This window comes from Pseudomonas sp. MWU12-2029, assembly GCF_023242425.1.
GTDB lineage: Bacteria > Pseudomonadota > Gammaproteobacteria > Pseudomonadales > Pseudomonadaceae > Aquipseudomonas > Aquipseudomonas kribbensis.
The window spans coordinates 56,878-172,220 of sequence record NZ_JALJDY010000007.1 but is presented as its reverse complement, the minus strand read 5'-3'; the positions used below and the strand labels follow the sequence as shown (position 1 = coordinate 172,220).

Below are 115,343 nucleotides of genomic sequence, written 5' to 3'. Positions count from 1 at the left end.
CTGTCGGCATACAGGTTGAGGTAATAGATCGCGTCTTTCTGGCCCTTGGACCAGAGGCTCTCGCCCGCCACATACCCGCGAACGGCCGACAGGACGTAAAGACTCACGCCCCCCAGCAAGGCCTGAAACAACACGACGGCAATGAATGGCCAGACGATGCCCAGCAACCGAGGCGTTCCGAGAGTCCGCTTTTGCTTCATGGAGTTCCTTGCGTGGTCACTGCCTGATTGTCCGTCTCTATCAGACCAACCTCCAAAGACTAGGAGGCGTTCGGGGTTCCGGCAAGCGACGGATCAGCCCTGATTCAGTACAAACTCAGGGTTATACATAAGTAACGCCATACAAGTTGCTGATGGCGTTTTATTGGCACTCCAGTTCCCCCCTCTCAGGGCAGGACATCGTTCTCGCGGAGTGCAGCATGACATCGACCTCTCTCGCTACAACCGACACACCGGATACCCAGGAGTTTCGTGCCAGGCAGGCATTGGGACTTGATCAGGGCCCCGACATCGAAGACCTGGTTCCCACGCCCGACACACGGGAAAAGAAAAGCTACAAGGTACTTGAACGCGCATCGCCTCAGCTTGCGCTGTCCATGCCCCTGCAAATGTACATGGCAAAAATCACCGATAACCGTATCGTCGACACCGTAACGAGCTTTATGAGCGGCCAGTCCACGTTGATTAAGCATCTGGGCGCAGACGTCCTTTCGAGCGCGTCCGTCGAGCAACTGCGTGCGACACCTTCGATATGGCTGCAGAAAATACTCGACTCGACTCAAGCAACGGCACTGACCGGGCAGCTGTTGAAACAACTCAAGTGGTACGGTGCAAACCCCGGCGAACAGACTCCCGCGTCCATCCGCTACCAACTCTTGTGTAAAGCCATCCGTCTCTATGTGCAGACGCCTTCGGTCGATCACCCGGATGCGCTCGAAGGCTTCAGTTGGCAAGACCCGGCACACTGGGGCGAAAGCTATCAGACCTTGCGCAGTGCTTTCGAACAGCACCTGCTGAAAGCCCGGCGCGCTGCCGATAGCAAGGAAGCAATCGTGTTGGCCCAGGTGCTGTACACCCGCGAGGCAAAGGATTTCACCGTGGGCGACATCCCGTCCGATCTTCGCTACAAGAGCTCGGTGGTGTGGGTCAATTTCATGCATGGCGTGTTACTGGCTGACGAACTTGGCCTTGATCGATTGCAGCCACTTTCCTTTCAACAACTCGTCAATCTGCCTCTGAAGCGCAGCACGAACGCTTCAACCGAGGAACTTGAAAAAATTACGCGACTGAGACTGAGCCCGGCACTCGAGTGGGCAGTCTGCATGGGCATCGTTCAGCCGCGAGTGGCATCCGACTACACCGAGGAGGAAATCGAACGAGCTATCGCGGCGCTGGAACGCCAGAGCGAAAGCCTGAACAAGGCCGTGCAATCCCTGGAGCTGCGCCCGCCGGACAGATTGCAGATGGCCAAGCGAATGAAAGATGTCGCCCTGGGTAGCCATGTTCTGGAGGCGGACGGACGCAAACTTCTGCGGGACGATCCGCCGGCTGCTCTGGGTTTCAGAGACATGCCGTCACTGAAACTGGAAGGGTACGGGTTTCTGGATCTCTATGCCGATGGACAGTTCGATGATGGCAAACGATGGTTTTTCACCGAGGCAGATGGAAAAACGCGAACCCTCGAAACCTTTCGAATGGACAAAGATCGGTACTTTTACTCGGAACGCAAAGTACACGGCATCTATCGGCCGATGTTTACCGGGGGGATCGTTCACAACCTTTCCGGCAAACCGCTGCCGGATGTCAATGCGGAGTTTGCATCGGCGTTCGACAAGTACCTGACCACCATCAGGTCCGCGTACAAGACCTTGATTCTCAGTCTGCTGGCATCCCTGCCGCTGGCTGACCGGCGGACACTGGAACAAGGTGATGTAGAGGTGCTGGGCCTGCGCGCGCAAACAAGGCCGGGCATTCATACAGAACCTCTGGCGAGGAAAGGCTTCGTACTGAAGGTGCTACTGGAAGGCAAGTTCAGCTATTACGAGGTCATCCCGAGCGCCGGTTTCATCCGTCAGAGAACCGGACTGAGATTTTCGACCATAAATGGAGTGTTCACCGAGTTTCCGCTGCATGCGGTCATCCCCGGACAAACCTTTTCAAGCAAGGACAGCACGTCGCTACTGCTCGACTGGGATGCTCATGCCAGTGGCTCCACCCCTGCCGCTCGGCAGTACTACATAGGATTCCTCGATGTCGTGGCCCGTTTATCTCGGGACTCGGCCGCTAAAGACGCGGCGGGAACAGGCCTGGAATCCTCCCGACTGGTTGCACTGGCAGACCACGTCGCCACCCGTTTTCTTTATGTCGATGAAAAGCATCTGCGCATTCAGGCCCGCGGCATGACGACCTTCGATATCACCCGGGCAAAAATCGAGAAACGGCTTGCAGTGCTCGAGACGATCGTGAAGAGTTTTGTACCGTTCTGGGGCAGCATTGATGATCTCTCGTCGGAGGGAACCGGGAGCAAAGTCATGGGTGGTCTGGGATTACTCCTCGATCTGGCGTCTTTCCTCTTCCCTGTAGGCAAGTTCATCTCGGGCTCGGTGCGACTGGCCCGGGCCGGCGCCAGCGTCACAGGCATGGTAGTCAAAGCCAGCCTGCCATCTTTCTCGACCCTGTCGCACAAGTTGATAACTTCCTCACTGAAAAACCTTAACCCGTTGGATGGCATCCCGACACTGGCGAAGTCACTTGCCCTCGGCAGCGGCAAAGGGGTGCTTGCTGCAGGCCGGCTGGGTCTCGGAGGGATCCGCCGACTGACCGGGCAAGTCGACAACTACCGTCTGATTCACAACCTGCCACAGGCCATGGACCCCGGAAGCTGGAAACCACTGACCCACGGTGATCAAATGGCAAGCATCAACGGCGTAGACGACATCCTGATACGCAACACCAGTCCGACAGACCTGAACCGATTCCACCTTGTCGATCCTGCCACGTCTCTGCCCTATGGCCCGCGTCTGAGCAACAACCCTGGAAACCTGATCCACGGCCAATCCACCTTCAAGACCTTGCCGCCCTCTGAATCCCATGTGCTCGCCGAGATCCCGGAAAATGCCCACATTCGTGAAGTGCTGGAGGTCGATGGTCGAACCACGCTGTTGATTGATGACATCCCTTATCGACTGAATGGCGATCAATTGCGCCGCGCCGACCTGATCGATGATCAGTCGCTGCTGAAAGCCCTGCCGTGCAGGATGCGGCGCATGCCGGGGTCGGAGGCATGCAAAACACGCTATGTCATCCGCGATCCAGCACCCACGCCGACCAACGGGACTTACGATACAGAGAAAGGCTGGGCACCCTGGTTCGGGGACAGCATTTACACCCCCGCCGCACCTGGCCGAGCGATACTGCTCAAAACCCTGAAAAAGAAAAGCAGACACCAGGCGACGATAGCCTTTCAAAAAGGGATTTACGGGCGAATCAAAGTAGATATCCCCTTCGGCACCCGGAATCAGTTCGATACGTTCGAGGCCGGCGCCACCATCGTCCCCGCCATGGACGGCTCAAAGCACTATGTGTTGACTCGGCTGGACGCCGGAGCCTTCTATGTAGCAGAACTGCCCAAAGGTCAGAGCCTCGCCACGCCGTTGACGCTGCGCAAGGCCAATACCCTGCCTGCCGATCTGAAGGGTGAACTGATGACGGTCTACACCGGATCGCTCAATGCCAACAACATGGCGAGAATCTACGGCATTCCAACCGTAGAACGTGCCCTCGAAACCATGGAGAAAATTGCCATTCGAATTGGTGGCCATGCGAGCCCGCCCGACACGCTCAAACTGCTTAAAGTCGATACCAACCCCGGTGAAGCGGTGTTGTTCGATCATTCCACACGCATGATCGTCAGCCGGCTGCCGGACGGTGCTGCATCCTGGTCACGCAGTCGGGACGCATCGCAGACCTTTCGTCAACGAACCGCCGACATCTTCGATACGCTGTTTGTCGAGAAAACAATCAATATCCAACAGAGCGCCGACCTGAAAATCAATCGGACAATGGACAAGTTGCAGGCTCTGCTCCCGTCTCATTTCCAGGGACAGAATCCGCGAAACATCGCCTACGCCGACATCGTGACGTCGACCGGCAAGCGCGAGGTGTATGTCAGCGTTTCCGGTGCGCAAGGACTGACTGGAGAACTGCCGCTGTTCAAGCCTCCATTCACACCGGATAAAGTGATTGTCGGTGACACCACCTACTTCAACATCGACTTTGGCAAGACATTCAGCAAAACCTCACTGGAGGTCTCGAACGAAGGGCAATTGGTGGCGATTCCCCATACGATAAAGGACATCGACACCTACACGCCCGCACTGACCCGCCGGCCTACCTCTCTGGACAGCGAGGCAAAACTGATCAGCGTGCTCCGCAAGAAATATCCCGAAAACCACATGATCGCTTCGGTCGATGTGGCCACGACCATGCCCCCCTGCACCAGTTGCTCGGTGATCGTTAAGGAGTTTGGTTACGACGGCACAGCCAACGCGCTGGAGGTGCTGTGGAACTGAACTACATCCGCTGCAAATGCCCATACAGCTTGGCATACAACCCGCCATCGGCAATCAGTTGCTGATGGTCGCCATCCTCGGCAACCTGCCCGCCGTCGAACACCAGCACCCGGTCCGCCTGCTTCACCGCTGACAGACGGTGGGCAATGATCAGCGTGGTGCGGCCATGGAGGAACCGCGCCATGGCCTGGTGCAGGTTGTATTCGGTGGCGGCGTCGAGGGCCGAGGTGGCTTCGTCGAGAATCACCACTTTTGGCTCGGCGAGGATCATCCGCGCGATAGCCAACCGCTGCCGCTGGCCACCGGACAGGCGCACGCCGGAGCGGCCGACGATGCTGTCCAGGCCGTCCGGCAAGGCGCGGATGGCGGGTTCGAGCTGGGCGATTTCCAGCGCCTGCCAGCAGGCTTCGTCACTGCGGGTACGGCCCATGGTCAGGTTGGCCCGCACGGTGTCGTTGAACAGCGCCGGATGCTGCAGCACCACCGCGACGTTTTCCCGAACCGTTTCCAGACCGATTTCCTGCTGGGTCGAGCCGCCGAAACGGATGGTCCCGGCCAGCGGTGTGTACAGGCCCAGCAGCAATTGCACGAGGGTACTTTTGCCGCCGCCGCTGGCGCCGACAATCGCCACTTTCTCGCCCGGTGCGATGGACAGGTTCATCTGATCCAGCACCAGTTCATCGCCATAACCGAAGCTCAGGCCTTGCACCTCGATCCCGACGGTATCGCGGCCCTTGAACGGATCGACGCCGCCGGGGTATTGCGGCTCGTCGGCGCGGGCCAGCAGTTCGTTGATCCGCGACAGCGCACCGCCCGCCGCGTAATAGGCGTATTGCAGGTTCAGCAGTTGCTCGACCGGGCCGATCATGAACCACAGATAGCTGAACACCGCGAGCATCTGGCCGATGGACAGGTCGGAGAACAGCACCGTGAGCATTGCCGCTGCGCGGAAGATGTCGATGCCGAACTGGAACAGCAGACCACTGGCGCGGTTCGAGGCGTCGGTCTTCCACTGCGAGTTGACCGCGTAGTTGCGAACTTCCTGGGCCCGCAGGCCGAGACGTCCGAGGAAGAAGCCCTGACGGTTGCCGGCGCGCACTTCCTGAATCGCATCGAGGGTTTCGCTCAGCGCCTGGGTGAAGCGCGAGGTGCTGTCGTTTTCCAGTTTCTTCAGGTGCTTGACCCGTTTGCCCAGTTGCACCGTGGCGTAGATCACCAGCGGGTTGAACAACAGGATCAGCAGCGCCAGTTTCCAGTGCATCCACATCAGGATGCTGGCGGTGCCGACCAGGGTCAGCATCGCCACCAGGAAACGGCTGAGGGTTTCGCCGACAAACTTGTCGAGGGTGTCGAGGTCGGTGACCAGATGCGTGGTGACAGTGCCGCTGCCCAGGCTTTCGTATTCGCCCAGGGAGATCCGTTTCAGGCGCTCGATCAGGCGCACGCGAATGCGATAGACGATGTCCTTGGCCAGCCGCGCAAACAGACGGGCCTGCAACACGCCAAAACACAGGGCGCTGCAACGCAGGGTCAGGGTCACCACCAGCATCAGGCCGATATAGCCCGCCGCTTGCTGCCACATGCCCGGCAGCACATGGTTCATGACTTTCAGCGCGGCATCGCCGTGGCCGAGCAGGACTTCGTCCACCAGCAACGGCAGCAGCAACGGAATCGGCACGCTGCACAACGTCGCCAGTACGGCGACGCCGTTGGCGATCCACAGGGATTTTTTGTGATGAAGTGCCAGTCGCCGGACTTCAGCCCAGCTCAGCCGGTCGACACGCTTGACGGCTGGCGTGTCATCGGCCGGGTCAGACACAGGCCGCGCGCTCCAGCCATCGACCGAGCAACGGCGACAGTTCACTGAGCGGCTGGTAGCCGTTGGTCAGCAACGCCAGTTGGCCATTGCGTTCGGCGAGCAGGGTCGGGAATCCGGCGATGCCGAGATCCTGAACCCAGTTGAAATCGGCCAGTGTGGCTTCGTGCTGGTCAGCACGATCAAACAGGGCAGCAAATTCGATGCGGGGGACGCCGGCCTTCTCCGCCAGCTCCACCAGAACGCTGGCCTGAGTGACATCGCGACCTTCAGCGTAAAACGCGTGCTGGATCAATCCGACCAGTTTCCAAGCGCAATCCGGCGCCAGGCTGCGCGCCGTGACGATGGCCCGGCAGGCAGGCTCGGTGTCGTAGACAAAACCGTCCGGCAACGCACCTTCAAACTTGAACGGCTGGCCGGTGGCCTCGGTGACCGCCTGCCAGTGTTCGAGAATGTAGCGCCGGGTGGTCGGTTCCAGCGCCGCGCCACTGCCGGTGCGCAATCCGCCGACCACCAGGTGCAGTTCCACCCCGGCAGCCTGCGCCTGCTCCACCAATGCCTTGGCCACCGGGGCAAATCCCCAGCACCACGAACACATCGGATCCATCACATAGAGCAGGCGTGCAGACATGATTAAGCCTCGGAGGATGCTTGCTTATAGTTGTAGCCGATCGGGTGCGGCATGTTGCGCGCTTTTGCCAGTTCGATCTGTTTCTGGCGGTCGATGGCGCTGCGGCGGGTCTTCTCGCTCAGGGTGTCCCAGCAGTGCGGGCAGCTGATACCGGCCACGTAATGCTCGGAAGCACGATCCTCGACGCTGACCGGTGTACGGCAGGCGTGACACTGATCGTAGTCGCCTTCGCTCAGGTCATGGCGCACGGTCACGCGGTTGTCGAACACGAAGCAGTCGCCCTGCCATTTGGTTTCTTCCTGCGGCACCTCTTCGAGGTACTTCAGGATGCCGCCCTTGAGGTGGTAAACCTCTTCGAAGCCTTCGCCCAGCATGTAGCTCGACGCTTTCTCGCAGCGGATGCCACCGGTGCAGAACATCGCGACCTTCTTGTGCACGGCCGGGTCGAAGTGTTCTTTGATGTAGTCGGGGAATTCGCGAAAACTGGTGGTTTTCGGATCGATGGCGCCTTCAAAGGTGCCGATCGAGACTTCGTAATCGTTGCGGGTGTCGATCAGCAGCACTTCCGGGTCGCTGATCAGCGCGTTCCAGTCCTGCGGCTCGACGTAGGTGCCGACCTTCTTGTTCGGGTCGACGCCTTCGACGCCCAGGGTCACGATCTCTTTCTTGAGCTTGACCTTGGTGCGGTAGAACGGCTGCTCGTCGCAGTACGATTCCTTGTGGTCGATATCGACCATGCGCGGGTCGTTGCGCAGCCAGGCCAGCAGGCCGTCGATGCCTTCACGGCTGCCGGAAACCGTGCCGTTGATGCCTTCTTCGGCGATCAACAGGGTGCCTTTGATGCCGTTGTCGACCATCGCTTGCAGCAGGGGCTCGCGCAGGTTGACGTAATCTTCGAGGGTGACGAACTTGTACAGTGCCGCCACGACAATCGGTTGTGTCATGGGTATTTCTCCAGGTGGCTACCCTCGTAAAGGGTGAACCGGATGCGAAAAAAAACGCGCCGGGTGAGCGGCGCGTTGCGGATTCTAGCAAAAAACCTCAGTTCATTGCTGCAAGGCTCAATGCTTGCTGCCGCCGGCACAGGTGGGCGACGCCGGAGCGGCGCCCACTTCTGCCCATTCCTGCGGGGTGTAGGTGTGCAGCGCCAACGCATGGAACTCGCCCATCAGCTCGCCGAGCGTGCCGTAGACTTTCTGGTGGCGCTTGACCCGGTTCAGGCCTTCGAACTGCGCACTGACCACCACTGCCTTGAAGTGGGTCTGCAACCCGCGACTGTGCATGTGGCTTTCGTCCAGCACCTGCAGATGCTCAGGCTGAAGCAGCGCCAGCGTCGATTCGATGCGTTGTTGCATGGTCATCACGAACTCCGCTTACTTCTTCTTGGCCGGAGCCGCGCCTTTCGGTGCCAACTCGTTGGTCATGTCGTCCAGCAGCTTGTTGACCACAGGAACGGCAGGTTCCAGTTTGGCCTGGGTCATCTGGGCCGATTGCTGAGTCAGCTGCGGCATTTTTTCCAGGACTTTCTTGCCCAGTGGCGACTGGTAGAACGCGACCAGGTCTTTGAGCTCCTGTTCGCTGAAGTTGCTGGTGTAGAGCTTGACCATGTCCGGCTTCAGCTTGTTCCAGCCGATGGCCTGGTCCAGGGCGGCGTTGGCCTTGGCCTGGTAGGTATCCAGTACAGCTTTCTTGGATTCCGGAGCCTTGGTCTGTTCAAAACGCTGGGCGAACATCTGCTGCACTTGCATGTACACCGGAGTGCCCAGCTTGTCAGCGTGCGCCAGGGTCAGGAAAGCTTCGGCACTGGCGTTGTGGCTGGCGGTATCGGCAAGCACCTGGCCGCTGGCGCAAACCAGGGCAACCGCGGTGCAGATGGCACGAAGACGAGTCATCGAGTTTCCTTTTCAGCTAGGCGAGGTAAAACCCCAAGGGCGACCATTCTGCGCCTGAATAACGCTGCGGCTCAACCCCCGGGCCTTGCCGCGCTTGATTGGCGGGGATTTGCCGGTCAACAATCGACTGGAGGGAACCACCCGGGCCGACACCGGCCTAAACTGCGCAAACAGACCAACAGGAGTGTGCACGATGAGCCGTATCGAAACCGACAGCCTGGGCCAGATCGAAGTCCCGGACGACGCTTACTGGGGCGCTCAGACGCAACGCTCGCTGATCAACTTCGCCATCGGTCAGGAACGCATGCCCTTGCCGGTCCTGCACGCCTTGGCCCTGATCAAGAAAGCCGCGGCCCGGGTCAACGACCGCAACGGCGACCTGCCTGCCGACATCGCCCGCCTGATCGAACAGGCCGCCGACGAAGTGCTCGACGGCCAGCATGACGACCAGTTCCCGCTGGTGGTCTGGCAGACCGGCAGCGGCACCCAGAGCAACATGAACGCCAACGAAGTGATTGCCGGTCGCGCCAACGAACTGGCCGGCAACCCGCGCGGCGGCAAGACGCCTGTACACCCGAACGATCACGTCAACCGCTCGCAGAGTTCCAACGACTGCTTCCCCACCGCCATGAGCATCGCCACTGCGCAGGCTGTACAAACCCAACTGCTGCCGGCCATTGCCGAGCTGTCGGGTGGTCTGGCCGAGCTGTCGGCGCGGCACATGAAGCTGGTGAAGACCGGTCGCACCCACATGATGGATGCCACGCCGATCACCTTCGGCCAGGAACTCTCCGGTTTCATCGCGCAGCTGGATTACGCCGAACGGGCGATTCGCGCCGCATTGCCGGCGGTGTGCGAACTGGCCCAGGGCGGCACCGCCGTCGGCACCGGGCTCAACTCGCCCCACGGTTTCGGCGAAGCGATTGCCGCCGAGCTGGCTGCGCTTTCGGGTCTGCCGTTCGTCACCGCCCCGAACAAGTTCGCCGCCCTCGCCGGCCATGAGCCACTGACCACGCTGTCCGGTGCCCTGAAAACCCTCGCCGTGGCGCTGATGAAAATCGCCAACGACCTGCGCCTGCTGGGCTCCGGCCCTCGTGCAGGTTTTGCCGAAGTGCGGCTGCCGGCCAACGAGCCGGGCAGTTCGATCATGCCCGGCAAGGTCAACCCGACCCAGTGCGAAGCGCTGTCGATGCTGGCCTGCCAGGTGCTGGGCAACGACGTGGCGATCGGTTTCGCCGCCAGCCAGGGTCACCTGCAGTTGAACGTGTTCAAACCGGTGATCATCCACAACCTGCTGCAATCGATCCGCCTGCTGGCCGATGGCTGCAGCAACTTCCAGCAACACTGCATCGCCGGGCTTGAGCCGGATGCCGAAGTCATGGCGAAACATCTGGAGCGCGGTCTGATGCTGGTGACGGCGCTGAACCCGCACATCGGCTACGACAAATCGGCGGAAATCGCCAAGAAGGCCTACAGCGAAGGCAAGACCCTGCGCGAGGCGGCGCTGGAGCTGGGCTATCTGACCGATGAAGAGTTCGATGCCTGGGTACGACCGGAAAACATGATCGAGGCCGGTGCCAAGGGCTGAGTCATCCCGATCATTCCCGTGCGCGGCGCGGGAAGGATCATCCGACCAACAGTTTCGCCCGCCGGGCCTTGAGCCCGGCAATCAACGAAGGCCCCAGTGCCACCAGCGCCGAACCCAGCACCACCAGCACCGCCCCGCCATAACCCAGACCGTTGATCTGCTCGGCGTGCACGTATTCCGGCCAGGTCCATGCGGCAATCGCCACGGCACCGAAGGTCACCAGCGGCGTAATCGCCAACGTCGCACTGACCCGCGAGGCCTCCCAATGCGCCAGCGCCTCGGCAAACGCGCCATAGGCGATCAGGGTATTCATGCAGCACGCCAGCAGCAGCCAGCCCTGCAACGGGCTCAACTCCAGCGCTTCGAGCGGATGAACCCAAGGTGTCAGCAGCAAGGCGCAGAACAGGTAGATCACCATCATCACCTGCAGCGAATTCCACACCGTCAGCAATTGCTTCTGGCCCAGCGCATAAAAGGTCCAGACCGTCGAAGCCAGCATTACCAGCAACACGCCCGCGGTGTAGTCGGACAACGACGTGAGCAACTCCGCCAGACGCTGATTGAAGAACAACGCGAAGCCAATCAGCAGCACCGCCAGCCCCATGCCCTGGCCAATACTGAAACGCTCCTTGAACACGAACAGACTGGCGATCAACAACATGATCGGCCCCATCTGCACCACCAGTTGCGCAGTGCCGGGGCTGAGCAGGCTGAGGCCCATCAGGTACAGCACGTAGTTGCCCACCAGCCCGAGCACCGCCATCAGCACCAGCCAGCCGCCCTTCGGCCCGAGTACCTTGCGACTCGGCAACCGTTTGGTCGCCGCCAGATAAATGAACAGACAGCCACCGGACACTGTCAGGCGAAACCACGTCACCGTGATCGGGTCCATCACCTGCAGCACCTGCTTGAGCTTGATCGGCAGGATTCCCCACAGAAACGCGGTCAACAAGGCCAGGAACATGCCGTACACCCAACGACCCGATGAAACGTGCATGAGAACCCCGAAAGCCAATGACAGGAGCGCTCATTCTAGGCGCAGAGCCACGGCCGACACAGGGACAGTTGCGCTCAGGCCGCTAATGAAACTGTGCAGGTCGCAGCATTAAATTGACGCGTTGCCGTTGATCGGCTGGCGAAGCGCTGCAAGTGGTTCAGGCATAAGCTCTTTGGATCCCATCCAGCGCAGCGCTCAAGGAGATCGATCATGTTCGGAATGCGCGCCCAGGACACAGCCCCCGCCACGCACTTTCGCAGCGACCGGGTGTGCCGGGTCAACGGCGAACTGTTTTTCAGCACCCGGGAGAATACCCTCGAAGGGCCGTTCGACAGCCCCGAGAAAGCCGAGCAGGAAATCCGCGCGTACATCGCGCGGATGCAATTGCTGGATTCCGGCAGCCGGACTTAGCGCACCGCTTCAAACAACCCGGTCGCGCCCATCCCGCCGCCCACGCACATGGTGACGATGCCGTAGCGCAGATTGCGTCGCTGCAACTCGCGCACCAGATGCCCGACCTGCCGCGAGCCGGTCATGCCGAACGGGTGACCGATAGAAATCGAGCCGCCGTTGACGTTGTATTTTTCGTTGTCGATTTCAAGCCGGTCACGGGCGTACAGGCACTGTGAGGCGAACGCTTCGTTCAATTCCCACAGATCGATGTCCGCGACCTGCAAACCTTTGGCCTTGAGCAGCTTCGGCACCGAGAACACCGGGCCGATGCCCATTTCGTCCGGCTCGCATCCGGCCACGGTAAACCCACGGAAAAACGCCTTTGGCTTGAGCCCCAGTTGCAGGGCTTTTTCCAGGCTCATCACCAGCGTCATCGAGGCGCCGTCGGACAGCTGCGACGAGTTGCCTGCGGTCACCGAACCATCTTCGGCGAACACCGGTTTCAATCCGGCAAGGCTTTCATAGGAGGTGTCCGGGCGGTTGCAGTCGTCGCGATCGACGATGCCGTCGAGGATCTGCACCTCACCACTGTTCTTGTCTTCAACCCGGTATTTCACCGACATCGGTACGATTTCATCGTTGAACAGGCCAGCTGCCTGCGCCTGAGCGGTGCGGATCTGACTTTGCAGCGAGTAGCGATCCTGCGCCTCACGGCTGACGCCATAACGGCGCGCCACCACTTCGGCGGTCTGGCCCATGGTGTAGTAGATGCCCGGGGTCTGCTGCTTGAGCAACGGGTTGATCAGGTGATCGGTGTTGACGCTTTTCAGAGTCAGGCTGATCGACTCCACACCACCGGCGACGATGATGTCGCTGCAACCCGAAGCGATCTGATTGGCGGCAATCGCAATCGCCTGCAAGCCCGAAGAGCAGAAACGGTTGAGGGTCATGCCCGCCGTGCCGGTGCCCAGTTGCGAGAGCACCGCCACGTTACGGCCGATGTTGTAGCCCTGGGCACCTTCATTGGAGCCGGCACCGACGATGCAGTCCTCGACGCTGGCCGGGTCGACGTCGTTGCGCGAGAGCAACGCGTTCACGCAATGGGCCGCCATGTCATCGGGGCGGGTCTGGTTGAACTTGCCGCGAAAGGACTTGGCCAGACCGGTCCGCACGCTGTCGACGATCACCACTTCACGCATGGCATACCTCATTGTTGTAGTCGGTTGAGAGTGGACCGAGCATAAGTCCACCCCATTGCCGACCGCGACAATCATTCACCTCGCGTATGCGCGCCCATCGGTCAGTCCTTGTGCTTCTTTTCCTTCTTGTCGGATTTCTCGAAGGCTTCTTCCAGCGCTCGATTGATCGTGCGCAGCACCTTGACCCGGGCCCAGCGCTTGTCATTGGCTTCAACCAGTGTCCACGGCGAGATTTCGGTGCTGGTGCGATCGACCATGTCCCCCACCGCCGCACGGTAGGCGTCCCACTTGTCACGGTTGCGCCAGTCGTCCTCGGTGATCTTGAAGCGCTTGAACGGGATTTCTTCACGGGCCTGGAAACGCTCCATTTGTGTGTCCTTGTCGATGGCCAGCCAGAACTTGACCACGATCACCCCGGCGTCGGCGAGTTGCTCTTCGAAGTCGTTGATTTCACCGTAGGCACGCATCCAGTCGGCCGTGCTGCAAAAGCCTTCGATCCGCTCTACCAGCACCCGGCCGTACCACGAGCGGTCGAACACGGTGAACTTGCCCCGGGCCGGAATGTGCCGCCAGAAACGCCACAGATACGGCTGCGCCCGTTCCTCTTCGGTCGGCGCGGCAATCGGCACGATGTTGTACTGACGCGGATCGAGCGCCGCCGCAACCCGCCGGATCGCCCCGCCCTTGCCCGCCGCATCGTTGCCTTCAAACACCGCCACCAGCGCATGACGGCGCATGCGCTTGTCACGCATCAGCCCGGACAAACGCGCCTGCTCGGTGATCAGTTGCTCTTCGTAATCCTTCTTGTCCAGGTTCTGGTTCAGGTTGAGGCTGTCGAGCAGGTTCAACTGATCCACCGATGTGCCCAGCGGCTGGGCACTGACAGCGTTCGAATGCACGTCCGGACGTTTCAGCGCATTTTGCAGGCCTTCAAGCAGGATCTTGCCGACCGTCAGGCTGCGGTAATGCGCGTCCACCCCTTCGATGACATGCCAGGGTGCGTAGTCGCGGCTGGTGCGACGCAACACGCGCTCGCCATATTTGACGAACTTGTCGTAGGTCTCCGATTGCTGCCAGTCCAGCGGACTGATCCGCCAGCTGTGCAGCGGGTCGTCGGCGAGGGCCTTGAGCCGCGCCTTCATCTGTTTCTTGGACAGGTGGAACCAGAACTTGAAGATCAGCGCGCCTTCATCGCACAGCATTTTTTCCAGCCGTTCGGCACCGGCGATGGCCTGGTCCAGTCGCGGGTCCTTGAACAAACCGTGCACCCGGCCCTGCAGCATCTGGCTGTACCAGTTGCCGAAGAAAATCCCCATCCGCCCCTTGGCCGGCAGCATCCGCCAGTAACGCCAGGCCGGTGGTCGCGCCAGTTCTTCGTCGGTCTGCTGGTCGAAGGTACGCACTTCGATCAGGCGCGGGTCCATCCATTCGTTGAGCAGTTTCACCGTCTCGCCCTTGCCGGCGCCCTCGATGCCGTTGATCAAAATGATCACCGGAAAACGCTTTTGCTGCTGCAACTCGAACTGGACTTCCAGCAGTGCTTCACGCAGCGCGGGGACGGCGGCGTCGTAGGTTTCTTTGTCGATGGCGTGACCGATTTCAGCGGATTCGAACATAGGGACGGCTCCTTCCAGGATTCAGCAAGACTAGCGGATTGGGCACAGACACGGCACAGAAATTCCCGCCGGCGGCGGATTGTCCTCGAGTCATCTTCGGCAAGGCTTGCCATGGATCAAGCGCCGCCCGCGTGATCGGCTAGAATGGCCGCCTTGCCGTTGCCGAGCCTGCCATGAAACCTGTAATGCCCCACGCCCAACTCGACTGGGATGACCAGGGACGCCCGCGTTCGCGAGTGTTCGACGATGTGTATTTTTCCGACCAGTCGGGGCTGGATGAAACCCGCTACGTGTTCCTTGAACAGAACCGCCTGGCCGAGCGCTTTGCCGCGCTGCCGGCGGGTGAGCGACTGGTGATCGGGGAAACCGGCTTCGGTACCGGGCTGAATTTTCTCTGCACCTGGCAGTTGTTCGAACAGCATGCGGTGGCCGGTGCGCGGCTGCATTTTGTCAGCGTGGAAAAGTACCCGCTGAGCCCTGCCGACCTGCAACGGGCGTTGGCGTTGTGGCCGGATCTCAAGCCGCTGTCCGATCAACTGCTCAAGCATTACGTGGCAATCCATCAAGGCTTCCAGCGCATTGTTCTGGATAACGGTCGTGTGACCCTGACGCTGTTGATCGGTGATGCGCTGGAGCAGTTGCCGCAACTGGACGGCCAGATCGACGCGTGGTTTCTCGACGGTTTCGCCCCGGCGAAAAACCCGGAGATGTGGACTGCCGAACTGTTCGCCGAACTGGCGCGACTGGCGGCGCCGGGCTCGACCATCAGCACGTTCACCAGCACTGGTTGGGTGCGACGCCTGCTCAACGCCGCCGGTTTCAAAATGAAGCGCACGCCGGGCATCGGCCACAAATGGGAAATCCTGCGTGGCGAGTTTCTCGGCTGGCCGGATGATGTGCCGTTACCCGCTGCGGACAAACCGTGGTTCGCCCGTCCGGCACCTGTCACGGGAGAGCGTCGTGCTCTGGTGATCGGCGCCGGCCTGGCCGGTTGCGCCACGGCCGCCAGCCTCGCGGCGCGGGGTTGGCAGGTCAATCTGCTGGAGCGTCATGCAGCGGTGGCGCAGGAAGCCTCGGGCAATCCCCAGGGCGTGCTGTATCTGAAACTGTCTGCCCACGGCACGGCACTGTCGCAGTTGATCGTCAGCGGTTTCGGCTACACCCGGCGCCTGCTGGAAACCCTGCAGCGCGGCACCGACTGGGATGACTGCGGCGTGCTGCAACTGGCGTTCAATGAAAAGGAACGGGAGCGTCAGACGCAGCTGGCGGCAGCGTTTCCCGAAGATCTTCTGCAGTGGCTCGATCAACCCGAGGCGCAGGCCCGTGCCGGGATCGGTCTGGCCCACGGCGGTTTGTATTATCCCGAAGGTGGCTGGGTGCATCCGCCTGCGTTGTGTCAGGCGCAGTCTGCACAGCCGGGCATCACGTTGCTGACTCACCAGGACGCTGTCGAGCTGCGCAAGGTCGACGGCCAGTGGCAAGCTTTCGACGGTGACCGAATGATCGCAACAGCGCCCGTCGTGGTGCTGGCCGGCGCCGCCGAGATCAAACGGTTTGCGCAGAGCGCCGAACTGCCGCTCAAACGCATTCGCGGACAGATCACCCGTCTGGCGCAGACCGAAGGCAGTCAGGCACTGGCAACGGTGGTCTGCGCCGAAGGCTATGTCGCTCCGGCACGGCTGGGTGAACACACCCTGGGTGCCAGCTTCGACTTCAACAACGACGACCTGACCCCGACCACCGCCGAGCACCTGGGCAATCTGGCGATGCTCGAAGAAATCTCCGACGACCTGGTCTTGCGCCTGCACATCAAGGATCAAGATCCCGAACGCCTTGAAGGACGCGCTGCCTTCCGCTGCACCAGTCCCGACTACCTGCCGATCGTCGGCCCGCTCGCCGACCGCGAAGCCTTCGATCAAACCTATGCAGTCCTGGGCAAGGATGCCCGGCAAGTGCCGGACATCGCCTGCCCGTGGCTTGACGGGCTGTACGTCAACAGCGGCCACGGTTCACGCGGGTTGATCACCGCGCCATTGTCGGGCGAGTTGCTGGCTGCGTGGCTGGACAACGAACCGCTGCCCCTGCCCCGCAGCGTGGCCGAAGCATGCCATCCCAACCGGTTTGCCCTGCGTCGGCTGATTCGGGGTAAATGACCTGCGAGCACCGATCAGGATCCCCCCTCGGGCAACAGGCAGGTATTGCCCTCAACCAGCTTCATCACTTGCTCGGTCAATCGCTCGAGCAAGGCACCTTCGGTTTGCTCCAGCCGGGTTGCACACTGGTTCATTTCGCTCAGGTAGTCGGCAGAGCCGAGCTCTTCAGCCTTCTCGAATAACGCCATGGCCTCCTCGTGGTGAGGGGCACGGGCATCGTCGAACTGCTGTGCGAAGCTTTTTTTAACGTACTCGCTCCAGAACGGCTGACGAACCAGAAACTTCAACCAGTCCGCAGACAGCTCTGCGGTCTGGATTCTATCGATGGCCTCTACCAGATCCGCCCCTGTCACCTCTGCAATTGACGCGTAGCGCATGTGCGAGGGTTGCCCCGGCAGTTCGAGAGCCTCCGCCAGCCCGGAGCGATAGGCCAGAGCCACCTCCAGGGGATCCGGTGACGCGTGCGCCTGCGCATGCTCCGTTGCAATCCCGTCCAGTTGGTCGAGACGAAACAGCCCTCTTGCAAGTTTGATCAGCGATATCGCCGAAGGTTGTCGGCCCGCAGAAACGCGGGTCACACGATGAACCTGCACGGCGACTTCCAGATGACTGAAGTTCAGCGCCGCATTGTCCGTGCAGTTGATCGGGTTGGCCGCCAGATCGAAAATCTGTCGCCGCAGTTCGGCATCGGCCTGCGTTGCCTCCAGAACCGTCCAGACCCGACGCGTCATGTCTTCACGCACGTGTACGGACTCGGCAGAATTGCCCAGCTCAGCCAATAGCTGAAACAGGCCTTCGGCCATGGGATCATCCTTGATTGCGGTCCACGTCTGCAGGCGCCGTGAACCCACGCTTCCTCCTGTTTCAGTCAACCAGATCGAACGCGCCAGGTTCTCGTCGAGTCGAGCAATATCGTTTTCCAGATAACCCATGCCGATACCCACGGTCTTGCGGTAGGAATCAAGATGGACTTTGCTGATGTCGGAAATCGGGTTGTTACGCAGATTGATCGTTTCACTGAAATACCTGGATGTTCCAAAGAGCCAGTCAGGCAGATCGCGAATATCGTTGTCGCGCAGATCCACCCGCTTCAGATTGGGCAGATACTGCAATCCCTTCGGCAGCTCGGTGGCACGGGTGTTTCGCAGGTAAAGGTGATTCAGGTCGAACAGACCACCGACATCCACTGTCGCTCCCAGGCGGTTCCCGCTCAGGTCCAGACTTTGCAGCGTACGTAATCGGGACAACTTCACCAGCGAATGCTCCGTCAACTGGATCCGGTTGTTTCCCAGGCTCAAGTGTTTGAGGTTCGGCATATGCGAAATGATTTCAGGCAACAAGGTCAGCTGATTGCTGTCCAGTGCGAGCGTCTCGATCTGCTTGAAGGCTTTCAGAAAGTAGGCCACATCGTTGTCCAGCTGCATGTTTTGCAGAGACAGATACCTGACATGATCGAAGGTCAGTCCGACCGGCAGGGTCGGCAGCTTGCCGAATCGCATGCCGTCAAGGTTCAAACCGTATACCCGGTGCCCGAACTCATCGCTCTGGAAAACCCGCCGCCTGAAGCAGTCCTCGATCTCGTCGGCCACGATTTGCCGGCAATCATGAACGTCATACAGCAAGCCCCCCAAGGCACTCATGGCCACTTCGTCCTCGCTCCAGGTGTCCAGCACATCCCGGAGCCGGCCCAGATCTTCTTGCAGCTGTCGGACCCGTATCGCTCTGCTCAGATGGTCACCGCCCAACTGATCAAGAAACTCTTTGGCCTGCGCGTCCGAAAAAGAGGGGTAGATCCATTTGACTTTGCGCAGCAATCGGCGCGAGTGCGTGACTGACTCGATGGGAGAATCGGCAAGCGTACACACAGGCTCGGGGATGGCCGGTTGCAGCGGCTCACCTGCAAGGATCCGGGCGCAGTCTTCGCGCTCATCCAGCGCACAGTCCAGGAGTTTGAGTCGCAGACGCCAACCATCGTCCGCCTTCGGCTCCGCAAACCCGATGACCTTGCGCTGGCGCAACGAAAGACCTTTAAGGATCGCGTGGTAGAGACTTTCCGGACCGGACGCCACATGTCCGAGGGATTTCCTGTCACTACCGAACACTTCGTAACCGTTGTCGAGCCTGACCAGCGTGCATGAACTCGACGTCACAAGCGGTTTCTCGCCCAGTGTTTCCAGCAACTCACCGTTGAGCTTTTTCGCCCGTACTTGCAGATGGAACTCGGGATCCCATCCGCTGAGCCGGGGTAGCAACCGGATCGCCAGTTTCGTGGTATCGGCACTGGCGATGTCAGCCAGGTAAAACCCGGTCAACGCCCGATCCACACGCACATCACTCACGGCCGCGCGTACACGCTCTGCCAGCCCCATGGGTACCCGCCCGGTACTGCGCAGGTGCATCCGTTCAACACTTGGCGTTCGCTTGAGCAACTCACGCGCATACCGCCCCGGCAGAGCGGGATAGGCGTTGCGAATCTTGAGCAACTCGCCGGCGACAGCTCGATCGTATTGCCGGTAGAGGTGATCGAAGGTTGACCTGCGATCAGCCCTGACCGCGGCCCCGATCACTTTGGCCAACTGTGCGCCAGCATCGGCCGGGGCAACATTCGCGCCGACCAGCGTCTCCACTTCCTGGGGGTACAAACCCTTGATGACCGTCTGTAACAGCTCGCCCTTCTCCAGTTGTGCGTGGGTCACAATGACGCTCACCGTGTCATCGTCAATTACATCGGGAGGAAAGGTCGCGGTGATACGGCCATGCACATCAACGACCTTGATGTAGCGATCAGTGGGCCAGTTTGCGAGGCGAGGCAACGCATGCATCTGCTCCTCGGTGTAACGGGCATCGAACGCTTCGCCCGCCTCCATTGCGGCAATGAAATTACGCAATTGGCGCTCAAGCCTTAATTGCTCGAGCCCGTCGCGTAAACGGACGGGCAGTGGCAAGTTGTTCTCGAACAGACGCTGCAACTCGCCGGAATGGGTGTCCGTCAGCTGTCGAATCATCTCTAGATGACTGTCGTCGAAAGCTGTCAGACCTGGATCGATGCGTTTTAGCAGGTAGCCAGAGCTCCAGTTTTCGGCGTGTTCGAAAGCATGACGCCAGCCTCCATGGTTGCTGTGTTCAAGTACAGGCGCGTAGGCACCAGGACGAGCAGGATGCTGGATACGCAAGGTATTGCTGGCCGCCTCCAGTGCCACTTCGTAGAAATGTTGGTCGAGACGGACGAAAACCTTGCCGTCGACCCGGTAAAATCCCTGCGCATCAGGCGCCGCCGTGGTGGTCAATGGTTGTGCATATCCGCGCAGGTCCGGTTTCCATAACCGGGCCTGGCCCTGACGATCGAGTATCGTGGTGAAGGGCTGAAAAAAATCCGGGTGTTGGCGTACCGTCTTGATCACCAGGGATTTCACCCCCTTGATCCCGGCCCCCACTGCAGCCATCAGCACAATGTTCTCGGCAACGCTGAGCAGGTGCGAAAACGCTTCCTGACGGTCGCCACGACTCCAGTCCTCAATCCCTTCGTACACCTCGGCGAGCATTTGTCCGATAGCGACGCCCATCATCAATTGCCCCAATACCGGAACGACGAACCCCGCCACGTTGGCGATCGTCAAGCCGATTTCCAGGTATTGAATCAATCGCTTCTTGCGCTCTTCCTCGTCGACATCGGCAGTCGGTACGGCGAGCGCACGGGCATCGAGTTGCAGCTTGCCGACATGGCTCTTGAGCATGAAGTCGAACAGCGGATCGGTCATCTCCAGCTGTTTGACCTGCCCCAGACTGCCGGTATCGGCGAATGTCTTGAAGAAATCGACCTTGTCGACTTCGCCGATGCAGTGGGTGAAGTAACTCTTGTAACTGCCCACCCCCAGTTTGAATTCCAGAAAAGCAATGAAGGCCGTGAAGCTGGCGTACTCGGACAGTGGCTGATCGGGTTCTCCAGGCATGTACACCAGACACCACTGATCCGGATCCAGCTCCACCGAGCGTTCGGAGAACACCACGACGCCCCAGATGCAGCTGTCGAGCAATTCAATCCCCTGCATGATCAGCGGCCTGCCCTGGTACTGCAGAGCAGGGGCACTGGCGACGCCTGCGGCATCAATCAAACGTTGAACTGTCTGGAAACCTTCCGGGGAAACGTGCTCCTTGAGCAACGCCATGCGCAGGTCCAGTTGCAGCATGTGCTTTTTCATCACCGCGATATTGCGGACCATCGGCCCGGTGGCGACCCGACTGCCATTGACCTCCCTGACACCAAACACCTGCTGGAAATGCTCCTGATAGAGCCGGCCCAGATCCAGTTCCCGACAAAGTGCGGCGAATGCCGTCGGTGTCAGACCGGGAACGCCATCAGGCTGGCTGGCAATGCGCACTGCGGTGCCTGCGGGAAAATAATCGGCTTGCGCCTCGTCTTCCGTGAAATTCTGCATCGCGGCTTCCAGCAGCGTCGGCGTAGCGGGCGGAATGACCTTCTCTCCACCTCCGGGCGGCGTCACTGCCTCGCAACCGCAATAGCTTCCCGGCAACTCCAGATGGTCTTTCTCGACATCGAATACAGCCGACCAACGCGCAGTCAGAGCGCAGTTCAACTGTTCGATGCAAAAGTGCTTGAGCGATTGCAGCCGGCTCAGGTCTGTTTCGACTCGCGCCTGGGTCACGTGCAAGTCACGCGCGGTCTTGTCCAGTGCCGCCAACGTGTCGGCGCTGGCTCTGAGCAGTACGGGGGGCAAGGTTTTCTGCAAGGTCTGGGCGGTGTCCAGATCGCCTGTGGCCTCCAGCAGAAAGCTCAGTTTCTGTTTATCCGTGAGGGTGATCGATGTGGACGACTCCGGTGTCGTGGGCATGGGCAATATTCCTTTATTGCTGTTGAGTCCCTTCACCTTATCGATCCCGACGATGAATGAAAAACACGGAAAACTGCCCGTTAAAGCCGGCAAACCAGCAGCAATCCGTATGTTTTGAATACTTATCTACTACCTCTGATTTCCCGCAGGATGCTAATTGCCCACCGGTCCGACTGATGCGCTTATAACCGATCGTTCTAAAACTCCCACATCCGCACCGGGTCAGTTTCTGGGTACCGGCCATTTCGGCGCGGTTCAGCAACACCCTCCCCAACGGAAAAACCGGTAAGGACTTTATGTGCGGATTAGCTGGCGAGTTACGTTTTGATCAACAACCTGCAGACCTTGCAGCCATCGAGCGAATCACCCATCACCTGGCGCCTCGCGGCCCCGACGCGTGGGGTTTCCATGCCCAGGGGCCGATTGCCCTGGGCCATCGACGCCTGAAAATCATGGACCTGTCGGACGGCTCGGCGCAGCCGATGATCGACAGTCAACTGGGCCTGTCCCTGGCCTTCAATGGCGCGATCTACAACTTCCCGGAACTGCGCGCCGAACTCGAAGCGCTCGGATATGCGTTCTACTCCGGCGGTGACACCGAAGTGCTGCTCAAGGGCTATCACGCCTGGGGCGAAGCACTGTTGCCGAAACTCAACGGCATGTTCGCCTTCGCCATCTGGGAGCGCGATGCCCAGCGCCTGTTCATCGCCCGCGACCGTCTCGGTGTGAAGCCGCTGTATTTGTCGCGTACCAGCCAACGCCTGCGTTTTGCCTCGGCCCTGCCGGCGTTGCTCAAGGGTGGTGACATCAATCCGATTCTCGATCCGGTGGCGCTCAACCATTACCTGAATTTCCACGCCGTGGTGCCGGCGCCGCGCACCTTGTTGGCTGGCATCGAAAAGCTGCCGCCAGCGAGCTGGATGCTTATTGAAGCGGACGGCACCACCGAGCAGAAAACCTGGTGGACCCTGCCCTACGGCCCACACGACGATGAAAAAAACCTGACTCTCGAAGACTGGCGCGACCGCGTGCTCGACAGCACCCGCGAAGCCGTGGCGATTCGCCAACGGGCGGCAGTGGATGTCGGCGTGCTGCTTTCCGGTGGTGTCGACTCGAGCATGCTCGTCGGTCTGCTGCGCGAAGTCGGCGTGGAAAACCTATCGACCTTTTCCATCGGTTTCCAGGATGCCGGCGGCGAACGCGGTGACGAGTTCCAGTATTCCGATCTGATCGCCAAACATTACGGCACCCAGCACCATCAACTACGCATCGACGAAAAAGAGATCATCGAGCAACTGCCCGCCGCATTCCGCGCCATGAGCGAGCCGATGGTCAGTCACGACTGCATCGCCTTCTATCTGCTATCCCGCGAAGTGGCCAAGCACTGCAAGGTGGTGCAAAGCGGCCAAGGCGCCGACGAGTTGTTCGCCGGTTATCACTGGTATCCGCAGGTAGATGGCGCGGCCGATCCCTACACGGCCTATCGCGAAGCGTTTTTCGACCGCAGCTACGACGATTACGCCGCCACGGTGCAGCCGAAATGGCTGACGGCCAATGACGCTGCCGGCGACTTCGTGAAGGAACATTTCGCACAGCCCGGCGCCGATGCGGCGGTCGACAAGGCCCTGCGTCTGGACAGCACGGTGATGCTGGTGGACGACCCGGTCAAACGCGTCGACAACATGACCATGGCCTGGGGCCTGGAGGCGCGCACGCCGTTTCTCGACTATCGACTGGTGGAGTTGTCGGCCCGTGTGCCCGGCAAATTCAAACTGCCTGACGGCGGCAAACAGGTCTTGAAGGAAGCCGCGCGTCTGGTCATCCCGAGCGAAGTGATCGATCGCAAGAAGGGTTACTTCCCGGTGCCCGGCCTCAAGCATCTGCAAGGCGACACCCTGAACTGGGTGCGCGAACTGCTGCTGGATCCGAGCCAGGATCGCGGCCTGTTCAACCCCGCCATGCTCGACAAATTGCTGACCGATCCACAAGGCCAGTTGACCCCGCTGCGCGGCTCCAAGCTGTGGCAACTGGCGGCTCTGAACCTGTGGCTCAGCGAACAAGGAATCTGATCGATGAAACCTCACGCCACGGCTTACAGCCAACGGCTGCTGCGCGGTCAGACACCGTCCTACGAACGTTTGCAGGCGCGTCTGGCCGAGGATGGTAACCAACCGAGTGCCGAGCCGATTGCCGTGCATTGCGGCTGGGGTCGGTTGCTGATCGGCCACACATTCCCCGACCCGGCGAGCCTTGCCCAGGAGTTGCTCAACGAACAGCCGGGTGAGCGCGATATCGCGTTGTACGTGGCAGCGCCACAGCAGGTTCTCGGCCTGGAACCGACTCAACTGTTTCTCGATCCGTCCGACACCTTGCGCCTGTGGTTCAGCGATTACCGTCAGGCGACCCGGGTGTTTCGCGGCTTCCGCATCCGCCGCGCACAAAGCGAAGAGGACTGGCAGTCGATCAATCAGCTGTATCAGGCGCGCGGCATGTTGCCGATCGATGCCACGCTGCTCACCCCGCATCATCAGGGCGGGCCGGTGTACTGGCTGGCCGAGGACGAGGACAGCGGCGCGGTGATCGGCAGCGTCATGGGCCTCAACCATCAGAAGGCCTACAACGATCCGGAGAATGGCAGCAGCCTGTGGTGCCTGGCGGTCGATCCGCAGTGTTCGCGTCCCGGGGTCGGTGAAGTGCTGGTGCGGCATCTGATCGAACATTTCATGAGTCGCGGTTTGAGCTACCTGGATCTGTCGGTGTTGCACGATAACCGTCAGGCGAAGAACCTCTACGCCAAACTCGGCTTTCGCAATCTCTCGACCTTCGCCATCAAGCGCAAGAACGGCATCAATCAGCCGCTGTTTCTCGGGCCCGGGCCAGAGGCCGATTTCAATCCCTACGCGCGGATCATCGTCGAGGAAGCCCATCGACGGGGAATCGACGTTCAGGTGGATGACGCCGATGCCGGGCTGTTCACCCTCAGCCATGGCGGTCGCCGGGTGCGTTGTCGCGAGTCACTGAGCGACCTCACCAGCGCCATCAGCATGAATCTGTGCCAGGACAAAAGCCTGACCCACAAGGTGCTGAAAAACGCCGGGTTGAATGTGCCGTCACAGCAGCTGGCGGCGAACGCGGACGACAATCTGGCGTTTCTCGACGAGCACCAGCGGGTGGTGGTCAAACCGCTCGACGGTGAACAAGGTCAGGGTGTGGCCGTGGATCTGCAAAGCATCGAAGAGGTGCAGCAGGCAATCGATTCGGCGAAGCAGTTTGACAGCCGCGTGCTGCTCGAAAGCTTCCATGAAGGTCTCGACCTGCGGATTCTGGTGATCGGTTTCGACGTGGTTGCCGCGGCGATCCGGCGTCCGGCAGAGGTGGTCGGCGACGGCCATCATTCCATCGGCGCGCTGATCGAAGCCCAGAGCCGACGTCGGCAAGCGTCCACCGGCGGCGAAAGCAAAATCCCGCTGGACCACGAAACCCAGCGCACCCTGCACACGGCGGGTTACGACTACAGCAGCATCCTGCCGGCCGGCGAGCATCTGTTCGTACGGCGTACCGCGAACCTGCACACCGGCGGTACCCTTGAGGACGTCACGGCGATTCTGCATCCGACCCTGATCGATGCCGCCGTGCGCGCGGCGCGAGCGCTGGACATTCCGATGGTCGGGCTCGACCTGATGGTGCCCGCCGCCGATCAGCCGGAGTACGTGTTCATCGAAGCCAATGAACGCGCCGGTCTGGCCAACCATGAGCCGCAGCCGACGGCCGAGCGGTTTGTGGATCTGTTGTTTCCACACAGTCAGCCGGCCGTTTGATCTCTCTTCTGCGTCATTCCCGCACCCAACGCGGGGATGGCGCTCCGCAACAGGAGTTTCCATGACCACCCAAATTCCCGAACCGGATCTGAGCTACCTGCAAAAAGTCCTGCTGGAAATGCTCGCCATTCCCAGCCCCACCGGCTTCACCGACACCATCGTGCGTTACGTTGCCGAGCGTCTGGAAGAACTCGGCATTCCCTTCGAAATGACCCGACGCGGCACGATCCGCGCCACCCTCAAGGGCAAGAAAAACAGCCCCGACCGCGCCGTATCGGCGCACCTGGACACCATCGGTGCCGCCGTGCGCGCGGTGAAGGACAACGGCCGTCTGACCCTGGCGCCGGTCGGTTGCTGGTCGAGCCGTTTTGCCGAGGGCAGCCGCGTGAGTTTATTTACCGACAACGGCGTGATCCGTGGCAGCGTGTTGCCGCTGATGGCGTCCGGGCACGCCTTCAACACCGCCGTGGACGAGATGCCGATCAGCTGGGACCACGTCGAATTGCGTCTGGATGCCTACTGCGCGACCCGCGCCGATTGCGACTCGCTGGGTATCAGCGTGGGGGATGTGGTGGCGTTCGATCCGCTGCCGGAGTTCACCGAAAGCGGCCATATCAGCGCCCGTCATCTGGACGACAAGGCCGGGGTCGCGGCGCTGCTCGCAGCGTTGAAAGCTATCGTCGACAGCGGTCAGGAGTTGATGATCGATTGTCACCCGCTGTTCACCATCACCGAGGAAACCGGCAGCGGCGCGGCGGCGGCCCTGCCCTGGGATGTCAGCGAGTTTGTCGGGATCGACATCGCGCCGGTTGCGCCCGGCCAGCATTCCAGCGAGCACGCGGTGAGCGTGGCGATGCAGGATTCCGGCGGACCCTATGACTATCACCTGTCGCGACATCTGCTGCGTCTGGCCGGTGAGCATGAGTTGCCGGTGCGCCGCGACCTGTTCCGCTATTACTTCAGCGACGCCCATTCGGCCGTCACCGCCGGCCACGACATTCGCACCGCCCTGCTCGCCTTCGGCTGCGATGCGACCCACGGCTATGAACGCACGCACATCGACAGCCTGGCTGCGCTCAGTCGTCTGCTGGGGGCGTACATCCTGAGTCCGCCGGTGTTCGCCAGCGATGCGCAACCGGCCAACGCATCACTGGATCGCTTCAGTCACCAGATCGAGCACGAGACGCAAATGGAAAGCGACACCCGGGTGCCGTCGGTGGACAGCCTGGTGGGGCAACGCTCGGACAGTTGAGTCTGGCCCTCGGCGATCATTCGCCGTAGCATCCCGACATTGATTTAGCCGAGGTGCCCATGCTGATTCCCTACGACGCGCTCGAAGTCGACACCCTGACCCGCCTGATCGAGGATTTCGTCACCCGCGACGGCACCGACAACGGTGACGACACCCCGCTGGAAACCCGCTTGTTGCGGGTTCGTCAGGCCCTGACCAAAGGCCAGGCGCTGATCGTCTTCGATCCGGACAGCGAGCAATGCCAGTTGATGCTCAAGCACGACGTGCCCAAGCACCTGTTCGACTGAAACGGTCAGCGGCCCTTGCCGCTGGCCTGCTTCTGCTGGATCCGCTCGTAGACTTCGGCACGGTGCACGTTGACCTGCTTTGGCGCCTCGACGCCGAATCGCACGCTGGAGCCATTGACCGCCAGAACGCGCAAAGTGATGTTGTCGCCGATGGAAATCAGTTCACCGACAACACGGCTGAGTACAAGCATGAGGGTTGTCCTTCAAGGTTTTCGAGCCTTGAAGATGCGCGGCTTTCGAGCGCCCTACAATGCGCTGCGGGCAAATCAGTCAAACCCTACACGCCCAGGCGCTTTAGCCTTCAGACGCTTCCTTCAACTCTGTGTTTCAGGTCGCCGAAAACCGTGGCCCGAACAGAATCACGCTGGCACCGATCACGCACAAGGCGACACCGATCCAGTCCGACCCCAGCGGGCGGATGCGCTCGACCACGGCCAGCCAGCCAATCGAGGCAATGATGTAGATGCCACCGTAAGCGGCGTAGGCGCGACCGGCGTAGGTCGCTTCAACACGCGTCAACAGCAGCGCAAACAGGGTCAGGCTGAGCAGCGCCGGGATCACCCACAAGGCACTTTTGCCCTGGCGCAACCACATCCAGAAAGCGAAACAACCGGCGATTTCGAACAGCGCGGCGAGGAAAAACCACAAGTAGTTGAGCATGCAGATGACTCGTCAGGGTGACTGTGGCGGTCACCCTAACGACGGGGCTCTGGCGGTGCAAGTTCAGCCGTTGTTCTGTCTGGCCTTGGCGCGCATCTTTTCGGCCATCGCGGTCATTTCGTTGTATAGCAACTGCGGATTCTTCTGCTTGATCGCCCAGGCCATGCGTCCCTGTTCGTGAGGCAGGATCATGAACTCGCCGGCGGCGACCTGCTTGTAGATGTAGTCGGCGATATCGGCGGCGGTAATCGGCGAACTTTCCAGCAACTTGCCGACCTGCGCTTTCATGGCCGGCGTCGGGCCACGGAACGAGTCCAGCAGATTGGTCTGGAAGAACGACGGGCAAACCACATGGACACCGACTTCCTGCTGGGCCAGTTCGATCAGCAGGCTCTCGGACAACGCCACCACACCGGCCTTGGCCACGTTGTAGTTGCTCATCGCCGGGCCTTGCATCAGTGCCGCCATCGAGGCGATGTTGATGATCTTGCCCTTGCTCTGTTCCAGCAGCGGCAGGAACGCCTTGCAGCCCTTGACCACGCCCATCAGGTTGATCGCGATCTGCCAGTCCCAGTCTTCCAGCGACAGCTCGCTGAAGAATCCGCCCGAGGCCACACCGGCGTTGTTGACGATGATGTCGATACCACCGAGCTTCACTTCGCAGGCCTGGGCGAACGCGGTGAGCTGGCTGTAATCGCGTACGTCGCAACGCTGGATGAAGCCGTCGCCGCCGGACTCGCGAACCAGTTTGAGAGTTTCCTGCAGGCCCGGCTCACTGACATCCGACAAGGCCAGTTGCCAGCCTTCACGCGCCCAGCGCAGCGCGATTTCGCGACCCAGGCCGGAGCCCGCGCCAGTGATCATCATGCGATTTTGCATAACAGACAGCCTTGTTGTTCCGGGGAAGATGCGCGGAGTGTAGCGAAGGATCCGGAGCGACCCACGCTCCATCAGATTGCTGAATGGCAAGAGCAAACCGTGGCATCGAACGAAATAAGACTGTGAACCAAATACGTTAAAAAAACATTGAATTTTCTTTCATGCGCGCCAGTCGGAATTTGTAAGCCGTCTGGATTTAGTTCAACTTCCAGCCGCCCTTGAACAACGAGACTCCTCAGACACTATCAACAAGGAAATCGACATGGGCACAATTCTTATCATTATCCTGATCCTGTTGCTGATCGGTGGTCTGCCGGTCTTCCCGCACTCCAGAAGTTGGGGTTACGGTCCTTCGGGCATTATCGGCGTAGTGCTGGTTGTACTGTTGGTGCTGCTGTTGCTCGGCCGCATATGACCTTTTGACCGACAAAAAAAGAGGCCCTGAAAAGGGCCTCTTTTTTATTGCGCGGAATGATCAGTCCGGCTTGCCGTTAATCACACCGGCGGTGTTGTCGAGCAGGCTCTTGGTAGCCGTCTGCAGGAACGCTTCGAGCTTGAGTTTCAACTCGGCGGTGCGTGGTGCGTCCGGAATGATTTCAGCCGAAGGATTCGCGCCCAGTTGGTACTGATAGATCTTCGGCGCCATTTCCTTCTCTTTCGGCAGTACCAGAATCTGGTCAGCAGTCACGATGGCAGTGGTCTGCTCGCTGCCCGACGGCTTGATCACACCGAAACCGGTGTCGCCTGCCGGCAGGTTGAGCAGGTCACGTCCCCAGCACTGATGACGCACTTCGCCACCCAGACGACCCATGATGGTCGGCACGATGTCGATCTGCGTGCCCACGGTGTGGTCACGTGTACCGAATTTTTCCTGGATGCCTGGTGCGATCATCAGCATCGGCACGTTGAAGCGGCCCAGGTCCATTTCGGTGATCTGACGCTCGTTGCCGAAGCCGTGGTCGCCGACGATGACAAACAGGGTTTCCTTGAAGTAAGGCTCCTTGCGGGCCTTCTCGAAGAACTGGCCCAGTGCCCAGTCTGCGTAACGCATGGCGGTCAGGTGCTCGTTGAGCGTGCCACGGTCGGTCACGCGTTCGACCGGCAATGGCGTCGGCAAGGCGTACGGCGTGTGGTTGGACAGGGTTTGCAGCAGCGCGTAGAACGGCTTGCCGTTTTCCCGTGCCTTCAGTTCCACCAGACCGCGGTCGAACATGTCCTGGTCGGACACGCCCCAGGTCGGATCGGAGAACACCGGGTTGACGAAGTCATTGCGGCCAACGAAGTTGGTCATGCCCTGGTTGCTGAAGAAACCGGACTGGTTGTCCCAGGCGAAGTCACCGTTGTAGACGTAGACGTCGTCATACTTGCGCGCGCTGAGCAACTGCGGCAGGCCGGACAGTTTGTGGCTGCCTTCCGGGGTCTGCATCAGGTATTCGAAACCCGGCAGGTTCGGGAAGCACGCCATGGTGGCGAACATGCCCTGGTGGGTGTGGGTACCGTTGGAGAAGAAGCGGTCGAACAGCAGGCCTTCCTTCGACAGTTTGTCGAGGTACGGCGTGATGTTGCCCGGCGCGCCCAGGGCGCCCACCGAGTGACCGGCCATGCTTTCCATGAGGATCACGACGACGTTCTTGATCGGCAGGGTCTTGTCGGCTGGCGGCGTGTAGTCACGACGCACGGCGGCGATGTCGGCATCCACCAGTTTGTCGTCCGGCATCACCAGCATGTCGCGCACGACCTTCTGCGCCTGATCCTGCGGCAGCGTGGCCTTCCAGATGTTGTTGCGGTCTTCGCCCATGCGGTCCTTGGCTGCCGCGATCAGCGACAGGGTGCCATTGAGGCCGAGCTGGTTGGCGAAGTTCGATTCGGTGGTGTAAACGTCACCCCAGCGCAGTGGCGGGCCTTGACGCAGGGTGCCACGCACGGCGACCACACAGATCAGCAGGCACACCACGAACACCGCCAGACGCGCATACCATGGCGCCACCTGACGGGTGCCGACGTTGCCGCCGCTGAACGGGCCACGCGGACGGGTCAGGCGGTCGGCGCCCTTGAACGCCAGCGTCAGGATCACCGTGCCCACGGCCCAGGCCAGCAGGTAGCGCACCACCGGGAAACCGTACCAGAGCATGCTCATCACGGTTTTCGGGTCTTCCTTCACGTACTGGAACACCAGGCCGTTGAGGCGCTGGTGGAACTCGCGGTAGAAGTCCATCTCCATCAGGCCGAGGAACAGCGCGATGCTGGAGGTCACGGTCAGCCACAGGCGGAAGAACCCGCGCGCGGCCATGGCCCGGGCACTGAACAGCGCCAGGACCATCGGAACGCAGAGGTAGACCACCAGGCGCAAGTCGAAGCGCAGGCCGTTGGCGAAGGCTTCGAGGAACGTCGAGGCCGGGGTGTCGAGGATCATCTCGCGGTTGTAGACCAGCAGCGCGAGGCGCAGCACGGAAAACATCACCATCATGACCAGCGCGCACAAGAGCGTGTAGGCCAGATGCGATTTGACGGTCGGTTGCAGCAGGCGACTGGAAGATCGCTGCTGATTCAGGGCGTCCGGGTTTGCCATGTCGTTTTAGGACCCATTGGAAGTTGAAGTTGCAAAAATACAGCTGCGCCCTGCCCTCTGTTGGCCATTCCAGGCCCCGGGGCTTGCGCGGTGCGCAAATGTTGCACGATCACCGGCGGCATTGCCATTGATTACTGCCCCGCAGCCGGACTCTTTCATTAAAGGCACGGCATACCCGGACAGATTCAAATTGCGCGGGCGAATTGTCTTGAAGCGTTTGTGAAAATTTCGTGCAACGCATATCTGGAAACACAATATCGCTACAAAACAAAACGCCCCGAGTTCTTCGGGGCGTTTGCAGAGCACGCGATACTTACTTCTCGGCGCGTTCTTTCAGGGCTTTCAAGGTATTGAACGGTGCGTCGACCACGAACTTGTTGGCAATCATCGACGGCACGCTGCCACCCGGCTCGGTGTGGACCTGATAGGTCACTTCAACCTGGTCGCCCTTCGGCACGAATTTCCAGAAGCCTTTGACTTGAGCGACACGGACAAAGCCTTTTTCTTCCGGCAGGTACTTCGGCACGCCTTCCAGATTGCGAGTCAGGCTGCCATCGGCGCCTTCAACGGTGGTGACGTGCAGGATCGAGTCGCGCGGGGTTACCGGCCATGGCGTGTTGAACTGGGTGTAGGTCCAGCTCTGGTCGCCTTCGTGCTTGAGCAGTTTCTGGGTCTTGCACTCGTGAATCCAGGCACAGGCACCGGAAACGTCTTCCTGCAGTGCGCGCAGTTTGGCGACGGTGGTCTTCATCAAGGTCACGCCCTGATAAGACTTGTAGTCCGAACCCGGCACTTCGCTCAGGGAGACCTTGATGCCGTCTTCGTTCTTGGCCACTTTCCAGTCTTCAGCCTGGGCAGCCGAAGTGGCCAGCACGGCAGTCAAACCACACAACACAGCGATACGATGCAGCGAACCCATAGTCTTATTCCTTATTGTTTAAGTTCCGTACGTTTGACACATCACGCCGCCGTCATCTGCTCCCACCAGCCGAGCAGTCTGATCGCCTCTTCCTGACTGCTTCCGCAGACTTCAACATCGGCGCTGAACCCTGAACAGACGGCTGGACGTTCCGGCCGACCGAAAATGCTGCACAGGTTTTCGACCGAGAGCTGAACGCAACGTTCGCCGGCAGGTTTGCCATCGGGCATGCCTGGAATCGGCGAGCTGATGGAGGGGGCAATGCAACAGGCGCCACAGCCTTCACGGCATTTCATGACGACGAGTTCCTCGCGACGGGCAATGTGTTAAAGGGACGCGGAACAGGGTAACCGCTAAAACGGCTGTTTTAAATTCCCTGAACCGGGGTTTTTACGCAGAAACGAAAGTGACTGACCAGTCTCCGACAAAGCGTCTGGTCTGCGGGTCACGGATCGATTGAATTTACTGCTTGAATTCGAAATCCAGCGCCGCGCCTTCGACTTCACGGCGCTCTTCGTTACGCAGCTGCAACTGCATTTCGTTGCTCAGCAGGCGGCCGTTGAGCTGGAAACCGCTGTTCTTCTCGCCGAACATCTGCGGCAGGATCGCTTCGCGCTTGGGCAATGGCACGGCGCCAACCGGTTTCAGCTGCTGAACCATATCCCTGGGCAGGCTCAAGTCGAGCTTGGCCGGGGGTAGCGGCGTCTTGGCCACTTCACGGGCCGATTTCGACTTTGAGGCGATCGGCGCACGTTTCTTTGCCGGGGCGGCTTTCTTCTGTTGCTTGTCTTTCGCGGGAACGGCTTTCTTGCTGGCCACCGGCTTTTTCACCGTGGAGGCTGCTGTCGGTTTTTCCGAAACGGCAGCGGCCATGACAGCTGGCGCGTGACCGATCATCAACAGACAAAGCAAAACCCAGGCAGCAGGAAAAGTCGCTTTCATGGAACCTACAACGCTAACGGCAGAGGGCCATATGCTCGCCTGTTGAACGCCGCATGACAAGCGCGCGACACAGTCTGTTCAGAAACCGCCGGCCGTTTCCTGACACAGTTGAGTCGCCAGTAATCCCAAAGTCATCAACGCCCGCTCCGCCTCACGATTCCACGGCGTCCCGCAATTCAGGCGGATACAGTGGTTGAACTGCTCGGTATTACTGAAGATCAACCCGGGCGCGATGCTGATGCCTTGCTGTAACGCGCGGACATGCAATTCCTGGGTATTGACCCGCCCCGGCAGGCTCACCCAGAGAATGAAACCGCCCGTAGGCCGGGTCATCTGCGTGCCTTCAGGGAAGTACTGCTGCACCGCCAGCTGGAACGCGCTGAGGTTTTTTCGGTATTCCTGGCGGATGTACCGTAAATGCCGGTCATAACCGCCATTTTCCAGATAGGCGGCGATCGCCATTTGCGTGACGCTGCAAGCCGAATGCGTGGTGAAGGTCTGCAGACGCTGGATTTCCTGCTGATACTTGCCGGCAATCATCCAGCCCACGCGCACCCCCGGCGACAGGGTCTTGGAGAAACTCGAACAGTAAATGACCCGATCCAGCCGGTCGTAGGCCTTGAGGGCCTTGGTGCGGCCTTGCTCGAACATCAGTTCGCCATAGATGTCGTCTTCGACGATCTGGATATCGAAGTCCGATGCCAGACGCAGCAATTGTTTTTGCCGCTCTTCGGGCATGGTGCCACCCAGCGGATTGCTCAGCCGGGTCGTCAGCACCAGAGCTTTGATCGACCATTGGTTGGCCGCCAGTTGCAGGGCTTCGAGACTCATGCCGGTGGCCGGGTCGCTGGGGATTTCGATGACTTTCAGGCCCAGCAGGTCGGCCAGTTGCAGCAGTCCGTAATAGGTCGGTGATTCGGCGGCGATCAGATCGCCCGGACGGGTCAGCACCCGCAACGACATCTGCAAGGCATCGACACAACCGTGGGTGATCACCACTTCCGACGGATCGACCACCACACCGGCGTCGCGCATGCGGATCGCCACTTGTCGGCGCAACGGTTCGAAGCCCGGGCTGAACATGTAGCTGAAAGCGCGGGGGCTATGGAATCGGGTGACCTTGGCCAATTGCTGATGCAGCGCGCGCACCGGCAAGTAATCGACGCTCGGTACGGCTGCACCCAGCGGGAACACGCCTTCGCGGCGCGACTCGACCAATACTTGCTGAATAATGCTGGCGCGGGTGACCAGGCCAGGCCGTTCGACCCGGGCAATGTCCGGGGTCGGAGCGGTCAGGGCCGGCGTCTGGTGTACGTAGTAACCGGATTGCGGCCGTGCGCGGATCAGCCCCTGATCCTCGAGGTTGGCGTAAGCCTGCAACACCGTGGCATGGCTGACGTTGAGCTGCGAACTCATCTTGCGCACCGAAGGCACGCGCTCGCCCGGTTGATAGACGCCACGGCGGATGTCTTCGGCCAGTTGTTGAGCAATACGTTGGTAGAGCAAGAGATTGGTCATGACGCAGCACTCGATATCACGGGCGTTTTATTTTTGTGTGAACAATACCGGAACAGTTCTGAAGTGTACTGGGACAGTTGCCATATTAGTCAACCATACAGTCCAGTGTCGGATAAATCTGTACTGCTTTGTGAGGTAATCGACAGACGTAAAAAAGCCCGGCGCTGCATGACAGCCCGGGCTTTCCAGTAACGCCACCCTCAGCGGGCGGCGCCGAGCTGGCCCTTTTCGTCGGAGAACACGATTTCCACCCGACGGTTCTGTGCCCGCCCACGCTCGGAAGCGTTGGCGTCCACCGGGTATTCATCGCCGTAGCCTTCGACCTGAATGCGTTTTTCGTCGATGCCCAAGTCCGTCAGCACGTCGGCAACCGACTGTGCACGGTCACGGGACAGCTTGAGGTTTTCCTGTTTGCCGCCGGTGCTGTCGGTGTAACCCTCGATACGCACCACGCGCTTCGGATTGAGTTGCAGAAACTGCACGATCTTCAAGACCACGCGATTCGCCGAATTCTTCAGCTCCGCCTCGCCGGTGTCGAACAGTACGTCACCCAGGGTCATCACCAATCCACGGTCAGTCTGGGTGGTGGCCAGTGCGACAATCTGTTCCTCCAGCCATTTGCCCTGCTGCTGCACGCTCAACAGTTTGGACTCGCGCAGTGCCAGTTGCAGGCGTTGACGCTCAAGCTCCAGCTTCGCCGCACGCTCTTCGTTGAGCACCAGGTTGGTGTGCTCGCGGGCGATCTGGCTGTAGCGCTGGCTCAAATAGGAGTAATGCGCCACGTCGGAGCCACTGCCCCAATAAGTGGACAGGCGATCGGCACGAGCCAGGGATTCACCGGCACGGATCACGTCTTTCGGCGCGATACGCAGCACATTGGAATCTTCCTTGACCTTCTGGAAGTCAGCGCTGGCTTCCTGCAAGGCGGTTTCGCTGTGTTGACCGGCGCAACCGTAAAGGCTGGCGCAACCCACAAGGATCAGAGTGCCGAAGGCTTTTGAAGTCAGGTTCATTGGGCATCCCCCAGTTGCTTGCGCAGGCGGACGATGCGGGTGTTGAGCACGTTCAGTTGCTCTTCGCTCTTCTGGGTCAGCACTTTGGCTTCGGCCAGACGCGCATCCAGCTCGGCCTGTTCGGCACGCATCCGCGCGTTCTTGAAGGATTCGCCGGCCATGCTGCCCTTGGCCCGGTTGAATTTGTCTTCTGCCAGTTTCATTTCCGGCACTTCGTCGGCGGTGGCGCCGACGGCCTTGGCCTGCTCGAGCGCCTGCTCGGTCAAACGCATTTGTTCATTGGGTGCCGGATCGCTGGCGCAACCGGCCAGGGCCAGAACGGCCAGGGCCGTGAAAAGAACTCGATTACTCACTAAGAATCCCTACTGTTTTGGGGCGCTGACAGGTTGTTGCGGCGGCTGTTGCTGCTGCGCCTTCCAGCGCTCGATGTTGCGTTGCAGCGCGGCTTCCGTCAGGCCGGACGCGGGCAATTCTGTCATCTTTTTGGCCAGCTGTCCGCGCAACCACGGATCGTTACAGGCCGAGTTGTGGGAAAGCGCGAGGAACAGACCGGGGCGGTCAATCGGTTGCTCGAAGGCCAGCAGATCATTGGCCATGCCCAGTGCCTGCGCGGCCGCCATCCCCGAGTAGCGGCCGGCGAGTACATATTCCACCTCGCCCAGCAGAAGTTTCTGCAGGGCCTGAGTGAGGTTTGCCGTACGGGTCAGGGTCAATTGCTTCTCGGCGAAAGTACTGAATGCCTGGGTCATTCGAGACTTTTCCGACAATCCTCCTTGATGGCCCTGAAGATCCTTCGCTTCGCTGTAGACCAGGGTCGAGCCCTTGCGGGTCCACACCAGATAGTCGTTTTCCAGCAGTGGCGGATGGATGTAGTCGAGGTTTTCCAGCTCGTTGAAGGCCAGCGGCGCGTCGGCCAGCATGTCCATGCGCCCGCTGCGCACTTCGTCGAGGGCCTGCGAGCGCTTGCCGGCATACAGCAGTTCGACCTTGATGCCCAGGTCCTTCGCCACTTGCTGCAACAGGTCGGCACTGGCACCGATCAACTGTTTGGGATTCTGCGGATCCTGCCAGAGATACGGCGGTGCATCCGGGCTGCCGGTGACGACCAGTCGCTCGCATTTGCCCGCTGCCACGGACAACCCCGGCAGCAGGCTGGAACACAGCAATAACGAGAAGCCCAACCGGCGATGCAGATCCATGGCGAAACGCTCCCACTCAAATCCGAGACAAAAAAAAGCCCGACCAACAGGCCGGGCTCTTTATAAGTGAAGCCGCCGGATTAGACCAGCTTCTCCAGCTCAGGTACGGCTTCGAACAGATCCGCCACCAGGCCGTAATCGGCCACCTGGAAGATCGGCGCTTCTTCGTCCTTGTTGATCGCTACGATCACTTTGGAGTCTTTCATGCCGGCCAGGTGCTGGATCGCGCCGGAGATACCGACGGCGATGTACAGCTGTGGCGCAACGATCTTGCCGGTCTGACCGACCTGCATGTCGTTCGGTACGAAACCTGCGTCTACCGCGGCGCGGGAAGCACCCACGGCAGCGCCCAGCTTGTCGGCCAGAGCGTACAGGTGTTTGAAGTTGTCACCGTTCTGCATGCCGCGGCCGCCGGAAACGACGATCTTGGCGGCGGTCAGCTCAGGACGATCGGACTTGGCCAGTTCTTCGCTGACGAAGCTGGAAGTGCCGGCGTTGTGAGCAGCGGCGACCGATTCAACGGCAGCCGAACCACCTTCAGCAGCAACCGGGTCGAAACCGGTGGCACGCACGGTGATCACTTTGATTGCGGCGGTCGATTGCACGGTAGCGATGGCGTTACCGGCGTAGATCGGACGCTTGAAGGTGTCAGCGCTTTCTACCGAGATGATCTCGGAGATCTGGTCAACGTCCAGCTGGGCGGCAACGCGCGGCAGGATGTTTTTGCCGTTGGAAGTGGCGGCAGCCAGGATGTGGCTGTAACCCTTGCCCAGTTCGGCTACCAGTGGAGCAACGTTTTCCGGCAGCTGGTGCGCGTAGGCAGCATTGTCGGCGTTCAGGACTTTGCTCACGCCAGCGATTTTCGCAGCGGCTTCAGCCACGGCGCCAGCGCCCTGGCCTGCAACCAGAACGTGGATGTCGCCACCGACTTTGGCAGCGGCAGCAACGGTGTTCAGGGTGGCCGGGGCCAGCACCTTGTTGTCGTGTTCGGCGATTACCAAGATAGTCATGATTAGATTACCTTCGCTTCGTTTTTCAGTTTCTCGACCAGTTCAGCCACCGACTTGACCTTGATGCCTGCGCTGCGTGCAGCTGGCGCTTCGACTTTCAGGGTCTTGTTGGTGGAGGCGGTGGAAACGCCCAAAGCGTCCGGAGTCAGCGTCTCGAGAGGCTTCTTCTTGGCTTTCATGATGTTTGGCAGGGACGCGTAGCGCGGCTCGTTCAAACGCAGGTCGGTGGTGACGATCGCTGGCAGTTTCAGGGAAACGGTCTGCGCGCCGCCGTCGATTTCGCGGGTCACGGCAACGCTGTCGCCGGAGACTTCGACTTTCGAGGCGAAAGTGCCCTGACCGTAGCCGCTCAGTGCAGCGAGCATCTGGCCGGTCTGGTTGTTGTCGCTGTCGATGGCCTGTTTGCCCAGGATCACCAGCTGAGGCTGTTCCTTGTCGACCACGGCCTTGAGCAGCTTGGCCACGGCCAGGGAAGTCAGGTCTTCAGCGGATTCGACGAGGATGGCGCGGTCGGCACCCAGAGCCAGTGCGGTACGCAGCTGTTCCTGAGCGGTGGACGGGCCGATGGAGACGACGACGATTTCAGTCGCAACGCCTTTTTCTTTCAGGCGTACGGCTTCTTCCACTGCGATTTCGCAGAACGGGTTCATCGACATCTTGACGTTGGCGAGGTCTACGCCGGAATTGTCCGCCTTGACGCGAACCTTGACGTTGTAATCCACAACGCGTTTGACAGCTACAAGAACCTTCATGGATTCCTCGTTACTCTCCGGTGAAAAGAAAGTCGCCTAGGCGAACCTGGCGGTTGATGCTCATCGGGCACAAGGGCACCTCCAAAAACGCCGGCTGAGTCGGATGACCGTTCGTCAGTCGTGACCGACGAGTCATGCCGCTTCGCGGTGTGTAAACTGCGCGCCGAACTGCGCTGCGCATCACCGGATACCGCCTTCGCCCTGTCTTTAGAGGTGCTCTTGAAACCACCATTCAGCCTACGGCGAGCGCAAAACCGCCCGTATCTTGACCGGAACGCCCATTCTGGTCAATACGCCAAAATGCCCTGTCATAAGCCGCGCTTCTTTGATTTCTCTGGGCTGGAGCCGATTCAAACAAACGTTTGTATTGGACGCTAAGAGTGGTGTAGATATAATGCGCCGCCTAGAGAGAAAGGTGGTTTGCCCATTATTAGCCTTGACGTTAACGTAAAGGCAATAACGGATACGACACCGAACCTCCAAATTAGAAAAAAAACTGTTGAGCCTTGAGTAGGAGATAGCCTGTGGAACGCGAATACATGGAATTCGACGTGGTCATCGTCGGTGCCGGCCCCGCTGGCCTGTCCGCCGCCTGCCGTCTGAAGCAGAAGGCCGCCGAAGCCGGTAAGGAAATCAGCGTCTGCGTGGTCGAAAAAGGCTCCGAAGTCGGCGCGCATATCCTGTCCGGTGCCGTATTCGAACCACGGGCCCTGAACGAACTGTTCCCTGACTGGAAAGAACTCGGCGCGCCGCTGAACACGCCTGTCACCCGCGATGACATTTTCGTGCTGAAAAACGCCGAAAGCGCGCAGAAGATTCCAGACTTCTTTGTGCCCAAGACCATGCACAACGAAGGTAACTACATTATCTCCCTCGGCAACCTGTGCCGCTGGCTCGCTCAGCAGGCCGAGAATCTGGGCGTGGAAATCTACCCGGGCTTCGCCGCTCAGGAAGCCCTGATCGATGAAAACGGTGTGGTGCGCGGGATCATCACCGGCGACCTCGGTGTCGACCGCGAAGGCCATCCGAAAGAAGGCCTGTACACCCCGGGCATGGAACTGCGTGGCAAGTACACGCTGTTCGCCGAAGGTTGCCGTGGCCACATCGGCAAGCAACTGATCAAGCGCTACAACCTCGACAGCGATGCCGACGCCCAGCACTACGGCATCGGCCTGAAAGAAATCTGGGAAATCGACCCGGCCAAACACCAGCCAGGCCTGGTAGTACACACCGCCGGTTGGCCGATGGACATCATGGGCACCGAGAACACCGGCGGTTCCTTCCTCTATCACCTGGAAAACAACCAGGTTGTAGTCGGCCTGATCGTCGATCTGTCCTACAGCAACACCTACCTGTCGCCATTCGACGAATTCCAGCGCCTCAAGCATCACCCGGTACTCAAGCAGTACCTGGAAGGCGGCAAGCGCATCAGCTACGGCGCTCGCGCGATCTGCAAGGGCGGCCTGAACTCGCTGCCGAAAATGGTGTTCAAGGGCGGCGCGCTGATCGGTTGCGATCTCGGCACCCTGAACTTCGCCAAGATCAAGGGCAGCCACACCGCGATGAAGTCCGGCATGCTCGCCGCTGAATCCGTGGCCGACGCGCTGTTCGCCGAAAAGGATGGCACCGAAGAACTGACCACCTACGTCGACGCCTTCAAGAAGAGCTGGCTCTACGAAGAACTGTTCGCCAGCCGCAACTTCGGCCCGGCGATCCACAAGTTCGGCGCCATCGTCGGCGGCGGCTTCAACTGGCTGGACCAGAACATCTTCGGCGGCAAACTGCCGTTCACCCTGCACGACACCAAGCCGGATTACGCCTGCCTCAAGCTCGCGGCCGACTGCAAGAAGATCGACTACCCGAAACCCGACGGCAAGATCAGCTTCGACAAGTTGAGCTCGGTGTTCATCTCCGGCACCAACCATGAAGAAGAACAGCCGTGCCACCTGAAGCTGACCGACCCGACCATCCCGTTGAGCCGCAACCTGCCGATGTACGACGAACCGGCGCAGCGTTACTGCCCGGCCGGCGTGTATGAAGTGATCACCAAGGAAGACGGCGAGAAGCGCTTCCAGATCAACGCCCAGAACTGCGTGCACTGCAAGACCTGTGACATCAAGGATCCTTCGCAGAACATCACCTGGGTGACGCCGGAAGGCGCCGGTGGCCCGACCTACCCGAATATGTAAGTCGACCCGCTGAACATCAAGGCTCCCTTAATGGGGGCCTTTTTGTTGCCTGCGATTTGCCGAAAATCAAGCCGCCCGCTCGTCCCCCGGACTGCGCTCGAAATAGCGTTTGTACTCTCGACTGAACTGCGACGTGCTCTGATACCCCACCCGATGCGCCACCTGCGCCACTCCCAGCCCCTCGGCGATCAACAACGTCTGCGCCTTCAACAAACGTAAACGCTTCAGATACTGCACCGGCGACAGCAACGTGCTGCGTTTGAAATGCTCGTGAAAGGTCGACACGCTCATGTTCGCGCAACCGGCCAGCGTCTCGACATTCAACGGCTCGGTGTAATGCGCATGCAGATGACTGATCGACGCTGCCACCCGCGCGAACTGCCCCTGCTGCTCGACCAGCGCCCGCAGCACATCAGCCTGAGGTCCGCGCAACGCAACGAACAACAACTCCCGCACCCGCGCTGGCCCAAGAATCTGGCATTCCAGCGGATCGTGCAGACAGCGCAGCAAGCGTTCGACGCAACCGCGCATGTCATCGTCGAGCACCACCGAAGTCATCGACTCCGGTGTCTGCGCCGGAATATGTCGTCCCGGCGCCAGCCCCATGGCCAGCACCAGTTCACCGAGCAGCACCCGGTCGATCGCCACCGACACGCCGAGTAACGGCGCGTCCGGCAACGCATAGGTTTCGCACTCGAACGGCACCGGCAGGGCCTGGATCAGGTAATGCCCGGCGCCGTATTCCATGGTGCGCGGCCCCAGATACGCGAGCTTGCTGCCCTGGGCAATGATCATCAGGCTCGGCTCATAAATGTGCGGGCCACGAGCGACGTCGCAACTGGCGCGCAGCACCTGCACGCCCGGCAGCCCGGTCCGGCTGTAACCATCGCGCAGCGCCAGCGGTTCGATCAGCGAAACCAGGGTGGCGTTGGCATCTAGGTGACGGGTCAATTGCATCGGGTGGCTCTTCAGAAAAAATCACGGAAAAAGGGATGAAAGCATCATCGCAGATCCTTTTGCCAATGCGACCGATCAACCCCGCATGCCGGAGGATTAGGCATGACACCCGGAGGAATCGCCATGGCCGGACGACCGGACGGCGCCCAGAATGCGCCGCCTCACCTGTCACTGCTTTTGCGAGGTTTCACATGTACACCGCCATCGGCTATGCCGCTCAAACGGCCACCACCCCCCTCGCCCCGATGAAATTCGAACGCCGCAGCCCTCGGGCCGACGATGTCGCCATCGAAATCCTGTACTGCGGCGTCTGCCACTCCGACATCCACCAGGCGCGCAACGAATGGGGCATCGCCGTTTACCCGTTGATGCCCGGCCACGAGATCGTCGGAAAAGTCACCGCCGTCGGTGCGAACGTCACCAAACACAAGGTAGGCGATCTGGTCGGTGTCGGCTGCATGGTCGACTCCTGCCGCACCTGCGAAGCCTGCCAGTCGAACCTCGAGCAATACTGCCTCGAAGGCCCGACCATGACCTATGCCACACCCGACCGGGTCGACGGCAGCAACACCATGGGCGGTTATTCGGACAGCATCGTGGTCAGCGAACACTTCGTGGTGCGCATCCCCGAGAAGCTGGATCTGGCGGCTGCCGCACCGATTCTCTGCGCCGGCATCACCACCTACTCGCCACTCAAGCACTACGGCGTGAAGGCCGGCGACAAGGTCGGGATTCTCGGCATGGGCGGCCTCGGCCACATGGGTATCAAGTTCGCCAAGGCCATGGGCGCCGAAGTGACGCTGTTCACCCGTTCGGCGAGCAAGGCCGAGGAAGGTCGTCGTCAGGGTGCCGATCACGTGATCGTCTCCACCGACGAAGAGCAGATGAAAGCAGCGGCCGGTCGTTTCGACTTCCTGCTGGACACCATTCCGGTGCAGCACGACCTCAACCCGTACCTCGACACCCTGCGCTTCGACGGCGTGCACATTCTGGTGGGCCTGATCGAACCGATCGATCCGCCAGTCCACGCCGCGAAACTGGTACTGGGTCGTCGCGTATTGGCTGGCTCGTTGATCGGTGGCGTCGCCGAAACCCAGGAAGTGCTGGATTTCTGCGCCGAGCACAACATCAGCTGCGACATCGAAATGCTCGACATCCGCCAGATCAACGAAGCCTACGCCCGCATGATCGCCGGTGACGTGAAGTACCGTTTCGTGATCGACATGGCGACCTTGAAGCTTTAAACCTTCAAACCAAGCTCTGCCGAAAGCCGGGCCGTGACCCCCTTGATCAGGGGAATCAGCTCGGCCATTTTCTCCAACGGCATGTACGGCACGGTGCTGGCGATGCTGATCGCCGCGACGATGCGCTTGCTTGCGTCGCGGATCGGCGCCGCCACGCAACGGATCGACGGTTCGTTGTCTTCCAGATCGAACGCGTAGCCGCCGGCCACGTACTCGGTCATCCGCTGTTCCAGTTGCTCCCACGACTGTTGCGGATGCTGCGGCCAGAACTGACTTTTCCCACCCGCCGGCAGGCTGATGTCGTACAGACGCTGCCAGTCCTGCGGCGCGTCATCCAGCATCAGCGCCTTGCCGATTCCGGTGCGCGCCAACGGCATGCGATGGCCGACCCGCGAGCGCATTTCCGGGCCATTGCGCCCCGGATTCTTCAACAGATAAAGCACTTCGTCGCCTTCACGAATCCCGAGGTGAACGGTATCGCCGGTCAGCGCCGACAACTCATCCAGATACGGCCCGGCCAGGGTCACCAGCGGCAACTCTTCGCGCGCCTGGAAACCCAGCTCGATCAGCTTCGGCCCCAACAGATAACCGACTTGCGGCACGACGCGCAGATAACGCTCGTCCACCAGACAACTGGCCAGACGATGCGTAGTGCTGCGGGTGGTGCCGATCAGGCGGGCGATTTCCTTGAGATCGCGGGCGCCACTGGCGACGGCCTGCACCACACCCAACCCGCGAAGCAGGGTCTGGGTGCCGGTCGGCGCGGCGTCCTTGGCGTTTTTCGGGGCGTCTTCCTGCATATCCAGCCTTTAGCGTTGAGCGAGGGAACGGGCGGCATTATGGTCGCCCGACAGGGACGACTACAACTCGATGCGCTCGACCTTGCCCACCAGCAGCACGTAGGACAAAGCACCGATCAAGGCCAGAACCGCGATGTAGGTGATCGCCGGAGCGAACGAATCGCCGCTGGCCAGGAAGCCGATGACAATCGGCGTGGCAATCGCCGACAGGTTGCCGATGAAGTTGAACACCCCGCCCGTCAGTCCAAGCAACCGCGCCGGCGCCAGGGTCGAGACCAGCGACCAGGTGATCGACGCCAGCCCGTTGCCGAAAAATGCCAGGGCCAGGAAGGCAATCACCAACGGCGTCGACTCAACGAAGTTGGCACCGATGATCGAGGTGGAAATCAACAGCCCGCCAATGATCGGCAACTTGCGCGCAAACCCGACGCTGCAACCACGGCGAATCAGGAAGTCGGAAAAGAACCCGGAACACAGCACGCCGATGAACGCGGCGAGAAACGGCAGCGACGCCAGCAGGCCGGACTTGATGAAGTCCATGCCGCGATACTTCACCAGGTAGGTGGGGAACCACGTCAGGAAAAACCACAGCGTCGAGTTCAGGCAGAACTGGCCGAGGTAAATTCCCCACAACTTGCGCTTGCTGAGGACAATGCCGAGATCGGCCCAGCTGAATTTCGCCTTCACTTTTGCAGTTTCGGCGGCGATGTCCACCAACCCGCCGCCCTCGCGGATCAAGTCGATTTCGCCGTCGTTGGCACCTTTGAAATCACGCGGCTCGCGATACACCGCGTACCAGATCGCCGCCCACAAGATGCCCACCGCACCGGTCACGACAAACACCATGTGCCAGCCAAATTCATGTTGCAGCCACGCCAGCACCGGGGTCAGAAACGCCAGCCCGACAAACTGCCCGGACGTGTAGAAGCCAATGGCCGTGGCCCGCTCACGCTCGGGAAACCAGGTCGTCACCACACGACTGTTGATCGGATACGCCGGCGCTTCCAGCGCACCGACCGCCATGCGCAGCACAAACAGCGCGATGAAACTCGCGGCGAATCCGAGCATCACCGTGGCCAGCGACCACAACAGCAATGCGACGCTATAAAGGATGCGCGGTGGCACTCGGTCAACCAGCCAGCCGCCGGGGATCTGCATGGCGGCGTAGGTCCAGCCGAACGCGGAAAAGATCAGCCCGACATGCACCGGATCGATGCCCAGTTCGGTGGTGAGTGCCGGGGCGGCAATCGACAGGTTGCTGCGGTCGAGGTAGTTGATGACCACGGTGATGAACAGCAACACCATGATGAAAAACCGCTTGCGGCTGGGCGTGACTAACGTCGCTTGCCCGGTGAGGGTTTGCGGTTGCATGGGGAGAACCTCTTCTTGTGTTTATTGAGGTTGGCCTGAGGCCTTGAGTCGTTCCCGCGTTCGGCACGGGAACGATCAGATGGGCTGAGTCAGCGACTCACCACTCGGCAAAACTGCCATCGGCATGGCGCCAGATCGGGTTACGCCAACGGTGGCCGACTGCCGCGCGTTCGATGACGTATTCCTCGTTGATTTCGATCCCCAGCCCCGGGCCGTTGGGGATCTTCACAAAGCCTTTGTCGTAGTCGAACACCCGCGGGTCCTTCACATAATCGAGCAGGTCGTTGCTCTCGTTGTAATGGATGCCCAGGCTCTGCTCCTGGATAAACGCGTTGTAACAAGCGGCGTCCAGTTGCAGACAGGCTGCCAGCGCGATCGGCCCCAGCGGGCAGTGCAGCGCCAGCGCCACGTCGTAGGCTTCAGCCATGTTGGCGATCTTGCGGGTTTCGGTGATGCCACCGGCATGGGAGGCATCCGGCTGGATGATGTCGACGTAACCCTCGCTCAACACCCGTTTAAAATCCCACCGCGAAAACAGCCGCTCGCCGAGGGCAATCGGGGTGCTGGTCAGCGGTGCCAGTTCTTTCAGCGCTTCGTAGTTTTCGCTGAGCACCGGCTCTTCGATGAACATCAGTTTGTACGGATCGAGTTCCTTCATCAGTACCTTGGCCATGGGTTTGTGCACCCGGCCATGGAAATCGACGCCGATGCCGACGTTCGGACCTACCGCGTCACGCACGGCAGCGACGTTGGCCAGTGCGAGGTCGACTTTCTCGAAGGTATCGAGGAATTGCAGCTCTTCGGTGCCGTTCATTTTCACCGCCGTAAAACCGCGGCCCACCGCCTCTTTCGCGGCCCGCGCAGTGTCCGCCGGCCGGTCGCCGCCGATCCACGAATACACACGGATCTTGTCCCGCACCTGACCACCGAGCAGATCACTGACCGACACGCCGAGCGCCTTGCCCTTGATGTCCCACAGCGCCTGATCGATGCCGGCCAGTGCGCTCATGTGGATTGCGCCGCCCCGGTAGAAGCCGCCGCGATACAGCACGGTCCAGATGTCTTCGATATTGCGTGGGTCTTTGCCGATCAGGTAGTCGGACAACTCCTCGACCGCAGCGGCGACGGTGTGGGCCCGGCCTTCGACCACAGGCTCGCCCCAACCGGTCACGCCCTCGTCGGTTTCGACCTTGAGGAAGCACCAGCGCGGCGGGACGATGAAGGTGGTCAGTTTGGTGATTTTCATCTGCTTGTCTCTCTTGTTAGATGCAGCGCACGCAGCGCCGGAAAAGTCTTAGCGAAGGGCTTTCCAGGCCGCTACGTAGGCCTTGGCATTGGCCGCCACTTGCTCAGTCGTCATGCCCGGTTTGAACAGCCCGGATCCGAGGCCGAAGCCTTTGACGCCGGCGTCGATGAACACCTGCATGTTGTCCGGGGTAATGCCGCCGACCGGTGCCAGGATCGTCCCGACCGGCAGCACCGCCAGCCAGGCTTTCACCACTGCCGGGCCCATTTGTTCGGCCGGGAACAGCTTGAGAATGTCCGCCCCCTCCTCCAGCGCGGCGAAGGCCTCAGTCGGCGTGGCAACACCCGGCGACAGATACAGCCCCGCCGCTTTCGCCGCCCGCAACACCTTGGCATCGCTGTGGGGCATGACGATCACCTGGCCGCCGGCCTCCTTCACCAACTCCACCTGTTCCGGGGTCAGCACCGTGCCAGCGCCGATCAGGCAATCGGCGGGCAGAGTCTTACGCAGGATGCGAATGCTTTCGTACGGCGCGGGGGAATTGAGCGGTACTTCGATGACGCGAAATCCGGCCGCATACAGGACTTCTCCGACAGCGGCGGCTTCCTGCGGATGCAGGCCGCGCAGGATCGCGATCAGACCGTTTTGCGCCAGTGCTTGCTTGAGCATGTCAAGCCTCCAGTCAGGGTTAACGGGATGAGGAATCGATCAGTCCGGCGGCAAGCGCCAATTGCCACAGCCCGCGCTCGGTGGCTTGCTCGGCCAGGGTCACCCGGGCGAAACCGCAGGCGTCGAGGGCACGGCTGTAGCGGGCGCACAACTGCGCGTTGCCGATGAGGATGATCGAAGGAAGATGTGTGCTGTTGCGCCGGCGTCGTTGCACGGCGGCCAATGCTGTCAGCTCATGGCCGATCAGCAGGCCGGACAGATAGTCCGGTTGTGCGGTGGCGCTGAGTTCACCGGTCAGACCCAGGCTGCGGGCGCTGAACAGCGTCGACAGCACGCCGATTTCGCCCTCCGGCGACAGCGCCACCTGCACGCCGCGATCGAATGCCTCGGCATCGAACGTCGCGCTGTGCTGTTGGGTACGGCCGAGAATGCTGTGTTCACTGAGCACGGCGAACACTTCGCCGGTCATAAAGGTGTCGAAGCGAGTGATGCAGCCGTCGGCCACTTCCACCCATTTCGAATGACTGCCCGGCAGGCCGATCAGCAGATCATTGCCCGCCTCGTCCGGCAGATTCTGCAAGACGCCGAGGACCTGGGTTTCTTCGCCGCGCATCACGTTCGGCAGTGCCGAACGCTGAATCACACCCGGCACGATATGCACCTCGACACCGCGAAGACTGCGAACGGTTTGCAGGGATTTTCCGAGATCGGCGACGTTGGCCGGCGTATCGCGGTAGGACGCTTCGCGCCAGCCCTGGGCGCTGCCGACCATGCCGCAGGCGATCACCGGCAAGTCGGGCTGCGCATCGAGCCAGTCGCCGCAGGCCTCGTCGAAGGCCAGCTCAAAACCCTCGGCGCATTCACGACCGTTGATGACCCGCGGTGTCTTCGGCAACTGCATGATCCCGAACGACAGCGACCGCTGCGCCAGCACCTGCCCGTCCGCCCCGAGTTTGTAAGCACGTAGGGAGGTCGTCCCCCAATCGAGCGCGATCAATTGCGCCAGCATCGCTTCACCTGTTTTGTTATTGGCAGTGAGTGAGCTGGACTATAAACCCGGGCACAACAAAATCTCAATATATAAATAACAATCCCACAATATGAGACAACGACAAAAAAATACCGCAGCCGTAACAGCGCCTTCAGAGAAATTCACTTCCCCTGCAGGAACCGTCTCGGGCTGCGGTATTCCTGGCGCGGCTCAGTTGCCCTCGGCAAACTCCCGCAATACCTTGCCATCCATGCGATACCTCACCCACTCTTCCTGCGGCTGGGCGCCGAGGGATTTGTAGAACTCGATGGCCGGGGTGTTCCAGTCCAGCACGCTCCATTCGAAGCGGCCACAGTCGTTGGCGCAGGCGATTTTCGCGAGGTGGCGCAGCAGGGTTTTGCCGGCGCCGCCGCCCCGTTGTTCGGGGGTGATGTAGAGGTCTTCGAGGTACAGGCAGTTACTGCCCAGCCAAGTCGAATAACTGAAGAAGAACACCGCAAAACCGATCGGCAAACCGTCACGCAGGCAGATCAGGCCGTGGGCGGTGGCGCCTTCGCTGAACAGGCTGCGCTCGATGTCGGCGACGCTGGCGATGACTTCGTGACGGGCCTTTTCGAAGTCTGCAAGTTCAGTGATGAACGCGAGGATTTGCGGTGCATCGCTGGGGGTCGCCGGGCGGATTTCGATCGTCATGGACGGGCCTTGTCGGAAAAAGGAAAACGCCATACTAAGGCGGCGCGCGGCGCTCGTCACATGGCAATCCACAGATTAGGCTAACGCCGCCGATGACTCTGAAGGATATTCATGAACGCATTCGAACCACTCGCCTCACTCGCCGCCGAACTGCTGCCCCACGCACTGGAGCCATCGGAGGACGGTGCCCATGATCTGTCGCACCTGCAGCGGGTCTGGCACAACGCGCGTACCTTGCAGGCCGATGAAGGCGGCGACCTTGAGGTGCTGCTGGCGGCTGTGCTGCTGCACGATTGCGTGGCCGTGGAAAAGAACTCGCCACTGCGTTCACAGGCATCGCGCCTGGCAGCGGAAAAAGCATCAACGGTGCTGGCAAACCTGAACTGGCCAGAAGAAAAAGTCAGCGCCGTCACCCACGCCATCGAAGCCCACAGCTTTTCCGCCAACATCACACCGACGACCCTCGAAGCACGGCTGATGCAGGACGCCGACCGTCTCGACTCCCTCGGCATGCTCGGCGTCGCCCGCACTTTCTACACTGCCGGACGCATGGGCAGTGCGCTGTACGACCCGCACGATCCCGAAGCCCGGGAAAGGGACTACGACGACAAGCAATTCTGCCTCGATCATTTCCAGACCAAACTGCTGCACCTTGCCGAGGGTTTCCAGACCGCTGCCGGTCAACGTCTGGCACAGCTCCGTCATCAACGCCTGAAAGGTTTCATGGAGCAATTCAAGGAAGAGATCGGCATCGTCTGAAGGCGTTACTCCGGTCATTCACGATCCTGAGATCGCCAAGCTCAGACCTAAACCACGGGCCTGACGTGTTAGATAGGTGACGCTCAATTTTTCCGGTCAAGGAACCGCGTCATGCCTCAAGCAACACCCCAGGTCTCGGGCAAACTGTTCGGCCTGTTCTGCCTCGCCAGTTATCTGTTGTCGCTGTCCTACGGCGCGACGTTTCTGCTCTCGCTGCTGATCGGTTCTCGCGGCGGTAACGAGCATGACGCCGGCAGCGTGATCAGCGCGGCGATGCTCAGCACCTTCGTTGCGGTGCTGGTGTCCGGGCACCTGTCCGACTGGCTGGGCGCGGCGCGTTCGATTGCGCTGTTCGGGCTGTTGCTGGTGGCGGCGAGCCTGGGGTTTGCGATGACGCCGGGCTTCGGCCATCTGCTGCTGTTTTTCGGTTTGCTGCTTGGATTGGGCTGGGGCGTTTTCTATACGCTGGGGCCGATCATCGTCGCCAGTCTGGTGAGCCCGGCACAGCGGGCAAAATACTTTGCGCTGCTGTCCGGCAGCATGATGACCGGGATCGGCAGCGGCCCGTTGCTCGGGCGTGCAGCGAGTGCGCTGGGTTTGCCGGTGACGTCGGCGTTCTATCTGGCGGCTGCGGCGAGCCTGATCGGTGTGCTGCTGTTCTGGCGTCTCGGTGCCCGCCTGAAAAGTACACAAGCCGCGTCAGCGGCAAAAATCAGCTGGCAGGCGACTGCTCAGGTGCTCAGTTCCCGAGCCGTGTTTCCGATCATCATGGTCGGCCTCGGCGGTTGCGTGTTCGGAGGTCTGTCGAGTTTCCAGACCAGCTATGCTGCCGCCCGTTCGCTGGATTATTCGCTGTTCTTTCTGGGCTTCATGAGCGCTGCGATCAGCAGCCGAATGTTGATTGCAGGCTACGTGGTAAAGCGTGATCCGCTGCGCGCGTCATGTCTGTTGTCGGGGTTGATGCTGGGCTCGATCGTACTGTTCGCGTTCGGCGTGCAGAGCGGTTTCAGCTATCTGCTGGCGGCAGTGATGCTCGGTGTCGGTTACGGTCTGACCTACTCGGTAATCAATGGACTCGCCGCCAACGAGGCACCGGCCGGCACCACATCCCAGGCATTGTTGCTGTTCAGTCTTTCTTACTTCATCGGGGTATTCGGCTTCCCGCTGCTGGCCGGAAAAATCATCGTCGAACACGGCATGGCGACGCTGTTGCTGACGGTGCTGGCGGTGGCGGCGTTGAACTGGTCGATCACTGTCGGCCGTCTGCTCTGGCGGCGACTGGCGGTGGAAAGCGCTCTGACGAACTGAACCGTTCGTCATTCAATCGGCACCTATGCAGCACGAGGGCAGACCAAGATCAGGTAAGGATTCCAATCACTGGAGACACACCATGATCTCGTCAAGGTTGACTGCTCTCGTTTTCACCACCCTGCTCTGCCCCATGGCATTCGCGGCGACCGCCGCCGGCACCGGCCCCACCGATCCGGTCACACCACCGCGCGCCCCTGCGATCAACAGTGCGCCTGGCATGAATACCGATGGCTCCGGCGTTCCGCTGATCAATCAGCCGCCGGCCACCGGAACCGATCCGCGCACCCAGGGCAATGACCCCGGTCGTCAGGGCGGAATGAACACGCCGGATGCTCCCACTACCCCGGACAACTCGGGCTCCGGCATCGGTTCGAAAACCACCACCGGAGGCTCGGGTTCCGAAGGCACCGGTCAGTAGGCGGAAGATTCGCGGATCAGCGCATCGACTTCGTCAGAGCCCGGCGCGGTCGCCGGCCCCCAGCGAGTGACGGCCAATGCCGCGGCTGCGTTGGCGCGCCTCGCGGCTTCAGCAGCCGCCAGACCTTGCGCCAGCCCGGCAACGAATACACCGGCATGCGCATCCCCCGCGCCGTTGCTGTCCACGGCCTGTACCTTAAAACCCGGCACATGCCGGCGTTCGCCATGCTGATGAATCCAGCAACCCTGCGGCCCGTCGCGCACCACCATCAGCACCTCCTGAGGCAGGTGCACGGCCAAGCGGTCCAGCGCCGTTTCGATGTCCGCCGCGCCGGTGAAGCGCAGCGCCTCGACGCTATTGCTGGTCCACACGTCGATGCGCGGCAGCAACGCCTGCATCATCGGCGAGTCCGGCGATTCCACCAGCGGGCCCGGATCGAACACCACGTTGATCGTCTTCGGCAGCGCCAGCGTCCAGTCCAGCAACGCTTGGGCCTTGCCGCTGTGCAACAGGCTGTAGCCGCTGACGTAGACATAGTCCCCCGCCTCGGCGGCAACGCTGTTCAGCTCCGCATTAGTGACTTCACCTTCGGCGCCAATGTAGGAAATGAAACTGCGCTCGGCCGACGCATCGGTCAGCGCCACGCAAATCCCGGTGTCGCGTTCTGCAGGCTGTTCGATGCCGATGCGGATGCCTTCGGCGTTCATCGCCTGCCGTGCCAGATCGCCGAAACGACCGTTGCCGTGGCGACCCAGATAGACCACCGGCAAACCGTTACGCGCGGCGGCAGCCATCACATTGAAGCCGCCACCGGCTTCGAAACTGGCGGACTGCGCCAACACGTCGCCGCCGATCTGCGGCAGTGCATCCACGGCCATGACCAGGTCGATGATGACCTGGCCGGTGTGCAACATCTTAGGCATGAGCATTCTCGGTTTGCGCAGCGCGGCGGTCTTTCGCCCCGCCGAGTACGAAATAAATGCCGCCGGCGACCACGAACGTCACGATCCAGCCGAGGCCGTTGTGGCCCAGCCACGAATCGGACAGGAAGCCCTTGAACCAGACATTCTCGGCGGTGGTGCCGATAGTGGTGAAACTGAAACCCAGCACGATGGCAATCGCCCACGCACCGAATGCGCGCCACTCGATGCCGCCGTTGTACCAGTAGGCGCTGCTCGGGCTGACATCGAGCAGGTCTTTGGGGCTGTAGTAATGACGGTGAATCAGGTCGACCACAAAGATCCCGACCCACGCAGTGATCGGCACTGCCAGCAGAGAGATGAAGGTGATGAATGGGCCATAGAAACTGTCGGCGATCAGCATGAAGTAGATCGAACCGGCGAAGATCGCGACGATGTCGACCACCACCGCATACACGCGCTTGACCTTAAGGCCGAGGGTCAGCGTGGTCAGGCCGGCGGAGTACACCGACAGGTTGTTCGACAACAGCAGGCCACCGAACGCGGTGATCAGGTACGGCACGGCCATCCAGGTCGGCAGCATGTCGCGGATCGCCACAATCGGGTCGGTCGCCGATGCCAGGTCGTTGTTGCCCACCGACAGCAGGCCGCCGAGGGTGATCAGCAGTACCAGCGGAATCCCCGCACCGAACGCTGCCGAAGCGACCAGGCGCACGGCTTTTACACTGCGATGCTGATAGCGCGACATGTCGGCGCCGGCATTCGCCCAGCCGATCCCGGTGCCGGCCGCCATGGTGCCGATACCGATGATCATCGCGCTCATCGGTGCTGGCGTGGCGTTGAACACCGCGCTCCAGTCGATGGTCGCGCAGAGGAAGCCGCCGACCAGAATGTTCAGCGCGCCGAACACGTAGGTCGCCCACTTCTGGATCACCAGCAAGGTGGCGTGGCCGAGGCCGGACACCGACAGGGTCAGCAACACGAAAATCGCGATGAAGATCAGGGTCAGCACCGGCGCGCTTTTGGCTTCCACCGGCGAGCCGAACAGGATCGAGCACAGCGACAGCAGCACGAACGCTGCGGTGGTGGTGTTGACGGTTTCCCAGCCCAGGCGCGACATCAGCGACACCAGCGTCGGGCCGATATTGCCGCGCACACCGAAGATCGCCCGCGACAGGGTCAGGCTCGGCGCACGACCGCGACGGCCGGCAATCGAGATGATCCCCACCACCGCGAACGAACCGGCAGCGCCGAGGATCGCGACGATGATCGCCTGCCAGATCGCCAGGCCGCGAAACGCAACCAGCGTGGCGCCCAGCGGCAGGCCGAGGATGGAGATGTTGGCCGCGAACCAGACCCAGAACAATTGCAGCGGATGGCCGTTGCACTCGCCTTCCGGCACCGGCTCGATGCCACGGGTTTCCAGTTGCCCGGCGCTTTGCCCGGCGTTCGATGAACTCATGAGAAATGCTCCTGTTTGCCTTTATTGTGGTTGTGGCAATGACGCAGAACGACAAGACATCCCGCCCTTCCTGGGCCTGTCTGCGCGATCCATTGCGGGTGAATATTCAGGATTTGTGGTGCGCCTTTGCGAGCAGCCCGGCTCCCACAGGTTCAAAGTGAACCTTGAGGTTTGCACGGCCCCTGTGGGAGCTGGCTTGCCAGCGAAGGCGTCAGTTCAATCAGCGCAGGGCCAACAGCCCTTGCACCAATGGCTCCAGCTCCAGATCGTTGACGGTTTTGACGGTTTCAATCATCGCCGCCGGCCAGCTCTGAAGACCCAGGCAGGCCCCGAGCATGGCGCCGAGAATCGCGGCGATGGTGTCGGTGTCACCACCCAGACTGGCGGCCATGCACAGCGCGTCGAAGGGCGTCATTTCACCGACCGCGACGTGCTGCGCGAGGGCGAACGACACCACCACCGATTCCTGCGACGCCACCGAGGTGCCGATCACGTCGTACAGCAGATCCGCGAGCAACACCGGATCACTTTCGACACTGATACTGCGCGCCCAACTGATCCGCGAGGCGATACGCCCGCCGGCCACCCAGTGCCCGTGAGCCTCAGCTTGCTGGGCGATCTGCTGGCCGAGGTTCAGCGCCTCGCCCAGATCCAGGCCGTTGATGCCGGCCGAGACCACCGCCGCCACGGCCGCCGCACTGGAAATACCCAGCGTGGTGTTGTGAGTGACCTGACAGGCTTGCACCACCGCCGCGATAAAGCGCTCGGGGTCGGCGACATCCGCCGCGATTCCCACCGGCGTGATGCGCATCGCCGCGCCGTTGGTAGTGCCGTAGCGCCCGGCCTCTTCCGGCGAATGGCCGGCGAGGATCATTTCGATCGCACGTTTGGTCGACGGGCCGAGTAGATCCTGCGAGCCCTTGGCCTGCATCTCGGCTTCCCATTCGATCAGCCGTTGTGCCAGCACTGCCGGCTCGATCCGGCCCTTGCCTTCGACCAGCAACTCGCCGACCAGAATCGCCTGTTCGGTGTCGTCGGTGATCGAGCCTTTGGGCATGTTCGCGGCAATCGGTTGCAAAGGGCCGGCGTCTTGCAGATCGGTGATCTGGCCGAAGCGTTGCTTGATGGTTTCGCGATTCAGGGATTGGGTCGGCATGCCCAGCGCATCGCCGAGGGCCAGGCCATAAAACGCGCCCAGGGCACGGTCGAGGGCGGTCATTTCGATTCTCCAAATTGCAGGTGCAGACGGAAATGCACCGGGTCGAGCAGGCTTTCGACTTGCTCCATGAAACGGTTTTGCCGATCGTAGGTAGTGCGCAGTGCTTTGAGGAACACGGTTCCTTCCGGGCGCCCGAGAAGTTCGGCATCGACAGCGTTGAGCGGCTCGGCGCCGATCCACTGATCGCCGCGTTCGCCGATGTAGCCGTAGGCGGCCAGGGTGACGGTCAGCGAATTGTCGATCAGACCCACGCGCGGCAGGCTTTCCAGGCCTCCGGTGGCGGGCATCAATGAACGTTCGAGGGACACCAGCGTGCCGTCATTGGAACGGCGACGACGATCGAGGGTGATGAATTGGTCGGTGCCGAAGCGCGGCAGCAGATCGGGCCGGGTCACGGCTTCCAGGCGCAACACTTCGGTGTTGATCAGCGCCCCGCTGTCGGCCAGGGCCTGGGCCCAGCCGCTGCGCTGATCGAGCACCACACCGTCGAAAGTGACGATGGAACCGACCCCGCTTTGCGTGGCGATGTAATTGCGCCGTTTCAGTTCGGCCAGCGCTTCGCGCAACGTGCCACGGCTGACGTTGAATTCCTGAGCCAACTGATGCTCGCCGGGCAACAGAAAGCCGTCCTCCATGAGGCCGCTTTCGATGCGTCGGACGAGCTCGTCGACCACCCGTTGTTTCTTGTCAAATCGTACCTGTCTAATCATGTACAAAGTGATAACCGAAACGGGTTGGGACGAGCAAGGTAATTTTTGGGAAAGGTGACAAAAGGCGCGGTATTGGAGGCACCCTCTCCCAAAGGAGAGGGTCAGCAGAATATTGATCTCAGCGCTGTTTCAGACGGTCGATCACCACAGCCAGCAGCAGAATCGAACCCCGGATCACATACTGATAAAACGTGTCGATGTTCTTCAGATTCATCGCATTCTCGATAATCGCCAGAATCAACACCCCGGCAATCACATGCCGGATCATCCCGATCCCGCCGCTCAACGAAACCCCGCCCAGCACGCAAGCCGAAATCACCGTCAGCTCAAACCCCTGCCCGATCATCGGCTGCCCGGACGTCATCCGCGACGCCAGAATCACCCCGGCCAACGCACCGATCACCCCATGCACGGCGAAGATAATGATCTTCGTGCGGTCAACGTTCACCCCCGCCAGCAACGCCGCCTCCTGGTTGCCGCCGATGGCCATGGTGTTGCGCCCGTAGGTCGTGTAATTCAGCAGCCAGCCAAAAAACAGGAAGCAGACGATGGTGATCAGGATCGGCACCGGAACGCCGAACAACTGGCCGTTGCCGAACACGAAGAACGACTCCTGCGACACGCCCACCGCTTTGCCGTTGGCAAAAATGTAGGCCAGGCCACGGACGATCTGCATGGTCGCCAGCGTCGTGATCAGCGCATTGACCCGTAACTTGGCGATCACGATGCCGTTGATCAGCCCGACGATCAGGCCCATCACCAGCGCCGCGCTGACGCCGAGAAACACGCTGTTGGTGTCGCGCATCACCACTGCCGCAACCACCCCGGCGCAGGCAATCACCGAGCCCACCGACAAGTCGAAATGCCCCGACGCCAGGCAATACAACATGGTGCACGCGGCAATCCCGGTGGTGGAAATCGCCAGGCCCAGACCGCGCATGTTCAGCGGCGAGAGGAAGTTGTCGATCAGCAAGGTGCAGGCGAGGAAGATCCCGACCGCTGCCAGCAACATGACCCAGTCATCGAGGAAGCGCCGCATATCCAGAGGTTTGCGCGCGGTCGGCAGGGTTTCGTTTTGGGTTGTCATCATAGTCACCTCTCAGTTCGCTGCGCCGCTGGCGCGATGGCGCGGCAAAGCCAGTTGCAGCAGGTTGGATTCGTTGGCCTGGTCGCGGCTGACTTCGCCACGCAGGGCGCCCTCGCACAGCACCAGAATGCGGTCGGAAATGCCCATCACTTCCATCAGATCGCTGGACACCACGATCACCGAAATACCGTCGGCGGCGAGGTTATGGATGATCTGGTAGATCTCGGCCTTGGCGCCGATGTCGATGCCCCGGGTCGGCTCGTCGAGCAGCAGGACTTTCATCGGCATCGACAGCCAGCGACCGAGAATCGCCTTCTGCTGATTGCCGCCAGAGAGGAACTTGATCTGCTGCCCGGCGTGTGGGGTTTTCACTTTCAGGGCCTTGATCTGTTTGTCGGCGTTGCCCTTTTCCCAGATCCCGCGCAGCAGGCAACCGAGCCCGGAATTGGCGCCGCGCGCACTGATGTTGATGTTCTCGGCAACACTGGCCAGCGGGATGATGCCTTCCTTCTTGCGGTCCTCCGGGCACAGCAGAATCCCGGCGGCAATCGCATCGCGAGGCGAACGCAGCTTCAGTTCATGGCCGCGCAATTCCAGGCGCCCGGCGGTGTTTCGCTCCAGGCCGCTGAGCAACCGGAACAGCTCGGTGCGCCCTGCCCCGACCAGTCCGAACAGCCCCAGAATCTCGCCTTTGTGCGCATCGAAACTGATCGGCTCACGCAGCCCCGGGCCGAGCAATCCATCGACTCTCAGCGCCACGGCACCGCGCGGGCGACCGCGATAGTCGTAGATGTCCTGAATGTCGCGCCCGACCATGCAGGTCACCAGTTGATCGTGGGTCAACTGGCTCATGTCGTCGAACGTGCGCACGTAGCGACCGTCCTTGAACACCGTGACCGCGTCGCAGATACGGAACACTTCTTCCATGCGATGGGAGACGTAGAGCACGACTTTGCCCTCGTCGCGCAGCCGGCCGATGATCGCCATCAAGCGGTCGATTTCCCGCGCCGAGAGACTGCTGGTCGGCTCGTCGAACGCAATCACATGGGCGCCACGGGACAACGCCTTGGCGATTTCCACCAGTTGCCGCTGACCGAGGGACAGGCGCCCGACTTTGGTCTGCGGGTCGATTTCATCGGCCAGGCCCTTGAGGCAGGCCAGGGCTTGCTGGCGCAGTGCGCCGCGATTGATCAGGCCGAAACTCGACGGCAGGTGGCCGAGGAACAGGTTCTCGGCCACGGTCATTTCCGGTACCAGATGCAGTTCCTGGTGAATCACCGCCACGCCGCTGCCGATGCTGTCGGCGGTGGACTTGAAGGCCATCGTCCGTTCGCCGATCTGCAGTTCGCCACTGCTCGGAATGTAGGCGCCGCCGAGGATTTTCAGAAGCGTCGATTTGCCGGCGCCGTTCTCGCCCATCAAGGCGTGAACCTGCCCAGGGTGAGCGACGAAACTGATGCCGTCCAGCGCCTTCACGCCGGGAAAGGTCTTGCCGATCCCTTTGAAGTGCAGGCTGCCGGCACCGTGTTGTTGTGTCTGTACTTGCGCGTGCATTTAAGCCACCTCATCACACCGTTCAAGCGGCCCGGCTGCCCGGGCCGACGCTGCCGTCAGTTCCACAGGCCGATCTTTTCCAGCTCCTGCTTGAAGTTGTCGCGGGTGATCAGGGTGACGTCGTCCATCGCGGTGTACTTCGGCGGTTCTTTGCCGGTGGTGACCCACTCGTACATCATGCTGGCGGTGTTGTAGCCCTCGATGTGCGGGCTCGGCAGCATCGAACCGTAGAAGCCGCTGTTGGGCTTTTTCAGCTCGCCGATCGCGTCGGTGCCGTTGATGCCGATGCCGATCACGTTGGCCGCGGCGAACCCGGCGGCTTCGGTGGCGCGCACACCGCCCAGCACCGTGTTGTCGTTCATGCCGCCGATGATCAGGTTCTTCGCCGCGCCCGGCAGCTTGACCAGCGCCGAGTTGGTGGCGTCCATGCTGCCCGGTACGTCGAGGGTTTTCAGGGCGGCCGTCAGGATGTGCTCTTTCGGCAGGCCGGCGTCTTCGAGCGCTTTCATCGAACCGTCGGTGCGCTTCTTGCCGGTGTCGAGTTCGTTGTAGGTGTTGACCACCGCGTAAGTGTCTTTCCAGTCCCAGTTACGCTTTTTCGCCTCGGCGGCCATGGCGGCGCCCTGCTTCTGGCCGACTTCGAACGCGGCCATGCCGAGGTACGGCACCTCTTCCATGAACTTGCCGTTGGCATCGACGAAACGGTCGTCCACGGCAATCACTTTCAGGTCATTGAGCTTGGCCTTGGCCATGATCGCAGGGCCAAGGGACACGTCCGGTGGGCAAATCACGAAACCCTTGGCACCGTTGGCCGCAAGGCTGTCGATGGCCGAAAGGGTTTTCTCGCCGTCCGGCACGGCGATCTTGATCAGCTCGAAGCCTTTGTCCTTGGCAGCTTTCTCGGCGAAGGCCCATTCAGTCTGGAACCACGGCTCTTCGGCCTGCTTGACCAGGAAACCGATCTTCACCGGATCGGCGGCCAGCAGCGAACCACTCAGGCTGAACGCAGTGACCGCCAGCGCGGCACTGCACAGGGTACGAATCCCGAAACGACGTTTCATAAGCAGACTCCTTGTTATTTTTCTTGAGCGTTATTTGAAAAGCGTTGAAGCGGTCGAAGCGTTTCCCGCAAATCATGACGACAATAGTCATATCGTATGATGATTGGATTTCAGACGGACCTTGCCACCTGAAATCCGCTTTTTCAGTCGTGGTACATCACCGAGCGACCACCATCGATGGTGATGCACGAGGCATTGATGAACGGCGCTTCATCGCTGGCCAGGAACACGGCGGTCATCGCCACTTCGATCGGTTGGCCGATGCGTTTCGGTGGATGCAGATCGAAGGCGCGCTGGCGTTCGGCGTGGGGGTCGGCGAAACCGTTCCAGTAATCGACGTTGAGCTGGGTCTCGATGTAGCCCGGGGCGATGGCGTTGACGCGAATGCCCTTCGGCGCGTACTCGATGCCCAGCGCACGGGTCAGCCCGAGCAAACCGTGCTTGGCCACCGGGTACGGAAAGCAGCCGGGAATGATGTTCGTGGAATGGGTCGAGGCGATGTTGATGATGCTGCCGATGCCCTGCTCGATCATCTGCGGCAACACGGCCTTGCAGCCATACCAGGCGCCGTCGAGGTCGATGGCGAAGCAACGACGCCAGTCCTCTTCGGTCATTTCCAGCGGATCGCGGAACACGTTGACCCCGGCGCAATTGACCAGCACGTCGATGCGACCGTGCAGCTCGATGGCCAGTTTGGCCATGGCGTGCAGATCCTGTTGGCGCGATACGTCGGTTTTGATCGCTTGCACGTCAGCGCCCTGCTCGCGCCAGTGCGCAGCGACCTTCTCGACCTTTTCAGCCTGGATATCGCTGATCACCAGTTTGGCCTGCTGCGAGGCGAAGGTCGCAACGATGGCTTCACCGATGCCTTGGGCGGCGCCGGTCAGCAACACAACCTTGTTTTTCAGACGCTCGCCTTTGGGTGGCTCGGGCACTGGCGGCAAGGAAAGAGGTTCAGCCATGAATCAGGACTCCTGTTCGAAAGCATAAAAAAACCGGGCATCTGACGATGTCCGGTCTGGAAGGCTTTTTGAACGAAACAGGCAAGCGCCGCTGACGGCCTCGGGCCGTTGCGGAACGCTGACTCCGCTGGGGAGTGCGATAGAGATTCGCTGCATCACTTCACCTGTTTTGTTCTTTTTAAGTGTGAGTGCGTGTTACTGCTGGAGCCGACTATAAACCCGACCGCCAAATAATCTCAATATATAATTTTGCATCCCATATTTTGGGATTTAATCAGCAAAACGTGTACAGAGCTTTCCAGCGACATCGACCCGCAACGACAGCACGGCGCCGTCCAGCGGGTGGTTCAGCGGACTTTTGGCGCTGGTGATGTACAGGGTTTTCAGGTCTGCGCCGCCGAATACGCAACTGGTGGGGCGGCTGATCGGCAGATCGATCTTGCGGTCGATCCGGCCATCCGGTGTCAGGCGCAGCAGGCAACTGCCGTCCCAGCGGGCGTTCCAGATGTAGCCCTCGGTGTCCATCGCCGAACCGTCCGGGCCACCGTTCTGGTCGGCGCCGTACCAGGGCTGGGCTATGTCGAGGTTGCCGTCGGTGTGGATGAAGTAGCGATACAACGTGCTGTCGAGACTGTCGCCGAATAGCAGCGTGGTGCCGTCGTCAATCCAGAGCAGCGTGTTGGGAATGCCCAGGCCCCGGAGCAATGGCGTGACTCGTTTATCCGGATCAACCCGGAACAACCCGCCGGAACGACGGGTGATCGGCAGATCCTCGCCCTGCTCGCCGATGTTGTTTTGCATGGTGCCGAGCCACAAGCGGCCCTGGCCATCGCAACGCGCTTCGTTGGCCCGGTTGCCCGGTTGCGGGTCGGCGACGCAGAACAGAGTCAACCGTGGTTCGAGTCCGGGGGAATCCAGATCGAGTCGGTAGACGCCGCTGCTCAGGGTCACCAGCGCATCGCCACTGGCGCAGGGAATGAACGCCGAGACATGTTCCGGCATCTGCCAGATCTGCACGTTCTGCCCGATCAGCCGCAGTGCCTGCTTGCCGGCGATGTCGACCCAGTACAGCGCCTGGGTCGGCGCGTCCCAGAACGGGCCTTCGCCCAGTTGCGCCCGATGCTCTGTCACCGCAGTCCACGTCATGCAACCTCCTGTCTTGTTGTTTTTGTCAGCTGGCTTTCTTGTCGGCCATCACCTGCGGGTAGAACCGCTTGATGGCCAGGTCGGCATTGTCGATCAGGGTCATGCAGGCCCACACTCCGCGCGCGGCATCCCGGGCGGCGATGGCGTCGGCCATGTCTTTGTGGATGGGCAGCGTGCGACGCAATTCGTCGGGGTCGGCTGCGGACACTTCGAAGGACACCGCGAGCAGCGCACCGAGGGCCGGCACCATTTGCTCAATGAATTGATTGTGGCTGGCGGCGAGAATGCATTCGTGGAAGAACTGGTCGGCGCGGTTGTAATCGATGCCGCTGTGCGCGGCCCGCTCCAGGGCGTTATAGGCCTGCTGAATGGCTTGCACCTGTTCGACGGTCGCCCGTTCACATGCCCAGCGCACCGCCATCGGTTCGATAGTGCGGCGCAGGTCGAGCAGGTCATCGACGAAGTTTTCCGGCAGACCGCTGCGCGACAGCCAGCCCACGACTTGCGGATCGAACAGATTCCAGCGCTTGATCGGCAGCACCCGCGTGCCGACTTTCGGCCCGACTTCGAGCAGGCCTTTGGCGACGAGGGTCTTGATGGCTTCGCGGATCACGGTGCGACTGACACCGAGCTGTTCGCCCAGCTCGGCCTCGACCTTGATCGCCTGCCCTGGCTTCACCTGACCGGCGGCAATCCAGGCGCCCAGCCAGTCAACCGTTGATGCGTGAAAACTGCTCGACATGGACACCCCGAAGCCGTTCGCTGTGGGTGTCCACGCTAATCATCATACGATTGGGAGTCAACGACAAAAAACCGCAGCCTGCTTTCACAGACTGCGGTTTTTTTAAGGTTCGAGGCCGATGGGGAAGAACTCGCCACCGCTCCAGACACCGAGCCAGCGCTGGCCGTCGATTTCTCGGCTGACCGCCAGCTCCACCAATTGGTAGAACACGTTGCGGTGGATCAGCGCTTCGAGGTTGGTGCGTACATGCACGTAGGGCGCAGGTTCTTGCGTCGTCGGATCGATCTCGACCCGGATCGGATGTTCCGCGCCGGCCTCGGTAGTTTCATCGACGTTGGTGGCAAAGCGCAGCACTTGCGCCTCACCCTCGCCTTCCACCTCGACGGCAATCGCCACGAAGGGCGCGTCATCGACCTTGATCCCGACCTTCTCCACCGGAGTGATCAGGAAGTAGTCATCGCCATCGCGGCGGATGATGGTGGAGAACAGCTTGACCATCGGCTTGCGACCGATCGGCGTGCCCAGGTAATACCAGGTACCGTCGCGGGCGATGCGCATGTCGATGTCGCCGCAGAAATCCGGGTTCCACAAGTGCACCGGCGGCAAGCCTTTGGTTTTGGGGATTTGCCCCAGCAGGTCATTGGCTTTTTGCGGGCCACTCATGGCGTACTCCTTGAATTACTGGTCCCCGACGCCCAGCAGGCTGCGCGCGTATTGCGCCAGCGGTGGGCCGATCAGGTCTTCGGGCTTGTTATCGTGGAACGTCAGTAAACCGCCACGACTCTTGATCCGTGCAGTATCAATCAAATACTGGGTGCTGGTCTCGATCAACATGATCTGAATCACGCCGCCGTCGATACCGAGGCGATCCACGGCTTCCTGATCCAGCCACTCATCGGAGTTGCCGATGCGGTCGTCGGCCTTGGCGAAACGGGTGTACAGCAGGTAGTGAGCACCGGCATCGCGGGCTTCGCCCATCGCCTGGTCGAGGCCTTCCGGCGCACGGGCGCGGCGGACCATCGGGAAGTATTCGACGAAGCCTTTGAAGGCCTCTTCGGCCACCACGTTGGGACGCGGGTAAGAACCACCCGGCGGCGCGAACGAGCCTTGCGCGATGTAGATGAACGAATCCGGCTGAATGCGGAAATTGTTTACGCGGCGGCTGTCGCTGTGATCCAGCAGACCCGCGTCGCTCATCTGGTAGCGAGTCCCTTCGGCCATGTCACTGACAGTCATACAGCCGCCCAGCGCCAAAACGGCCAGCAGCAAAACCAGGCTACGCATCCTAATCCTCCAGAAGCCGGTGACGGAAAACCGGCGAATGGCCGTAGGATGCAGCTTTTGCGCCAGTCCTTGGAAATGTGCAGGTATCCGGTTTGAAATAGAGTTTTGGTGGCGAGAGATTTAGCCGCCGATGATCTTCATGACGGTGGCGCCACCGGAGAATGCGACTTCCTGCTTGTCGCCCAACGCCTTGACCAGCAGCCGTTGCAATGCTGGCAGCGCCTCGTGGCGCGGCTTGTCGAGCAGGTCACCGACATAGTGGCGGTTGCTCGACGACAGGCAGCCATGCAGCCATCCGGTGGACGACAGGCGCAGGCGCGAACAGGTACGGCAGAACGGCACGCTTTCGTTGGCGATCACGCCGAAGGTGCCCAGACCGGGAATCGCATAGCGAACAGCCGTGGCATCCACCGGCGCGTCGGTTTGCGCGTACTCGTAACGCTCGCCGATCAGTTCCAGCAGTTGTTGCAGGCTGACGAACTGTTGCAGGAAAGCGTTGGAGTCCTTGGCCAGGTGGCCCATGCGCATCAGCTCGATGAAACGCAGCTCGTAGCCATGCTCAAGGCAGTAATCGAGCAACGGCATGACCTGATCGAGGTTCTGCCCGCGCAACGGCACCATGTTGACCTTGATCTTCATGCCCGCCGCTTTGGCTCGATCCATGCCGTCGAGCACCGTTGCCAGATCGCCGCCACGGGCAATGCTGCGGAACGCGCCGGCGTCCAGGGTATCGAGGGAAACGTTGATCCGGCGTATACCGGCGTCCACCAGCAACGGCAGTTTTTTTGCGAGCAACTGGCCGTTGGTGGTCAGGCTGATGTCTTCCAGCCCCATCTTGCCGACGGCGCTCATGAAGGATTCGAGTTTGGGGCTGACCAGCGGCTCGCCGCCAGTAATGCGCAGACGCTCGATGCCGGCCGCTTCGATCAGATAGGCCACGCCACGTGCCATGGCCTCGGCCGACAGTTCATCCTGCGCAGCCACCAGCCGCTTGCCGTTGGGCACGCAGTAGGTACAGGCGTAATTGCAGGCTGAAGTCAGACTGATCCGCAAATTGCGAAAACGCCTGCCTTGACGGTCAACGATCATGAAGCACTCCGGCGATGGAAAATCGAGCGGCTAAAACTTGACTCACAATTCAAGTTTTAGCAAGCCCTATGCCTGAGTATATTCCTGCGGTACTGCGCCATGTAGCGAAAAACACGGCGCATAAGGCGACTGAATGATTCAGCTGCTTGGCGTTTCAGGGTCGCGCTTGCGCTTGTTGCCCATGCGCACGCCGATATCCATCAGGAACTGGAAGAAACCTTCCTGATCTTCCAGCACATTGCTCCAGAACGGCGAGTGATACAGCGCCACCGCGCCGTGCACCAGCGCCCAGGACGCACAGTAGTGGAAGTACGGCGGCACGTCTTCGAGCTTGCCTTCGCTGATGCGGCCCTTGATGAGCAGAGTCAGACGTTCGAAGTTCGAGGCACGAATCTTGTGCAGCTCCTCGACCATCTCCGGGACCTGATTGCCCTTGACCACCTTTTCTTCCAGGCGATCGAACAGGCGATAGCGCTGCGGGTCGCGCATGCGGAATTCAAAGTAGGCACGGGACAGGGCTTCCTTGTCCTTGTCGACATCGGCCGAATGCAACAGCTCGTTCAAGTCGCGCTCGTAATCGAGCATCAGGCGCAGGTAGATCTCGGCCTTGGACTTGAAGTGCTTGTAGATCGTGCCTTTGCCGATACCCACGGCATCAGCAATCATCTCGACGGTGACACTGTCTTCACCTTGTTCGAGGAACAGCTTGAGCGCGGTATCGAGAATTTCTTGCTCGCGGCGACGAAACTCACGGACCTTACGAGGTTCTTTGTGCATAAGAAAAGGTCTGTAGGGGTCAAAATTCGAAGCCGCGTATTATGCCTAACTTGCGCAAAAATGCACGGATCATCCGACCATATCTGTGTTTCTTGTTCATTTCACGAACGTTTCGGGGGGAATGAGAACATAACCGAAGCGAACGTATTCCAAATTTGTTTAAAAACCCCGACCGGCCAACTGGACTGAACGCCAGACTGATCAATACTTGAACTGTCGGGCGACATCTCCCCCAAGTGTCGCGCCGGTAAAGGTACCAAGGGACCGCGTGCCTTTGTTTTACTCCTAATGGTCTTAACCCGGATTCACCCCCCAGAACCCGGGTTTTTTTTGCCTGCGATTCAGGCTTTTACGTGCGCCAGCGGAAACAGTCGCTTGAAGTTCTGCGTAGTCTGCTCGGCAAAACGTTCGTAGTTTTCGCCCCGCAGCATCGCCAGAAACTCTGCCACTTCCCGCACGTATTGCGGCAGGTTCGGCTTGCCGCGATACGGGATCGGTGCCAGGTACGGAGAATCGGTTTCCACCAGCAGACGATCGGCCGGAACCTTGCTCGCCACGTCGCGCAGCGCATCGGCATTGCGGAAGGTGACGATGCCCGACAGGGAAATGTAATAACCCATGTCCAGCGCTGCCTTGGCCATGTCCCAGTCTTCGGTGAAACAATGCAGCACACCGGCCTGGGGCAGCGCGGCTTCGCGCAACAATTCGAGCGTGTCGGCACGGGCGCCACGGGTGTGAATGATCACCGGTTTGCCGGTCTGCTGGGCGGCTTGCAGGTGCAGACGGAACGACTCCTGCTGCAGCTCGGCGGCCTCCGGCTCGTAGTGGTAGTCCAGACCGGTTTCGCCGATCGCCACCACTTTCGGGTGATTAAGCTCGTGCAACAGCCAGTCCAGCGCCGGCGCGGCGCCCGGCTGCACATCCAGCGGATGCACGCCAACCGAGCAATCGACGTCGTCGTAACGCTCGGCCAGCGCTTTGACGTCGGCCGCGTTGTCGGCACTGACGCCGATGCACAGGAAATGCCCTACGCCGCGTTGGCGGGCTGCATCCAGCGCAGCATCCAGAGAACCGTCGTGAGCGGCAAGGTCGAGGCGATCAAGGTGACAATGGGAATCTACGAGCATAAAAAGGACTGCAACTTACATCGTATGAGTGGGACGGTCGGACTTCAGGGCTCCGGCCAGATGGGTTTCGATGCGACTGCGCGCGGTGTTGTCGCCATCGTTGAATTGCACGCCGACGCCGGCAGCGCGATTGCCCTGGGCGCCTTTGGGGGTGATCCAGGCGACCTTGCCGGCCACCGGAATCTTTTCCGCTTCGTCCATCAGGTGCAGCAGCATGAACACCTCATCGCCCAACTTGTAGCTCTTGTTGGTCGGGATGAACAGGCCACCGTTCCTGATGAACGGCATGTAAGCGGCATACAGGACGGACTTGTCCTTGATGGTCAGGGACAAGATGCCGTTGCGCGGCCCCGGGCTGACGGGTTCATTCATGTTGACCTCCACTGCTGATGTTCAGAGTCTAGGTACACATTCTTATCTTTGGCCAGGCAGACTCGCCCATTGCACCAACAACGCTTCCAGCAGCAATGCCGCATTGAGGTTGGCCTTGCTCAGGACTTTCTGGCGCTGGGCAAGAATCCAGTCCTGGATATCGAGGACTTTGCCCTGGGCGCTTTTCTGCGCCAGGTACTGCACGACCTTGCGCATGTCGGTCAGACCGAGGCCCGCTTCATCCTGGGTCAATTGATAGCGCAGGATCAGGCTCGACCAGTCGCAGAACCAGTCGAACAGGCGCAGCATCGGAATGTTTTTCCACTCCTCGGCCAGTTGCGTCGGCGATTGCTGCTGCTTGAGCAGCTTCTTCACGCCTTCGACCACCTGCGCCCGCTGTTCGCGCACGCCCTGCCCCTGCAACGTGACGGCTGCCAACGGCGAGCCAGCGGCCAGGGTCAACAGTTCGACACGTTCGTCTTCGGAACATTCCGGCAATGCCTGAGCCAGCCATTGCAGGCTCATGGCCTCGCTCGGCAGCGGGCAGGCCTGTTGCACGCAGCGGCTCTTGATGGTCGGCAGCAAACGGCTCGGCTGGTGACTGACCAGCAACAGCACGGTATCGCCCGACGGCTCTTCAAGGCTTTTGAGCAAGGCGTTGGCGGCGTTGATGTTCATCGACTCCACCGGCTCGATCAGCACCACCTTGCGACCGCCCAGTTGCGCGGTCTGCACCACGAAACTGACCAGATCGCGCACCTGGTCGACCTTGATCGCCTTGTCCGCTTCTTCCGGTTCGAGGATGTAATTGTCCGGGTGGCTGCCGGCCTTGAGCAGCAGGCAGGACTTGCACTCGCCGCAGGCTTCAGGCGTCGGACGCTGGCACAGCAGGCTGGCCATCAGCCGCTCGGCCAGCGCACGCTTGCCGATCCCGGCAGGACCGTGCAGCAGATACGCATGAGCGTGCTGAGTGCGTCCGGCCAGTTGCTGCCAGAGACTGTCCTGCCACGGATAGGCCTCAGCCACGGCTCAGCTCCAGCAAGTTCGGAATCAGGGTATCCAGAGATTGTTGAACCTTGGCCAACGGCTGGCCGGCGTCGATCCGCACGTAACGCGCCGGATCAGCTTCGGCACGCTTGAGGAACGCGCTGCGTACCGCCTCGAAAAACGCCCGGCCTTCCAGCTCGAAGCGATCCAGTCGACCGCGAGCGCTGGCACGGGCCAGGCCGATTTCAACCGGCAAATCGAAAATCAGCGTCAGGTCAGGGCGCAGGTCACCCTGAACGAAAGTCTCCAGCGCCGCGATGCGCTCCAGCGACAAGCCACGACCGCCGCCCTGATAGGCGTAAGTCGAATCAGTGAACCGGTCGCACAACACAACAGCGCCACGGGCCAGTGCCGGGCGAATGACTTCAGCCAGATGCTGGGCACGGGCGGCGAACACCAGCAGCAACTCGGTGTCCGGGTTCATCACTTCGTCGACCGGGGCCAGCAACACTTCGCGAATGCGCTCGGCCAGCGGCGTACCGCCGGGTTCGCGGGTCAGCACCACTTCGATACCCACGGCGCGCAGGCGCTCGGCGAGGTATTCGCGGTTGGTGCTTTTGCCGGCGCCTTCCGGGCCTTCCAGGGTAATAAACAAGCCAGTCACAGGCAGTCCTTAATCAAAGTCATTGCGCGTTTTGCGGTGCGGCCGCTTCGGTTTCCGGCGTCGGTGCAGGCTCCTGGGCAGGAACCGGCGGCAACGACTCGGGCGCCGTGTCGGGTGATGCGGCAGGAACGGCTTCGCCAGTTGCCGGAGCAGCTTCCGGCGACGATGCCGGCGCCGGGCTCGAGCGGTAATCCGCGCGCCGCTTGAGCTGGAACTCACGCACCGCACTGTTGTGCGCATCAAGGTCATCGGAGAAAACGTGGCTGCCATCGCCCCGGGCAACAAAGTAGAGGCTGGTGCCTTCCACCGGGTTCAACGCAGCATGAATCGCCTCGCGGCCGACCATCGCAATCGGCGTCGGCGGCAGTCCCGGAATCACATAAGTGTTGTACGGCGTGGCTTCCTTGAGATGCGCGCGGGTCAACTTGCCGTTGTAGCGATCACCCAGGCCATAGATCACGGTCGGGTCAGTCTGCAGTTGCATGCCCAACGCCATGCGGCGCACGAACACGCCGGCAATCTGGCCACGTTCCTGGGGAACCCCGGTTTCCTTCTCAACCAGTGACGCCATGATCAGCGCCTGGTAAGGCTCGGTGTACGGCGCATCGGTGGAACGGTTTTCCCATTCCTTGGCCAGCACTTCGTCGAGGCGGTCGAACGCCTTTTTCAGCAGTTCGGTATCAGAGGCTCCGCGCACGAAACGGTAGGTATCAGGGAAGAATCGACCTTCGGGAAACACGCCCTTGTGGCCGATTTTGCTCATCACATCACTGTCGCTCAGACCGGTCAGGGTCTGTTCGATCTTTTCATCTTTCGCCAGTGCGGCGCGCACCTGGTGGAAGTTCCAGCCCTCGACCAGGGTCAGGCTGTACTGGACCACTTCACCACGCTTCCACAGATCGATCAGGCCCTTGACGGTCATGCCCGGCTGCATGCGGTACTCGCCCGTGTGGATCGGGGTGCCGGACAGATTGAAGCGCCAGTAAATGCGTAGCCAGAATGCATCCTTGATCACGCCATCGGCTTCAAGGCCGAGAATAGTGCGAGTCGGTGTGGATCCCTTGGGCACATCCAGCAGTTCTTCCTGCGTAATGTTCAGGGGCTGTTCCAGTGCCGAATGAATCTTCCAGGCGCTGGCGCCCAGCAGCAGCCCTGCCAGAACCAGTCCGGTTTCCAGCAGCAGCAAAAGTTTACGTCTCACGAATCAGGCATCCAGTAGCGTGCGGGCAATGGTTTGCAGTTTACGGGTGAGCGGCCCAACCGGCCAGCTCAGTGCAGCGTACGCGCGTACCGGCCAGACGCCATACACGCTGTTGCAGACAAAGACTTCGTCAGCCCATTGCAGCTGATCAAGGCTGATATCAGTGATTTGCGTGGGGATACCCGATGATGCTGCCTGAAACAATAGTTCGGCGCGCATCACACCGGCCACACCGCAGCGTTTCAGATCCGCCGTGACCAGCACGCCATCGCGCACCAGAAACAGGTTGCTGAACACCCCTTCGATCACTCGGCCCGCCTGGTCGAGCATCAAACCTTCGGCGTGCTCGCTGTCCTGCCATTCGGCACGGGCGAGAACCTGTTCCAGACGATTGAGGTGCTTGAGGCCTGCCAGCAAGGGCTGGACGGACAAACGCGTCGTACACGGAAACAGGCGGACGCCTTGCTCACCGTGGACGGCAGGATAAGCCGCAGGAGGATTGCCTTGCAGAATGCGTCGGCCCTGCGCGGAAGGATCCGGTGCATAACCGCGCAGACCGTCGCCGCGGGTGAGGATGAGCTTGAGCACGCCCTCGCCCATGGCCGCTGCATAGGCTCGCAGCTCGCTACGGATCAGCTCAATATCGGCCGCGATGGCCAGGCGTGAACAGCCCTCGGCCAGTCGCGCCACGTGACGCTCCAGCAGCAAAGGCTGGCCGCCACGTACGGCGATGGTCTCGAACAGACCGTCGCCGTAAGCCAGGCCGCGATCTTTCAGCGACAGAGCGTCAGCCGGTTGACCGTCGACCCAGCAGTCCATCAGCCGGCAAACCGGCGGAACGCCAACGTGCCGTTGGTGCCGCCAAACCCGAACGAGTTGGACAGTACGACATCAATGTCCATGTTACGCGCGGTGTGTGGCACGAAGTCGAGATCGCAGCCTTCGTCCGGCTCATCAAGGTTGATGGTCGGCGGCGCCACCTGACTGTTGATCGCCAGCACGCTGAAGATCGCCTCGACCGCCCCCGCTGCACCCAACAGGTGACCGGTCATGGACTTGGTGGAGCTGACCGCCAGTTTGTAGGCGTGATCACCGAACACCGACTTGATCGCGTTGGCTTCGGCAAGGTCGCCGGCCGGGGTCGAAGTGCCGTGGGCGTTGATGTATTGCACTTGATCGACGTTGATCTTCGCGTCGCGCAGCGCATTGGTGATGCAACGTGCAGCACCGGCGCCATCGGCGGGTGGCGAGGTCATGTGGAACGCATCGCCACTGGTGCCGAAGCCGATCAGTTCGGCGTAGATGGTCGCACCACGGGCCTTGGCGTGCTCGAGCTCTTCAAGCACCAGCGCACCGGCACCGTCGGACAGTACGAAACCGTCACGGCCCTTGTCCCATGGTCGGCTGGCGCGGGTCGGTTCGTCGTTGCGGGTCGACAGTGCGCGGGAGGCGCCGAAGCCGCCCATGCCCAGACCGCACGCAGCCATTTCGGCACCGCCGGCAATCATCACGTCGGCTTCGTCGTACATGATGTTGCGGGCCGCCATGCCGATGCAATGCGTACCGGTGGTACACGCTGTGGCGATGGCGTAGTTGGGCCCCTGTGCACCCAGGTGGATGGACAGGAAACCGGAAATCATATTGATGATCGAGCCAGGCACAAAGAACGGAGAAATCCGGCGCGGACCGGTCTCGTGCAGGGTGCGGCTGGTTTCTTCGATGTTGGTCAGACCGCCGATACCCGAACCCATGGCCACGCCAATGCGTTCACGGTTGGCATCGGTGACTTCCAGGCCGGCATTGCGTACGGCTTGAAAGCCGGCCGCCAGACCGTACTGAATGAACAGGTCGAGCTTGCGCGCTTCCTTGACCGACAGGTATTCCTCGACATTGAAGCCCTTTACCGAGCCGCCAAAGCGGGTGGAATAGGCAGAAAGGTCGGTGTGTTCGATCAGACCAATGCCACTGCGGCCAGCCAGAATGCCCTGCCAACTGCTCGGCACATCCGTGCCCAGTGGCGACAACATACCCATACCGGTGACTACGACGCGTCTACGCGACACAGCACTCTCCTTTTTCAAATGACGATTTTGCATCAGGCCTAAAGAAAAAACCGCACGCCATGATGGCAGTGCGGTTTTTCCATGACAGCAAGCAACGATTACAAACTATTACGCCTGGTGGCTAGTAACGTAGTCGATTGCAGCTTGTACAGTAGTGATCTTCTCAGCTTCTTCGTCAGGGATTTCGGTCTCGAATTCCTCTTCCAGAGCCATCACCAGCTCAACGGTGTCAAGGGAGTCGGCACCCAGGTCTTCTACGAAGGAAGCGGTGTTTACCACTTCTTCTTCTTTAACACCCAGTTGCTCGGCAACGATTTTCTTGACGCGCTCTTCGATGGTGCTCATACCTTGTTTTCACTCCTAATGGACAAATTCAGGCAGCTGGCCAGTGGGTAAGTGTATAGAAAGACTTTTCAGCTTTTCAACTGAAAGCTTCACTCCTCAAACCCTGCGGCCCTCTGCCTATAAATAGATTGCAGCTTTATAACGGATTTTAGACAGCTCGTATGACATTTTTTTGAAGCAATCCGTCACATTTGAATTACATGTACATCCCGCCGTTAACCGGGATTGTAGCCCCGGTCACGTATGCCGCACCGTCGGATGCAAGAAAAGCGACCACGGACGCGATCTCTTGAGCTTGCCCCAGACGGCCCAGCGGAATCTGCGTCTGCAAGGCTTCACGCTGTGCTTCAGGCAGCTCGCGCGTCATATCGGTGTCGATGAACCCTGGGGTTACCGAGTTGACCGTAATCGAACGCGAACCGACTTCACGCGCCATGGCACGGCTGAAACCTTCCAGACCGGCCTTGGCGGCTGCATAGTTTACTTGGCCAGCGTTGCCCATGGCACCCACCACCGAGCCAATACTGATAATTCGACCCCAACGCGCCTTGGTCATGCCACGCAGAACGCCCTTGGACAGGCGATACAGACTGTTCAAGTTGGTATCGATCACGTCGTACCACTCGTCGTCTTTCATGCGCATCATCAGGTTATCGCGGGTGATGCCGGCATTGTTGACCAGGATCGCGACCGGAGCACCGAATTGCTCCTGGATGTTCGCCAGCACTGCGGTGACCGATTCGTCACTGGTGACGTTCAGCTCGAAACCTGCGCCCTGAATGCCATTCTCTTTCAGGGTCGCAGCAATGCGCTCGGCGCCCGAAGCGGAAGTCGCGGTGCCGACAACGATGGCGCCCTGACGACCCAGTTCCAGTGCGATAGCCTGGCCGATACCACGGCTTGCGCCGGTGACCAGTGCAACTTTACCTTGCAGACTCATGCAAGCTTCTCCTGATTCAGACAATCGCTGCACGAGCGGCAGCGAAAGCGTCTGGGGTATTGAGGTTGGAAGTCGAAACGCCTTCGGCGCAACGTTTGTTCAGACCGGCCAGCACTTTGCCAGGGCCGCATTCGACCAGATTGGTCGCGCCTTTGGCTGCCAGAGTCTGTACGGACTCGACCCAGCGAACCGGCTTGTAGAGCTGCTCCAGCAGATCGCGCTTGAGGGTTTCCAGATCCGCCGGCACCTGAGCGCTGACGTTCTGTACCACAGGGATCTGCGGCGCCTGCCAGTCGATGGCAGCGATGGATTCGGCGAAACGCTCGGCAGCCGGACGCATCAGCTCACAGTGCGACGGCACGCTGACCGGCAGCGGCATCGCACGCTTGGCGCCACGAGCCTTGCAGCCTTCGATGGCGCGCTCAACGGCAGCCTTGGCACCGGCGATCACCACCTGGCCCGGGGAGTTGAAGTTCACCGCGCTGACCACTTCGCCTTGCGCCGCTTCGGCACAGGCTGCCAGCACGTCGGCATCTTCCAGACCGAGGATGGCAGCCATGCCGCCCTGCCCGGCCGGAACGGCTTCCTGCATCAGCTGGCCACGGCGCTCGACGAGTTTTACCGCGTCCGCCAGGCTCAGGCTGCCGGCAGCAACCAGCGCGCTGTATTCACCCAGGCTGTGACCGGCAACAAATGCCGGGCGCGCACCACCTTCAGCCAGCCACAGACGCCACAGGGCGATCGAAGCGGTCAGAATGGCCGGCTGGGTTTTGTCGGTTTGATTGAGCAGCTCTTCCGGACCTTGCTGGGTCAGCGCCCACAGGTCGTAGCCCAGAGCATCGGATGCTTCTTTGAAAGTTTCGAGGATCAGCGGATGTTGCGCGCCCAGCTCGGCCAGCATGCCGAGGGACTGCGAACCCTGTCCTGGAAAGACGAATGCGAGGGAAGCAGACATGTAACAAGCCCCTAATGATCTTGTCGTCGGAAAAATGGCATCCCGCTAGAGGGACGCAAGAAACTGACAGTTGGATGGCCCTTTGAACCGGGCGGTCACATTTAAGCATTGTCCGACGAAAACGCCTAAGACAACAAATCCTCCAGACGGCCGTGCAGGCGTTCGGGAAGATTCTCCTGAATCTCGATCAGTGCTCGCTGAATGGCGCTCTGAAACCCCTGAACTCCAGCCGAACCGTGACTTTTCACGACAATTCCCTGCAAGCCGAGGAAGCTTGCGCCGTTGTGTCGCGCCGGCGCCAGATCAGCCTGCAGACGCTTCATCAATGGCAACGCCAAAGCACCGACAGCACGGGAAGCCAGATTTTTCTTGAACAAGGCCTCGATACGCGCGGCAATCATCGTCGCCAGGCCCTCGCTTGATTTGAGCAGGATATTGCCGACGAAACCGTCGCAAACCACTACATCCGCCTCACCGCGATACAAACCGTCGCCTTCAATGAAACCGATGTAATTGATGCCTCTGGCGGCCTGCAACAAAGTCGCAGCGAGCTTGACCTGCTGATTGCCCTTGATGTCTTCGGTGCCGATATTCAGCAACGCGACACGCGGGCGGGCAATACCCAGAGTTTGCGCGGCCACGGAACCCATCACCGCGAACTGCAACAAGTGCTCGGCACTGCAATCGACATTGGCGCCGAGATCGAGCAACTGGCAGTAGCCCTTCTGCGTAGGAATCGCGGCCACCATGGCCGGACGATCAATCCCCGGCAGGGTCTTGAGCACAAATCGCGACAGCGCCATCAGCGCACCGGTATTGCCGGCACTGACACAGGCCTGAACCTTGCCATCACGCAGCAATTCGAGAGCGACACGCATCGACGAATCCGGCTTGCCACGCAAAGCCTGGGCTGGTTTTTCGTCCATGGTGATGACTTCGGACGCCGGAACAATCGTCAGGCGCGCGCGATCGGCAGCCGACTGGCCGGTGATCAATTCTTCAAGGAGGGAGGGTTGACCGACGAGGGTCAGGTGCAGCGAGGGCGTAGCAGAAAGGCAAGCAAGGCTGGCCTGAACAATGCTGCGGGGACCGAAGTCCCCGCCCATTGCGTCAATCGCGATGACTTGAGCGGACAAGTGATTACTCGTCAGCGCCCTTGTCGATCACTTTACGACCACGGTATACGCCTTCTGGCGATACGTGGTGACGCAGGTGAACTTCACCGGTGGTTTTTTCTACAGACAGGGTGCTAGCCTCGAGAGCGTCGTGCGAACGGCGCATGTCACGGGCAGAGCGGGATTTTTTGTTCTGCTGAACAGCCATAATTGATTAACTCCTAAACGTTTGGGTCACGCTTTAACTGCGCCAATACACTGAACGGGTTGGACCGCGTTACCTCGTCCTCGCTCGGTTCGGGCTCATCTGCTCCCGCCGGCTGCTGGCATTCTTCCGGATGATGAGCAGGCACAATGGGCAAGGCGAGCAGAAGCTCCTCCTCGATCAGTGACTGCAGATCCAAAGGATCTTCGCCCAGTTCCAGCACGTCATAACCTTTCGGTAACGACTGGGTATTCGCACCCTCCTTCACCACGGCGTAACTGCATTCGCTGTGGATCGGCAGGGTGACCAGCTCAAGACAACGCTGACAAACCATTTTGACTTCGGTGTCGATAAAGCTGTGGATCACCACAGATTTACGTTCATCTCGTTCAAAAACTAATTTGGCCTGCACCGTACCGACATCGTCGGAAAGCGGGTCGCAGAGTCTCTTCAAATCGGCCAGCAGCAGTTCACCTTGAAGGGTGGTGCCACGGTCAGCCAATTTGCGCGGGTCAACGTGAGGTGGAATCGGGTCATTCAACATAGGCGCAGCATTATAGGGATGCACCCACCCATGTCAAAGGAAATTGTGCCCTGTCCGTCACTTGCAAGCCTCCGCTAGAATCTGCAGCCTGCCTCTGGAGACGCGAATGCTGCCTTTATTACTCGCTTCAAGCTCGACCTATCGTCGGGAATTGCTCAGCCGCCTGCGCCTGCCGTTCGTCTGCAGCTCGCCGGATATCGATGAAAGCCATCGCCCGGGAGAATCGGCAATCGAACTGGTCAAACGCCTCGCCGAACAGAAAGCCCGGGCACTGGCCGACAACCACCCCATCCATCTGATCATCGGCTCCGATCAGGTTGCCGTACTCGGCGACCGCATCATCGGCAAGCCGCACACCTTCGAAAACGCTCGCGACCAACTGATGGCCGCCAGCGGCGCCAGCGTGACCTTCCTCACCGGCCTGGCCCTGCTCAACAGCCAGACCGGCCACTGCCAGGTCGACTGCGTGCCTTTCACCGTACACATGCGCGTACTGGATCAGGCCCGCGTCGAGCGCTACCTGCACGCCGAGCAACCCTACGACTGCGCCGGCAGCTTCAAGGCGGAAGGGCTGGGCGTAAGCCTGTTCCAGTCCACCGAAGGCCCCGACGCCACCAGCCTGATCGGCCTGCCGCTGATTCGCCTGATCGACATGCTGCTGGCGGAAGGCGTACAGATTCCCTGACCCACAAAAAACCGGCCACGAAGGCCGGTTTTTTATGCATCAAGCGATCAGCGCAGCGACGGACCGTGGAAACCCATCCACATTGCCAACTGCTCGGCCACACTGGCGCCCAATTTTTTCGAGAAGCGGTCGAACGGCGATTCCTGAACGGTAAAGTCCACCAGTTCCTTTTCGCCAATCACGTCACGCGCCACCGAACTGGCATTGCCCAGACCATCGATCAACCCCAGCGGCAGCGCCTGCTCGCCGGACCAGACCAGCCCGGAGAACAGCTCCGGATGCTCCTTGTCCTTCAGGCGATCGCCACGCCCTTGCTTGACGCTGCTGATGAACTGCTTGTGCGTGGTATCCAGCACACTCTGCCAGAACGCGGTTTCTTCCGGCTTCTGCGGCTGGAACGGGTCAAGGAACGACTTGTGCTCGCCAGAGGTGTAAGTGCGACGCTCGACGCCCAGCTTCTCCATGGTGCCGACAAAGCCGTAACCCGCCGCTGTCACACCGATAGAGCCCACAAGACTCGCCTTGTCGGCGTAGATCTGATCCGCAGCGCTGGCAATGTAATAAGCCCCGGACGCACCGAGGTCGGAAATCACCGCATACACCTTGGTATCCGGATGCAGGCCGCGCAGGCGCTTGATCTCGTCATACACATAACCCGACTGCACCGGACTGCCGCCCGGGCTGTTGATGCGCAGGATCACGCCCTTGACCTTCTTGTCCTCGAACGCGGCGCGCAGACTGCCGACGATATTGTCGGCGCTGGCCGGCTCCTTGTCGGCAATCATGCCGGTGATATCGATGAGCGCCGTGTAATTCGAGCTGCGGGTGGCGCTCTTTTCCATGTCCATCAACGGCGTGAACAGGAGCAGCGCGACAAACAGATAAACAAACGTCAGCAGCTTGAAGAAGACCCCCCAACGCCTGGAACGACGCTGCTCTTGCACACTCGCCAGCAGAGTTTTTTCCAGCAGCTTCCAGCTTTTCGCATCACCGTCGTCGGCAGTTGCCTTGGCCGGTGCTTTCCATTCGTCGGTCATGCCATCCACCCCAGCAAAAACGTATTAAGCCCGCTGCGCCAGCCAGGCGTGCAATTCAGAAAACCGGTCAATCGACAGTCGTGGTTCAAACTGCTGCAGCGACTCGATCGATTGCGCGCCATAACTGACCGCCACCGAATCCATCCCCGCGTTACGCGCCATCAACAGATCGAAGGACGAATCGCCGACCATCAGCGCCTGTGCGGCACGCACACCACAATGCGCAAGGATCTGCTCCAGCATCAGAGGGTGCGGTTTGCTGGCAGTTTCATCGGCAGCACGGGTGATATCGAAATAATCTTCCCAGCCATTGGCCTTCAGCACCCGATCCAGCCCGCGACGATTCTTGCCGGTCGCGACCGCCAGGTGATAACCCTGCTCGCGAAAGGACGCCATCGACTCGACTACACCTTCGAACAACGGCGAAGGCACGGCTTCCGCGGCGATGTAGTGATCGGCGTAATACTCGCGGAACAAGGTCATTTCGGCATCGCTGATTTCCGGATACAGCGTGCGGATCGCCTCGGGCAAGCCCAGACCGATGATGCCCTTCACGGCAAAATCATCGCGCAGCTCGAAACCGGAACGCCCGGATGCCGAGTGCATTGCCTCGACAATCCGATGAATGGAATCGGCCAGCGTGCCGTCCCAATCGAAAATCAGCAGTTTGTAATCAGATGGGCGCACTCAATCGCTCCACAGTCTTGGCCCACATTTCATCGACCGGGGCCTGCAACTTGAGTTCACCGCCATCAGGCAGCGGCACGGTCAGCATGTAGGCGTGCAGAAACAGGCGCTTGCCGCCCAGATCACGGATTTCCTTGCTGAAATTGTCATCGCCGTATTTGGTGTCACCCGCAATGCAGTGCCCGGCGTGCAACGTGTGAACACGGATCTGGTGCGTGCGACCGGTGATCGGCTTGGCTTCGATCAGAGTGGCAAAATCGCCGAAGCGACGCAGGACCTTGAACACGGTCACCGACTCCTTGCCCTCCTCCTCGTCGACCTCGACCATGCGCTCACCGGAGCGCAGATTGCTCTTGCCGAGCGCCGCACGGACTTGCTTGATCGAGGTCGCCCAGTTGCCGCGAACCAGTGCCATGTAGCGCTTGTCGACACCGTCACCGCGCAACGCGGCATGCAAGTGACGCAACATGCTGCGCTTCTTGGCGATCATCAGCAGGCCGGAGGTGTCGCGATCGAGACGGTGGACCAGCTCGAGCTCCTTGGCATCGGGGCGCAACTGACGAAAGGCTTCGATAACGCCGTAATTCAGGCCGCTGCCACCGTGAACCGCAATGCCGGCGGGCTTGTTGATCACGATCAGGGCTTTGTCTTCGTAGACAATCGAGGCTTCCAGACGCTGCAACAGGCCCTGGGCCAAAGGCACCGGCTCGTCACGCTCGGGCACGCGAACCGGCGGCACGCGCACGATATCGCCGGCCTGCAGCTTGTATTCGGGCTTGATCCGACCTTTGTTAACTCGCACTTCGCCTTTGCGCAAAATGCGGTAAATCAAGGTCTTGGGCACGCCTTTGAGCCGGGCGAGAAGAAAATTGTCGATTCGTTGGCCGGCATATTCCGGCGAGACCTCAAGCAATTGAACGCCTGGAGTCGAAGGGGCAGTAGTCGTCATGCCGCGGATGATAACAATTTTTATGGATTTGAAGCACTTAATCATTGCTGCTATAGTCGCGAACGCCGCCAAAAGCGGCCTGGACAGCGGAACCACGGTCAAAAACCGGCCCTGACCAACGCAATTCACCAGGACGCGAGGCCGTCCTACGGGGCTTTCGCTACGTAACGGTGGAGTTTGCAGCTGTAACAAGCGCAGGTGACATGAGGCCTGAATCACGCCGCAAAGCAGAGTTCTGACTCGCCACGCGAGCCATATTCACGGCCAGTTCACAAAGTGCAGTCAGCCGCGGATGACCCCGAGCGAAAGCGCCGGAAACACCGCCTGAATTAGCCATGATGCGTGACTTCCCCTTTCGGAGCTCACGGTAAATGCCAACCCGCTGCGGATTCTGCGCGCGGCAGCACCCGAATTATCAGGGATACGTGTAGGGTGGAGATGCACAACCGCTGGACTGTGTAGCAACAGGCTTTATCAAGACGCTTCATCTCGTCCACAGCCACGGTTGATTCCTCCTCCTGACTGAGTGCTTAAGTAGCCACAGCAAGCAGGACGCGTACGTCGCGATAACGGCCCAATTGGCCGGACATCGCTGGACACGGGAATGGCCAACCACTCCCGACGCACCTGACACCGACCGTGAGAAGTCGTGTGTGCCGAACGCCGTTTCCGGCAGCCCGGAAACCGACGGTACTACATGAAAAGAATGCTGATTAACGCAACTCAACCCGAAGAGTTGCGTGTTGCACTGGTAGATGGCCAGCGCCTCTACGACCTGGACATCGAATCCGGTGCACGCGAGCAGAAAAAGGCCAACATCTATAAAGGCCGTATCACTCGCATCGAACCAAGCCTTGAGGCTGCCTTTGTCGATTTCGGCTCCGAGCGCCACGGCTTCCTGCCCCTCAAAGAAATCTCCCGCGAATACTTCAAGAAAGCCCCTGAAGGCCGCGTCAACATCAAGGACGTCCTGAGCGAAGGCCAGGAAGTCATCGTTCAGGTCGAAAAAGAAGAACGTGGCAACAAGGGCGCAGCCCTGACCACCTTCATCAGCCTGGCCGGTCGTTACCTCGTTCTGATGCCGAACAACCCGCGTGCCGGCGGTATCTCCCGTCGCATCGAAGGCGAAGAGCGCAACGAACTGCGTGAAGCCCTGAACGGTCTGGTCGCTCCGGCCGACATGGGTCTGATCGTGCGCACTGCAGGCCTGGGCCGCAGCAGCGAAGAAATGCAGTGGGACCTCGATTACCTGCTGCAACTCTGGACCGCGATCAAGGAAGCCTCGCTGGATCGTTCCGCGCCATTCCTGATCTACCAGGAAAGCAACGTCATCATCCGCGCCATCCGCGACTACCTGCGCCAGGACATCGGCGAAGTGCTGATCGACAGCGTTGAAGCCCAGGACGAAGCCCTGACCTTCATCCGCCAGGTGATGCCGCAGTACGCCAGCAAGATCAAGCTGTACGAAGACAGCGTTCCGCTGTTCAACCGCTTCCAGATCGAAAGCCAGATCGAGACCGCTTTCCAGCGCGTCGTCGAACTGCCTTCCGGCGGCTCCATCGTCATCGATCCGACCGAAGCCCTGGTGTCCATCGACATCAACTCGGCGCGCGCCACCAAAGGCAGTGACATCGAAGAAACCGCCCTGCAGACCAACCTTGAAGCGGCCGAAGAAATCGCCCGTCAGTTGCGCCTGCGCGACATCGGCGGCCTGATCGTCATCGACTTCATCGACATGACCCCTGCCAAGAACCAGCGCGCCGTGGAAGAGAAAGTCCGCGAATGCCTGGAAGCCGACCGCGCCCGTGTACAGATCGGCCGCATCTCGCGCTTCGGCCTGCTGGAAATGTCCCGTCAGCGCCTGCGTCCTTCGCTCGGCGAAAGCAGCGGCATCGTCTGCCCGCGCTGCAGCGGCACCGGCATCATCCGTGACGTCGAATCGCTGTCCCTGGCCATCCTGCGCCTGATCGAAGAAGAAGCCCTGAAAGACCGCACCGCCGAAGTTCGCGCGCAAGTGCCGATCCCGGTGGCCGCGTTCCTGCTCAACGAAAAACGCAACTCGATCACCAAGATCGAACTGCGCACCCGCGCCCGCATCGTCATCCTGCCGAACGATCACCTCGAAACCCCGCATTTCGAAGTTCAGCGTCTGCGTGACGACAGCCCGGAAGCCGCGACCAACCAGTCCAGCTACGAAATCGCTGCCGCTGCCGCCGAAGTCGAAGACGTCCAGCCAGCCGCCGCGACCCGCACCCTGGTTCGCCAGGAAGCCGCGGTCAAGACCGCTCCGGCCCGTGCCAACGCTCCGGTTCCGACCGAAGTCGCCGCTCCGGCCCCGGCACCAACTCCGGTTGCCGCACCAGAGCCAAGCCTGTTCAAAGGCCTGGTGAAGTCGCTGGTCAGCCTGTTCGCCACCAAGGAAGAGCCAGTTGCTCCGGTTGTGGTTGAAAAACCGGCCACCGAGCGTCCGGCCCGTAACGAAGAACGTCGCAACGGTCGTCAGCAGAGCCGCAACCGTAACGGTCGCCGCGATGAAGAACGCAAGCCGCGCGAAGAACGTGCTCCACGTGAAGAACGCGCACCGCGTGAGCCACGTGAAGAGCGTCAGCCTCGTGAAGCCCGCGAACTGCGCGAGCCACGCGAGTCCCGTGACGAAGCACCGGCCGCCCGCGAAGAACGCGCACCACGCGCCCCTCGTGAAGAACGCGCACCACGTGCTCCACGTGAAGATCGCAAGCCGCGTGGCGAGCGTGAAGAACGCGTACGTGAACTGCGTGAACCTCTGGATGCCGCACCAGCCGCTGCTGCCGCTGTTGCTGTAGCCGCCACTGAAGAGCGTCCGGCTCGTCAGCCGCGTGAAGAGCGTGCACCACGTCCACCGCGTGAAGAGCGTCAACCGCGTGCCGAACAAGCCGCTGCTGCCGTGGCTGAAGAAGAAGTGAACACCAGCGAAGAGCAACTGCCGGAAGACGGTTCGGAGAACGCCGAAGGCGATCGTCCACGCCGCCGCTCCCGTGGTCAGCGTCGTCGCAGCAACCGTCGCGAGCGTCAGCGTGATGCCAACGGCAACGTGATCGAAGGTTCGGAAGAATCCGCCGAGAACGCTGAAACCGCCGAGCCGAGCACTGCCGATCTGGCTGCCGGCCTGGCCGTTACTGCCGCTGTTGCCAGCACCGTGATCAGCGCTCCGGCCGAAGCTCAGGCCCACGAGCAAGCTGAACGCGCCACCGCTGCAACGCTGGAAACCGCTCCAGTAGAAGCACCGGTTGTTGAAGCCACCACTCCGGTAGAAGTAGTTGCTGCTCCGGAAGTCGAAGTGGCGCCGGTTCGCGAAGCTCAGCCTCAGGTTGAAGTCGCTGCCGAACCTGCTTTCGTCGCCCAGGCGCCTGTTGCAGTGGCAGAGCCGGTTGTCGAAACCGTCGCTGAAACCGTGACCGAAACCGTGCGTGAAGTTCGTGAAGAACAGACCGCTTTCAACTGGGTCGCCGAGCCGGCCGTCGCTGAAACACCAGCGCCAGTGGTTGAAGCGCCTGTTGTTGAAGAAGCCAAGGCTGCCGAGCCAGTGGTTGTTGCTGAACCGGCACCGGTCGTTGAAGCTCCGGTCGTAGAAGCGCCAGTTGTAGCCGAAGCACCAGCCCCTGTGGTTGAAGCGGCTCCAGTCAGCGCCCTGACGCCAAGCGGCCGTGCGCCGAACGACCCGCGTGAAGTGCGTCGTCGCAAGCGTGAAGAAGAGCGTCTGCAGAAGGAAGCCGAACTGGCTGCCGCTGCCGCCGCCGCTCCAGCCGTTGCCGAAGTGGTCGAGGCAGCCCCTGCTCCGGTCGCTGAAGAAGCTGCCGTAGAAGTGATTGCCGAAGCACCGCGCTCCGTACAGGAAGCGGTCGAGCACCACGAACAGGCCCAGGAAAAAGAACACGAGCCTAAACCTCTCGTCTGATTCCGAGCGCCAATGAAAAGCCCCGCCTGGTGATCCAGGCGGGGCTTTTTTATGCCTCGCGGTTTGTATCAGGTCTGTGCAAAAACCAGCGCGTGAGGCACATCGATATCCCACAGCACGCCAGGATCATCCACGGCAACCTCGACCACCCGCCCCTGCTTGAACAAAGGTCTGGCCCCGCGATCACCGGACAATGCCATCAGTCCGTGCCCAAACGAGCGACCAAATCCGACCGGATGCCCAAACTCGCCACCCTGCACCGGAACACTGACTGCATCGTCGGCAATCGCCGCCACTACCTGCTCAATGCTCGATGGCAGGATAAACGGCATATCACCCAGCACAATCAGCCAACCATCGGCATCCGGGCAAGCCGCCACACCCGCCGCGATGCTGTCGCCCATCCCCGTAGACTCGATCGAAACAATGTCGCATCCATAAGCCTGCGCCATCCGCATCGCCTGTGGCCGTGCTTCGGTCGTCACCAGTACTCGCTGGTCGAGACTCGCCGGCAGATTCACCAGTGTCTGCTCAATCACCGAACGCACCGCTCCGTCGCGCCCGGTGCAATCGGCCAGCAGCTTGTCCTTGTCGGCACCCGCCACTTCGCGAAAGCGGCTGCCCTCGCCTGCCGCCAGCACAATCACTCCGATGGATCGACTCATGCGCGCTCTGCCTTCTTCTGCTTCAACTCGACACCATTCTTGATCGCGACGATTTCCGCCAGCAACGACAACGCGATTTCCGCCGGGGAATGACTGCCGATCGGCAGACCGATCGGCCCGTGCAATCGAGCGATGGCCGCTTGCGACAAGCCTAGCTCAGCCAGGTATTCCCGGCGTTTGAGGCTGTTGACGCGCGAGCCCAGGGCGCCGACGTAAAACGCCCTGGAATCCAGCGCCGTCAGCAGCGCCATGTCGTCCAGACGCGGATCGTGCGTCAGGGCAACGATGGCGGTGCGCTCGTCGGTCTGAATGCTCAGCACCGCCTCATCCGGCATGCCGGGAACAAAGCGGCCATGCTGCTCTTCCCAGTCATACACGAACTCGGTGCGGGGATCGCAGATCAGCACTTCGAAATCCAGCAATCGCGCCATCTCGGCCACATAACGCGACAACTGACCGGCACCGATCAGCAGCAGGCGCCAACGCGGGCCGTAGATGGTACGCAAGGTCTTGCCGTCAAAAACCAATGCATCCGTTTTGCTGGCCGGCGAAAGAATCACTTCACCGCTTTCGAGGTTCAGTTCGCGAGCAACGATTTCATGAGCCTCACAACGCGCCAGCAATTCAGCGACCCACGCCGGATCGCCGACTCGCTCTTCTGTGAGGCGCAAAGTGCCGCCGCACGGCAGGCCGAACCGCGCCGCCTCCTCCCGGGTCACGCCATAGGTAATCAACTGCACCGGCGGCCCGTCGGCGGGAATCCGCCCGTCATGCAAGCGGGCGATCAGATCGTCTTCGACACAGCCGCCGGACACCGAACCGATCACCACGCCATCCTCACGCAACGCCAGCATCGCGCCGGGGGCCCGGGGCGCAGTGCCCCAGGTCTGCACGACAGTGAACAACACCACCCGCTGCCCGGCGCGGCGCCATTCCAGGACGCTACGCAGGACATTGAGATCGGCGCTGTCCATCACGCTTGCGCCTTTTGCCAGCCCTGCAACTGATAACGCACCGGCAGGCTGCGGATGCGCTGGCCGGTCGCGGCAAAGATCGCATTGCACAACGCCGGCGCAATCGGCGGCACGCCCGGCTCACCGACACCGCCCAACGGCACCTCGCCCGGCGGCGTCACCAGATGCACCGCGACTTCCTTCGGCGCCAGCGACATGCGCGCCACTTCATACATATGGAAGTTGTCCTGCTGCACCTTGCCGTCCTTGAAGCTGATCTCGCCCCAGACGGCATTGCCCAGGCCCATCACACAGGCGCCTTCGAACTGCGAACGGATCCGCTCCGGGTTGATCTGCGGCCCGCAATCCACGGCGATGTCGGCCTTGTGCACGATCAGCGTGCCGTCGTCCTTGACCTCAACTTCAATCACCGCCGCCACATAAGTCACGAAGCTGTAATGCACTGCCAGGCCGAGACCACGGCCCTTGGGCAATTTCCGCCCCCAACCGGCGGCCTTGGCCGCGGTTTCCAGCACGGTGCGCATGCGCCCGGTGTCGATCGGATAACGCTCGGGGGATTCGCCGTAGTTCCATTCTTCACTGAGCGTGCGCGGGTCGATCTGCCGATCCGGGCCGAGCAGCTTGATCTGGTACTTGAGCGGATCTTCCTTGGCCTTGTGTGCCAGTTCATCGACAAAACTCTGGATCGCGAAGCCATGAGGAATGTTCGACACCGAGCGGTACCAGCCGACCCGCGTATGGACCGTGGCTTCAGGGTTTTCCAGGCGCACGTTGGGAATCGCGTAAGCCATGTTGGTGAAGCCCATGCCCAGCTCGAACGCGGCTTCGTGATTCATGCCCGGCGCAAACAGCGCGGTGATGCTCGGCGCCACCGTGCGGTGCAGCCAGGCAGAAGGCAAACCGTCCTTGCCCACGCCGGCCTTGAGGTATTCGGCGGACACGGTGTGGAAATACGAGTTGTGGATGTCGTCTTCACGCGTCCACTGAATCCGCACAGCCTTGCCGGGAAATTCCTTGGCCAGAATGGCAGCTTCGACAACGAAATCCGGCTTGGACTTGCGACCGAAACCACCACCGAGCAGTGTCACGTTGAAGGTCACGTTATCGAACGGCAGACCGAGGCGCTCAGCGATCCGATCACGGGTGACCTGCGGCGCCTGGCTCGGCGCCCAGGCTTCGCACACGCCCTCTTTATAGCGAGCGATGGCCACCATCGGCTCCATCGGTGCCTGTGCCAGATGCGGCAAATAGTAGGAAGCTTCCAGGGTGCTGGCAGCGCTGCCGATGGCCTTTTCGATGTCGCCGGTGTTGCGCACCACTTTGCCCGGTTTCAGCGAAGCGGCTTCCAGCTCCTTGCGGTAGGCGATCGAGTCGTAACTGGCGTTCGGACCGTCGTCCCACTCGATCTTCAGCGCTTCACGGCCCTTCAATGCCGCCCAGGTATTGCTGGCCACCACGGCCACGCCGCCCAATGGCTGGAACTCCGAAGGCAACGGCCGCGGTTCGATCTGAATGACTTTCAGCACGCCCGGCACTTTCAGCGCGGCGCTGTCGTCCACTGACTTGACCTTGCCGCCGTACACCGCAGGTCGGGCAATCACGGCGTACAGCATGCCGTCGAAATGCACGTCGGCCCCGTACACGGCGCGACCATTGACGATGTCATCGCCGTCGATGGCCTTCGTCCCTTCCTTGCCGATGTAGCGGAATTCCGACGGCTGCTTGAGCCGCAGGCTTTCACGAGCCGGAACCGGCAACGCACTGGCGGCAGCAGCCAGCTCGCCATAACCCAGCTCGCGCCCGGACGGTGTGTGAATGACTTTGTGCAGTTGCGCGCGGCATTCGCCGACCGGCACCTTCCACTGCGCGGCAGCAGCCTGCTCCAGCATGGTCCGGGCAGCGGCACCGCAACGACGCATCGGCTCGTACCAGTGACGCATGCTGCGCGAGCCGTCGGTGTCCTGGTTGCCGAAACGCACTTCATCGCCCGGTGCCTGTTGCACTTTGACGTGGGCCCAATCGGCTTCCAGCTCATCGGCGACCACCATGGTCAGGCTGGTGCGCACGCCCTGGCCCATTTCCGAGCGGTTGCAGACCACGGTCACCGTGCCGTCGACAGCAATGCTGACGTAGACCTTCGGATCATCGATCCAGCCGTTGGGCATGCCATCGGCGCCGAACTTCTTCGGTTTGTCTTCAGCCAATGCATCCTGCCAGCCCCAGCTCGCGGCCAGCACCAGCGCCCCGGTGGCACCAACACCCTTGAGGAAACCCCGGCGACTCAGATTGCTCAGGGCGAAATCGTTCGGTAGACGGCTCATGCCTTGGCCTCCTTCAAGTGGGTGGAGGCCTGGCGGATGGCGGTCTTGATCCGGTTGTAGGTGCCGCAACGGCAGATGTTGCCAACCATCGCCTCTTCGATCTGCTCGTCGCTCGGGTTCGGGTTGGTCTTGAGCAACGCGGTGGCGGACATGATCTGCCCCCCCTGACAGAAACCGCACTGGGCCACGGCAGTGTCGAGCCAGGCTTGCTGGACGATCTGGCCAATCGGATCGGCATGCAGGTTGTCGATGGTCGTCACATTCTGCCCGGCCACCGAACCGATCGGCGTGATGCAGCTACGCACCGGCAATCCGTCGATATGAATGGTGCAGGCGCCGCACAGGCCCATGCCGCAGCCGAACTTGGTACCGTTGTAACCGGCGACGTCGCGGATCGCCCACAACAGAGGCATGTCCTCGGTGACATCGAGTGGATGGTCTTGGCCATTGAGTTTCAGGGTAATCATGGGCACGCCCGCATATTCATGGAGGTTATGGGGTCGAGCAATCTGCCGCCGGAAATCAGCGGTGGGTTCACGCAGATCGACTCAGGCTAATGAGGCTCTCTTGTGCCGACGAAAACGTCTGCACCGGGCCTTTGGTGGAGCAAAGGGGTTTATCGTTAGCTGGCTAAGTTAACCCGGGATTAACAAAAAAGCCCTGCACTTTTTAAATAGTGCAGGGCTTTGGATTGCGCCTTGAAAGCGTAGCCTCAATAACGGTTGGGCTCCATTTCCAGCTCGACATTGAAACGTTCTGCAATGTCTTTCTGGATACGTTGCGCCAGATCGAGCAGTTGCAGCCCGGTCGCCGCGCCGTAATTGACCAGCACCAGCGCCTGCAATTTATGCACGCCGGCATCGGCCTCACGGAAACCTTTCCAGCCTGCCCGTTCGATCAACCAGCCCGCCGCCAGCTTCATCTGCCCGTCCGGTTGCGCGTAGGCCACCAGATCCGGGTGCTGCGCCTTGATCTGCGCAACTACCGCCGCCGACACCAGCGGATTCTTGAAGAAACTGCCGGCATTGCCCAGCACCGCCGGGTCCGGCAGCTTCTCGCTGCGGATGCTGCAAATGGCGCGGCTGACATCTGTCGGCGTCGGCTGCTCGATGCCCTGCTCGCTCAGGCGCTGACGCACCGGGCCGTATTCCAGGTGCAGATGGGCGACCCGATTCAATGCAAAGCGCACCCGCAGGATCAACCAGCGACCCGGATGCTGTTTAAACACGCTGTCACGGTAGGCGAAGTTGCACTCTTCCAGACTGAAGTCGCGCAGCTCGCCGGTCTGACGATCCAGTGCCGTCAGGCCGGCGAACACGTCCTTGATCTCGACACCGTAGGCACCGATGTTCTGCATCGGCGCGGCGCCGACGGTGCCGGGGATCAGGCTGAGGTTTTCCAGCCCGGAAAAACCCAGCGCCAGCGTGTGCTGGACAAATGGATGCCACGGCTCACCCGCCTCGGCCTCGATCACCACGCGATTACCATCGTCGCTGATGACGCGGATACCACGGCTGGCCATGCGCAGCACCAGTGCCGGGATGTCCGCTGTCAGCAGCAGATTGCTGCCGCCACCGATGACCAGCAACGGCACATCGTGGGCGGCCGCATAAGCCAGGGCTTCGCGCACATCGGCGTCGTTGTGGGCTTCAGCAAACAATTGAGCGCGAACGTCCACGCCAAAGGTGTTGAACGGTTTCAGGGAAACCTGAGGGTGTACCAGCAAACTCATAACCGGCCCTTCACTTCGATCAGCAACCGGTCGCAGGCGCGCTCGATCAGATCCAGCACCTGCTCGAAACCCTGATCGCCGTCGTAATACGGATCCGGCACTTCATCGACTTCGCCTTCATAACGACGCAGGAACAGGTCCAGCTCGGCCTTGCCAGTGGACGGTTGCAACGCCTTGAGGTTGCGCAGGTTGCTGTTGTCCATGGCGAGAATCAGGTCGTAGCTGGCGAAATCGGCGCGGCTGACCTGCTGGGCGCGTTGCGCCGACAGGTCATAACCACGCAGTTTGGCCGCGGCCTGACTGCGTTTGTCCGGCGGATTGCCGACGTGCCAGTCGCCGGTGCCGGCGGAGGCCACTTCGACCTGAGCGTCCAGACCGGCCTCACGCAGCTTGGCGCGCATCACGCCCTCGGCGGTGGGCGAACGGCAGATGTTGCCCAGGCACACGAACAGAACGCGCATCAGGCCTCCAGCAGGCGACGGACGCGCTCGAGGTCTTCGGCGGTGTCGACTCCGGTTGGCGGCGCGATCAATGCGTCAGCCACGTGAATCCGCACGCCATGCCACAGGGCACGCAGCTGCTCGAGGGATTCGGTGTTTTCCAGCCAGCACGGGCCCCAGTTCACGAAGTCCTGAAGGAAACCGGCGCGGTAGGCATAGATGCCGATGTGGCGGCGATACGGCACGCCTTCCGGCAGCACGTCGCGGCTCTTGGCGAACGCGTCGCGGGCCCACGGCAACGTCGCGCGGCTGAAGGTCAGCGCCAGACCGTTGAGATCGCTGACGACCTTGACCACGTTCGGGTTGAACAGGGTTTCCACGTCCTCGATCGGCTCGGCCAGGGTGGCCATGCGCGCTTCGGTGTGGGCCGCCAGATTGGCGGCGACCTGATCGATCACGCTTGGCGGGATCAGCGGTTCGTCACCCTGGACGTTGACCACGATGGCATCCGGCTCCAGGCCCAGCTTCGCAGCCACTTCGGCCAGGCGGTCGGTGCCGGAGTTGTGATCTTCACGGGTCAGCACCACTTCGGCGCCGAATGCCTTGCAGGCCTCGACGATACGCGCATCGTCGGTAGCCACGACCACACGGCTGGCGCTGCTTTTGCTCGCCTGTTCCCAGACGTGCTGGATCATCGGCTTGCCGGCGATATCCAGCAGCGGTTTACCCGGCAGACGGGTCGAGGCGTAGCGCGACGGGATGACAACGGTGAAGGCTGTGGTCATTTATCCAGACGCTCGTCGGTGGTCAGGGTGCGGGCTTCGCTTTCCAGCATCACCGGGATGCCGTCACGGATCGGGTACGCCAGGCCGGCGCCCTTGCTGATCAGTTCGGTCTTGTCGGCGCTGAGCTTGAGCGGGCCTTTGCAGACCGGGCAGGCGAGGATGTCGAGCAATTTGGTGTCCATGAACATTCCCTGGATAAAAACGGTTTAAGGCAAAAGACGATCCGGCAACAGGCGCATCAGTTGCGTGTCGAACCAGGCCACGAAGGCCGGCGACGGCACGGCATCGACCGCCAGGTACCACCAGTCGGCGGCAGCGAAGGCGCGGCACTTCACCGCATCCTTTTCGGTCATCACCACTGGCAATGACGGCGTGAAACTCAAGGCCTGCACGCTGTATTCGGCGTGGTCGGCAAACGCGTGGGGCACAGGCCGCCAGTCTAGCGCTTCGAGGGTATTGAAGAAACGTTGTGGATTGCCGATCCCGGCGACCGCATGCAGCGACTGCCCGGCCGGAAAATGTTCGAGGGACTGGCGTTCGCCGCTGAGCAGATTGACCAGCGCCGTGGGCTGCAGGCGGAAAGCGAAACCGTCTTCGCGGTCCGACGCCGCGCCGTTGAACAGCACGCCATCGACGCTTTGCAGACGCTCGATCGGTTCACGCAATGGGCCGGCGGGCAGGCAGCGCTTGTTGCCCAGCCCACGGGCGGCGTCGATCAGCACCAGCTCAAGATCACGGGCCAGACGATAATGTTGCATGCCGTCATCGGACAGGATCAGGTCCAGCGGTTCACTGGCCAGCAAGGCTTTGACGGCAGCGCTGCGGTTCGGGTCGATCATCAGCGGCACACCGGTGCGCTGCACGATCAGCAGCGGCTCATCACCCGCAATGTCGGCGCCTTGATCGGCTTCGACCCGCCACGGCAATTGCGGCGGCTTGGCGCCGTAGCCGCGACTGACCACCCCGACCCGCAATCCGCTGCGCCGACAGTGTTCGATCAGCCACAGAATCATCGGCGTCTTGCCGGTGCCACCCACCGTGATATTGCCGACCACGATCACCGGCACCGGCGACTGATAGATCTCGCCCTCGCCGTCGAGAAAACGCTGACGCTTGCCAGCCACCACGCGGCGATACAGCCACTCCAGCGGCCGCAACAGCGTCAGGGCCGGATGCCCCTGATACCACGCGGCGAGCAGACGATCGGACATGGCCATCAGGATTTGGGCGCCGCCTCGACCGTGGTCATGCGCAAATGGCTGAAACCGAGCTTGCCGGCCGCGTCCATGGCGGTGATCACGGATTGGTGCTGAGTCTTGCCATCGGCACTGATCGACAACGGCATATTGGTGTCACCGTTGGCTTCTTTCTGCATGGCTTCCATCAGGGTCGCCAGGTCGTTCTTCGGCAGAATCTTGTTGTTCACCGAGAACACGCCTTCAGCGCTGATGGCAACGTCCAGTTGCTTGACCTGCTGATCCTCGGCCGGCGAACCGCTGACAGCTTCCGGCAGATCGACGCGCAGCTGGGTTTCGCGGGTAAAGGTGGTGGTCACGACGAAAAACAGCAGCAGAATGAACACCACGTCGATCAGCGACGCGAGGTTGATATCGATGGTTTCCCGGGGCTTGCGACGGAATTTCACGCTTTGCCCCCGGCCAGATCGACGTCACGGTCGCCCTGCACCACTTCTACCAGTTTGATTGCTTCCTGCTCCATGCCGACCACCAGTTCATCGATGCGGCGTTGCAGGAAACGGTGGAAGAACACGGACGGGATACCGACCATCAGGCCCGCCGCCGTGGTGATCAGCGCCTTGGAGATACCTCCGGCCAATACCGAAGCGTTGGTGGTCATGCCGGAGCCGGTGAAAGCGCTGAAAATATCGATCATGCCCAGCACCGTGCCCAACAGACCCAGCAACGGCGACATGGCGGCGATGGTGCCCAGCGCATTGACGTAGCGTTCCAGCTCGTGGATGACCCGGGCGGCGGCTTCTTCAATGCACTCTTTCATGATCTCGCGACCATGCTTGGAGTTGGCCAGGCCCGCAGCGAGGATTTCACCCAGCGGCGAGTTGGCGCGCAATTCCTTGAGTTTTTCCTTGTTGAGCTGCTTGTCCTTGATCCAGACCCAGACCTGACCCAGCAGATGCTCAGGGGTGACGCGACTGGCGCGCAGCGTCCACAGGCGTTCGGCGACGATCGCCATGGCGGCGATGGAACTCAGAATGATCGGCAACATCATCCAGCCGCCGGATTTGACCAATTCCCACACAGTGACAGCCCCCTCGAAAAAGTGCGCCACTTTACCATACCGGTTCGCGATAAAGACCCGTCCCCCCGACGACCGTGCGCTGCCTGTGCTCAACGGTACTCCGCACCCGGCAGCGGCGGGTCGCGCCAGAAGCGGCGTTGCTGACGCATCGACCGGGCCGGCTGGAATCGGCCCAGTTGCAGATGAATGGCACCCTGCTCGGCGCTGTCATGGATGCGCAGACCCAGCTTGCGGTAACGAGCAATGACCGTCGGATGCGGATGCCCGAACGAGTTGCCCTGCCCTCGGGAGATCAGCACGTCCCGGGGCTGCAAAACCTTGAGCAACGCCATCGAGGAAGAACTGCGGCTGCCATGGTGCGGAGCCTGCAGCCACTGGGTCGGAACCGCCAGCGCGCTGTTGAGCAAATCCCGTTCGGCAGCGACGTCGATATCGCCGGTCAGCAGCAGTCGCTCGCCGCTGGCCTCGACCTGCAGGACACAGGAACGCTGATTGCTGTCATGGGCATCGGCCCATTGCCATAGATGGAAGGCAACGCCGTCCCACTGCCATTGCTGACCGCTTTCACAGGTTTCAGCGTTCAGCGCTTCGGGCAGCCCCGGTGGATCGCCGCTGATCACCCGACTGACCGGCAAGCCTTTTGCCACGGCCATTGCCCCACCGGCATGGTCGGCGTCGGCATGGCTGAGCAGCATCAGATCGAGTCGCTCCACACCCAGTTTGTGCAAGGCTGGCAGTACCACTCGCTCGCCGACATCGAAATCGCCGAAGCGCGGCCCGGTGTCGTACAGCAACGTGTGGTGGCGGGTGCGGATCAAAATCGCCAGACCTTGGCCGACGTCGAGCTGCCAGACATCCGCCACGCCTTCGGCCAGCCGCTCCCGGGGCGGGAATGCCAGCACCAGCAGTAACGGCCAGCCCAGGGGACGCATGGGAATACCTCGGGGCAGCAATAACAACGCGGCACCGATGCAACCCAGCGCCAGGATCCATCCCGGCATCGATGGCGCCACCCACGCCGGCCAGCGCCCGGCGATCAGGGCCAGGGCATGGAACAACCCGTCGACCAGCCCGCCGGCCAGCCACAACAGGCCTTCGCCGACATAGGGAATCGGCAACAACAAAGTGCCCAGTAATGCCGGCGGCAGCACCGCAAAACTGATCCACGGCACCGCCAGCAGATTGGCCAATGGTCCGCTGAGACTGATCGGCAGGCCCAGGATCAGCAGCACCGGGCACAAACCGATCGCGATCAACCATTGCGCCCGCGTCCAGGTCTGCCACCAGCGCCACGGCCCCAGACGACCGCCGAAGGTAAAAATCAGCACTGCCACCGCAGTGAAGGACAACCATAGCCCTGGGCGCAGAACCGCCAGCGGCTCCATCAGCAGCACAACATTGAAGGCCAGCAACAACGGCCACCAGGCACCGAGATGGCGAAAGCGCAATCGCCACAGCAACACCAGCGCAACCATTACGCAGGCTCGTCGCACCGGCACATCGAACCCGGCCAGCAACCCGTAACCCAGCGCCGCCACGAACGCCAGACCACAGGCCCACGGCAGCCATGGCCAACGCAATGGCCACACACCGAATCGCGCCAGCCCGGCGACCAGCCCGTACATCACCGCCGCCAGCAGACCAATGTGCTGTCCGGAAATCACCAGCAGGTGCACGGTGCCGGTGTCCTGCAGGATCTGCCAGTCCTCGCGACCGAGCCCCGAGCCATCGCCCAGCACCAATGCCGCCAGCGCCGCGCCCCGGCCCTGTGTATCCACCTCCAGCAGACGCTGTCGGATGCCGTCCCGCCAGGCCCACTGCGCCTCCGCCAGCCGACGGCCGTCCTTAACTGTGCCGGTGGCACCGATGCGTTGCGCCAACAGCCAGGCCTCGTAATCGAAGGCATCGGGATTGAGCAGCCCGCCGGGACGTTTGAGTTTGACCGCCAACCGCCAGCGCTCGCCGCTGTTGACCGCTGGCCCGTCATACCAGGCCAAACGCATCAGCGAAGGCAGTTTCCCGTGACGCGAACGGGCATCGGCCAACTCAAAGCGCACAACCCCGTCGCCGCTCTGCGGCAGGCCGACTATCCGTCCTTCCACCCAGCGCGTCTCGCCGTCCAGCTCCACCGGCAGTCGATCATCCAGCGCCCACTGCGCACCGATGCACGACCAGGCGAAGCCGAACAGCAAAAATGCCAGCGGATAACTGCGAAACGGTAACAACATCAGTGCCACCACCGGCAGCCACAGCATCCACCCGACCGGCGGCAAGGCCGGCAAAAAAACCGGGGCCAGCAGAGCGACTGCCAGCGCCATCATCCCTGTGCGCATACGCCCGTCCTTGAGAGTCCCCTCTTCAGGCATAGCCCCTGTGGGGCACAGGCGTCGTCAACAATTGTCACAAAGTCTGAATGGGCGCTTCGTAGAATCCAGACATACTTGCCGCCTTAACCGACCGAGAAGCCTTATGCCCCGGCGCTTATTCAAACGTTACATGCCCGACCCGACGAGCATCAGGGAACACAAATCCTTACGCTTTCTCGGCAAGTTGCTGCATGACCCGAACCTCTGGCACCTGAACCGGCACTCGGTGGCCCGGGCCATGGCCGTCGGCATTTTTGCGGCTTTCCTGCCGATTCCCGCGCAGATGCTGGTGGCCGCCGCACTGGCCATCACCGTGCGCGGCAACATGCCGATTGCCGTCAGTCTGGTCTGGCTGACCAATCCGGTCACCATGCCGCCGGTGTTCTACTGCACCTACAAAGTCGGGGCGTGGCTGATGGACATCCCCGCCCGCACCCTGCCGGACTCATTGACCTGGGAGTGGATCAGTGGCGAACTCTCGACCCTGTGGCAACCGTTCCTGCTCGGTTCGGTGGTGGTCGGGCTGGCGCTGGGTGCCCTCGCCTATTGCCTGGTAATGATGTACTGGCGCTGGTGGGTCGCCCGGCAATGGGCGCGACGCAAGAAAAGTCGCCAGTCCTGAATGCAAAACGGCCTCCGCAGTGGGAGGCCGTTTTTTATTGCAGCGCCGGAGGGATCAGGTACGCATGCCGCGACCGCTTACCAGCAATCGCGCACAACCGAAGTACAGCACCACGGTCGCCACCAGCATGAAGGTGATCGCGATACCGATGCGGATATCCGACACACCGAGGATGCCGTAACGGAAGGCGTTGACCATGTGCAGCACCGGGTTCGCCAGCGACACGGTCTGCCAGAACGGCGGCAGCAAGGTGATCGAATAGAACACGCCACCGAGGTAGGTCAGCGGGGTCAGCACGAACGTCGGGATGATCGAAATATCATCGAAGTTGCGCGCAAACACGGCGTTGATGAAACCCAGCAGCGAGAAGATCGTCGCCGTCAGCACCACCACCAGCACGGTAACGCCCAGGTGATGCACCTGCAGGCTGGTGAAGAACAGCGACAGGATCGTCACGATGATGCCGACCATCAGGCCACGCAGTACACCGCCGAGGGTGTAACCGATCAGGATGGTGTGCGGCGACACCGGCGACACCATCAGTTCTTCGATGGAACGCTGGAACTTGCTGCCGAAGAAACTCGACACCACGTTGCCGTAGGAGTTGGTGATCACCGACATCATGATCAGCCCCGGCACGATGTACTCCATGTAACTGAAGCCCCCCATGCCGCCGATCTGCTTGCCGATCAGGTTGCCGAAGATCACGAAGTACAGAACCATGGTGATCGCCGGCGGCAGCAGGGTCTGCGGCCAGATCCGGGTGAAGCGCCGGACCTCGCGGTAAACAATGGTGTTGAGGGCGACGAGGTTGGGGCGCAGTTCGGAACTCATACCGCCACCTTCGACAGATTTTTCTCCACCAGGGACACGAACAGCTCCTCGAGGCGATTGGTTTTATTGCGCAGGCTCAGCACTTCGATGTTCTGCAGGGCCAGTTGGCCGAACAGCGCAGTGATGCCCATGGATTTGTCGACCTGCACTTCCAGGGTATGCGCATCCACCAGACGGGCCGGATAACCAGCCAGTTGCGGTGCAACCGCCAGATCGCTCTTCAGGTCGAGCAGGAAGGTCTCCACATGCAGTTGCCCGAGCAACTGACGCATGCTGGTGTTCTCGACGATGGTGCCGTGGTCGATGATGCCGATGTTGCGGCACAACTGCTCAGCCTCTTCCAGGTAATGGGTGGTGAGGATGATGGTGATGCCTTTCTGGTTCAGTTCGGTGAGGAACGTCCACATCGAGCGGCGCAGTTCGATGTCGACGCCAGCAGTCGGTTCGTCGAGGATCAGCAGGCGCGGCTCGTGCACCAGTGCCCGAGCGATCATCAGACGGCGCTTCATGCCGCCGGACAACGAACGCGACGGCACATCGCGCTTGTCCCACAGGCCGAGCTGGGTCAGGTACTGCTCGGCGCGTTCCTTGGCGATTTTCGCCGGGATGCCGTAGTAGCCGGCCTGGGTGACGACGATGTCGAAAGTCTTTTCGAACTGGTTGAAGTTGAATTCCTGGGGCACCACGCCGATCGAGCGCTTGAGCGCCGCGGGGTTCTTGTCCAGGTCGTGACCGAAGATATTCACCGTGCCGCTGGTCTTGTTCACCAGGGTCGAGAGAATGCCGATGGTCGTGGATTTGCCGGCGCCGTTGGGGCCGAGCAAGGCGAAGAAGTCACCTTCGGCGACGTCCAGATCGATACCACTCAAGGCCTGGAACCCGTTGCCGTAGGTTTTGGTTAGCTGCCGGATGGACAGAGCGGAACTCATATCGGATTACGCACCAAGAAGAGAAAAAAGGACTGAATGACGGCGGGCGGCGAGGGAGACAACCGCGGCGCACAAGCGCAATGGTGCTTGCCGCCGCCGCACAAGTACAGTCAAGTGTGTCGATAGTAGGTATTAAGTCAACGCGGTCATGACGGCTTTCTGATAAGCCGGACGCTGCTTCAGTCGCGCGTACCAGGCCTCCAGATGAGGCATCGGCGCACGCTCGATCGGCATCTCGAACCAGGCATAAATGAAACTGCCGAGCGGAATGTCGCCCATGCCGATTTCACTGCCGGACAGATAAGGCTGGTTTTTCAGGGCCTGATCGGCCATGGCCAGCAAGCCTTCGCATTCCTTGATCGCGGCATGGATCGCCGGCCAGTCCTGCTTGTCCGCCGGGGTGCGCAGAACGCCCCAGAACACCGTGCGGAAAGGACCGGCGAAACTGGACGTGGTCCAGTCCATCCACTTGTCGGCGATGGCGCGGGTCTGCAGATCCGCCGGATACCACGGAGTGTTCGCCGCATGCCTGGCCAACAGGTAGCGAACGATGGCATTGGACTCCCACAACACAAAACCGTCGTCTTCGATCACCGGCACCCGACCGTTCGGGTTCATCGCCCGGTACTCCGGCGTATCGACCACGCCGAACGCGCCACCGGCATCGATCGCCTCATAGGCCAGCCCGAGTTCTTCGGCGGCCCACAACGGTTTTCTGACATTCGACGAATTCTTGCGACCCCAGATCTTCAGCATGACCGCCTCTTTTCCATTGAGTGGGCGAGCAGCATACGCCGGATCAGCGGCTGCCGACATCACCGCGCAGGTCACTGGACAGTGGCGTCTGCTGATCGTTGAACAGGTGCGGATAGCATTTCTGCAGATGTTCGAAGAAAAAGGATTCCGGTACATCGGCGAACTGGCCGTGATCGACCAGGTACTCCATCAGCAGCGCGCCATCGCTGTTGTACGGGTGGAAAACGCTGTCGTTCATGCCGTCGAATTCCAGCGGCGCAACGTTGAACATTTCGCAGAGTTTCTGGTTGAACGCGGGGGTGGCTTTCACCCAACGATCGTTGAGAAACAGCTCGGTATAACCATGCATGGCGAACACTTCGCTTCTCAGCAGTTCAAGCAGACGCGGTGTCGACAGGTGATTTTTCACATCCGCCAGACCGATGCGTGCGGGGATCCCGCAATGGCGCGCGCAACCGGCGAGCAGCGTGGCCTTGGGCACGCAATAACTTTCGCCCGCCGCCAGCGCGTAGCTGCCGCGCAAGGTCTGAGGGTCACGGCTGAAGGTGTACATGTTGTAACGCACCGCCTCGCGCACGGCGTAATAAAGACTGATCGCTTGCGCGCGCGGGTCGCGGCTGGCACCACGGTGCCGTTCTGCGAACTCCACCACCGAGGGGTGGTCACTATCGATGAAGCGGCCGGGGCTCAGATACTCGCGCATGACGACATTCTCCTGGGTGAACCCGGAGTCTAGCGAGAGGATCAGCACAGAGATAACGACGTTTCGGCCAAACATGGACGCAAAGCCGCGGAGTCTGCGAACGATTTCCTACGCGTGTTGCCCACCGAAACTACAAAAGCCATCCAGGGTTTCCCACGATTTAGATCAACTTGTTCTGACCGCCCCGTTTTGCAGATGCCGTCTAAGCTCTGGAGGGTCGTTCGCCCTGGTTCACGGAGGATTGAATATGCTGTTGTTGTGGATACTGGTTCTGATCGTCGGCGTGGCGTATCTGGCCCACCGGCGCATCGCCCCGCTGCCGGCACTGGGCATCGTCGCGGCCTATTTGCTGGCGATGGGGATTTTCAGCCACGCGCCAGGTTGGTTGCTGCTGATCTTCTGGGTCGTACTGGCCATCGTCGCGGCTCCGTTGCTGCTGCCGGATCTGCGCCGCAAACACTTCAGCGCGCCGCTGTTCAGCTGGTTCCAGAAAACCCTGCCACCGATGTCACAAACTGAGCGCGATGCGATCGATGCAGGTACGGTGTGGTGGGACGGCGAACTGTTCAGCGGTCGTCCTGACTGGGACAAACTGCTGTCCTATCCCAAGGCGCAACTGAGCGACGAGGAACAGGCCTTCATCGACGGCCCGACCGAAGAACTCTGCGCGATGGTTACCGACTGGCAGATCGGCCAGTCGATGGACTTGCCGGCCGAAGCCTGGACCCACATCAAGGAACACGGTTTCTTCGCCCTGATCATTCCCAAGGAATTCGGCGGCAAGGGCTTTTCCGCCTACGCCCACTCCCAGGTCGCGATGAAGCTGGCAACCCGCAGCGGCGACCTCGCTTCTACCGTGATGGTGCCCAACTCCCTCGGCCCGGCCGAACTGTTGCTGCACTACGGCACCGACGAACAACGCAATCATTACCTGCCACGACTGGCCCGGGGCGACGATATTCCGTGCTTCGCGCTGACCGGCCCGCTCGCGGGTTCCGACGCCGGCGCCATGCCCGACACCGGGATCATCTGTAAGGGTGAATGGGAAGGCCAGGAAACCCTCGGCCTGCGCCTGAACTGGGAAAAACGCTACATCACCCTTGGCCCGGTCGCGACCCTGCTCGGCCTCGCCTTCAAGGCCTATGACCCGGATCACCTGCTCGGCGACAAGGAAGACCTGGGCATCAGCCTCGCGCTGATCCCTACCGACACTCCCGGCGTGGAAATCGGCCGCCGCCACCTGCCGCTGGGCGCCGCGTTCATGAACGGCCCCAACTCCGGCAAGGACGTGTTCATTCCGCTGGACTTCCTCATCGGCGGCCAGGACATGCTCGGCAAGGGCTGGATGATGCTGATGAACTGCCTGTCGGTCGGGCGTTCGATTTCGCTGCCGGCGGTGGGTACCGGTGCGGCCAAGTTCACCAGTCTGGTCACCGGGCAATATGCGCAGATTCGTGAGCAGTTCAATGTTCCGCTCTCGGCATTCGAGGGCATCCAGGAAGCCATGGCGCGCATCGGCGGCAACGCGTGGATGATGGACGCTGCGCGGATGCTGACCGCCAACGCGGTTGATCTGGGCGAGAAGCCCTCGGTGCTGTCGGCGATCCTCAAGTATCACCTCACCGAACGCGGTCGCGAGTGCATCAGCCACGCCATGGACGTGCACGGCGGCAAGGCGATCATCATGGGCCCGAACAACTACCTGGGCCGCAGCTGGAATGGCGCACCGATCTTCATCACCGTGGAAGGCGCGAACATTCTTTCGCGCAACCTGATGATCTTCGGTCAGGGCGCGATTCGCTGCCATCCGTTCGTACTGAAAGAAATGGCCCTCGCCGGACGCGAGGACAAGGATCAGGCCCTCAAGGAGTTCGATGGACTGCTGCTCAAACACATCGGTTTTGCCGTGAGTAACGCCGCCAGCACGCTGGTGCTGAACCTTGGTTTCGGACATTTCGAACATGCGCCGGGCGACAAGCTCAGCCAGGGTTACTTCCGTGCCCTCAACCGTCAGGCTGCCGCATTTGCCATGCTGGCCGACCTGAGCATGATGCTGCTGGGCGGCGAACTGAAACGCCGCGAGCGGCTGTCGGCTCGTCTGGGCGATGTGCTGAGCAACCTGTATCTCGCCTCGGCGGCGCTCAAGCGTTACCACGACCTCGATTCCCCGGCGTACATGGAGCCGCTGTTCAGATGGGCCATGGAGGAAAGCCTCGGCCAGTCGGAAAAGGCCCTTGATGAACTGCTGACCAACTTCCCGAACCGGGTTTTCGGCTGTCTGTTGCGAGTGATCGTGTTCCCGTTCGGTCGTCGTCACAAAGGTCCTTCGGACAGACTCGGTGCCGAAGTGGCAGCGGTCATCGGTCGGGCCAAGGGCGATCCGGCGCTGGAAGAACTGCTCGCCGGTTGCTATCGCCCGCAATCGGCGGACGATGCGGTCGGTGCACTGCAACACGCCTGCGATCAGTTGAACGCTGCGCAACCGTTGCACAAGAAACTGCACACCTCACTCAAGAGCGGCCAGGTCAAACCGGTCGCCGGCGAACACGCCATCGATGCGGCGCTGGAAGCCGGGGTGTTGCAGGCAGTGGAAGCACAAACCCTGCGCGACGCCGAAGCGGCGCGGCGCAAGGTGATCGATGTCGATGACTTCGACAAAGAGGAACTGAAACCGGCGGACGGCAAAATCCGCTGATCCCTTCAATCAGTGAAAAACGGGCGCAGGGGCTTTATACTCCCGCGCCCGTTTTGCTCTTGAGGACTTATCTCGTGTCCAACGTCGTTGCCGATCATCTGGTTTTGCTCGACCACCTGCGCAGTATCCTGGTCGCCGTAGGTGAGGCCGATCAGGTTCCCGAAGAAAGCCATGCCCTGTTCCTGGAGCGTTTCGACGAACTGCTGGCGTCACTGCCGATCGAGCCGATCGAAAGCCAATACCTGGGCCAGGACATCCTGACTCAAGTGATTACCCGTTACCCGCAGATTGCCCACCTGATCCCGCGGGATCTGCTGTGGTTCTTCGCCGGCGACTGCCTGCACTACCTGTCCGATGAAGAAATCGACATGTATCAGGCACTGGAAGAACGTCGCTACGAAGCTGAACAGAACGACGAACCGTTCGACTGGAATCAGGAAAAACAGCTGCTGGCGATGTCCGCCCAGGACAGCAAGCACTGATTTTCGCCAGACAATGAAAAGGCCCGCATGGTGATCCATGCGGGCCTTTTTTTTGCGCCGCCGTTACAGCAGCCCTTCACCCTCCGGCAATTCGTACTCGGCCAGCGATTTTGCAGCGTTGGGTTTTCCCGGCTTGCTCAATGTCGGCTCTTTCTCCAGGCACTCCACCAGATAGTCGATGAACACCCGCAGCTTCGGCGGCAGATAACGCGTTGGCGAATGCAGCAACCACAGTCCGCCATGGTAGGACGCCAGGAATGTCCAGTCCGGCAGAACCTGCACGACCAGACCCTGTTCGAGGGCATAACGAGCGGTGAAATACGGCAGGCTGCCGATACCGATGTGCTGCAACACAGCGCCCAGACGCACGCCGGTGTGATTGGCGGCATACCGACCACGCACGCCGACCGTCACTGCCTTACTGCCCTTCTTGAATTTCCAGCGCGCATCACTCGGGGTTTCTCCCAGATAGATGCAGCTGTGATTGAGCAAATCATGGGGATGAGTCGGTGTGCCATGCTCGGCCAGATATTGCGGCGTCGCGCAGAGCAAATGGTCGATGGTCAGCAATTGCCGCCCGACCAGCCCTGCCGGCGGCCGCTCCGTGATGCGAATCGCCAGGTCGACATGATCGTCGATCAGGTCCACTTGCCGGTCTTCCAGCAGCAACTCCACATCAACCTTCGGATAACGGCGTAGAAACTCCGGCATATGCGGATGAATCACGAAGCGCCCGACCGCTTTCGGAACGCTGACCCGCACCAGGCCTTCGGCTTCGTGGGTGAACTGACCGCTGATTTCCATCACCGACCGGGCCGCGCTGACCATCTCCTGACAGCGTTTGAACACTTCTTCCCCGCCGTCGCTCAAGCGCAGTTTGCGCGTGGTGCGTTGCAGCAGCCGCGTGGCCAGTGCCTTCTCCAGTCGGGAAATACTGCGGCTGACCGCCGAGGGCGAAGAGCCCAATTGACGAGCGGCTTCGGAGAAGCTGCCGGTCTCCACGACCTTGACGAAAATCGCCATTTCACCGAGCAACGGCAGAGGAAGATTTATGCTCACAGCGCAACAGTCCTTTGATGTTTGAACGGATTATCACGTTATTGCACGATTCATATAATTAAAAAAGAAACTTTAATAAGGGCATGGAATATGACGCTTCGCCTCTTTTTCCATAGTGATGACCTCAAGGCCAATGTGGAAGTCCTCGACTGCACGCCCCACGAGAACGAATTCGCTGTGGTGCTGCGCGCCACTCTGTTTCACCCGCAAGGTGGCGGGCAGCCTTGCGATACGGGCTGGATCGGCGACAGCCAGGTCATGCGTGTCGTACAGGAACCGGACCGGATCATTCATTTCGTCGACCAGCCGGTGCCACTGGGCATGACCCAGATCCGCATCGATGAGGAACGTCGCCGCTTCAACACCCGCATGCATTCCGCCGGGCATTTGATCGGCCACTTTGTCCAGGCCATGGGCTGGATGCCGATCAAGGCACACCACTGGCCGGACGAAGGCCGGGTGCAATTCAAGCCCGGGGATTGTGCTCAGGAAGTCGATGCGCAAACCGTTCAATACGGCATCGGGCAATGGATCGAACACGATCTGCCCCGCCTGACGTCCCTACGCGAAGGCGCGCGGGAAATCGGCTTCGGTGAACTGCCAGCCTACGGCTGCGGTGGCACCCATGTACGCAGCCTGAAGGATCTGGGCACAGTCACGATCGCGTCCCTTTCGCAGAAGAAGGGCACGCTGTCCGTCCACTACAACGTGGATTGAGGATTTCGGACGCTGCCGGTTGCAGCGTCCGACGCCGGGGGAACCGCATTCGCCGGTTCCGTTGACTACTCGTTAGATGGACCTGAAACCATGATGCTTGACGTCGAGCGTCTCGATGAGACGTGCATAAAAAAACTGGCCAACGAAGAAGTCCTCGCCATCCGCGTCAAAGGCTTTCTGCCTGAAGACCAGGCGATCCGGATTGGCGACAAGATCCTCGAGCCCGGCTTCGAGGGTTACATCAACGCCCCCAGCATTGGCCGCATCGGCATGGCGTTCTATGAGGCGGAAAACCAGCCGTTGCTGATCGAGGATTACTTCGAACGCGCCACCGGCAACATAGCCGAACTGCGCAATCGCTGCGCGCCGTATTCCTCGCCGATCGATACCCTGCGCTGCATGCTCGACGAATCCTGGCCGGCAGGCGCCCATCTGGAAAACCTGTACGGGCGCAAGATGTACGTCGGCCTGTCACGGGTGGTCAAACCCGGCGTCTGCTTCCTCGCCCACCACGACATCTTCGCCAAGGATGCGCCGGAGAGTTTCCAGGCCCGCAGCCTCGAGGCGCAATTCGCCTGCAACGTCTACCTGAACATGCCGACCGAGGGCGGCGCGCTGCAGATGTGGGAAGACGACATTTCACCGGACCGCTTCGACGAAATGCGCGGCGACAGCTACGGCATCGACCCGGCACTGCTCGGCCCACCCGCCCTTGAAGTGCGCCCGGAACCGGGGGATTTCATCATGTTCAATTCGCGTCGCATGCACTCGGTAACGCCGGGCGTGGCAGATCCGCGCTTGAGCCTTTCGTTTTTTGTCGGCTATCGCGGCAATGCATCACCCCTGACTTTCTGGAGCTGAAATGACATCGAATTACCTGGGCGAGTTTCTGGCGCTGGCCACCATTCATTTTCTGGCCGTGGTCGCTCCCGGTCCGGACTTCGCCGTGACCATCCGCCAGAGTGTGCGTTTCGGGCGGCTGGTCGGCATCTGCACGGCACTGGGCATCGGCGCGGGGATTTCCGTGCACGTGCTGTATACCCTGCTGGGCGTCGGCGCCTTGATGCACACCACGCCGTGGCTCCTGACGGTGGCCAAGGTCGTGGGCGGCGCCTACATTTTCTACCTCGGTATCAGCCTGATCCGCAGCAAACCCAAGACAACGCTGGAAGGCGAAAAGACCAGCGATGAACCACTGGTCGAGCAATCGCTGTTCAAGGCGTTTTCCACCGGTTTCCTGACCAACGCCACCAACCCCAAGGCCACGCTGTTTTTCCTGGCGATCTTCACCACGATCATCAGCGCCAGCACGCCGCTGGAAATCCAGGCCCTGTACGGACTGTGGATGTGCAGCGTGAACGCTTTGTGGTTCGTGATCGTTGCGCTGTTCTTTTCGAGCAGCAAAGTGCGGCTGTTGTTTATGCGCATGGGTCATTGGTTCGAGCGCAGCATGGGAGTGATTTTGATCCTGTTTGCCGGGCGACTGGTGTTGTCGATGTAAACACGCTGATCGGAGAAGCCCGTTCCAGACAGATTGGACGGGTTTTTTCGATTCTGCGCCGCTTTTGCATTTCTGTGCGACGCGTCCCACTTCGGGGGCTCCCCTATCACTCGCTTGCAGTGTTAGTTTGCGAAACCGTCTGACACATCTATCAGACACTTCCTACTTACCACCTGCAAAGGAATGCCCTTAGCAATGGATTTTTCACTCAAGCAACTGGCCGCATCGACCCTGATTCTGGCCAGCCTTTCGTCCGTGACACTGCCCGCCCACGCCAACATCACACCGCAGCAAAGCGCGACCATCCTCAAGACATACAGCGATACAAAGGTCAGTGATTTCCGCCAGTTCCTCGGCGAAGTGGCCAAGAGCGACCTGAGCAAGACCGACGACCTGCGCCCTTCCATCAGCGCGTTTCTCGACAACAAGACACTGACCGCTGAACAGCAAAACGAAATCTATCGCCTGCTGGGCCTCTACACCCGGGCGAAATACGGCAAGGCAGCCCTGGAAACTCTGCGCGAACTGGTCGAAATCCCGACCGATCGCAAAGAAGGTGTTGCCCAGCACGAGAATCCTGAATTCATCAAGATCGCCGCCAAGATCAAGGACCTGGCCGAGTCCTTTGGTTTGAACTACCGAAACATCGACAACCGCGTCTACGAAATTTCTCTCGACGGCAGCGGCAAGGAAGTCGTGGGCATTCACGCGCACGCCGATGTGGTGCCGGTAACGCCGGAAAACTGGGTGCTGAAAGACGGCACCAAACTCGACCCGTTCAAGGTCACATTGATCGGCGACCGCATGTACGGCCGTGGCACCGAGGACGACAAAAACGGCATCGTGGTGACGCTGTATGCCATGAAGGTGATCAAGGAAGAAAAGCTGCCGCTGGCCCGCAATTTCAAACTGCTGGTGGACACCACCGAAGAAACCACCGGCGACGCGATTCCTTACTACTTTGAACGCAACCCGACGCCGGAGTACAACCTGGCGCTGGATGGCGGCTACCCGGTGGTGATCGCCGAGAAAGGCTACGGCACGGTCATGGCCAAATTTGCCAAGCGCAAGGCCGAGGGCAAAGGCGCGGAGCTGATCTCGATGACCGGCGGCATGGCAACCAACCAGATTCCATCGGTTTCGGTCGTGACTCTGGTGACAGACAAGCCTGCCGAGCTGGCCGCCAGTCTGCAAAAAGCCGGTAACGAATACGCCAAACAACATGGCGGCGATTTCGAAGTAAATGCCAAGGTCGATGGCAAGGATGTGAAACTCAGCGTAACCGGCGTTTCCGCGCATTCGTCCGAACCGGAATCCGGCGTCAACCCGGTCGCCCGCATGCTGGACTTCATCCACAGTGTGGATGGCAAGATCGCGCTTAAACACAACCACATCACCGATGCCGCCCGTTACGCCGCCGACAACTGGGGCCTGGACTACAAGGGTGGCAAGCTGGGCGTCGGTTTCGCCGATGACTTCATGGGCCCGCTGACCACCTCGTTGACCTACGTCGGGATGGACGACAAGACCTTCAAACTCGCGGTCAACCTGCGTGTACCAAAGGGCAAGTCGCCGGAAGTGCTCAAGACCGAAATCGCCGACAAACTGGCGGCATGGAGCAAGAAAACCCACGTCGCAGTCAACTTCGATTACTCGATCGCCGAGCCGATGTACCGCAACCCTGAAGGCGAGTGGGTCAAGGCACTGCTGGCCGTGTCCACCGAAAACCTGGGTATGAAACACGAGTTCGGCACCTCTGCCGGCGCCACCTCGGTGCATGAACTGCCCAACGGTGTGCAATTCGGTCTGGCCCGACCTGAGGTCAAATACACCGGTCACACCGACGGCGAGTTCAAGACCGTTGACCAGTTCCTGCTGGACCTGCAGATCGTTACCGAAATGATGGGCCGCATCGGGCAACTGCCGAAGCTTTGATCGCGACACTGGCCCGCCAAGGTGGCGGGCCCACAAAAAAAAGGACCGTGAGGTCCTTTTTTGTTGCGCGACAAATAACGCACAAACAAAAACGCCGCTCATTACTGAGCGGCGTTTTTGTTGAATATGGAGCGGGAAACGAGACTCGAACTCGCGACCCCGACCTTGGCAAGGTCGTGCTCTACCAACTGAGCTATTCCCGCAATGGCGTCCCCTAGGGGACTCGAACCCCTGTTACCGCCGTGAAAGGGCGGTGTCCTAGGCCACTAGACGAAGGGGACAGGCTACAACTTTCACTAATAAAAACGCCGCTCATTGCGGAGCGGCGCTTCTTGAATTTGGAGCGGGAAACGAGACTCGAACTCGCGACCCCGACCTTGGCAAGGTCGTGCTCTACCAACTGAGCTATTCCCGCAAATGGCGTCCCCTAGGGGACTCGAACCCCTGTTACCGCCGTGAAAGGGCGGTGTCCTAGGCCACTAGACGAAGGGGACACGCTACCCGGAACACATGGTGTGTGTTTCGGTGTCCAGATCCGCATCCGAAGACTTGGTTCTGGTTTCACTCAGCACCGCCCGAAAGCACTGCCGTTTAAAATTGGAGCGGGAAACGAGACTCGAACTCGCGACCCCGACCTTGGCAAGGTCGTGCTCTACCAACTGAGCTATTCCCGCATTGGCGTCCCCTAGGGGACTCGAACCCCTGTTACCGCCGTGAAAGGGCGGTGTCCTAGGCCACTAGACGAAGGGGACACACTACAACATTCACTCCCTGCCGCGTTTCGCTGTGTGCTTTACGCTGCAAGTGGCGCGCATTCTATGGATGGATTGGAAGGTCGTCAACCCCCTGATATAAATTTATTTAAATCAATGACTTCGCCCTGCTTTACGAGCCGATTCGGACTTTTCCGTCGCCCGACGATTGACGCCTATATTCCGCCACTCGCCAAGGCGTTATAGTCCACGGCACAGGTGATGGCAATCTGTACCCCAAGGGCCAGCATTTATATAAGCAGGCTTGCGGCCGATACAGATGAAGCTTCGCTGATCCAACCCGTCGAGCGGCGCTAGGCTCACATATGCCGAGCTACTACACTCGCACGCGAACCCTATAAAGAGGTCTTACCGGTGACACCACTCATGATCACCCTGCTAGTCATAGCCGGGATCGCAATCTTGATCGCCATTGGCTACATGAACCATGTGGTGGAAAACACCAAACTGGAGAAGGCCCGCACCAAGGTCGAACTCAACGACCGCCTGCGCCGTTGTGGCGAACTGACCGAAACCTTCCCCGGCCAGTTCATGACCCCGGCCCTCAAGCTGTTGATGACCCGCCTGGAACTGAACGTCTGCCAGCGTCTGCTGAATCTGGAAAAAACCAGCGCCACCACCAAGGCCCGCATCACCGAACTGAGCGCCCTCGTCGCCCAGGGCGAATCGATCCCGGTCAACAACCCGCCGGCGCCGATCCAGACCGAAGCCAAGGCCAAAGACGTGCGCTTCCTCCTCGAAGCCCTCCACGGCCAGATCACCCGCGCCGCCCAGGACGGCTTCCTGCCACCGAACGAAGCCAAACACTGGATCCGTGAAGTGCGCCATATCCTGGTGCTGCTGCACATCGAGTTCTTCAACAACCTCGGCCAGCACGCCCTGCAACAAAACCAGCCCGGCCAGGCCCGGCTCGCCTTCGAACGCGGCGTGCAATACCTGCGCAAACAGCAGGACCCGCAGATCTACGCCGAACAACTCCAATACCTGGAAAAACTCCTGGCCCGCGCCAACGCCCAGGTCATGGACAAGATCGCCCCGGTCGAAGGCGAAGAAAACCAGCTGACTGCCGGCCTCAAGGATGTCGAAGCGGATGCGGACTGGAAGAAAAAAGTGATTTACGACTGAGTGCAGTCAGAGAGAGAAGCCACCGAGAGGTGGCTTTTTTATTGGCTTCAAAGCAGAAGATCAAAAGCACCCCTCACCCTAACCCTCTCCCTAAGGGAGAGGGGACTGACCGAGTTGTTTGGGAGAGGTACGCCGACGTGAAATACCGAGTTGAACTCGGGTTTTAAAACGCGTGCAACTCGACTCCTGCAGCACCTTCTTCTGTTTCTTCTGTTTCTTCTGCTTCTTCTGCTCTGGCTTTGGCTTTGGCTCTCCACCACTCAACACGATGAGCGTTAGCTCGAGTACCGCTTTTGACGTACCGGCCCCATCGGAAGGCTGAGTGGAGGGATTTATCCGGGGGTAGGCGCGCAGCGCCGTTTGGCGAAGCCAAACACATCGAGAGGAGGTGCAGCGAAGCAAACCGTAGGCGATGCCCCCGGATGAATCCCGGAACGAAGGAACACCGAGCCTCAGCGAGGGGCCGAACGCAGGGGCCAAGCCTTTTGCTTACTTTTCGGCGTTTGGAAAAGTGAGCCGCTGTAAGAGCGGAACCGCCAGCGGTAACACCCGAAGCAACGGATATTCACCCAAACCACCCCAAAACCTGGTCGGCCCAAAGGCCGCCAAGGCCAACCCCAAATCAAAGCCTGAAGTGCCCCACCATCCCCCGCAACTCACTCCCCAACTGCGCCAGCTCAACACTGGAAGCCGCATTCCCGCGCATCGCAATCGACGACTGATCCGCACTCGCCCGAATACTGGTCACACTGCGATTGATCTCCTCGGCCACCGAACTCTGTTCCTCGGCCGCCGCCGCAATCTGCTGATTCATCTGCTGAATCAACGAAACCGCCGCCGCAATACTCCCCAGCGCACTTTCGGTCTGCAGTGCATCACTGACCGCCAGTTTCACCAGCTCGCCACTGCTCTGAATCTGCTGCACTGACGAATGCGCCGCCGAGCGCAAGGCACTGACCAGCCGCTCGATCTCTTCGGTCGACTGCTGCGTACGCCGGGCCAGCGCCCGCACCTCGTCGGCAACCACCGCAAAGCCCCTGCCCTGCTCGCCCGCCCGCGCCGCTTCGATCGCGGCGTTGAGCGCCAGCAGATTGGTCTGCTCGGCGACGCTTTTGATGACTTCGAGCACCGTGCCGATGTTCTGGATTTCTGCGCTCAGGCTTTCGATGCTCGAACTGGCCGACGTCGCCGAATCCGCCAGTTGCTCGATCCGCGCCATGCTCTGGCGCACCACCTGCTGACCGCTCTCGACCTTGTCGTCGGCAGTCTGCGCCGCAAGTGCGGCTTCTTCGGCATTGCGCGCCACATCATGGACGGTGGCGGTCATCTGGTTCATGGCCGTGGCAACCTGCTCGGTTTCCTCTTTCTGGCTGCTGACTTCCAGGTTGGTCTGTTCAGTCACCGCCGACAGCGATTGCGCGGAACTGGCCAACTGTTCGATACCCGCCTGCAACCCGCTGACGATGCTGCTGAGGCCCGCGCCCATCTGCTGCATGGACTGCATCAACTGGCCGATCTCGTCTCGACGAGTCACTTCCACCGTTGCACTCAAGTCACCGGCGGCGATCCGCTGAGCGACAAGCATCACGCTGCGCAACGGCGCGACGATCAACCGGGTGATCACCCAGGCCGCAATCAGCCCGACTAGCAATGCCATTGCCGACGAGCCGATGATCAGCACCGAGTTCTTCTTCAACTCACCCTGCATCGCGACGTCCTGGGCGACATAGGCCTGATCGACCCGCTCCACCACCTCAGCGGCACGCTGATGCAGTTGCTCGTAGACGGTTTTTTCCTGAGCCAGAAGCCCGGTGTACTCGGCGAGCTTGTCGTTGAAACCGGCGATGTGCCCTGACACCTCGTTGAGCACCGTCAGATAACCTTCGTCCTTGACCGTGGACTTCAGTTGTTCGGCTTGTGCCTGGGCCTGGGCGGCCTGTTCGATGTTGCCCTTGGCGCTGTCGTCGCCCTTGCGACTCTGATCCAGACGCACCCGCGCTTCGTTCATGGCTTGCAGCATCAGGCGCGAAACCTGGCTGACCTGACTGGCCTGCTCGATGAACTGCGCTCCGTCCTTGCCCTCGCTGTCTTTCAGCGTGTAGGCGCCGTCATCGGCAAGCCCGGCCTGCAGGACGTCGAGATTGTTGGCGACACTGGACACCGACCAACTGGCCATTTCCAGCGCCAGATCCTTGGCCTGGGTCAGCGACACGAACTCATCGAACGCCTTGCGATAAGCGCCCAGCGACTGCTGGACGTCGCTCATGACCGACTCATTGCCCGGCGATTGGGCCTTGAGCTGATCAGCCATGGTGATCAGGCCATCCACACCCTCGTGCAAGGCATCGGCGATTTTCGGATTGCCGTGCAGGGCATAATCCTGCTCCAGCAGACGCACTTTCAGCAGGCCGCTGTTGAGCGAGGACATCTGTTTGAGCCCGTCGAAGCGCTGACTGATGGTTTGCAGGGACCAGACGCCGATGGCCGCCACCAAGGCAGTCAACAGCAATACCAGCACAAACCCGATACCCAGTTTTTTCGCCATACCGAGGTTGGCAAAACGTCCTTGCACGGCCGAAATCATTGCGCGTAGTCCCCTGCCAAAGTCTGTTGCCGAAGAGTCGCAACGGCCAAGAACCAGCACAAGACTCTGGCGTCGGAATAATGGCAAAAAGCTAGGCCTGCGTCGTTTTCAGAACACTTGAGGTCGATCCACGGCCGTACTGCGAAAGAACTGCCGCGCCCTCGGATCGCAAGCATAGGCCACATTGATCCGCTGCCAGTCACTGGCTTCGCCACTGGGACTGTAAGAAGACGCGCATGACAATTGCACACCATGACGCGAGGCCTGCCTGCGCAGGTGTTCATCATTCGCCAGCGGCGAACGGGCCCAGATGAACAGCCCGCCGGTGGGTTTGCCGAACACCTCCCAATCGGCATCCTCCAGCGCCTGCAGGGCCGCCGCGCGATCGATATTGAGCCGCTGGCGCTGACGCTGCACCAGTTTGCGATACGCACCGCTGGCCAGCAGCGCCGCCAGAACGGCCTCGCTGAACCTTGAAGTGCCCATGCAACTGATCATCTTGATCCGCGCCAGTTGCTCGATCACCTCGTGACTGGCCGACACGAAGCCTGCCCGCAACGAGCTGCTCAGCGTCTTGGAAAAACTGCCGACGTAAATCACCCGTCCGTCTTCATCCAGTGCTGCCAGGCGCGTGCCGCTGCCGTTATGCAGATCAGCGTAGACGTCATCTTCGATCAGCCGCAGGTCGTAGGTTTTGCTCAATTGCAGAATGCGCCGCGCCGCTGCCGGCGCCAGACAGCTCCCCGTGGGGTTGTGGTGGTGACTGTTGATGAACAGCGCCGCCGGCCGGAACTGCCGCAACAACGCCTCGAGCGCCTCGAGGTCAGGCCCGCCAGGCGTGCGGCGAACCTCCAGCATGCGCACGCCGTGCAGCCGCAAGAGATCGAACAGCGGCGCATACCCCGGCGTTTCCACCACCACACAATCCCCCGCCCGGAACAGCGTGCGCACGATCAGATCAAGCCCGTGGCTCGCGCCGGCCGTTGTCAGCACAGCGTCCTCATCGGCGGTGATATCGAGCATTCCCAATCGTTTGACAATCTGTTCGCGCAGCGCGGGGAGCCCGAGGGGGGTATTGTAGTTGAACAGGCTGGCCATGTCGGTGCGGGCCACCTGACGGATCGCATAGGCGAGATCATCGGACTCTCGCCAGCTCTCGGGCAAAACCCCGTCGCCCAGTTTCAACCCGCCGCGCCATTGCGGATCCGTATCACAGCCATGGCGCTCGCCCTCGAAAGCCGGACTGTCGAAAGACTTGCAACACGCCGGCAATGTGCTTGCGACCATGAACCCCGCCCCTTGCCGCGAGGCAAGAACGCCCTGTGCCACCAGACGCTCGCAAGCCTCCATGACGTACGACTGGCTGAGCAGATTCAATCGCGCAATCTGTCGAATGGATGGCAGGCGCGTGGCAGGCGGCACCTGTTCCTGCACGATCCACTCGATCAATCCGTCAACAATCTGCTGTACGACCGGCACCATTGCCTGTCGGTCAATTCTCAATTCCATGAGTGCACAAACTCCTGTCCGTTTTGCCCGCAGCAGTAAATCACAGCCGCGCCGGTCAGGCTGTGCGACAAAACCGCCAAAAGCCACTGTTCTAACTATTTGAAACACATTGTTTATCAATGACATGGAACCTGGCACAGACGAAAAGACCCGCCGTCGGGCGGGTCTTTTCCTGCATCAACAGATGCCTTTTCAGAACGCGGTCACGCCACCGTCCACGGCCAGTGAATGGCCAGTGGTGAATGCTGCGCCATCGCTGCACAGGTACAGCACCGCGCTGGCAATTTCCTCGACCTTGCCGATGCGACCCACCGGATGCATGGCGTTGGCGAACTCGCCTTTCTTCGGGTCGGCCTCGTAGGCGCGACGGAACATGTCGGTATCGATCACCGCCGGGCAAACCGCGTTGACGCGGATTTTCTTCTTGGCGTACTCGATGGCGGCCGACTTGGTCAGACCGATCACCGCATGTTTGGAGGCGGCGTAGATGCTCATCTTCGGCGCAGCACCCAGCCCGGCCACCGACGCGGTGTTGACGATCGCCCCGCCGCCCTGAGCCAGCAGCAACGGCAACTGGTACTTCATGCACAGCCAGACGCCCTTGACGTTGACGCCCATGATCGCGTCGAACTCATCCATCGAGCCCTCGGCCAGTTTGCCTTTCTCGATTTCGATCCCGGCGTTGTTGAAGGCATAGTCGAGACGGCCGTAGGTCTTGATCACCTCGTCCATCAGATTTTTTACTTCGCTTTCGACGGTCACGTTGCAGCGCACGAAGGTCGCTTCGCCGCCGGCTGTACGAATCAGCGCCACTGTGCCCTCGCCCCCGGCGGCATCCAGATCGGCGACCACCACTTTCAGGCCTTCGGCGGCGAATGCCTGGGCGGTCGCGCGGCCGATACCGTTGGCGGCGCCAGTGACGACGGCGACCTGACCGGAAAACGTCATGCTCATTGTTATGTCCTCGAATGCGGGGGATTGATGAAGGCAGCATAGCCACAGCCACCTCCCCGGCGGCAGCACTATCAGACGGCCGTTTGACCGCCCATGAATCGCAGTGATGAACCCGTTCGGGCCACTATCACCCTGCTTGATCGGCCTGCATTCGCCTCGTCAGCCAACCTTGCGGCATCGCCGAGGACGGTCTATCAACAAGGCTTCATCCCGTTGAGTGCCTGTCATGACTAACCAGACCAATCGCCAGTTCCTGCTCGCCAAACGCCCGGTGGGCGCCGCCACCCGCGAGACCTTCACCTATCAGGAAGTACCGGTCGGCGAGCCGGCGGCGGGGCAGATTCTGGTCAAGAACGAATACCTGTCCCTCGACCCGGCCATGCGCGGCTGGATGAACGAGGGCAAGTCCTACATCCCGCCGGTAGGTATCGGTGAAGTCATGCGCGCACTGGGCGTAGGCAAAGTCGTCGCGTCAAACAATCCGGGGTTTGCCGTCGGCGACTACGTCAACGGTGCCATTGGCGTGCAGGATTACTTCATCGGCGAGCCAAGAGGTTTCTACAAGGTCGATCCAAAACTGGCACCGCTGCCGGTTTATCTGTCCGCATTGGGCATGACCGGCATGACCGCCTACTTCGCCCTGCTCGATGTCGGCGCACCGAAGGCCGGCGACACCGTGGTGTTGTCCGGTGCGGCAGGCGCGGTCGGCAGCATCGCCGGACAGATCGCCAAGATCAAAGGCTGCCGGGTGGTCGGTATTGCCGGCGGCGCGGACAAGTGCAAGTTCCTGATCGATGAACTGGGCTTCGACGGCGCCATCGACTACAAGAGCGAAGACGTGTTGGCCGGCCTTAAACGCGAATGCCCGAAAGGCGTGGACGTGTATTTCGACAACGTCGGCGGCGATATCCTCGACGCGGTGCTGAGCCGCCTGAACTTCAAGGCCCGCGTGGTGATCTGCGGCGCCATCAGCCAGTACAACAACAAGGAAGCGGTAAAAGGCCCGGCCAACTACCTGTCGCTGCTGGTCAACCGCGCGCGGATGGAAGGTTTCGTGGTGATGGACTACGCGGCGCAATACGCCAGTGCCGCCCAGGAAATGGCCGGCTGGATGGCCAAGGGTCAGCTCAAGAGCAAGGAAGACATCGTCGAAGGCCTGGAAACCTTCCCGGAGACCCTGGGCAAACTGTTCAGTGGCGAGAACTTCGGCAAGCTGGTGTTGAAGGTCTGAAAACAAATCTGAAAACAAAGAGGGAGCCATCAGGCTCCCTTCTTTGCATCTTCAGCTGTTCGTTCAGGCCAGTTCGGCAACCACCGCAGCCAGGGCCTTGGCCGGATCCGCCGCCTGGCTGATCGGACGGCCGATCACCAGATAATCGGAACCGGCATCCAGCGCCTGACGCGGGGTCAGGATGCGACGCTGATCGTCCTGGGCACTGCCGGCCGGACGAATGCCCGGCGTCACCAACTGCAGCGACGGATGCGCGGTTTTCAACGCCGTGGCTTCCAGCGCCGAGCACACCAGACCGTCCATCCCGGCCTTCTCGGCCAGCGCTGCCAGGCGCAGCACCTGCTCCTGCGGCTCGATGTCCAGACCGATACCCGCCAGAT

General features: G+C 60.8%; 106 protein-coding genes, 6 tRNA genes and 1 pseudogene (2 of these 113 only partly in view). 25 read left to right on the top strand and 88 right to left on the bottom strand.

The genetic code is table 11. The features are described 5' to 3' along the window. On the bottom strand, positions 1-200 hold the start of the coding sequence (locus M5B44_RS18995) for an EAL domain-containing protein (protein ID WP_248740158.1). It extends 2,263 nt beyond the left edge of the window; the window shows 200 of its 2,463 coding nt (coding positions 1-200); the start codon lies at positions 198-200; its stop codon lies off the left edge, out of view. A 218-nt stretch (positions 201-418) separates the two neighbouring features. Between M5B44_RS18995 and M5B44_RS18990 the strand changes: the two genes are divergently transcribed. Further along, a complete protein-coding gene (locus M5B44_RS18990; RefSeq protein ID WP_248740157.1) occupies positions 419-4,570 on the top strand; it encodes a hypothetical protein in 4,152 nt (1,383 codons plus the stop codon). A gap of 1 nt (position 4,571) precedes the next feature. Here the strand turns inward: M5B44_RS18990 and M5B44_RS18985 are convergent, their stop codons facing one another. From M5B44_RS18985 to M5B44_RS18965, 5 genes are all read right to left on the bottom strand, one after another. Continuing rightward, positions 4,572-6,389, bottom strand: a complete 1,818-nt coding sequence (locus M5B44_RS18985; RefSeq protein WP_248740156.1) for an ABC transporter ATP-binding protein — start codon at positions 6,387-6,389, stop codon at positions 4,572-4,574. After that, entirely contained in the window at positions 6,382-6,984 is a 603-nt protein-coding gene (locus M5B44_RS18980; protein WP_248740260.1) for a DsbA family protein, read from the bottom strand. Before M5B44_RS18980 ends, M5B44_RS18985 begins: the two co-directional genes overlap by 8 nt. Positions 6,985-7,019: 35 nt before the next feature. Further along, positions 7,020-7,961, bottom strand: a complete 942-nt coding sequence (locus tag M5B44_RS18975; protein ID WP_230732558.1) for a rhodanese-related sulfurtransferase — start codon at positions 7,959-7,961, stop codon at positions 7,020-7,022. Positions 7,962-8,078: 117 nt separating this feature from the next. After that, positions 8,079-8,378, bottom strand: coding sequence for a BolA family protein (locus tag M5B44_RS18970; RefSeq protein WP_065257175.1), 300 nt, complete (start codon positions 8,376-8,378; stop codon positions 8,079-8,081). 12 nt (positions 8,379-8,390) lie between these two features. Further along, positions 8,391-8,909: a DUF2059 domain-containing protein gene (locus M5B44_RS18965; RefSeq protein WP_085710833.1), complete on the bottom strand. Its 519-nt coding sequence runs from the start codon at positions 8,907-8,909 to the stop codon at positions 8,391-8,393. A gap of 193 nt (positions 8,910-9,102) precedes the next feature. Between M5B44_RS18965 and M5B44_RS18960 the strand changes: the two genes are divergently transcribed. Next, positions 9,103-10,497, top strand: coding sequence for a class II fumarate hydratase (locus M5B44_RS18960; RefSeq protein WP_085683491.1), 1,395 nt, complete (start codon positions 9,103-9,105; stop codon positions 10,495-10,497). 37 nt (positions 10,498-10,534) lie between these two features. Here M5B44_RS18960 and M5B44_RS18955 read toward each other — a convergent pair whose 3' ends face one another. Next, positions 10,535-11,494 carry a DMT family transporter gene (locus M5B44_RS18955; RefSeq protein ID WP_248740155.1) on the bottom strand — a complete coding sequence of 320 codons (960 nt, stop codon included), beginning with the start codon at positions 11,492-11,494 and terminating at the stop codon, positions 10,535-10,537. Between the two features lie 210 nt (positions 11,495-11,704). On the opposite strand from M5B44_RS18955, the gene M5B44_RS18950 reads away from it, so the two are divergent. Next, positions 11,705-11,905: a DUF6316 family protein gene (locus tag M5B44_RS18950; protein WP_248740154.1), complete on the top strand. Its 201-nt coding sequence runs from the start codon at positions 11,705-11,707 to the stop codon at positions 11,903-11,905. On the opposite strand, the gene M5B44_RS18945 is transcribed toward M5B44_RS18950, so the two are convergent. Next, a complete protein-coding gene (locus M5B44_RS18945; RefSeq protein WP_248740153.1) occupies positions 11,902-13,086 on the bottom strand; it encodes a thiolase family protein in 1,185 nt (394 codons plus the stop codon). The genes M5B44_RS18950 and M5B44_RS18945 overlap by 4 nt on opposite strands. Positions 13,087-13,187: 101 nt before the next feature. Then, positions 13,188-14,702 (bottom strand): polyphosphate:AMP phosphotransferase, encoded by a 1,515-nt coding sequence (pap, locus tag M5B44_RS18940; protein WP_085710838.1) that lies wholly within the window; start codon positions 14,700-14,702, stop codon positions 13,188-13,190. 173 nt (positions 14,703-14,875) lie between these two features. Here pap and mnmC point away from each other — a divergent pair, with 173 nt between their 5' ends. Beyond that, entirely contained in the window at positions 14,876-16,855 is a 1,980-nt protein-coding gene (gene mnmC, locus M5B44_RS18935) for a bifunctional tRNA (5-methylaminomethyl-2-thiouridine)(34)-methyltransferase MnmD/FAD-dependent 5-carboxymethylaminomethyl-2-thiouridine(34) oxidoreductase MnmC (protein WP_248740152.1), read from the top strand. A gap of 14 nt (positions 16,856-16,869) precedes the next feature. On the opposite strand, the gene M5B44_RS18930 is transcribed toward mnmC, so the two are convergent. Next, a complete protein-coding gene (locus M5B44_RS18930) occupies positions 16,870-21,705 on the bottom strand; it encodes an NEL-type E3 ubiquitin ligase domain-containing protein (RefSeq protein ID WP_248740151.1) in 4,836 nt (1,611 codons plus the stop codon). A gap of 296 nt (positions 21,706-22,001) precedes the next feature. On the opposite strand from M5B44_RS18930, the gene M5B44_RS18925 reads away from it, so the two are divergent. The 4 genes from M5B44_RS18925 (at position 22,002) to M5B44_RS18910 (ending at position 27,062) form a co-directional block, all read left to right on the top strand. After that, positions 22,002-23,774, top strand: coding sequence for an N-acetylglutaminylglutamine amidotransferase (locus M5B44_RS18925; protein WP_248740150.1), 1,773 nt, complete (start codon positions 22,002-22,004; stop codon positions 23,772-23,774). Between the two features lie 3 nt (positions 23,775-23,777). Beyond that, positions 23,778-25,523: an N-acetylglutaminylglutamine synthetase gene (ngg, locus tag M5B44_RS18920; RefSeq protein WP_248740149.1), complete on the top strand. Its 1,746-nt coding sequence runs from the start codon at positions 23,778-23,780 to the stop codon at positions 25,521-25,523. Between the two features lie 61 nt (positions 25,524-25,584). Beyond that, complete coding sequence (locus M5B44_RS18915) at positions 25,585-26,775, top strand: osmoprotectant NAGGN system M42 family peptidase (protein ID WP_248740148.1); 1,191 nt, start codon at positions 25,585-25,587, stop codon at positions 26,773-26,775. 59 nt (positions 26,776-26,834) lie between these two features. Next, the gene (locus M5B44_RS18910; protein ID WP_248740147.1) at positions 26,835-27,062 is read left to right on the top strand and encodes a YheU family protein; all 228 of its coding nucleotides are present in this window, start codon (positions 26,835-26,837) and stop codon (positions 27,060-27,062) included. 5 nt (positions 27,063-27,067) lie between these two features. On the opposite strand, the gene csrA is transcribed toward M5B44_RS18910, so the two are convergent. The 3 genes from csrA to M5B44_RS18895 form a co-directional block, all read right to left on the bottom strand. Next, a complete protein-coding gene (gene csrA, locus M5B44_RS18905) occupies positions 27,068-27,253 on the bottom strand; it encodes a carbon storage regulator CsrA (RefSeq protein WP_248740146.1) in 186 nt (61 codons plus the stop codon). A gap of 136 nt (positions 27,254-27,389) precedes the next feature. Beyond that, positions 27,390-27,722, bottom strand: coding sequence for a YnfA family protein (locus M5B44_RS18900; protein ID WP_085710895.1), 333 nt, complete (start codon positions 27,720-27,722; stop codon positions 27,390-27,392). Positions 27,723-27,785: 63 nt separating this feature from the next. Continuing rightward, a complete protein-coding gene (locus tag M5B44_RS18895; protein WP_248740145.1) occupies positions 27,786-28,601 on the bottom strand; it encodes an SDR family oxidoreductase in 816 nt (271 codons plus the stop codon). Positions 28,602-28,857: 256 nt separating this feature from the next. Here M5B44_RS18895 and M5B44_RS18890 point away from each other — a divergent pair, with 256 nt between their 5' ends. Beyond that, on the top strand, positions 28,858-29,016 hold the full coding sequence (locus M5B44_RS18890; protein ID WP_169432680.1) for a DUF3309 family protein: 159 nt from the start codon (positions 28,858-28,860) through the stop codon (positions 29,014-29,016). A gap of 60 nt (positions 29,017-29,076) precedes the next feature. Here M5B44_RS18890 and M5B44_RS18885 read toward each other — a convergent pair whose 3' ends face one another. From M5B44_RS18885 to M5B44_RS18840, 10 genes are all read right to left on the bottom strand, one after another. Next, complete coding sequence (locus M5B44_RS18885) at positions 29,077-31,170, bottom strand: LTA synthase family protein (RefSeq protein WP_085710897.1); 2,094 nt, start codon at positions 31,168-31,170, stop codon at positions 29,077-29,079. A gap of 313 nt (positions 31,171-31,483) precedes the next feature. Continuing rightward, positions 31,484-32,089: an START domain-containing protein gene (locus tag M5B44_RS18880; RefSeq protein ID WP_085710898.1), complete on the bottom strand. Its 606-nt coding sequence runs from the start codon at positions 32,087-32,089 to the stop codon at positions 31,484-31,486. 41 nt (positions 32,090-32,130) lie between these two features. After that, the gene (locus M5B44_RS18875) at positions 32,131-32,385 is read right to left on the bottom strand and encodes a YkgJ family cysteine cluster protein (RefSeq protein WP_085710899.1); all 255 of its coding nucleotides are present in this window, start codon (positions 32,383-32,385) and stop codon (positions 32,131-32,133) included. A gap of 166 nt (positions 32,386-32,551) precedes the next feature. Then, complete coding sequence (locus tag M5B44_RS18870; RefSeq protein WP_248740144.1) at positions 32,552-33,031, bottom strand: translation initiation factor 2; 480 nt, start codon at positions 33,029-33,031, stop codon at positions 32,552-32,554. Positions 33,032-33,109: 78 nt separating this feature from the next. Continuing rightward, positions 33,110-34,549, bottom strand: coding sequence for a PLP-dependent aminotransferase family protein (locus tag M5B44_RS18865; protein WP_003226969.1), 1,440 nt, complete (start codon positions 34,547-34,549; stop codon positions 33,110-33,112). 200 nt (positions 34,550-34,749) lie between these two features. After that, the gene (locus tag M5B44_RS18860) at positions 34,750-35,562 is read right to left on the bottom strand and encodes an OmpA family protein (protein ID WP_134827730.1); all 813 of its coding nucleotides are present in this window, start codon (positions 35,560-35,562) and stop codon (positions 34,750-34,752) included. Beyond that, the gene (locus M5B44_RS18855; protein ID WP_096820990.1) at positions 35,559-35,915 is read right to left on the bottom strand and encodes a DUF4398 domain-containing protein; all 357 of its coding nucleotides are present in this window, start codon (positions 35,913-35,915) and stop codon (positions 35,559-35,561) included. The genes M5B44_RS18860 and M5B44_RS18855 overlap by 4 nt, the downstream gene beginning before the upstream one ends. 9 nt (positions 35,916-35,924) lie before the next feature. Then, the gene (locus tag M5B44_RS18850) at positions 35,925-36,761 is read right to left on the bottom strand and encodes a substrate-binding periplasmic protein (RefSeq protein WP_248740143.1); all 837 of its coding nucleotides are present in this window, start codon (positions 36,759-36,761) and stop codon (positions 35,925-35,927) included. Positions 36,762-36,841: 80 nt separating this feature from the next. Next, positions 36,842-37,771 carry an electron transfer flavoprotein subunit alpha/FixB family protein gene (locus tag M5B44_RS18845; protein WP_248740142.1) on the bottom strand — a complete coding sequence of 310 codons (930 nt, stop codon included), beginning with the start codon at positions 37,769-37,771 and terminating at the stop codon, positions 36,842-36,844. Positions 37,772-37,773: 2 nt separating this feature from the next. Continuing rightward, positions 37,774-38,523, bottom strand: coding sequence for an electron transfer flavoprotein subunit beta/FixA family protein (locus tag M5B44_RS18840; protein ID WP_007950859.1), 750 nt, complete (start codon positions 38,521-38,523; stop codon positions 37,774-37,776). 524 nt (positions 38,524-39,047) lie between these two features. Between M5B44_RS18840 and M5B44_RS18835 the strand changes: the two genes are divergently transcribed. Beyond that, complete coding sequence (locus M5B44_RS18835) at positions 39,048-40,712, top strand: electron transfer flavoprotein-ubiquinone oxidoreductase (protein ID WP_085696964.1); 1,665 nt, start codon at positions 39,048-39,050, stop codon at positions 40,710-40,712. A 66-nt stretch (positions 40,713-40,778) separates the two neighbouring features. Here the strand turns inward: M5B44_RS18835 and M5B44_RS18830 are convergent, their stop codons facing one another. Then, the gene (locus tag M5B44_RS18830; RefSeq protein ID WP_248740141.1) at positions 40,779-41,669 is read right to left on the bottom strand and encodes an AraC family transcriptional regulator; all 891 of its coding nucleotides are present in this window, start codon (positions 41,667-41,669) and stop codon (positions 40,779-40,781) included. A 191-nt stretch (positions 41,670-41,860) separates the two neighbouring features. On the opposite strand from M5B44_RS18830, the gene M5B44_RS18825 reads away from it, so the two are divergent. Further along, positions 41,861-42,913, top strand: coding sequence for an NAD(P)-dependent alcohol dehydrogenase (locus M5B44_RS18825; RefSeq protein WP_011335405.1), 1,053 nt, complete (start codon positions 41,861-41,863; stop codon positions 42,911-42,913). On the opposite strand, the gene M5B44_RS18820 is transcribed toward M5B44_RS18825, so the two are convergent. The 6 genes from M5B44_RS18820 to M5B44_RS18795 form a co-directional block, all read right to left on the bottom strand. Next, positions 42,910-43,713, bottom strand: coding sequence for an IclR family transcriptional regulator (locus M5B44_RS18820; protein ID WP_085710906.1), 804 nt, complete (start codon positions 43,711-43,713; stop codon positions 42,910-42,912). The genes M5B44_RS18825 and M5B44_RS18820 overlap by 4 nt on opposite strands. A gap of 60 nt (positions 43,714-43,773) precedes the next feature. After that, complete coding sequence (locus tag M5B44_RS18815) at positions 43,774-45,084, bottom strand: MFS transporter (RefSeq protein WP_248740140.1); 1,311 nt, start codon at positions 45,082-45,084, stop codon at positions 43,774-43,776. Positions 45,085-45,181: 97 nt separating this feature from the next. After that, entirely contained in the window at positions 45,182-46,330 is a 1,149-nt protein-coding gene (gene dgoD / locus M5B44_RS18810; protein ID WP_007950849.1) for a galactonate dehydratase, read from the bottom strand. Positions 46,331-46,378: 48 nt separating this feature from the next. Then, entirely contained in the window at positions 46,379-46,999 is a 621-nt protein-coding gene (locus M5B44_RS18805) for a 2-dehydro-3-deoxy-6-phosphogalactonate aldolase (RefSeq protein WP_085710908.1), read from the bottom strand. 19 nt (positions 47,000-47,018) lie between these two features. Then, entirely contained in the window at positions 47,019-48,008 is a 990-nt protein-coding gene (locus tag M5B44_RS18800) for a 2-dehydro-3-deoxygalactonokinase (protein ID WP_248740139.1), read from the bottom strand. 192 nt (positions 48,009-48,200) lie between these two features. Then, positions 48,201-48,683 (bottom strand): GNAT family N-acetyltransferase, encoded by a 483-nt coding sequence (locus tag M5B44_RS18795; RefSeq protein WP_039770630.1) that lies wholly within the window; start codon positions 48,681-48,683, stop codon positions 48,201-48,203. 111 nt (positions 48,684-48,794) lie between these two features. Here M5B44_RS18795 and M5B44_RS18790 point away from each other — a divergent pair, with 111 nt between their 5' ends. The 3 genes from M5B44_RS18790 (at position 48,795) to M5B44_RS18780 (ending at position 51,171) form a co-directional block, all read left to right on the top strand. Further along, positions 48,795-49,442, top strand: a complete 648-nt coding sequence (locus tag M5B44_RS18790) for an HD domain-containing protein (RefSeq protein ID WP_248740138.1) — start codon at positions 48,795-48,797, stop codon at positions 49,440-49,442. Positions 49,443-49,553: 111 nt separating this feature from the next. After that, complete coding sequence (locus M5B44_RS18785) at positions 49,554-50,750, top strand: MFS transporter (protein ID WP_248740137.1); 1,197 nt, start codon at positions 49,554-49,556, stop codon at positions 50,748-50,750. 82 nt (positions 50,751-50,832) lie between these two features. Continuing rightward, complete coding sequence (locus M5B44_RS18780) at positions 50,833-51,171, top strand: hypothetical protein (protein ID WP_248740136.1); 339 nt, start codon at positions 50,833-50,835, stop codon at positions 51,169-51,171. Here the strand turns inward: M5B44_RS18780 and M5B44_RS18775 are convergent. From M5B44_RS18775 to M5B44_RS18645, 27 genes are all read right to left on the bottom strand, one after another. Beyond that, the gene (locus M5B44_RS18775) at positions 51,165-52,094 is read right to left on the bottom strand and encodes a PfkB family carbohydrate kinase (protein WP_248740135.1); all 930 of its coding nucleotides are present in this window, start codon (positions 52,092-52,094) and stop codon (positions 51,165-51,167) included. The genes M5B44_RS18780 and M5B44_RS18775 overlap by 7 nt on opposite strands. Then, positions 52,087-53,553: a purine-cytosine permease family protein gene (locus M5B44_RS18770; RefSeq protein ID WP_248740134.1), complete on the bottom strand. Its 1,467-nt coding sequence runs from the start codon at positions 53,551-53,553 to the stop codon at positions 52,087-52,089. The genes M5B44_RS18775 and M5B44_RS18770 overlap by 8 nt, the downstream gene beginning before the upstream one ends. 220 nt (positions 53,554-53,773) lie before the next feature. Continuing rightward, entirely contained in the window at positions 53,774-54,772 is a 999-nt protein-coding gene (locus M5B44_RS18765) for an ADP-ribosylglycohydrolase family protein (protein WP_248740133.1), read from the bottom strand. Next, a complete protein-coding gene (locus M5B44_RS18760; protein WP_085710916.1) occupies positions 54,769-55,482 on the bottom strand; it encodes a GntR family transcriptional regulator in 714 nt (237 codons plus the stop codon). Before M5B44_RS18760 ends, M5B44_RS18765 begins: the two co-directional genes overlap by 4 nt. A 118-nt stretch (positions 55,483-55,600) precedes the next feature. Then, positions 55,601-56,569 (bottom strand): L-arabinose ABC transporter permease AraH, encoded by a 969-nt coding sequence (gene araH / locus M5B44_RS18755; RefSeq protein ID WP_085697229.1) that lies wholly within the window; start codon positions 56,567-56,569, stop codon positions 55,601-55,603. A 12-nt stretch (positions 56,570-56,581) separates the two neighbouring features. Next, positions 56,582-58,123 carry an L-arabinose ABC transporter ATP-binding protein AraG gene (gene araG / locus M5B44_RS18750; RefSeq protein WP_248740132.1) on the bottom strand — a complete coding sequence of 514 codons (1,542 nt, stop codon included), beginning with the start codon at positions 58,121-58,123 and terminating at the stop codon, positions 56,582-56,584. Between the two features lie 56 nt (positions 58,124-58,179). After that, a complete protein-coding gene (locus M5B44_RS18745) occupies positions 58,180-59,184 on the bottom strand; it encodes a substrate-binding domain-containing protein (RefSeq protein ID WP_134827745.1) in 1,005 nt (334 codons plus the stop codon). Between the two features lie 143 nt (positions 59,185-59,327). After that, positions 59,328-60,146 (bottom strand): SDR family oxidoreductase, encoded by an 819-nt coding sequence (locus M5B44_RS18740; protein ID WP_248740131.1) that lies wholly within the window; start codon positions 60,144-60,146, stop codon positions 59,328-59,330. A 270-nt stretch (positions 60,147-60,416) separates the two neighbouring features. Continuing rightward, a complete protein-coding gene (locus M5B44_RS18735) occupies positions 60,417-61,292 on the bottom strand; it encodes an SMP-30/gluconolactonase/LRE family protein (RefSeq protein WP_248740130.1) in 876 nt (291 codons plus the stop codon). 25 nt (positions 61,293-61,317) lie between these two features. Continuing rightward, on the bottom strand, positions 61,318-62,034 hold the full coding sequence (locus M5B44_RS18730) for a FadR/GntR family transcriptional regulator (RefSeq protein WP_085710921.1): 717 nt from the start codon (positions 62,032-62,034) through the stop codon (positions 61,318-61,320). Between the two features lie 102 nt (positions 62,035-62,136). Further along, positions 62,137-62,697: a DUF1285 domain-containing protein gene (locus M5B44_RS18725; RefSeq protein ID WP_248740129.1), complete on the bottom strand. Its 561-nt coding sequence runs from the start codon at positions 62,695-62,697 to the stop codon at positions 62,137-62,139. A 15-nt stretch (positions 62,698-62,712) separates the two neighbouring features. Continuing rightward, the gene (locus M5B44_RS18720) at positions 62,713-63,318 is read right to left on the bottom strand and encodes a DUF4823 domain-containing protein (RefSeq protein WP_007950810.1); all 606 of its coding nucleotides are present in this window, start codon (positions 63,316-63,318) and stop codon (positions 62,713-62,715) included. Positions 63,319-63,438: 120 nt separating this feature from the next. After that, positions 63,439-64,407: a GTP 3',8-cyclase MoaA gene (locus M5B44_RS18715; protein WP_085710923.1), complete on the bottom strand. Its 969-nt coding sequence runs from the start codon at positions 64,405-64,407 to the stop codon at positions 63,439-63,441. Positions 64,408-64,545: 138 nt separating this feature from the next. Next, positions 64,546-65,184 (bottom strand): TetR/AcrR family transcriptional regulator, encoded by a 639-nt coding sequence (locus tag M5B44_RS18710; RefSeq protein WP_007950805.1) that lies wholly within the window; start codon positions 65,182-65,184, stop codon positions 64,546-64,548. 341 nt (positions 65,185-65,525) lie between these two features. Further along, positions 65,526-66,311, bottom strand: coding sequence for a TatD family hydrolase (locus M5B44_RS18705; protein WP_248740128.1), 786 nt, complete (start codon positions 66,309-66,311; stop codon positions 65,526-65,528). Positions 66,312-66,326: 15 nt separating this feature from the next. Continuing rightward, on the bottom strand, positions 66,327-66,683 hold the full coding sequence (locus M5B44_RS18700) for a PilZ domain-containing protein (protein ID WP_085710925.1): 357 nt from the start codon (positions 66,681-66,683) through the stop codon (positions 66,327-66,329). Positions 66,684-66,725: 42 nt separating this feature from the next. After that, entirely contained in the window at positions 66,726-67,709 is a 984-nt protein-coding gene (locus tag M5B44_RS18695) for a DNA polymerase III subunit delta' (protein ID WP_248740127.1), read from the bottom strand. Next, positions 67,702-68,334 (bottom strand): dTMP kinase, encoded by a 633-nt coding sequence (tmk, locus tag M5B44_RS18690; RefSeq protein WP_248740126.1) that lies wholly within the window; start codon positions 68,332-68,334, stop codon positions 67,702-67,704. Before tmk ends, M5B44_RS18695 begins: the two co-directional genes overlap by 8 nt. Before the next feature lie 19 nt (positions 68,335-68,353). Next, complete coding sequence (mltG, locus tag M5B44_RS18685) at positions 68,354-69,535, bottom strand: endolytic transglycosylase MltG (RefSeq protein WP_248740125.1); 1,182 nt, start codon at positions 69,533-69,535, stop codon at positions 68,354-68,356. A gap of 3 nt (positions 69,536-69,538) precedes the next feature. Then, positions 69,539-70,354: an aminodeoxychorismate lyase gene (pabC, locus tag M5B44_RS18680; protein ID WP_248740124.1), complete on the bottom strand. Its 816-nt coding sequence runs from the start codon at positions 70,352-70,354 to the stop codon at positions 69,539-69,541. Continuing rightward, on the bottom strand, positions 70,354-71,598 hold the full coding sequence (gene fabF, locus M5B44_RS18675) for a beta-ketoacyl-ACP synthase II (RefSeq protein WP_007908259.1): 1,245 nt from the start codon (positions 71,596-71,598) through the stop codon (positions 70,354-70,356). The genes pabC and fabF overlap by 1 nt, the downstream gene beginning before the upstream one ends. 108 nt (positions 71,599-71,706) lie before the next feature. Next, positions 71,707-71,943 (bottom strand): acyl carrier protein, encoded by a 237-nt coding sequence (acpP, locus tag M5B44_RS18670; protein ID WP_003175607.1) that lies wholly within the window; start codon positions 71,941-71,943, stop codon positions 71,707-71,709. Positions 71,944-72,139: 196 nt separating this feature from the next. Continuing rightward, a complete protein-coding gene (fabG, locus tag M5B44_RS18665) occupies positions 72,140-72,883 on the bottom strand; it encodes a 3-oxoacyl-ACP reductase FabG (protein ID WP_248740123.1) in 744 nt (247 codons plus the stop codon). A 16-nt stretch (positions 72,884-72,899) separates the two neighbouring features. Further along, positions 72,900-73,838 carry an ACP S-malonyltransferase gene (fabD, locus tag M5B44_RS18660; RefSeq protein ID WP_248740122.1) on the bottom strand — a complete coding sequence of 313 codons (939 nt, stop codon included), beginning with the start codon at positions 73,836-73,838 and terminating at the stop codon, positions 72,900-72,902. A 125-nt stretch (positions 73,839-73,963) separates the two neighbouring features. Next, positions 73,964-74,974, bottom strand: a complete 1,011-nt coding sequence (gene plsX, locus M5B44_RS18655; protein WP_074688106.1) for a phosphate acyltransferase PlsX — start codon at positions 74,972-74,974, stop codon at positions 73,964-73,966. Between the two features lie 4 nt (positions 74,975-74,978). Further along, positions 74,979-75,161 (bottom strand): 50S ribosomal protein L32, encoded by a 183-nt coding sequence (rpmF, locus tag M5B44_RS18650; protein WP_003179396.1) that lies wholly within the window; start codon positions 75,159-75,161, stop codon positions 74,979-74,981. A 13-nt stretch (positions 75,162-75,174) separates the two neighbouring features. Beyond that, the gene (locus tag M5B44_RS18645; RefSeq protein ID WP_085710932.1) at positions 75,175-75,702 is read right to left on the bottom strand and encodes a YceD family protein; all 528 of its coding nucleotides are present in this window, start codon (positions 75,700-75,702) and stop codon (positions 75,175-75,177) included. A 106-nt stretch (positions 75,703-75,808) separates the two neighbouring features. On the opposite strand from M5B44_RS18645, the gene M5B44_RS18640 reads away from it, so the two are divergent. Beyond that, positions 75,809-76,387 carry a Maf family protein gene (locus M5B44_RS18640; RefSeq protein WP_248740121.1) on the top strand — a complete coding sequence of 193 codons (579 nt, stop codon included), beginning with the start codon at positions 75,809-75,811 and terminating at the stop codon, positions 76,385-76,387. A 47-nt stretch (positions 76,388-76,434) separates the two neighbouring features. Here M5B44_RS18640 and sppA read toward each other — a convergent pair whose 3' ends face one another. The 3 genes from sppA to rluC are packed head-to-tail and all read right to left on the bottom strand — an operon-like array spanning position 76,435 to position 79,060. Beyond that, positions 76,435-77,424, bottom strand: a complete 990-nt coding sequence (gene sppA / locus M5B44_RS18635; RefSeq protein ID WP_248740120.1) for a signal peptide peptidase SppA — start codon at positions 77,422-77,424, stop codon at positions 76,435-76,437. A 24-nt stretch (positions 77,425-77,448) separates the two neighbouring features. Next, positions 77,449-78,111, bottom strand: a complete 663-nt coding sequence (locus M5B44_RS18630; protein WP_248740119.1) for an HAD-IA family hydrolase — start codon at positions 78,109-78,111, stop codon at positions 77,449-77,451. Next, entirely contained in the window at positions 78,098-79,060 is a 963-nt protein-coding gene (rluC, locus tag M5B44_RS18625) for a 23S rRNA pseudouridine(955/2504/2580) synthase RluC (protein WP_011335441.1), read from the bottom strand. The genes M5B44_RS18630 and rluC overlap by 14 nt, the downstream gene beginning before the upstream one ends. A 697-nt stretch (positions 79,061-79,757) precedes the next feature. Between rluC and rne the strand changes: the two genes are divergently transcribed. Continuing rightward, entirely contained in the window at positions 79,758-82,994 is a 3,237-nt protein-coding gene (gene rne, locus M5B44_RS18620) for a ribonuclease E (RefSeq protein WP_248740118.1), read from the top strand. 68 nt (positions 82,995-83,062) lie between these two features. On the opposite strand, the gene M5B44_RS18615 is transcribed toward rne, so the two are convergent. The 12 genes from M5B44_RS18615 to M5B44_RS18560 form a co-directional block, all read right to left on the bottom strand. Next, positions 83,063-83,659 carry a nucleotidyltransferase family protein gene (locus tag M5B44_RS18615; RefSeq protein ID WP_248740117.1) on the bottom strand — a complete coding sequence of 199 codons (597 nt, stop codon included), beginning with the start codon at positions 83,657-83,659 and terminating at the stop codon, positions 83,063-83,065. After that, positions 83,656-84,633 (bottom strand): XdhC family protein, encoded by a 978-nt coding sequence (locus M5B44_RS18610; protein WP_248740116.1) that lies wholly within the window; start codon positions 84,631-84,633, stop codon positions 83,656-83,658. Before M5B44_RS18610 ends, M5B44_RS18615 begins: the two co-directional genes overlap by 4 nt. Continuing rightward, the gene (locus tag M5B44_RS18605) at positions 84,633-86,954 is read right to left on the bottom strand and encodes a xanthine dehydrogenase family protein molybdopterin-binding subunit (protein ID WP_248740115.1); all 2,322 of its coding nucleotides are present in this window, start codon (positions 86,952-86,954) and stop codon (positions 84,633-84,635) included. The genes M5B44_RS18610 and M5B44_RS18605 overlap by 1 nt, the downstream gene beginning before the upstream one ends. Then, positions 86,951-87,421, bottom strand: a complete 471-nt coding sequence (locus M5B44_RS18600) for a (2Fe-2S)-binding protein (protein WP_085710940.1) — start codon at positions 87,419-87,421, stop codon at positions 86,951-86,953. The genes M5B44_RS18605 and M5B44_RS18600 overlap by 4 nt, the downstream gene beginning before the upstream one ends. A 245-nt stretch (positions 87,422-87,666) precedes the next feature. After that, the gene (murB, locus tag M5B44_RS18595) at positions 87,667-88,686 is read right to left on the bottom strand and encodes a UDP-N-acetylmuramate dehydrogenase (protein WP_248740114.1); all 1,020 of its coding nucleotides are present in this window, start codon (positions 88,684-88,686) and stop codon (positions 87,667-87,669) included. Further along, on the bottom strand, positions 88,683-89,147 hold the full coding sequence (locus tag M5B44_RS18590) for a low molecular weight protein-tyrosine-phosphatase (protein WP_085710942.1): 465 nt from the start codon (positions 89,145-89,147) through the stop codon (positions 88,683-88,685). The genes murB and M5B44_RS18590 overlap by 4 nt, the downstream gene beginning before the upstream one ends. Continuing rightward, positions 89,147-89,911 (bottom strand): 3-deoxy-manno-octulosonate cytidylyltransferase, encoded by a 765-nt coding sequence (gene kdsB / locus M5B44_RS18585; RefSeq protein WP_074688122.1) that lies wholly within the window; start codon positions 89,909-89,911, stop codon positions 89,147-89,149. Before kdsB ends, M5B44_RS18590 begins: the two co-directional genes overlap by 1 nt. Further along, a complete protein-coding gene (locus tag M5B44_RS18580; RefSeq protein WP_003179363.1) occupies positions 89,908-90,093 on the bottom strand; it encodes a Trm112 family protein in 186 nt (61 codons plus the stop codon). The genes kdsB and M5B44_RS18580 overlap by 4 nt, the downstream gene beginning before the upstream one ends. A 24-nt stretch (positions 90,094-90,117) precedes the next feature. Continuing rightward, positions 90,118-91,128, bottom strand: coding sequence for a tetraacyldisaccharide 4'-kinase (gene lpxK / locus M5B44_RS18575; RefSeq protein WP_248740113.1), 1,011 nt, complete (start codon positions 91,126-91,128; stop codon positions 90,118-90,120). Then, a complete protein-coding gene (locus tag M5B44_RS18570; protein ID WP_007950767.1) occupies positions 91,128-91,556 on the bottom strand; it encodes an ExbD/TolR family protein in 429 nt (142 codons plus the stop codon). The genes lpxK and M5B44_RS18570 overlap by 1 nt, the downstream gene beginning before the upstream one ends. After that, positions 91,553-92,188: a MotA/TolQ/ExbB proton channel family protein gene (locus M5B44_RS18565; protein WP_162803506.1), complete on the bottom strand. Its 636-nt coding sequence runs from the start codon at positions 92,186-92,188 to the stop codon at positions 91,553-91,555. Before M5B44_RS18565 ends, M5B44_RS18570 begins: the two co-directional genes overlap by 4 nt. An 89-nt stretch (positions 92,189-92,277) precedes the next feature. Further along, complete coding sequence (locus M5B44_RS18560; RefSeq protein ID WP_248740112.1) at positions 92,278-94,521, bottom strand: DNA internalization-related competence protein ComEC/Rec2; 2,244 nt, start codon at positions 94,519-94,521, stop codon at positions 92,278-92,280. A gap of 136 nt (positions 94,522-94,657) precedes the next feature. On the opposite strand from M5B44_RS18560, the gene M5B44_RS18555 reads away from it, so the two are divergent. Next, positions 94,658-95,176, top strand: coding sequence for a DUF2062 domain-containing protein (locus M5B44_RS18555; protein WP_114884766.1), 519 nt, complete (start codon positions 94,658-94,660; stop codon positions 95,174-95,176). Between the two features lie 54 nt (positions 95,177-95,230). Here M5B44_RS18555 and M5B44_RS18550 read toward each other — a convergent pair whose 3' ends face one another. The 4 genes from M5B44_RS18550 to M5B44_RS18535 form a co-directional block, all read right to left on the bottom strand. After that, on the bottom strand, positions 95,231-96,010 hold the full coding sequence (locus tag M5B44_RS18550) for an ABC transporter permease (protein WP_248740111.1): 780 nt from the start codon (positions 96,008-96,010) through the stop codon (positions 95,231-95,233). Further along, positions 96,007-96,939 (bottom strand): ABC transporter ATP-binding protein, encoded by a 933-nt coding sequence (locus M5B44_RS18545; protein ID WP_248740110.1) that lies wholly within the window; start codon positions 96,937-96,939, stop codon positions 96,007-96,009. The genes M5B44_RS18550 and M5B44_RS18545 overlap by 4 nt, the downstream gene beginning before the upstream one ends. 132 nt (positions 96,940-97,071) lie before the next feature. After that, positions 97,072-97,695 carry a glutathione S-transferase family protein gene (locus tag M5B44_RS18540; protein ID WP_248740109.1) on the bottom strand — a complete coding sequence of 208 codons (624 nt, stop codon included), beginning with the start codon at positions 97,693-97,695 and terminating at the stop codon, positions 97,072-97,074. A gap of 43 nt (positions 97,696-97,738) precedes the next feature. Then, a complete protein-coding gene (locus tag M5B44_RS18535) occupies positions 97,739-98,398 on the bottom strand; it encodes a transglutaminase-like domain-containing protein (RefSeq protein WP_248740108.1) in 660 nt (219 codons plus the stop codon). A gap of 247 nt (positions 98,399-98,645) precedes the next feature. Between M5B44_RS18535 and M5B44_RS18530 the strand changes: the two genes are divergently transcribed. Continuing rightward, entirely contained in the window at positions 98,646-101,093 is a 2,448-nt protein-coding gene (locus M5B44_RS18530) for an acyl-CoA dehydrogenase (RefSeq protein WP_248740107.1), read from the top strand. Between the two features lie 74 nt (positions 101,094-101,167). Next, positions 101,168-101,575 carry a PA2817 family protein gene (locus M5B44_RS18525; protein ID WP_007950758.1) on the top strand — a complete coding sequence of 136 codons (408 nt, stop codon included), beginning with the start codon at positions 101,168-101,170 and terminating at the stop codon, positions 101,573-101,575. A 63-nt stretch (positions 101,576-101,638) separates the two neighbouring features. On the opposite strand, the gene M5B44_RS18520 is transcribed toward M5B44_RS18525, so the two are convergent. Continuing rightward, on the bottom strand, positions 101,639-102,634 hold the full coding sequence (locus tag M5B44_RS18520; protein WP_085710952.1) for a LysR family transcriptional regulator: 996 nt from the start codon (positions 102,632-102,634) through the stop codon (positions 101,639-101,641). Positions 102,635-102,724: 90 nt separating this feature from the next. Here M5B44_RS18520 and M5B44_RS18515 point away from each other — a divergent pair, with 90 nt between their 5' ends. The 4 genes from M5B44_RS18515 (at position 102,725) to M5B44_RS18500 (ending at position 106,787) form a co-directional block, all read left to right on the top strand. After that, positions 102,725-103,351 (top strand): alanyl-tRNA editing protein, encoded by a 627-nt coding sequence (locus M5B44_RS18515; protein ID WP_248740106.1) that lies wholly within the window; start codon positions 102,725-102,727, stop codon positions 103,349-103,351. 90 nt (positions 103,352-103,441) lie between these two features. Continuing rightward, positions 103,442-104,212 (top strand): 2OG-Fe(II) oxygenase, encoded by a 771-nt coding sequence (locus M5B44_RS18510; protein ID WP_085710954.1) that lies wholly within the window; start codon positions 103,442-103,444, stop codon positions 104,210-104,212. A 1-nt stretch (position 104,213) separates the two neighbouring features. After that, the gene (locus M5B44_RS18505) at positions 104,214-104,852 is read left to right on the top strand and encodes a LysE family translocator (protein ID WP_085710955.1); all 639 of its coding nucleotides are present in this window, start codon (positions 104,214-104,216) and stop codon (positions 104,850-104,852) included. 195 nt (positions 104,853-105,047) lie between these two features. Further along, positions 105,048-106,787, top strand: a complete 1,740-nt coding sequence (locus M5B44_RS18500) for a dipeptidase (protein WP_248740105.1) — start codon at positions 105,048-105,050, stop codon at positions 106,785-106,787. Positions 106,788-106,914: 127 nt separating this feature from the next. On the opposite strand, the gene M5B44_RS18495 is transcribed toward M5B44_RS18500, so the two are convergent. The 6 genes from M5B44_RS18495 to M5B44_RS18470 form a co-directional block, all read right to left on the bottom strand. Then, positions 106,915-106,990: transfer RNA gene (locus M5B44_RS18495), tRNA-Gly, on the bottom strand. A gap of 2 nt (positions 106,991-106,992) precedes the next feature. Beyond that, positions 106,993-107,068, bottom strand: a tRNA-Glu gene (locus M5B44_RS18490). A 58-nt stretch (positions 107,069-107,126) separates the two neighbouring features. Continuing rightward, a tRNA-Gly gene (locus tag M5B44_RS18485) sits at positions 107,127-107,202 on the bottom strand. A 3-nt stretch (positions 107,203-107,205) separates the two neighbouring features. Next, positions 107,206-107,281, bottom strand: a tRNA-Glu gene (locus tag M5B44_RS18480). A gap of 104 nt (positions 107,282-107,385) precedes the next feature. Then, a tRNA-Gly gene (locus tag M5B44_RS18475) sits at positions 107,386-107,461 on the bottom strand. 2 nt (positions 107,462-107,463) lie between these two features. After that, positions 107,464-107,539 (bottom strand) — tRNA-Glu (locus M5B44_RS18470). Between the two features lie 387 nt (positions 107,540-107,926). Between M5B44_RS18470 and M5B44_RS18465 the strand changes: the two genes are divergently transcribed. Further along, on the top strand, positions 107,927-108,685 hold the full coding sequence (locus M5B44_RS18465; RefSeq protein ID WP_065261849.1) for a hypothetical protein: 759 nt from the start codon (positions 107,927-107,929) through the stop codon (positions 108,683-108,685). 622 nt (positions 108,686-109,307) lie between these two features. On the opposite strand, the gene M5B44_RS29095 is transcribed toward M5B44_RS18465, so the two are convergent. The 4 genes and pseudogenes from M5B44_RS29095 to M5B44_RS18450 all read right to left on the bottom strand — a co-directional run bounded on the left by M5B44_RS29095 (position 109,308) and on the right by M5B44_RS18450 (position 113,732). Further along, a complete protein-coding gene (locus tag M5B44_RS29095) occupies positions 109,308-110,012 on the bottom strand; it encodes a methyl-accepting chemotaxis protein (protein ID WP_412546976.1) in 705 nt (234 codons plus the stop codon). Between the two features lie 204 nt (positions 110,013-110,216). Beyond that, a pseudogene (locus M5B44_RS29090) lies at positions 110,217-111,113 on the bottom strand (methyl-accepting chemotaxis protein); the annotation flags it as partial. A gap of 264 nt (positions 111,114-111,377) precedes the next feature. After that, positions 111,378-112,778 (bottom strand): PLP-dependent aminotransferase family protein, encoded by a 1,401-nt coding sequence (locus tag M5B44_RS18455; RefSeq protein ID WP_248740103.1) that lies wholly within the window; start codon positions 112,776-112,778, stop codon positions 111,378-111,380. Positions 112,779-112,970: 192 nt separating this feature from the next. Beyond that, entirely contained in the window at positions 112,971-113,732 is a 762-nt protein-coding gene (locus tag M5B44_RS18450; RefSeq protein WP_085710959.1) for an SDR family oxidoreductase, read from the bottom strand. Between the two features lie 226 nt (positions 113,733-113,958). Here M5B44_RS18450 and M5B44_RS18445 point away from each other — a divergent pair, with 226 nt between their 5' ends. Next, a complete protein-coding gene (locus M5B44_RS18445) occupies positions 113,959-114,963 on the top strand; it encodes an NADP-dependent oxidoreductase (RefSeq protein ID WP_248740102.1) in 1,005 nt (334 codons plus the stop codon). Positions 114,964-115,026: 63 nt separating this feature from the next. Here the strand turns inward: M5B44_RS18445 and pyrF are convergent, their stop codons facing one another. After that, positions 115,027-115,343: the 3' portion of an orotidine-5'-phosphate decarboxylase gene (gene pyrF / locus M5B44_RS18440; RefSeq protein WP_162803507.1), read on the bottom strand. The gene runs 382 nt beyond the window's last position; the window shows 317 of its 699 coding nt (coding positions 383-699); the start codon falls outside the window, past its right edge; it ends in the stop codon at positions 115,027-115,029.

Coding starts and splice junctions, on each gene's coding strand:
- rluC (WP_011335441.1), bottom strand. CDS start 79,060: ATGACGACTACTGCCCCTTCGACTCCAGGCGTTCAATTGCTTGAGGTC.
- M5B44_RS18580 (WP_003179363.1), bottom strand. CDS start 90,093: ATGGACACCAAATTGCTCGACATCCTCGCCTGCCCGGTCTGCAAAGGC.
- M5B44_RS18540 (WP_248740109.1), bottom strand. CDS start 97,695: ATGCTGAAGATCTGGGGTCGCAAGAATTCGTCGAATGTCAGAAAACCG.
- mnmC (WP_248740152.1), top strand. CDS start 14,876: ATGAAACCTGTAATGCCCCACGCCCAACTCGACTGGGATGACCAGGGA.
- M5B44_RS18600 (WP_085710940.1), bottom strand. CDS start 87,421: ATGATTACCCTGAAACTCAATGGCCAAGACCATCCACTCGATGTCACC.
- M5B44_RS18845 (WP_248740142.1), bottom strand. CDS start 37,771: ATGACTATCTTGGTAATCGCCGAACACGACAACAAGGTGCTGGCCCCG.
- dgoD (WP_007950849.1), bottom strand. CDS start 46,330: ATGAAAATCACCAAACTGACCACCTTCATCGTCCCGCCGCGCTGGTGC.
- M5B44_RS18720 (WP_007950810.1), bottom strand. CDS start 63,318: ATGCGTAGCCTGGTTTTGCTGCTGGCCGTTTTGGCGCTGGGCGGCTGT.
- M5B44_RS18740 (WP_248740131.1), bottom strand. CDS start 60,146: ATGGCTGAACCTCTTTCCTTGCCGCCAGTGCCCGAGCCACCCAAAGGC.
- M5B44_RS18875 (WP_085710899.1), bottom strand. CDS start 32,385: ATGAAATGCCGTGAAGGCTGTGGCGCCTGTTGCATTGCCCCCTCCATC.
- M5B44_RS18515 (WP_248740106.1), top strand. CDS start 102,725: ATGACGCTTCGCCTCTTTTTCCATAGTGATGACCTCAAGGCCAATGTG.
- M5B44_RS18900 (WP_085710895.1), bottom strand. CDS start 27,722: ATGCTCAACTACTTGTGGTTTTTCCTCGCCGCGCTGTTCGAAATCGCC.
- araG (WP_248740132.1), bottom strand. CDS start 58,123: ATGCACGCGCAAGTACAGACACAACAACACGGTGCCGGCAGCCTGCAC.
- M5B44_RS18710 (WP_007950805.1), bottom strand. CDS start 65,184: ATGCACAAAGAACCTCGTAAGGTCCGTGAGTTTCGTCGCCGCGAGCAA.
- M5B44_RS18795 (WP_039770630.1), bottom strand. CDS start 48,683: ATGACGATCGAAATCCGCCCGGCGACCCCCAGCGATGCACCGCAAATC.
- sppA (WP_248740120.1), bottom strand. CDS start 77,424: ATGACCGACGAATGGAAAGCACCGGCCAAGGCAACTGCCGACGACGGT.
- ngg (WP_248740149.1), top strand. CDS start 23,778: ATGAAACCTCACGCCACGGCTTACAGCCAACGGCTGCTGCGCGGTCAG.
- M5B44_RS18830 (WP_248740141.1), bottom strand. CDS start 41,669: ATGCAATTGACCCGTCACCTAGATGCCAACGCCACCCTGGTTTCGCTG.
- M5B44_RS18765 (WP_248740133.1), bottom strand. CDS start 54,772: ATGACCGCCCTCGACCGTGCCCTGGGCGCGTTTTATGGCCTGGCCCTC.
- araH (WP_085697229.1), bottom strand. CDS start 56,569: ATGACAACCCAAAACGAAACCCTGCCGACCGCGCGCAAACCTCTGGAT.
- M5B44_RS18770 (WP_248740134.1), bottom strand. CDS start 53,553: ATGAGTTCATCGAACGCCGGGCAAAGCGCCGGGCAACTGGAAACCCGT.
- M5B44_RS18815 (WP_248740140.1), bottom strand. CDS start 45,084: ATGCAACCGCAAACCCTCACCGGGCAAGCGACGTTAGTCACGCCCAGC.
- acpP (WP_003175607.1), bottom strand. CDS start 71,943: ATGAGCACCATCGAAGAGCGCGTCAAGAAAATCGTTGCCGAGCAACTG.
- M5B44_RS18965 (WP_085710833.1), bottom strand. CDS start 8,909: ATGACTCGTCTTCGTGCCATCTGCACCGCGGTTGCCCTGGTTTGCGCC.
- M5B44_RS18955 (WP_248740155.1), bottom strand. CDS start 11,494: ATGCACGTTTCATCGGGTCGTTGGGTGTACGGCATGTTCCTGGCCTTG.
- M5B44_RS18865 (WP_003226969.1), bottom strand. CDS start 34,549: ATGACCAATCTCTTGCTCTACCAACGTATTGCTCAACAACTGGCCGAA.
- murB (WP_248740114.1), bottom strand. CDS start 88,686: ATGAGTTTGCTGGTACACCCTCAGGTTTCCCTGAAACCGTTCAACACC.
- M5B44_RS18590 (WP_085710942.1), bottom strand. CDS start 89,147: ATGCGCGTTCTGTTCGTGTGCCTGGGCAACATCTGCCGTTCGCCCACC.
- pabC (WP_248740124.1), bottom strand. CDS start 70,354: ATGGACTGCTGGGTCGACGGTCAACCGGCTGACGCTCTGTCGCTGAAA.
- M5B44_RS18550 (WP_248740111.1), bottom strand. CDS start 96,010: ATGAGTTCCGAACTGCGCCCCAACCTCGTCGCCCTCAACACCATTGTT.
- M5B44_RS18745 (WP_134827745.1), bottom strand. CDS start 59,184: ATGAAACGTCGTTTCGGGATTCGTACCCTGTGCAGTGCCGCGCTGGCG.
- M5B44_RS18615 (WP_248740117.1), bottom strand. CDS start 83,659: ATGAGTCGATCCATCGGAGTGATTGTGCTGGCGGCAGGCGAGGGCAGC.
- M5B44_RS18530 (WP_248740107.1), top strand. CDS start 98,646: ATGCTGTTGTTGTGGATACTGGTTCTGATCGTCGGCGTGGCGTATCTG.
- M5B44_RS29095 (WP_412546976.1), bottom strand. CDS start 110,012: ATGACCGCCACCGTCCATGATGTGGCGCGCAATGCCGAAGAAGCCGCA.
- M5B44_RS18775 (WP_248740135.1), bottom strand. CDS start 52,094: ATGCCTAAGATGTTGCACACCGGCCAGGTCATCATCGACCTGGTCATG.
- M5B44_RS18610 (WP_248740116.1), bottom strand. CDS start 84,633: ATGGACAGCGCCGATCTCAATGTCCTGCGTAGCGTCCTGGAATGGCGC.
- M5B44_RS18785 (WP_248740137.1), top strand. CDS start 49,554: ATGCCTCAAGCAACACCCCAGGTCTCGGGCAAACTGTTCGGCCTGTTC.
- M5B44_RS18860 (WP_134827730.1), bottom strand. CDS start 35,562: ATGAACCTGACTTCAAAAGCCTTCGGCACTCTGATCCTTGTGGGTTGC.
- M5B44_RS18545 (WP_248740110.1), bottom strand. CDS start 96,939: ATGAGTTCCGCTCTGTCCATCCGGCAGCTAACCAAAACCTACGGCAAC.
- M5B44_RS18780 (WP_248740136.1), top strand. CDS start 50,833: ATGATCTCGTCAAGGTTGACTGCTCTCGTTTTCACCACCCTGCTCTGC.
- M5B44_RS18735 (WP_248740130.1), bottom strand. CDS start 61,292: ATGACGTGGACTGCGGTGACAGAGCATCGGGCGCAACTGGGCGAAGGC.
- M5B44_RS18500 (WP_248740105.1), top strand. CDS start 105,048: ATGGATTTTTCACTCAAGCAACTGGCCGCATCGACCCTGATTCTGGCC.
- lpxK (WP_248740113.1), bottom strand. CDS start 91,128: ATGGCCATGTCCGATCGTCTGCTCGCCGCGTGGTATCAGGGGCATCCG.
- M5B44_RS18505 (WP_085710955.1), top strand. CDS start 104,214: ATGACATCGAATTACCTGGGCGAGTTTCTGGCGCTGGCCACCATTCAT.
- M5B44_RS18445 (WP_248740102.1), top strand. CDS start 113,959: ATGACTAACCAGACCAATCGCCAGTTCCTGCTCGCCAAACGCCCGGTG.
- M5B44_RS18885 (WP_085710897.1), bottom strand. CDS start 31,170: ATGGCAAACCCGGACGCCCTGAATCAGCAGCGATCTTCCAGTCGCCTG.
- M5B44_RS18840 (WP_007950859.1), bottom strand. CDS start 38,523: ATGAAGGTTCTTGTAGCTGTCAAACGCGTTGTGGATTACAACGTCAAG.
- fabD (WP_248740122.1), bottom strand. CDS start 73,838: ATGTCTGCTTCCCTCGCATTCGTCTTTCCAGGACAGGGTTCGCAGTCC.
- M5B44_RS18970 (WP_065257175.1), bottom strand. CDS start 8,378: ATGACCATGCAACAACGCATCGAATCGACGCTGGCGCTGCTTCAGCCT.
- M5B44_RS18455 (WP_248740103.1), bottom strand. CDS start 112,778: ATGGAATTGAGAATTGACCGACAGGCAATGGTGCCGGTCGTACAGCAG.
- M5B44_RS18960 (WP_085683491.1), top strand. CDS start 9,103: ATGAGCCGTATCGAAACCGACAGCCTGGGCCAGATCGAAGTCCCGGAC.
- M5B44_RS18915 (WP_248740148.1), top strand. CDS start 25,585: ATGACCACCCAAATTCCCGAACCGGATCTGAGCTACCTGCAAAAAGTC.
- rpmF (WP_003179396.1), bottom strand. CDS start 75,161: ATGGCTGTTCAGCAGAACAAAAAATCCCGCTCTGCCCGTGACATGCGC.
- M5B44_RS18880 (WP_085710898.1), bottom strand. CDS start 32,089: ATGGGTTCGCTGCATCGTATCGCTGTGTTGTGTGGTTTGACTGCCGTG.
- M5B44_RS18825 (WP_011335405.1), top strand. CDS start 41,861: ATGTACACCGCCATCGGCTATGCCGCTCAAACGGCCACCACCCCCCTC.
- M5B44_RS18560 (WP_248740112.1), bottom strand. CDS start 94,521: ATGCGCACAGGGATGATGGCGCTGGCAGTCGCTCTGCTGGCCCCGGTT.
- M5B44_RS18925 (WP_248740150.1), top strand. CDS start 22,002: ATGTGCGGATTAGCTGGCGAGTTACGTTTTGATCAACAACCTGCAGAC.
- M5B44_RS18980 (WP_248740260.1), bottom strand. CDS start 6,984: ATGTGTTCGTGGTGCTGGGGATTTGCCCCGGTGGCCAAGGCATTGGTG.
- M5B44_RS18990 (WP_248740157.1), top strand. CDS start 419: ATGACATCGACCTCTCTCGCTACAACCGACACACCGGATACCCAGGAG.
- rne (WP_248740118.1), top strand. CDS start 79,758: ATGAAAAGAATGCTGATTAACGCAACTCAACCCGAAGAGTTGCGTGTT.
- M5B44_RS18705 (WP_248740128.1), bottom strand. CDS start 66,311: ATGCTCGTAGATTCCCATTGTCACCTTGATCGCCTCGACCTTGCCGCT.
- M5B44_RS18975 (WP_230732558.1), bottom strand. CDS start 7,961: ATGACACAACCGATTGTCGTGGCGGCACTGTACAAGTTCGTCACCCTC.
- M5B44_RS18715 (WP_085710923.1), bottom strand. CDS start 64,407: ATGATCGTTGACCGTCAAGGCAGGCGTTTTCGCAATTTGCGGATCAGT.
- M5B44_RS18605 (WP_248740115.1), bottom strand. CDS start 86,954: ATGAGCCGTCTACCGAACGATTTCGCCCTGAGCAATCTGAGTCGCCGG.
- fabG (WP_248740123.1), bottom strand. CDS start 72,883: ATGAGTCTGCAAGGTAAAGTTGCACTGGTCACCGGCGCAAGCCGTGGT.
- M5B44_RS18895 (WP_248740145.1), bottom strand. CDS start 28,601: ATGCAAAATCGCATGATGATCACTGGCGCGGGCTCCGGCCTGGGTCGC.
- pap (WP_085710838.1), bottom strand. CDS start 14,702: ATGTTCGAATCCGCTGAAATCGGTCACGCCATCGACAAAGAAACCTAC.
- M5B44_RS18450 (WP_085710959.1), bottom strand. CDS start 113,732: ATGAGCATGACGTTTTCCGGTCAGGTCGCCGTCGTCACTGGCGCCGCC.
- M5B44_RS18805 (WP_085710908.1), bottom strand. CDS start 46,999: ATGCTCAAGCAAGCACTGGCGCAAAACGGTCTGATCGCGATCCTGCGC.
- M5B44_RS18910 (WP_248740147.1), top strand. CDS start 26,835: ATGCTGATTCCCTACGACGCGCTCGAAGTCGACACCCTGACCCGCCTG.
- M5B44_RS18700 (WP_085710925.1), bottom strand. CDS start 66,683: ATGAATGAACCCGTCAGCCCGGGGCCGCGCAACGGCATCTTGTCCCTG.
- M5B44_RS18555 (WP_114884766.1), top strand. CDS start 94,658: ATGCCCCGGCGCTTATTCAAACGTTACATGCCCGACCCGACGAGCATC.
- M5B44_RS18760 (WP_085710916.1), bottom strand. CDS start 55,482: ATGATTAGACAGGTACGATTTGACAAGAAACAACGGGTGGTCGACGAG.
- M5B44_RS18790 (WP_248740138.1), top strand. CDS start 48,795: ATGAACGCATTCGAACCACTCGCCTCACTCGCCGCCGAACTGCTGCCC.
- M5B44_RS18465 (WP_065261849.1), top strand. CDS start 107,927: ATGATCACCCTGCTAGTCATAGCCGGGATCGCAATCTTGATCGCCATT.
- M5B44_RS18945 (WP_248740153.1), bottom strand. CDS start 13,086: ATGCGTGAAGTGGTGATCGTCGACAGCGTGCGGACCGGTCTGGCCAAG.
- M5B44_RS18510 (WP_085710954.1), top strand. CDS start 103,442: ATGATGCTTGACGTCGAGCGTCTCGATGAGACGTGCATAAAAAAACTG.
- kdsB (WP_074688122.1), bottom strand. CDS start 89,911: ATGACCACAGCCTTCACCGTTGTCATCCCGTCGCGCTACGCCTCGACC.
- csrA (WP_248740146.1), bottom strand. CDS start 27,253: ATGCTTGTACTCAGCCGTGTTGTCGGTGAACTGATTTCCATCGGCGAC.
- M5B44_RS18800 (WP_248740139.1), bottom strand. CDS start 48,008: ATGCTGGCGCAATTGATCGCGCTCGATTGGGGGACGACCTCCCTACGT.
- M5B44_RS18870 (WP_248740144.1), bottom strand. CDS start 33,031: ATGAAAGCGACTTTTCCTGCTGCCTGGGTTTTGCTTTGTCTGTTGATG.
- M5B44_RS18950 (WP_248740154.1), top strand. CDS start 11,705: ATGTTCGGAATGCGCGCCCAGGACACAGCCCCCGCCACGCACTTTCGC.
- M5B44_RS18930 (WP_248740151.1), bottom strand. CDS start 21,705: ATGCCCACGACACCGGAGTCGTCCACATCGATCACCCTCACGGATAAA.
- M5B44_RS18640 (WP_248740121.1), top strand. CDS start 75,809: ATGCTGCCTTTATTACTCGCTTCAAGCTCGACCTATCGTCGGGAATTG.
- M5B44_RS18820 (WP_085710906.1), bottom strand. CDS start 43,713: ATGCAGGAAGACGCCCCGAAAAACGCCAAGGACGCCGCGCCGACCGGC.
- M5B44_RS18645 (WP_085710932.1), bottom strand. CDS start 75,702: ATGTTGAATGACCCGATTCCACCTCACGTTGACCCGCGCAAATTGGCT.
- M5B44_RS18730 (WP_085710921.1), bottom strand. CDS start 62,034: ATGTCGAGCAGTTTTCACGCATCAACGGTTGACTGGCTGGGCGCCTGG.
- M5B44_RS18535 (WP_248740108.1), bottom strand. CDS start 98,398: ATGCGCGAGTATCTGAGCCCCGGCCGCTTCATCGATAGTGACCACCCC.
- M5B44_RS18850 (WP_248740143.1), bottom strand. CDS start 36,761: ATGGATCTGCATCGCCGGTTGGGCTTCTCGTTATTGCTGTGTTCCAGC.
- M5B44_RS18725 (WP_248740129.1), bottom strand. CDS start 62,697: ATGAGTGGCCCGCAAAAAGCCAATGACCTGCTGGGGCAAATCCCCAAA.